A 110856-nucleotide genomic window follows, 5' to 3' on the forward strand; every position below is an offset into this window, starting at 1 on the left:
GGCCCCGCGAACGACCACTCAGAACTCAGGAATCACCAAGGCGTTCCGGTCGGTGGTTCGGCCGCCCGCGGGGCACACACCTAACCTAAATGTCGGTGGTTGTGCCTAGGGTTTGGGACATGACCGCTGCAGTTTCCGTAGATCCGCAGGTGCATCCGCGCGGGGCGTTGTCGCCGTCCCGGGCCGCGGACTTCATGAGCTGCCCGCTGAAGTACCGGTTCCGGGTGGTCGACCGGCTGCCGGAGAAGCCGTCGGCGGCCGCGGTGCGCGGGACCGTCGTGCACGCGGTGCTGGAGCGGCTGTTCGACCTGCCGCGCGGCGAGCGGACGCTGGAGCAGGCGGCGCAGATGCTCGAGCCGCAGTGGCAGCGACTGCTGGAGGAAGAGCCGGAGGTCGCGGAGCTGTTCGCGGAGGACGCGGACGGCGAGGAGCTCGCCAAGTGGCTCGCCGAGGCCCACCAGCTGCTCGGCAAGTACTTCGCGCTCGAAGACCCGAATGCACTGGAGCCGGCCGAGCGGGAGCTGTACGTCGAGACCGCGCTGGAGTCCGGTCTGGTGCTGCGGGGGTACGTCGACCGTCTCGACGTGGCGCCGACCGGAGAGATCCGGGTCGTCGACTACAAGACCGGGCGCTCGCCGTCGGAGTTCTTCGAGGCCAAGGCGCTGTTCCAGATGAAGTTCTACGCGCTGGTGCTGTGGAAGCTGCGCGGCGTGGTGCCGGCGATGCTGCAGCTGGTCTACCTCGGCAACGGCGAGATCGTCCGCTACGTCCCCGACGAGGCCGACCTGCGCGCTTGCGAACGCAAGGTCTCCGCGCTCTGGGTCGCGATCACCCGAGCCCTCGACTCCGGCGACTGGCGCCCCAGCCCGGGGCCGCTGTGCGACTGGTGCGACCACAAGCCCATCTGCCCGGCCTGGGGCGGCACACCCCCGCCGCTCCCCGCCCGCTCCGTCGAGGAAGTCGCCGCCGAGTCGGCAGGCATAGACCTGATCACCGTCGACGGTTAGCGCTGCCCTTGACCCGGTAGAGGAACCCTGGGTGTATACGGTTCATCGCATGAGTGTGGGCGATGTGGCGGTGCGAGCGACCGACGTCTGGAAGCGGTACGGCGGTGGTCTCACGCAGGTGGACGCGCTGGCCGGGGTGAGCGCGGAGTTCGGGAAAGGCCGGTTCACCGCGATCATGGGGCCCTCGGGCTCCGGCAAGTCGACGCTGCTGCACTGTCTCGCGGGGCTGGACAAGCCGTCGGACGGCAAGGTGTTCCTCGGTGACGTCGACCTGACCACGCTGCCGGAGAAGCAGCTCACGCACCTGCGCCGCGACCGGATCGGCTTCGTGTTCCAGGCGTTCAACCTGGTCCCGACGCTGTCCGCGCTGGAGAACATCACGCTCCCCCTCGACCTGGCGGGCCGCAAACCCGACCAGGACTGGCTGACCACGGTCGTCGACACGGTCGGCCTGATGGACCGCCTCCGCCACAAGCCGTCCGAGCTGTCCGGCGGCCAGCAGCAACGGGTCGCCTGCGCCCGCGCGCTGGTCTCCCGCCCGGACGTGGTGTTCGCCGACGAGCCGACCGGCAACCTCGACTCGCGGTCCTCCGGCGACGTCCTCGAGTTCCTGCATCGCTCGGTCCGGGAGTTCAACCAGACCGTCGTGATGGTCACCCACGACCCGACGGCCGCGTCGTACGCCGATCGCGTCCTGTTCCTGGCCGACGGGCAGCTGCGGTCCGAGCTGGTCGACCCGACCGCGGAGTCCGTCCTCGACGCCATGAAGCAACTGGAGAGCCGGCACGACACCGCGGACGAGCTGGCCGGCTGATGTTCAAGCTCGGCCTCCGTTCGGTGCTCGCGCACCGGCTCCGCTTCGTGCTGTGCACGCTCGCCGTCACTCTCGGCGTCGCGTTCGCCGGCGGCGCGATGGTCTTCACCGACAGCTTGTCCTCGGCGCTGAAGAAGAACTTCGCGGTCAGTACGGCGGACGTCACGGTCACCCCGGCGTCCCCGATCCAGACCGGCACGGACCGTCCCGCGACCTTTCAGATCGACCTCGTCGACCGCATCGCCGCCGTACCTGGGGTCGCTGCCGCCGTGCCGCAGCTCATGGTCGGCAACGTGCAGATCCTCGGTCCGGACGGCAAGCCGCTGGAGAACTACGGTCTGACGTCCTTCGGCGCCGCCTGGCCGCGGGACCCCGGCGCGGCGCCGTTCAAGCTCGTCGACGGTACGGCGCCCTGGGGCGGCCGCCAGCTCGCACTCGACGAGTCGACCGCGAGCCGCGCGGGGTACCACGTCGGCGACCAGGTCCGGATCGTCACGCCGACCCGAGCCGTCACCGCGACCCTCACCGCGACCACGACCCCCGCGCAGGCCGGCGCCGCCGCGGGCGCACCGCTGGTCAGCTTCGACGGGGCGACCGCACAGCTCCTGCTGCTCGGCAAACCCGGCTGGACCTCGATCACCGTCGCGCTCGAGCCGGACTCCGATCCGAACGTGGTCAGCAAGGCGATCGCGGACACCATCGGCGACGCGGTCAAGGTCCGCACCGCGCAGCAGGTCACCACCGACGGCGAACACGACCTCGACAACACCTTCGGCGGATTCGGCACCGTGCTGCTGCTGTTCGCCGGCCTCGCGCTCTTCGTCGGCGGGTTCCTGATCGTCAACACGTTCGCGATGGTCGTCGCGCAACGGTCCCGGGAGCTCGCGATGCTCCGCGCGATCGGCGCGTCCCGCGGCCAGGTCACCGGCACAGTCCTCGCCGAGAGCGTCGTCATCGGCTTCGTCGGAGCGACGCTCGGCCTCCTGGTCGGGATCGCCGTGGCCTCCGCGATCCGGTTCGGCTACGAGCTGCTCGACCTGCGGATCCCGACCGCGTCACTGCAGGTCACACCGACCACGATCATCGCGTGCTACGTGATCGGTATCGGCGTGACGGTCGCCGCCGCGGCCCCCGCCGCCCGCCGGGCCGGGAAGCTCCCACCGGTCGCGGCGATGCGCGACGACGTTCACGTCCCGGAACGCTCACTGCTCGTCCGGGTGCTGATCGGCGCCTTCATGCTACTGATGGCCGTCCTCTTCTTCGGCATCGGCGTGGGCGCCGGCGGACTCCCCGGCACCGTCCTGATCACGCTCGGCACCGGCACCGCGGTGCTCGCGATCGTGATGCTCAACCCGGTCATCAGCCGGTACGTCGTCCGCGCGCTGATGTACCCGTTCGGCCGCAAGGCGCCGGTCACCCTCGGCCGCCGCAACGCCGAGCGGAACCCACGCCGTACGTCGGCGACCGCGTCCGCGCTGATGATCTCCGTCGGACTGATCAGCGGCCTCCTGGTGATCGGCGCCTCGGTGAAGGCGTCGATCGACAAGAGCCTCGTCGATGCACTGGGCACGGCCGAGATCCTCGTCACGAACGACGGAACGCCCAGCTTCGGCGCCGAGGTCGGCGACCGGACCGCGAAGGTCCCTGGCGTCCGGGCCGTGCAGCGGGTCCGGCAGCAGTCCGGTGAGGTCGGCCGGACGAACGTCCAGGTCACCGGCGTCAGCGACGGCACGCTGGCCGGGCCGGTGACGACCACCTTCGACGCGGGCTCCGCCGCGGCGCTGGACGCCGGCCAGGCGATCCTCCCCCGCAACCTCGCCAAGACCCTGAAGCTCACCGTCGGCAAGCCGTTCGACCTGAAGACCACGAACGGCACCCACCGCCTGACCGTCGGCGCGATCCTCGCCCCGAACCGGCAGCTGAACGCGATCGTCGTGTCGCTCCCGACGTACGGGACGCTCGGCGGGTCGCCGAGCGACAACCTGCTGTACGTCGAAGTTGCCGAGGGCAACCAGGTGGCCCAGGTCCGGACCGCGATCCTGGACCAGCTGCGCAAGGACTACCCGACGATCGAGGTCCGCGACCAGGAGGCGTACGCCGCGGTCGCGCGGGAGCCCGTGAACGGTGTCCTGATCGCGGTCGGGTTCCTGCTCGCGATGGCGATCCTGATCGCGCTGCTCGGCATCGTGAACACGCTCGCGCTCGGCGTGGTCGAGCGGACCCGGGAGATCGGGCTGCTGCGCGCGATCGGGATGGACCGGCCGCAACTCAGCCGGATGCTCCGGGTCGAGTCGATCGCGATCACCCTGCTCGGCGCGTTCCTCGGCCTGGCGATCGGCGTCACCTTCGCCGCCGCGGTGCAGTCGGCGATGGTGGACGACGGTCTCGCGGTCCGCGACATCCCGGTGCTGCAGCTGGTGATCGCGGTCGTGCTCGCGATCGTGTTCGGCGTACTGGCCGCGGTCTGGCCGTCACGTCGCGCAGCGCGACTCGACGTACTGCAGGCCATCGCCTCCGAGTGAGGTGGAGCCAGACCAGTGATTCACAGGTAGCCTGCCGGTGTGCCGGGGACCGTGCAGTCGATCGAGCGGGCCGCGGCGGTGCTGCGACTGCTCGCCGCCGCGCCTGACGGGCTGGGGGTCGCCGATCTCGGCAACGCGCTCGGCCTGGCGAAGACGACCGTGCACGGGATCCTCCGGACGCTGCACCAGGTCGGCTTCGTCGAACAGGACCGCAGCGGCGCGCACTACCACCTGAGCGACGCGTTCGGGCGGCTCGGCGAGAGCTACCTCGACCCGAACGAGCTGCGCAGCCGCGCGATCAACTGGGCCGACTCACTCGCCTCCCGCAGCGGCGAGGTGGTCCGCGTCGGCCGCCTCGTCGAGGGCAAGGTCGAGGTCGTGCACCACGTCTTCCGGCCCGACGACAGCGACCAGGACCTCGACGTCGGTACGACGCTGCCGCCGCACGCGACCGCGCTCGGCAAGGCCGTCCTGGCCTACGACACCAGCGCCCGGCCGCGGACCCTGGAGGCGTACACGACCCGGACGATCACCGACCCGGTCAAGCTGGGAGAGGAGCTCGCTACGGTGCGATCCCGCGGGTGGGCCACCGAGTTCGAGGAGCACACGGTCGAGCTCGGGAGTATCGCGGCGCCGATTCGGGGCCTCGGCGGGCTGGTCGTCGGCGCGGTCGGGCTGACCGGCCGGATCGAGCGCATCTGCGACAGCCGCCTGCGGCACCGCGCCGACCTGGTCACCATGGTCCGCGCCACCGCCGACGCCATCGCCCGCGACCTCCGGGACGACACATGACCCGATCCGAGTGGCTTACGTCCGAAGAAGCGGCGACACCTCTCTCCAGTTCTTCGGACGTAACCTGGTGGTGGGGGTGGGGGGATGGCTGAGCAGTATGTGGCTGCGGTGGATCAGGGGACGAACTCGAGCCGGTGCATTCTGTTCGATCGGCGCGGGCGGCTGGTGTCGGTGGCGCAGCGCGAGCACCGGCAGTTGTTCCCGCGGCCGGGCTGGGTCGAGCACGACGCCGAGGAGATCTGGCGGAACGTGGCCCGGGTGGTGCCGGCCGCGATCCGGCAGATCGGCGCCGCGCCGTCGCAGGTCGTTGCCATCGGCATCACCAATCAGCGCGAGACGAGCCTGTTGTGGGACCGGCGGACCGGACGACCGATCGGGCACGCGGTGGTCTGGCAGGACACCCGGACCGACCGCCTGGTCACGGAGCTGGCCGGTGACGATGGGGCGGACCGGTTCGCGGACCTGTGCGGTCTGCCGCTGACGACGTACTTCTCCGCGCCGCGGATCAAGTGGATGCTCGACCACACGCCCGGTCTGCGGCAGCGCGCCGAGCGCGGCGAGATCCTGTTCGGGACGATGGAGAGCTGGCTGATCTGGAACTTCACCGGCGGCGCGAACGGCGGGCTGCACGCCACCGACGTGACGAACGCCAGCCGGACGATGCTGATGAACATCGAGACCCTCGAATGGGACGACAGACTGCTCGAGGCGTTCGACGTACCGCGGGCGATCCTGCCGGAGATCCGTCCGTCGTCCGGGGTGTTCGCGACCGCGACCGAAGTACTCCCGGGAGTCCGGATCGGCGCGGCCCTCGGCGACCAGCAGGCGGCGCTGTTCGGGCAGACGTGCTTCAGCGCGGGCGAGGCGAAGTGCACGTACGGCACGGGTTCCTTCCTGCTGCTGCACACCGGGCAGGAGATCGTCCGGTCCAAGCACGGGATGCTCACGACCGTCGCGTACCAGATCGGCGACCAGCCGGCGTCGTACGCGCTCGAAGGCTCGATGGCGGTCACCGGGTCGCTCGTGCAGTGGTTCCGCGACGGGCTCGGGATGATCCACACCGCGGCCGAGATCGAGACCCTGGCGCGGACGGTCGAGGACAACGGCGGTGCGTACATCGTGCCCGCGTTCTCCGGGCTGTTCGCGCCGCACTGGCGCAGCGAGGCGCGCGGCGTGATCGCGGGGCTGACCGGCTACATCACCAAGGGGCATCTGGCCCGCGCCGTCCTCGAGGCCACCGGGTTCCAGACCCTGGAGGTGGTCGACGCGATGAACGCCGACTCCGGGATCGCGCTGACCGCTTTGAAGGTGGACGGCGGGATGACGGCCAACAACCTGCTGATGCAGTTCCTCGCCGACCTGCTCGACGTCCGCGTGGTCCGGCCGATGGTGACCGAGACGGTCTCGCTGGGAGCGGCGTACGCCGCTGGGCTGGCGGTCGGGTACTGGCCCGACCTGGAAGGCCTGCGCAGCAACTGGCACCGCGCCGGCCAGTGGATGCCGCACATGGACCCGGCCCGCCGCGCCACCGAGTACGCGAACTGGCAGGCCGCCGTCCAGCGCACCTTCAACTGGATCCGCACCGAGGATCAAGAGCTGTAGCAACCCTTTCGGGCAGGGGCGAAGAGCGGCAGTCGTGATGTGGCTGTCAAACGCTTGATACATCACCTGCTTAGCGTCCTGACGACACCAGCACGATCGACTCGGGAGGAGAAAGTTTCATGTCTTCAGCTCGCAAGGTTCTCGCCGCGGTAGCCCTTGGGGTGTCGGCGCTGGCGGTCGCGCCGCTCACCGCGAACGCGCAGACGCTGCACGTCACCCACATCACCTGCCACGAGCAGGAGGACAACACCGGCGCCGACGACATCTACCTGCAGGTCGACGGCGGCACCGTCATGGAGTCGATCCAGTTCGTCAAGGGGGACAGCAAGGACATCTCCGGCGTCGGCATCGAGCAGGGCAAGGTGCTCGTGATGCGCGAAGGCGACTTCCCGGACGAGGACGACAACCTCGGCCAGAAGGCGATCACCGGCCCCGGCACGTACGAGTTCACCGACGACGGCGCTCACTACACGGTGACGGTCGGCTGACCATGACCGGGGAGGGCCGTCTCAGCCGGCCCTTCCCGGCACCCGGCCGCGGAACAGGTAGATGCTGAGGGCAACGACCCAGATCCAGAAGACCGCGTACGGGACCAGCCAGACGGACGTGGTCCAGAACGCCCGTCCGAGCAGGAACCCGATCGCGGCCGCGATCGCGACCCAGCCCAGCCAGCTCGGGAGCGGCGGCGTACCGACGATGATCCACCCGGCCGCGGCCAGGAATCCCGCCAGCGCCACCCAGGCGTTGGCGAAGCCCAGGTTCCCCATGTCGAAGGCGTATCGGGCGATCTGCGGGTCGACGCCCTCGTCCGTCCGGTACCCGGCCAGTTCCCAGCCCGGACTCATCAGCAGTACCACGAACGCGATGGCCGACGTGAACGCGAACGCCGACCGCCACGCGGGCCGGCCTTCCGTCTCACGGAGGACCACGCACACCACCGAGACGAAACACGCCAGCGCCACCGCGGCGAGCAGTCCCAGGAACGTCCCGATCGCATACAGCGTGTCGTGTCGCGCCTCGAGGAACCGCAGGATCTCTTCCCCGGACGCGTCGAACGCCGGCTCGCCGCCGCCGACCTGCACCAGCGCCTGACTCACCGCGACCAGCAGCAGCCCCGCCACCCCGGCCGATCCGCCGGTGATGGACAGCGTTCGCCACTGTCCGCCCAGCTGTGTCGTCTCCCCCGCCATGATTCGTCCCTCCCGCATCGAGTAAGACACGGAAGGGACGACGGCGTCCAGATGTCAGGCCGGGGAGACGATGTCCGGTGCTTCCAGGCGGACCTTGTCGGCCGACTCGTCGTCGGGCTGGTCCTGCGAATCGCGTTCGGACTGCACTCGCCGGGTGTAGAACGAGACCTCGCGCTCGATGGTCGCCTCGTCCCAGCCGAGGATCGGCGCGACCAGCCGGGCAGCCGCCTCGGCGGCGCCGACGCCGCGGTCCCAGGCCTCGATCGAGATCCGGGTCCGCCGGGCCAGGATGTCGTCGAGGTGCCGGGCGCCCTCGGCCAGCGCGGCGTACACGATCTCGGCCTTCAGGTAGTCCTGCGTACCGGGCAGCTGCTCGCCCAGCGACGCGTCGTCGGCGACGAGCTCGAGGACCTCGTCGACCAGTGCGCCGTACCGGTTCAGCAGGTGCTCGATCCGGGCGACGTGCAGGCCGGAGCGCTGCGCGATCAGGTGCCGCTGGTTCCACAGCGCCTGGTAGCCGTCCGCGCCGACCAGCGGGATGTTCTTCGTGACACTGCGCGGCACCCGCCCGTCGAGCGCGTCCGCGGCCGCGTCGATCGCGTCCTTGGCCATCACCCGGTACGTCGTGTATTTGCCCCCGGCCACCACTACGAGACCTGGCGCCGCGTGCGCGACCACATGTTCGCGGGACAGTTTCGACGTACTCTCCGACTCACCGGCGAGCAGCGGCCGCAGACCGGCGTACACGCCCTCGACGTCCTCTCGGGTGAGTGGGGTGGTGAGGACGGCGTTGACGTGGTCGAGCAGGTACTCGATGTCCTTGCTGGTCGCGGCCGGGTGCGCCTTGTCCAGATGCCAGTCGGTGTCGGTGGTGCCGATCAGCCAGTGCCGGCCCCACGGGATGATGAACAGCACGGACTTCTCGGTCCGCAGGATCATCCCGGTGCTGGACTGGATCCGGTCCTTCGGGACGACGAGGTGGATACCCTTCGACGCGCGGACGTGGTACTGCCCGCGCTCGCCCACCATCGCCTGCGTGTCGTCGGTCCAGACACCGGTCGCGTTCACGACCTGCTTGGCGCGGACCTCGAACTCGCGCCCGCTCTCCAGGTCCTTCGCCTGGACGCCGGTGACCCGCTCGCCCTGGCGCAGGAACCCGGTCACCTTCACCCGGTTGGCGACGAGCGCGCCGTACGACGCCGCGGTCCGGGCGAGCTCCATCGTGTGCCGCGCGTCGTCGACCTGCGCGTCGTAGTACTGCAGCGCGCCGACCAGTGCGGACTTCTTCAGCGACGGTACGAGCCGCATCGCGCCGCGCCGGGTCAGGTGCCGGTGGATGGGCAGTCCGGCGCCGAGGCCGGAGCTGACCGCCATACCGTCGTACAGCGCGACGCCGGCGCCGGCGTAGAACCGCTCCCACCAGCGGTGCTGCAGCGGGTACAGGAACGGCACCGGCTTCACCAGGTGCGGTGCCAGGCGTTGCAGGAGCAGACCGCGCTCCTGCAGCGCCTCGTGCACCAGCCGGAAGTCGAGCATCTCCAGGTAGCGCAGGCCACCGTGGATCAGCTTGCTGGACCTGCTGGAGGTGCCGCTCGCGAAGTCGCGGGCCTCCAGCAGTCCGGTGGTCAGGCCGCGGGTGGCGGCATCGAGCGCCGCGCCGGTGCCGACCACCCCGCCACCGATCACCAGGACGTCCAGTTCCCGTCCGTCGGCCAGCACGTCGATCGCGTCGGCCCTTGCTTGCGGTGACAGAGCCACTACAGCCACTGTGTTTCCTCCGAACTCGTTGTTACCTGAAAATCAGTCGACGTCGACCCAGTCCAGGGTGCGCTGCACGGCCTTCTGCCAGCCGGCATACCCCTTCTCGCGCTGCTCGTCGTTCCACTGCGGCTCCCACCGCTTGTCCTCGTTCCAGTTCGCGACCAGTTCGTCCTTGGTCTTCCAGAACCCGACCGCGAGGCCGGCCGCGTACGCCGCACCGAGCGCGGTGGTCTCGGCGACGACCGGCTTGCTCACCGGTACCCCGAGGATGTCGGCCTGCATCTGCATGCAGAGTTCGTTCGCCGTCACGCCGCCGTCGACCTTCAGTACGTCGAGCCGCACGCCGGAGTCCTTCTCCATCGCGTCCGCGACGTCCTTGCTCTGGTAGCAGATCGCTTCCAGTGTCGCTCGCGCCAGGTGCGCGTTGGTGTTGAACCGGGACAGCCCCACGATCGCGCCGCGGGCGTCGGACCGCCAGTACGGCGCGAACAGGCCCGAGAACGCGGGGACGAAGTACACGCCGCCGTTGTCCTCGACCTGGCGGGCGAGTGTCTCGGTCTCGCTGGCGCCGGAGATGATGCCGAGCTGGTCCCGCAGCCACTGCACCGCGGAGCCGGTGACCGCGATCGAGCCCTCCAGCGCGTACACCGGGGCCTCGTCGCCGAACTTGTAGCACATCGTGCTGAGCAGGCCGGCCTTCGAACGGACCAGTTCGGTGCCGGTGTTCAGCAGCATGAAGTTGCCGGTGCCGTAGGTGTTCTTCGCTTCACCAGGGTTGAAGCACACCTGACCGACCGTCGCCGCCTGCTGGTCGCCCAGGTCGCCGGTCAGCGGGACGACGCCGCCCAGCGGGCCGTTCGCGAGCGTCTCGCCGTACATGTTCGGGTCCGACGACGGCCGGATCTCCGGCAGCATCGAGCGCGGGATGTTGAAGAAGCTGATCAGCTCGTCGTCCCAGTCGAGGGTCTCGAGGTTCATCAGCATCGTGCGGCTGGCGTTCGTGACGTCGGTGATGTGTACGCCGCCGTTCACGCCGCCGGTCAGGTTCCACAGCAGCCAGGTGTCGGTGTTGCCGAACACGGCGTCACCGGCCTCGGCCGCCGCCCGGACGCCGTCGACGTTCTCGAGGATCCACTGGACCTTGCCGGCCGAGAAGTACGTCGCCGGCGGCAGGCCGGCCTTCTGCCGGATGACGTCGCCCTTGCCCTCGCGTTCGAGCGCGGAGGCGATCCGGTCGGTCCGGGTGTCCTGCCAGACGATCGCGTTGTAGTACGGCCGGCCGGTCTTGCGGTTCCAGACCACGGCCGTCTCGCGCTGGTTGGTGATCCCGAGCGCCGCCAGGTCGCTCGCCTGCAGGCCCTTCGCACCCAGCGCGGTCTGGACCACGGAGCTGGTCCGCTCCCAGATCTCGACCGGGTTGTGCTCGACCCAGCCGGCCTGCGGCAGGATCTGTTCGTGCTCCAGCTGATGGATGCCCACCTCGTTGCCGGAGTGGTCGAAGATCATGAAGCGGGTGCTCGTGGTGCCCTGGTCGACGGCACCGACGAAGTCAGCCATGGAAAGTCCTCTCCTCACACGTGTGTGTCATGCCGCCTTCTCCTCGGGGAGCCGGCCGGGTTCTTCTTCCTCGTCCGCGATCGGCAGGTTGCGGCCGACCAGGAGGTCGTACAGGAACGCGCCGACCAAAGCGCCGAGGATCGGTGCCACGATCGGCACCCAGAAATAGAGATCCCCGAACTGGTCTTTGAGTGCTCCTCCGTACCCCGTGATCAGCGAGGCCACCCGGGGCCCGAAGTCACGGGCCGGGTTGATCGCGTACCCGGCGTTGGTGCCCCACGCCATCCCGATGCCGACCACCAGCAGGCCGACGAGCAGCGGCGCCATGTTGGCCGCGGGTGACGTGTTGCGCAGGTCGGTGATCGCCAGGATGACGAACATCAGGATCGCCGTACCGATGATCTGGTCCCGGAAACCGCCCCACATGCCCACGCCGAGATCCAGGCTGCCGTTGCCGGGCAGGGTGGAGAAGATGCCCTGGGTCTTGATGGTGTGGCCTGGGTCGACCTTGCCGATCGCCTCGGTGTAGTTCCAGCGAACCACGAGCGCCGCCAGGAACGCCCCGAGGAACTGCGCCACCGAGTACGGCAGCACCTTCCGCCAGCTGAACCCGCGGAACGCCGCCAGCGCGATCGTCACCGCCGGGTTCAGGTGCGCGCCGGTCATCCGGCCCGCCGTGTAGATGCCCAGGGTCACGCCGAGACCCCATGCCCACGAGATCGAGTCGTGGTTCCCGATCCCGCCCGCCACCACCTGCGCCACCACGCCGACGCCGAACAGGATCAGGATGAACGTGCCCGCCAGTTCCGCCGAACACTCCCCCAGAAGGGTCTTCGCTTTGACCGCTTCGGTCGTAGCCATACCGAACCTCCCTTCCCCGCCGTGACGACCACGGCTGGCTGGAATCTAGGAGCGATCGCGAGGCGGCACAACGCCCATCGTTCGACATTGTCGAACGCCGCCCACCCGACTTCCGGCTGCGACACCCAGTCGAGTCACCGCAGCGAGTACGTACCTCCCGGCCCGGCGACCGTCGCCAGCAATCCGGGCTCCCCCGCCGCCACCCGCAGATCGGCGTGCAGAGCCTCGAGTACGGCGTTGACCTCGCCGGGCCGTGGATGTGTCGCCCCGAAGTCGACCAGCTCCACGGACGGCAACCCCGACCCGGCCGGATGGCTGCTCGTGCCCCAGTCGATCAGGAACGGCACGATCCCGTCGTACGGCGCTGGGTACGTCCACGTCAGCCGCCAACTCAGCAACTCGCCCGTCGGCGTCCTCCGGCTCATCGCCTCGATCGCCCCGAGGTCCACCCCCGCTTCCCGGGCCGCAGCCACGCCGGCCTCGATGTCCACCGGCCGAACCGCCCAGGTCACCAGCCGCGACCCCTGAAGCCCGTCGATCCCGAACGGCATCGCCCTTTCGACCGGCCGCTCCAGATCCGGCCCGATGATCTCCAGGTACGACGTCGGCCCGAACGCGACGAGGTAGTTCCGGGTCCCGCGCCCCTCATGCCGACCGCCTTCAGCCGGCTCGACGCCGGTAGCGACGGCAAACTCCCGCACACTCCGCTCGAGGTCATCAGTGGCCAGGACCAGATGATCCAACATGCCCCGACCCTACGACGCACTCAGATCCCGTGGACCCGGTAGTTTTGTGGTCCGTTTCGCATCGCCCCGAGGAGCGCCGCCTGTGGCCGTGTCGCCGTACACCTTTCGAGGTGCGATCGACCTGCTCCATCCGGACCGGCGTACCCGGTCCGTCCTCGACAAGCTGTTCGGTACGGCGCTGTTCGCCGGAGCCGGTGTCGCGGCGGCAACCGGCGGACCGGTCGCAGGACTGACGGCGGCCGCCTGGCTCGCGCTGGCCGACCCGAAGAACGAGGCGGTGAACCTCCTGACGCCCGTCGTCACCGAGGTCACGCAGCGGCTGCGGGGCTCGAAGGAGGCCGGGCAGCTCGAGCTGATCGCGGCCGCGCACACGGTCACGGTGCTGTCGTCGTTCTTCGACTCGCTCCCGGCGATCCTCGGCAAGCCCTTCCGCCGGCTCGAGCTCACCGACGCGGAGCGGGACCGGCTGATCGCGGAGGCGCCCGCGGAACCGGACGGCTTGCTCGACGTCGTCGTGCCGCTGCCGTCTCCGCGGCTCGGGCTCGACGAGAACATCGACCAGAACATCCGCCCGTACTACGAGCGGCTCGTGGCACGCTGCATCGACTTCTTCACCGGGCTCGACGCCTGGGACCGCGTGAACGCGCCGAGCGGGCTCGAGAGCGCGATCGTCAATCACTCGGTCGGCTTCTACCGCAGCCGGATGCTCGAACTCGCTCCGTCCGAACCCTTCGCCCTGTGGCTCACGTTGAACGAGATCGCCGCGACCCGGAACGAGGTCCGGGGACAGGCGACCGCATTCGAGGAACTCCGCGAACTGCTGGCCGTAGCCGCAGCCGGCAGCGCGCTCGGACCCGGCACCTACCGCGAGCAGCTGGCCCTGGCCGCGGAGGAGGTTCTGGACGAGCCCTTGCTGCGATCGCGGCTGCAGACGGTCGCGTCGCCGACAGTGCGCGACGGATTCGTCGAACCGGCGTTCCACCATGCGATCGCGACCAAGGATTCGCGGCCGACCGACGAGGACTGGTGGTCCGAACAGCCGGAGTACTCGTCGTTGGTCGAGTTCCTCGCCGGGTACCTCGCAAGTCCGGAGAGCTCCCGCCTGCCGCTGCTGCTGCTCGGCCATCCCGGCGCAGGCAAGTCGCTGCTGACCGAAGTGCTGGCAGCCCGGTTGCCGGTGCAGTCCTTCGCGGTCGTCCGGATCACGCTGCGCTCGGTGAATCCGGACGACGACCTGGCAACGCAGATCACCAAGGAACTACAGCGGACCCTGCAGCGCCCGAACGCCGACCTCGACGTGCTCCGGCGCGAGTGCGGGCCGTGCGACGAGTGCCGCCTGGCCGGGCGTGTATGCCCGCATCAGTGCCACCTCGTCGTACTCCTGGACGGCTTCGACGAACTCGTCCAGGCGACCGGAGTGGCGCAGTCCGCGTACCTGACGAAGATCGAGGCATTCCAGAAACGCGAGCGGACGATGGACCGCCCGACCTCCGTCGTCGTCACCTCGCGCACGGTCGTCGCCGACCAGGCCGAGATCCCGCACGGAACGCCGATGATCAAACTCCGTGAGTTCGACGACACCAGGATCCAGCACTGGCTGACCGCCTGGAACGCCGTACACGCGGATGCTCCCGACTTCGCGCCGATCGCACTCGAGGAGCTGACGGCGTCCAAGGACATCGCGGAGCTGGCCCGTCAGCCGCTGCTCCTGCTGATGCTCGCGGTCTACTTGGCGGAGCTCGGAACGAACAGCCTGGGTGCGGCGGACCTGACCCAGAGCGGGCTGTACGAACGGATCCTGGACCGGTTCATCATCCGCCAGATCACCGAGAAGTCAGCGCAGTCGACGGACGATCAACTGTTGCTGCGGCGTCAGCAACGCCGTCGGCTGCAGTACGCCGCCTTCGGGATGTTCAACCGGGGCCGCCAGCACCTCACCGACGCGGAGCTCAACGCGGATCTGTCCGCACTGGAGCCCCCGGTCGTCGCAACTCCCGGGATTCAATCGCTCAGCCCGGCCGATCGCGTCCTGGGCGATTTCATGTTCGTCCACAACGCGCGCGCGGACCGCGAACAGCGCAGCGCATACGAGTTCCTGCACGCGACCTTCGGCGAGTTCCTGGTCGCGGAACTCGTCATCGAACTGCTCGTCCAGCTGATGCGCCACCGCAAGCTGGAGGCCGGCCTCCCGCACGCGGGCGGTCTGGACGACGAACTCCTGCGCCGCCTTCTCAGCCACCAGCCGCTCAGCACCCGCCAGCCGATTCTGATCTTCGCCGCCGAGCTCGCCGAGCGCCTGACCGACGACGACCGGGACTCTTTCCAAGCCACCATCAGCCACCTCCTCCACCGCGAACTCACCCGCCCGGACGCCGGCGACCAGCTCTACCTGCCACTCCCCTACGACCCGGTACGACGCCGCGCGTCGTACACCGCCAACCTGACGATGCTCAGGGTTCTGCTCGCCGACGAACCGGTGCCCATCGAGACGGTCGTGGGTCCGGATCATGTCGACCGCTGGACCCGGATGGTCCGGCTGTGGCGCGCAGGACTCGACCTGTCGTCGTGGACCACGGTCATGGGTGTGATCGCCGTCGAGGCCGTTGACGACCTCATCAACTTGTCGGTTGCACATCTCACTCCACGGCTCGACACCGGTCTCGATCCCGCCCTGAACGAGGCCGAACTGCTCGGCGATCTCAGGCACAAGGCCGAGCTCATGATCGGTTCTGTCGATTCCCGGTCGGGTGACGACCTCTGGCGGCACACCGACGTGGCTGCCATGCAGCAGGTCGCGATCATCGACTTCCTGGGTACGGCCATCCCGCAGTTCGATCGGCTCCTGCCGTTGGACGACGTGTGGTTCGACGAACTGCTGGCGACGGTCTCGTCGGCGCCGGCGGTCAACTCGAACGTCAGGCGAGCGATCCTGATCCTGCTCTCCCGAACCGCTCCGCGCTTGCCGTTCGACTATGTCCAGGAGTTGCTGACTGCCGTCCTGCCGGCTCCGTCGCCCGGGTGGGAGGTCGAACTCGCGGCCGTGGTCGGATGCCACCCGGGGCTGCTGACCGCGTTGCCCGAACTCCGCGACTACCTGTACGCCGCCGACCCGGCGCGCTCGACGACCGTTGTCGCGGTTCTGTGGCGTGCCGAAGCGCACGCCACCGGAAACGACCGGAGCGAACTTGAGGTCCTCCGGCTCGAGATCGACCGCTACGTCGCCCAATCGATGCCGATCACCTGCGACCACTACTTCGCTGCGGATTTCATCACCTATCTGCGGGCCCAGGAGCCGACCCACTGGCTCAGCCAGCACGACGTTCCGCAGATGTTCCGCGACCTGCAAGGCGAGTATCTGGAGCGGATCGCGCCGGAGGATGTGCTCTACGTCGCGGAGACCTGGCCTGACAGCTCCGGGGACTTCGTTCAGAAGTATCTGCTCAGCCGGGCGGTTCTCGTGCAGCCAGGCGAGGATCTCACTGGCGCCCTCCGGGAGCTGAGTAACCGCTGAGAGGCCCCAGGCGGGGTATGCCAACCGTTCGCTGGTGTATGGCGTCTGTGGGGTGGGTCTGCTCAGGGTTCGGAGGGTTCGATGAGTGTGTCGCTGCTCGGGGGATGGTTTCCGGTGGTGCTGGATGTGGTGGCGGTGGGGGCGTTGGTGGCCGCGGTCGGGTGGCGGGATCGGCGGTGGCGGCAGCGGGTGCCTTGGCTGGCCGGCGTGGCCGCGCTGGTGACGCTGGTGGCCGCCTATCCGGGCGCCAAGGTGGTTGGGCTGACGGATCCGTTGCCGTTCGTCGTGTGGTTGTGGTTCGGGGTGGGTGTTGGAGCGTTGGTCGTGCTCGGGGTCGGGTGGCGGAGCGCTCGGTGGTGGCGGCGGGGGGCCGCGGTGGTGGCGGCTGGGTTGGCGGGGCTGGTGTGTGCCAACGGGATCAACCAGTTCGTGGGGTACTACCCGACGATCGACTCCGCGGTGAACGACTGGACGAACGCTCCGTTGCCGGGGCAGGTGTCGATGTCGGGGCTCGCGCATGCTGCCGGTACGACGAAGATGCCGGCCGTCGGGCGGCTGGTGGCGGTGAACATTCCCGCGACGTACAGCCACTTCAAGCACCGGCAGGAGTTGGTGTACCTGCCGCCGATCTGGTTCCACGGTGCGCATCGGCCGGCTCTGCCGGTGGTCGAGTTGGTCGGTGGTGAGCGCGGCGGTCCGGGTGACTGGGTGCGGCTCGGCAACGCCGTACAGGTGTCGGACGCGTACGCGCACCGCCACCACGGGTACGCCCCGATCCTGGTCTTCGTCGACGCCACGGATCGCTTCGACAACGACACCGAATGCGTGAACGGGCCGCGGGGCAACTCCGCGGACCACCTCGACCAGGACATCCCGCGGTACGTCGAGAAGACGTTCGGGGCCTCCACCGACCCGAGGCAGTGGGCCGTCGCGGGCTTCTCGATGGGCGGCACCTGCTCCATCGACCTGGTCGTCGAGCACCCGGACGTGTTCGACCATTTCGTCGACATCTCCGGCGACCTCGCGCCGTACACGACCACGCCGGCCGCCAGCCTGCACGACCTGTACGGTGGCGACGTGGCGCTCGAGAAGGCCAACGAAGCGCTGCTCGTGATGCGTGCCCATGGCAAGTACCACGGAGTGAACGGCCTGTTCCTGACCAGCACGGCGGAACTGCGCCACCAGCACGAGGCGGAAGAGCTGTCCGAGGCCGGCGCCAAGGTGGGTATCTGGTCGCGGGTCGAGATCTCCCCCGGCACCCACGTGTGGCAGTTCGCCGCGCCCGCGTTCGCGTCGGCCTATCCTTGGCTCGCGAACCAGCTCGTCCTCCCGCAGCACGAAGGGAGCCACACCAAACCGGCGTGATCCACACACTGCGGCGACTCGCTGCCGGCTTGCTCGTGCTCGCGTTCGTCAGCACAGTCACCGGCGCGGACACGGTCGGCGAACTCCTCCCGTCGACGCCCGGCCAGGTCCGGGTAGTGGCGCTCGGCGACTCGGTCACCTCCGGCTCCAACTGCGACTGTGCCGCCTTCCCCCAGTTGTACGGCGACCTGCTCCACAACCGCTCCGCCGTACCCGTCACGGTCGACAACCAAGGCGTCGGCGGACTCGACTCGACCGGCCTGCTGCAGAAGCTGAGCCAGCGCGACGTCGAGCGGGCCACGAAGGCCGCGAACGTCGTACTGCTCACGATCGGCGCGAACGATTTCGGCGATCACCACGACGACGTCACGAGCGGTCAGTGCAGCGGTGACTGCGTGTCCGACGAGTACGAGCAGCTGACCGCCAACCTGGGCCGGATCCTGAGCCGGATCCACGCGCTCCGCGGCGACCGGCCGACGACGATCCTGATGACCGGCTACTGGAACGTCTTCAAGGACGGCGCCGTGGCCAAGCAGCAGTACACCCCGAGCGGGCGGGTCGCGAGTGACCAGCTCACCGTCCGCACGAACAACGCGATCGCCGCCGCGGCGCGGGCCGACGACGCGACGTACGTCGACATCTACACGCCGTTCGAGGACAGTGCCGACATCACCGCGCTGCTCGCCGCCGACGGTGACCACCCGAACGCGGCAGGTCACGCGCTCATCGCGCGGTTGCTTCTCGCTGCAACGCCCAACCCTTTGCCTACGTCCCCACGTCAGGGAGGGTAGACGGACCCAAGGGGGACAAATGGCCGAGGCGACCGGGTTCGCCGAGTTCGCGACCAGCAGGCACGGCGCGCTCTTCCGGTACGCGTACCTGCTGACCAGCGACCGCGGCCTCGCCGAGGACCTCGTCCAGGAGGCGCTGGTCAAGACGTACGTCGGCTGGCACCGGCTGCGCGATCCGGCCAACGCCGAGGCGTACACCCGCCGCGCGATCACCACCACCGCGATCGGCTGGTGGCGCCGGAAGTCCTGGCGGGCGGAGCGGCCGTACGACGACGTACCCGATCTGCCGGTCAGCTCCGACGACGCGACCGCCCGCGTCTGGCTGTGGCGTGAACTGCAGAAGCTCCCGCCGCGGCAACGGGCCGCGCTGGTGCTGCGGTACTACGAAGACCTCACCGAACCGCAAACCGCCGAGGTCCTCGGCTGCAGCGTCGGGACCGTGAAGAGCCAGGTCTCCGACGCACTCAAGAAGCTCCGGGCCCGCCTGGGCTCCGATGTCGTGCTGAAGGCAGGGATGACGGAATGAACGATCTCCTCAGGGACACCCTGACCGAACGCGCCGCCGCCACCGAGCCGCCACCGCTCGACCTCGACGGCATCATTGCGGCCGGCAACCACCGCGCCGCCCGCCGGCGCACGCTCGGCATCCTCGGCGGCGCCGCCGCGACCGCGGCCGTCGTTGCCGGTGGCGCGACCGTGCTGCGGCCACGTGACGAACAACCCCAGCCGGCCCGCCCCGGGCCGTTCTCCCAGCGCCGCGCGACCTTTGCGCTGGGCAACGAGATCCATTACGGGTCCGAGGTCGTCTCGGTAGCGCCGCACACGGTGACCGCGTTCGTCCAGACCGACGCAGGCTTCGTGTTCCTGAACGCCGAGAACGCGATCCACGTGGCCGACCGGTCGGGTGTGCGGAGCCTCGGAAAGAGCGCGTGGCGGCTCACCGCCGACCACCGCGGCAATCTGGTCGGCTGGGTCGAGAGCCTCAACGACCACGGCGAGTCGGTCGTGTACGACGTCGCCGCGCGCCGCGAACTCGTCCGCACCCCGATCGGCAACAAGATCCCGAAGTACGCCAGTCTCGCCCACGGCCCGGAGATCGTCGCCCTCGACGGCGGCACGGCGTACTTCGGCACGCTCGACGGCCTGTACCGCTGGGACATCCGCACCAACCGGGGTGAGTTCATGGCCAAGGTGTCACCGGTCGCGGTCCGCACCGTGACGGCCGGGCAGCTGGTGTACCAACAGCCGCTCGGGCAAGCAGGCACAGGCCTCTCACTGAAGGTCGGTCCCACCCTCACCACGGGAACCCGGACCACGTACAACGGCCAGCAGGCGTTCCTGTCGCCCCACGCGACCTACCTTGTGACGCAACCGGACGATGCCATGATGGGCATTCAGCCCAGCTGGGCCGGTCTCCAGTTGTTCGGCGTGACTGCGGATCGAGGAGGCCCGTTGCCACGCCCGTACTGGAACTTCTTCTTCGGTCAGTGGCTCGACGACACCAACTTCACCGCGGCGGGCCTCCGATCGGGAACCAACGCGGACGTGGTGGACCTGCTCACCTGCAACGCCTCCAGCAGCGCGTGCACCGTTGTCGCGAAGGAGTTCTCCAAGCTCACCTTCAGCAAGCAGCCGCCGCGGGTCGCGCCGTTCGCGTTGCCGACCGGCCGGCCGATCATCGATCGGGGCGAATGATCAGCTCGCCGGCTCCGCCTTGGCGGCGGGTGCGTCCACGTTCTCCGGGAAGTGGCAGGCGGTCTGGTGGCCGGGCTTCAGTTCGATCAGGGGTGGCTCCGTGGTCTTGCAGATCTCCTGCGCCTTCCAGCAGCGGGTGTGGAAGCGGCACGCGGGCGGCGGGTTGATCGGGCTGGGAACGTCGCCCTGCAGCCGGATCCGCTCCTGCTTGGCCTTCCGCTTGGTGTCCGGCACCGGAACCGCGGACAGCAGCGCGACCGTGTACGGGTGCATCGGCTTCTCGTACAGGCTGACCCGGTCGGCCAGCTCGACGATCTTGCCGAGGTACATGACCGCGACCCGGTCCGACACGTGCCGCACCACGGACAGGTCGTGCGCGATCATCACGTACGTCAGGTCGAACTCTTCCTGCAGGTCCTCCAGCAGGTTCACGACCTGGGCCTGGATCGACACGTCCAGCGCCGACACCGGCTCGTCGGCGACGATCAGCTTCGGCCGGAGCGCGAGCGTGCGCGCGATCCCGATCCGCTGCCGCTGACCGCCGGAGAACTCGTGCGGGTACCGGTTGTAGTGTTCCGGCGAAAGACCGACCAGCTCGAGCAGCTCCTGCACGGCCCGCTTCACGCCGTGCTCGGTCTTCACGTTCTGCAGCCGGAACGGCGCGCCGACGATCTTGCCGACCGTGTGCCGCGGGTTCAGCGAACCGTATGGGTCCTGGAAGATCATCTGTACGTCGCGGCGCAGCGGACGCATCCGCCCCTCGCTGAGGTGGCTGATGTCCCGCCCCTCGAACACGATCTTGCCCGCCGTCGGCTCCAGCAGCCGGGTCAGCAGCCGGCCGGTGGTGGTCTTGCCGCAGCCCGACTCCCCCACCAGCGACAGCGTCTCGCCGCGGGTCACGTTGAACGTCAGGCCGTCGACCGCCTGGACGGCGCCGACCTGGCGCTGCAGCAGCCCCTTGCGGATCGGGAAGTGCTTGACGAGGCCGTCGACCGACAGCAGTTCCTCGCCGATCTTGGGGACAACGGGAGTCTCTTCGGCGTCAGTAGTAGTCACAGTCGTCCCGTTCACAGCTTCGGCTTGATGTCGGTCTCCCACGCCTTCTGGCGCTCCTGCGGGGAGAGATGGCAGGCGACCAGGTGGCCGTTACCTGTGTCGAGGAGCTCCGGCCGGTCGGTCTCGCTGGCGCCGCCGTTCAGGTGCGCGTAGTTGCAGCGCGGGTTGAACGCGCAGCCCTTCGGCACGTTGATCAGGCTCGGCGGCGTGCCCTTGATCGGGATCAGCCGCTCGGTGCGCTCCCGGTCGATCCGCGGCATCGACCCGAGCAGGCCCCAGGTGTAGGGGTGCTGCGGGCGGTCGAAGATGTCCTCGGCGGTGCTGTACTCGACCGCGCGGCCGGCGTACATCACCTGGATGTCGTCGGCCAGCTCGGCGACCACGCCGAGGTCGTGGGTGATGATGATGACGGCGGAGTTGAACTCCCGCTGCAGGTCCCGGATCAGGTCCAGGATCTGCGCCTGCACGGTGACGTCGAGGGCCGTCGTCGGCTCGTCGGCGATCAGCAGGTCGGGGTCGCAGGACAGCGCCATCGCGATCATCGCCCGCTGCCGCATGCCGCCGGAGAACTGGTGCGGGTAGGCGTCCACGCGCTTGTCGGGCTGCGGGATCCCGACCCGGTCGAGCATCTCGATCGCGTGCTTCTTAGCGACCTGCTTGCTGACGTCGTTGTGCACCCGGTACGCCTCGACGATCTGCGTGCCGACTGTGTAGAACGGGTGCATCGCGGACAGCGGGTCCTGGAAGATCATCGCCATCCGCTTGCCGCGCAGCAGCCGGACCTCTTCGCGCGTCGACGTGACCAGGTCCTGGCCGTCGAGGAAGATCTGCCCACTGATGTTCGCGACGCCCGGCGGGTGCAGGCCCATGATCGACAGGCTGGTGACGCTCTTGCCGGAGCCGGACTCGCCGACGATGCCGAGCGTCTTGCCGCGCTCCAGCTGGAACGAGATGCCGTCGACGGACTTCACCACGCCGTCGTCGGTCGGGAAGTGCACCTTCAGGTCGCGCACGTCGAGGAACGCGTCACCGCGCTCCAACCGCTGCACCGGTGCGTCCTGAACCTCTTCGATCGGTTCACTCATGAGATTCGCACCCTCGGGTCGACGACGGCGTACAGGAGGTCAACGACCAGGTTCGCCAGCACGATGAAGAACGCGGCGACCAGGGTCACCCCGAGCACCTTCGGCAGGTCGTTGGCGCGCAGCGCGATGACGGCGTACTGGCCGATGCCCGGCAGCGAGAACGTGGTCTCGGTGAGGATCGCACCGCCCATCAGCAGACCGAGGTCGAGACCGAAGATCGTCAGGATCGGGGTCAGCGCCGACCGCAGGCCGTGCCGCAGCACCACGGTCCGCTCGGTGAGGCCCTTGGCGCGGGCGGTCCGGACGAAGTCCTCGTTCATCGTCTCGAGCATGCCGGCCCGGGTGAGTCGCGCGTACGCCGCGGCGTACAGGAAGGCCAGCGTCACCCACGGGAGGATCAGGTCGTACGCCCACCACAACGGGTTCGTCTCGTCGAGGGGGTTCACGCCGCCCTGCTGGGTCCAGCCGAGGCTGTAACTGAAGATCGACAGCGACAGCAGGCCGGTGAAGAAGATCGGCAGCGACACACCGGCGAGCGCCACCGACATGAGTGATCGGTCCAGCACCGACCCGCGTCTCAGCGCCGAGATGATGCCGGTGCCGACGCCGGTGATCAGCCAGATGAAGGCCGCACCGCCGGCGAGCGACGCGGTCACGGGTATTCGCGAGACCAGGTCCGGCCAGACCGGCTGCTGGGTCAGGAACGAGTACCCGAAGCACGGCGCCGGGCAGTGCTCGGTGCCGGTGCCGTAGTTGTACTCCTGGCCGACGACGAGGCCTTTCACGAAGCGGCCGTACTGCACGTAGAGAGGATCGGTGAAACCGAGCCGGACCGCCGTGTTGTGGATCTGCTCCTGGCCCGCGCTCTTGCCGACGTAGCGGCCGGCCAGGTCGTCGGCGGTGGCGCCGCCGAGTCTCGGGACGAGGAAGAAGATCGCGAACGTGACGGCCGTGACGATGAAGAGCAGGAGCACTGCTCCGATGACCCGGCGGACTAGATATGCGAACACCGTGCTCGGCGTGGTGGCCGGTGATCATCGCTGATCACCGGCCACCCTCAGCCTTCACCTACCTCTACTGGTGATTGTTGTTCAGGGCAACTCAACTGCCTCGGTCAGCCGACTGCTACTTCTGCGCGAGACCGATGCTCGCGTAGTCGTACATGTTCTGACCGTCGTTGCTGAACACGTTCGCGAGCGTGTCCGGGCGGTACAGCAGGCCCTTGGCCCAGATACCCGGCAGCACACCGGCCTGCTCCATGACCTTCTTGTCGACGTCCACCCAGATCTTGTTGCGTTCTGCGTCGTCGGTGGTGGCCAGCGCCTTGTCGATCAGCGTGTCGACCTCCGGGATCCGGATACCGAGGTTGGTGTTACCACCGGCGGCCCGGATCACCCGGCTGTCGACGATCTGGCTCAGGAAGCCGAAGCCGTCCGGCCAGTCCGCACCCCAGCTGTAGACGATCATGCCCAGGCCGTTGGCCTTCGCGTAGTCCGGCTTACCGGCGTACAGCTTGGTGTAGTCACCGGTCGGGAAGCCCTTCGGCGTCAGCTTGATGCCGACCTTGGCCAGCGACTGCTGCAGCGACTCGGCGACGGCCTTCTCCTTCGGCCGGTCCGAACGGTAGGCGATGTTGGTGCTGAAGCCGTTCGGCATCCCGCACGCCGTCAGCGCTTCCTTCGCCTTCGTCGGGTTGCCGTTCTTGTCCGCCTCGAAGCCGTAGTCGTCGAACTTCTCCGCGCCGGCGACCGACGGCGGCATCAGGTTCGTCGCGATGTCGCCACCGAACGGACCGCCGTACGCCCGCTGGTAACCCTCGTGGTCGGCGGCGTACAGGACCGCCTTGCGGCAGTCGACGTTGTCGAACGGCTTGACCTCGCTGTTGAACACCGTGAAGTTCAGACGGGTCGACAGCACGCTGTCGGTGTGCGCCTTCAGCTTCGGGTCGGCGAGCACCTTGGCCTGGGTCTCGGCCTGGACACCGGTACCGGCGATGTCGACGTCGAGGTCACCCGCGATCAGCCGGTTGTCGATATCGGCGCCGTTCACGTTGTAGGCGACGTTGATCTTGTCCGGCAGCGCCTTGCGGCCCGTGTCCGGGTCGGTGGACGCGTCGTACTGGTCGTTGCGGATCAGCGTGAAGCCCTTGTTCGCGTCGTTGCTCTCGAACTTGTAGGGGCCGGTCGCGATCGGGTGCAGCTGGTACTTCGTGCCGGTGTCCTTGGCCTGCGGGACCGGCGCGGTGGACGGCAACTGCGCGAAGTAGTCGAAGCCGGCGAACGTCTTGTTCAGATGGAAGACGATCGTGTAGTCGTCCGGCGTCGTGATCGCCTTGGACAACTGCTTCATCTGCGGGTCCTTGGCGACGCTGTAGTCCTTCGGCACGTCGACCAGGAAGTCGTTGAAGTACGTCGGGCCGTTCGGCAGCGTGGTCTTGTCCAGCGACCGGGCGACGCCGTACATGACGTCCTTGGCCTTGACCTCGGTGCCGTCCTCGAACTTGACGCCCTTGCGGATCTTGTAGGTCCAGGTCTTGGCGTCGTCGGTCGGCACACCCGGAGCCTCGGCGAGGTCCGGGACGACCTTCGCGCCTTCCTTGCCCGGAGCCGACTTGAAGGTCATCAGCGGCCGGACGTAGTTCCGCACGAGGTTCCAGGACAGGCCGTAGTAGGTGTCACCGGGATCGGTGGAGTCCCACTTCTCGGTGATCGCCATCCGGAGCGTGCCGCCCTTTTTGTCGCTCGGATTGAAGATCTTGTTGTTCGCCGCGTCGAACTCGGGCGTCGCCGCGCTGCTGCCGCCACCGGATCCTCCGGAGGAAGCCTTCGGTCCCCCGCAGGCCACCAGGCTCAAGGCGACGGCCGCACTGACGGCTGTGACCGTCGTGATGCGATTCCATCTCATCTCTTGTTGCACCCCTTCAATCGTTGAGAGCCAGGCTCCCTGGTTGATGCGAAACGCCTACCGGGATCGCGGGTCGAGCGCGTCGCGCAATCCGTCACCGAACAGGTTGAACGCCAGCACGGTGACGAAGATCGCCAAACCGGGCGGAATCATGTACATCGGGTCGACCTGGTACCAGTTCGCCGCGCCGGAGAGCATGTCGCCCCAGCTCGCCGTCGGCGGGCGGACACCGACACCCAGGTAGGAGAGGCCGGCCTCGAAGAGGACGTTGGTCGGAATCAGCAGCGTCGCGTAGACCAGGATCGGCGCGATCAGGTTCGGCAGCAGCTCGGTGAACAGGATGTACGGACGGCGCGCGCCGAGGCTCCGGGCCGCGTCCACGAACTCCCGTTCCCGCAGCGACAGCGTCTGGCCGCGGATGATCCGGCCGATGTAGGGCCAGCTGAAGAAACCGATGATGAAGACGATCAGCGCGACCCGCAGCGCGTCGCCCTGCAGCCCGAACATCTTGTCCGGGATCGCGCCGACCAGCGCCAGCGCGAACAGCACCAGCGGGAAGGCGAGGAAGATGTCCATCAAGCGGCTGATCAGCGTGTCCACCCAGCCGCCGAAGTAGCCGGCGACGATCCCCATCACGACGCCGATCACCACCGACAGCAGCGTCGCCAGGAAGGCGATCAGCAACGAGATGCGGGCGCCGTACACGATCCGCGCGAAGATGTCGCGGCCGTTCACCGGCTCGACACCGAACGGGTGGTCCCAGCTGATCCCGCCGAGCTTGCCGATCGGGGTCTGCAGGGACGGGTCCACCAGGTCCTGATGGAAATCGTTCGGGGTGACACCGACCAGTTTGCAGATCAGCGGCGCGAAGATCCCGACCAGGATCAGCAGCAGCACGAAGGCGCCGCCGGCCAGCGCGACCTTGTCACGCTTCAGCCGCATCCACGAGATCTGCCACAGCGACCGGCCCTCGATCTTGCCGACGCCTTCGAGGATCGCCTCGGGCTGCGCTGAGGATGATCCCGGCTCGACCTCGAGTGGCGTGCTCACGCGATGAGTTCCCCTGCCTGGTTCGGATGAACCGGAACGAAATCCGGAATGGCTGCCGCCTTAACCTGCCGCCATTACAGCCCGGAGTCAAACGCGGAAAGTGCTGCGTTGCCCGATCGTGATCGTCAGGAAATCGTCCCGTATCGTGGACTTTCCGCAGTAAACCACGGCGTCGCACCCACGGTCGCCGGGGCCTCGCGAACCGTTACTGCCATGGCATTTTTGTGTCACCGTCGAAGGCCGGACAGATAAAGGAACGACAACGGATCGAGCGCCGTCCTGAGGTTCTCCAGATCCTTCGTGGCGACCACCGCGACCCGCGCCTGCCAGCTCGGAATCACCGGCGCCTCCCGCGCGATCACTCCCTGTAGCTGCCCGATCAGGTCGTCCCGCTTCAGCCCGTTCTGCTCGGTCCGTTCCTGCTGCAGCAGCTTCGTCGCCGCCGCTGAGCGGTAGCCGTTCTGGAACGGGGAGTCGGTCACGAACGGCGTCAGGTAGTCGTCAGCATCGGGGTACGACGGCGTCCAGCCGGCCTGGTACATGTCGTACGCCCCGGCCTTCGTCAGCTCCTGGTACTGCGGCCACTCCGCACCCCGCAACGTCACCCGGAACAACCCGGACGCCTCCAGTTGCCGCTTCAGCTCCAGCACCTCGGCCTTGGCGCCGACGCCGTACTGCGAAGGCGTCCACCCGACCGTCAGCGGTACGGGGACGGCGATGTTCGCCTCCTTGAGGATCGCCGCGGCCGCGGCCTTGTTCGGCTGCTTGTACTCCGTCTTGAACGCGTCGGCCTGTCCGCCGTACCCGGGCGGCACGACCGAGTACAGCGGCGACACGTGGTCGCCGTACGCCTTCTTCGCGATCGCCGGACGGTCGATCAGCTGCGCCACGGCCCGCCGGACGGCCGGCTTGCGGGCCAGCAGCGACTTCATCTGGAAGGCGAACAGCCGGATCTCCGCCGACCCCGTCTCGACGACCTGGACCTGGTCGGACTTGCGCAGCTTGTCCAGCAGACTCGGCCCGAAGCCGTGGAACGCGAGATCCGCCTTGCCGGTCGTCACCGCCTGGTAGAGCGCGTTCGAGTCCTTCAGCAGGCTGATCGTGACACCGTCGTTCTGCGCCGCCCGCGGCCCGCGGTACCCGGAGAACTTCGTCAGCGTGACCTCGGTGCCCGGCTTGTACGCCGCCAACTGGTACGGCCCACTGCCCATCGCTTTCGTGTCGAGCAGCTTGTTCGCCGGGTACGACTCCTCGTCGACGATCGAGGACGCGGTCGTGGTCAGCAGGTACGGCAGGCGCGCGTCCGGGCTGGTCAGGTTGAACACCGCGGTCAGCTCGTCCGGCGTACTCACGGACTTCACAGAAGAGAACAGTGCGGCCGCTCCCCCGGTCGTCTTCAGCCGGACCAGCCGGTCGAAGCTGAACTTCACGTCCGACGAGGTCAGTTCGTGCCCGTTCGGGAAGGTCAGGTGCTCCTTCAGGCTGCACGTGTACGTCGTCGGCGAGTCGAACTGACAGTCCGCGGCGTCCGGCACCGGGGTCGGCTTGTCCGGCAGGATCGTCAGCAGCGTCTGGTAGAGGTTCGCCTGGACGGTCCGCGAGCCCACGTCGTACTTGCCGGCCGGGTCCAGCGAGGAGATCGCGTCCGTGGTGGCCAGCCGCAGCAGCATCAGCTTCGGCGTCTGCTCCCCGGGGTGCGGGGCGTTGTCGTCCGGCTCGCCGCAGGCCGCCAAGGACACGCCCAGCGCACCTGCCGCCACGGCCGCCGACACCCGGCGCACCCACTCGCTCACCGTCTCGCCCCTTCCCCAGCCGACGTACCAGCCCCAGCCCACTTACCAGACAACGCCCCCGAGGGCTCCAAGTGACGGTACTTCGTCAACGGAGCAGTGACCGCAGGGACTCCGGGGTGAGCGGCTCGAGCGACTTCACCACGAGCCGCCGCGGCGCCTCCGGGATCGTCACCCATTGCGGCACCGCGACGACGTACATGCCGGCCGCCGTCCCGGCCTGGGTGCCGGTCGCCGAGTCCTCGATCACGATGCAGTTCGCCGGATCCACCCCGAGCTTGGCGGCACCGGTCAGGTACGGCTCCGGGTGCGGCTTGCCCAGCGTCACCTCGTCACCGGCCACGATCACGGCGAACGGATCCGGCGGCAGGTGCCCGAGCACCGCGTCGATCATCGTCCGGTACGACGCCGACACCAGCGCGCACGGGATGTCTTCCTTGCGCAGCGCCTGCAGCAGCTCGAGTGCACCCGGCTGGAAGGTCACCTCCTTGCGGAGCGCCTCCACCACCTCCGAGAACATCCGGTCGGCCAGCTCGTCGGCGGTGATCACGCCTTCCGGGATCCGCGCCATCCAGACCTGTACGGCGTCACGCAGGTCGCTCCCGATCAGGGTCAGACAGTCCTCGACCGTCCAGGTCGCGCCCAGCTCGGCGAGCAGCTCCAGCTGCACCTCCGCCCAGACCTTCTCGGAGTCGACCAACGTCCCGTCCATGTCCCACAACACCGCCTGCAGCGACGCCACCCGCACTCCTCTATGTCTTCTCCACCCGATCAGCCCACTTTGAGAACCCACCAACCATTTTCGGGCGCGCCGAATGGTTGGTGGGTTCTCAAAGTGAGTCCATTGTCCCTGGTCGGGCACGACACGTTCCGCCTGGGGTGAAACCTGGCACAGGCGGACAGCTGAGCACGTAGGCTGGGCAGTCCGGTTTCCGGTGACCCCACCGGATGGCTACAGAGCCGACTACAGAGACGACAGGGGGCCTGCGAGTGGTTGACCTCGCGAACCTGAGGGACCCGGTCGTGATCGCCGCGTTCGAGGGCTGGAACGACGCGGCCGAGGCGGCCACCGGTGCGGTCGACCACCTGATCGACGAGTGGGACGCCGAGCTCGTCACGGCGATCGACCCCGAGGACTACTACGACTACCAGGTGAACCGTCCCCGGGTCGGCCTCGACGAGGACGGCGGACGGCACCTGACCTGGCCGACCACCCGGATCTACCTGGCCCGCCCGGACGACACCGGCCGTGACGTGCTCCTGATCCGTGGCGTCGAGCCGAACATGCGCTGGCGGGCCTTCTCCCGGGAGCTGCTGGAGATCGTCGACGAGTCGAACGCGCAGCTCGTCGTCGTCCTCGGCGCCCTGCTCGCGGACTCGCCGCACACCCGTCCGATCCCCGTCTCCGCGACCTCGTCGGACGAGGAGCTGACCGCGGCGTGGAGCCTGGAGCCGTCGACGTACGAAGGTCCCACCGGCATCACCGGCGTGTTCGCCGACCTGTGCACCACCCTCGGCGTGCCGGCGGTGTCGATCTGGTCCGCGATCCCGCACTACATCGCGGGGACGCCGTGCCCGAAGGCGTCGCTGGCGCTGCTCAGCAAGATCGAGGCGCTCCTCGACCTGGCCATGCCCGAAGGCGACCTCCCGGAGCTCGCACGGGCCTGGCAGCGCGGAGCGGACGAGCTCAGCGAGGAGGACCCCGAGGTCGCGGAGTACGTGCACTCGCTCGAGGAGCAGCGCGACACCGCCGACCTCCCGGAGGCCACCGGCGAGGCGATCGCCGCCGAGTTCGAGCGCTACCTCAAACGCCGCAACAAGAACCACGGCGACTAGCTCCTCCCCGTAACCGCCGCAAGGTGTGGACCGTTGTTACCAGTGGGTTTATATTCGACCGGACTACTGGGGGGTGACGGCGTGCCGTCACCGGGACCACGGGGAGCAACCAAGTGCGCAAGCGGCGCGACGAGCGAGGCGGCACGTCGATGCCTGCGCTGGCCGTGCTCGTACTGCTCGGCGTGGTCGCGGTGGTCGGGATCCTCGGTAACAAGAAGCACGAGACGGTCGACCTCACCACGCTGACGGCATCGACGACCTCCACAACGATCACCACCGCACCGCTCGACGCCGAGCCGTTCGCCGGCACCACCGGGCTCGTCGTGCACCCGCGCGCCGAGGCCGCGCTCTACAGCTCCCCGGACGCGGACGCGTTCGGCAAGATCGGCCCGACCCAGTTCGGGCCGACCTGGCTGCCGGTGGTGGAGCAGACCGACGGCTGGGTCCGGGTCCTGCTCCCCTCCAAGCCCAACCGGTCCACCGGCTGGCTCCAGGACGATGGGCTCGACCGGGCCACCTCGCCGTACCTGATCCGCGTGCACACCAGTTCGCGGACGCTCGAGCTGTTCGAGAACAACAAGAGCCTCGGCACCTGGAAGGCCGGGGTCGGCGCGACCAAGACGCCGACGCCGCCCGGGCGGACGTTCCTGCTCGGCTCGATCATCGACCACAAGCGCTCGGCGTCGCCGATCGTACTGCCGCTGGGTGCGCACAGTCCCACCTTGGACACGTTCGGTGGCGGACCTGGTACGGTCGCGATCCACGGCTGGCCGAATCCGCGCGTGTTCGGCGCCGCGATCAGCGCGGGCTGCGTCCGGGTACCGAAGACCGCACTGGCCCACCTGCAGAAGGTTCCGCTCGGGACGCTCGTCCTGATCGACAGCAAATAAGGAGAATCCGATGCGACGACAGTTGACTCCGACCGTGCTGACGGCTGCGGCCGTGGCGGGCGTCGTGACGTTCAGCCTGGTCGCCAGCGCTCCGGTCGGTAATGCGGCGGCCCGCCCGTCCTCGGCGTACGCCGTGAGCGCCGAAGGCCAGGTGCCGATCCCGAAGACGCCGTACGCCGAATCGCTGGACGGCAAGCGGCAGACGACGTCCGCGCTCGAACTCCCGAAGAACCCGCTGATCTCGGTCCGGGCCGGTACGGCGACCGCGGGCAACGACTCGGCCTCCGTCGAGCTGTTCGACGTCGTCGTCGGGCCGGACATCCTGAGCCAGGTGACGATCCCGCCGGAGCTGAAGCAGCAGTGCTCCGCGCTGCCGAAGACCGGTGCCGACAACCTGCCGCTGCCCGACATCGCACTGCCCGACCTCGGCCTGCCGCTGCCGAAGCTGAGCACCAAGGACCTGCCGGTGAAGAACCTGCCGGACCTCTGCAACCTGCTGCTCAACCCGCCGAAGTCGCTGCTCGGCATCGACTCGCTGAACGTCTGGTGCTCCGGCGACACCGGCGGCGTCGACATCGGCTCGCTGACGCTGCTCGGCCAGACGATCAAGCTGCCGAGCACGAAGCAAAGCGCTTCGTTGCCGTCCAACCCGCTCGCCAGCATCACGGTCAACAGTCAGGGCAAGCACTCGGACGGCGCCTTCACCATCACCGGCCTGAGCATCAACCTGGGCGGCGGGACCGAGGTCATCAACCTGGCGTCCGCGACCTGCGCCAAGCCGGCCGCCAAGCCGAAGCCCAAGCCGCAACCGCAGCCGCCGGCTGAGGCACCAGCCCAGGTGAACACCCCGCCCGCAGCCCCCGTGCCGACCCCGGTGAAAACCCACCACCCAGTCACCGGCTGACCCTCCCTCTCCCCCGCCCCCAAACCGGTTCGGGGAGCCTGACCCTCCCGAATCGGGCGGTAAGGCTCCCCGGTCGGTTGGTTAGAGGGTTATGCCCAGTAGTGCATCGCAGGCCTGGGCGATCAGGGCGGGGGCCTCGGAGTCATCACCTGTGCCCGCCGCCCATGCGTCGACAGCAGCAAGTGCACCTACGCTGTCCAGGTCGTTGGTGAGTGCCGCCCGTACGGCGTCGATCGCGGCCGCACCGTCCGGGCCGGCGTTCCGCGCCACTGCCGTACGCCAACGCTCGAGCCGCGCCTGCGCATCGGTCAGATCGGACTCTTCCCAGAACCAGTCGGTCCGGTAGTGGTGGTTGAGCAGCGCGAGCCGGATCGCCATCGGGTCCGCGCCCGCGAGCCGCTCCTTGGACACCAGCACCAGGTTGCCCTTGGACTTCGACATCTTCTCTCCGTCGAGACCGACCATCGCCTGATGCACGTAGGCGCGCGCGAACGGGTGCTCCCCGGTCGCGACCTGCGCGCCGCTCGCGGACATCTCGTGGTGCGGGAAGATCAGGTCCGACCCACCGCCCTGGACGTCGAACGACATCCCGAGGTACTTCAGCGCGATCGCCGAGCACTCGACATGCCAGCCCGGCCGGCCGCGACCCAGCGCCGAGTCCCAGGCCGGCTCTCCCGGCCGCTCGTGCCGCCACAGCAGACTGTCCAGCGGGTCCTGCTTGCCCTCACGGTCCGGGTCGCCGCCGCGCTCCGCGAACAGCTCCCGCATCGTGTCGCGGTCGTAGTTGGACACGCCGCCGAACGCCGGGTCGGCCTTCACGGCGAAGTACAGGTCGCCGTCGACCGAGTACACGGCGCCGGCGCGGCGCAGGTCCTCGACCGCGCTCGCGACCAGGTCGATCGACTCGACGACGCCGATGTAGTGCTGCGGCGGGATCACCCGGAGCGCGGTCATGTCGTCGCGGAACAGCTGGATCTCCTGCGCCGCGAGGTCGGTCCACTCGACGCCGGTCGCGGTCGCGCGCTCCAGCAGCGGGTCGTCGACGTCGGTGATGTTCTGCGTGTACGAGACGTCGTACCCGGCGTCCCGCCACAGCCGGTTGATCAGGTCGAACGTGACGTACGTCGCGGCGTGGCCCATGTGCGTCGCGTCGTACGGCGTGATGCCGCAGACGTACATGCGGGCGGGCCCGCCGTCGGCCGGCGGTACCTCGACCAGGCCGCGCGAGGCGGTGTCGTAGAGGCGTAGCCGCCGGGCGGGCCCGGGTACGACCGGGATGTCTGGTTGAGTCCACGCCTGCATGTGTCGGAGCTTATGCCAGTCCGATTTTCAATGACGCGACACGGTTCCACTTGGTGGTCCTGCGCCGGGCGTGCACCCCGGCAGCCGATAGCCTCGCGAACGATGAGCACAGACTTCAGCCCGGAGCTCCAGTCGTACGGCGGCTGGATCGCCGCGGCCGCCATTCAGCAGCAGGACCTGTTCAACGAGGTGGTCGGTCCGGACTCGCTGCAGGCGGATCTCGACGCACGGACGCTCGGCGGCGAACGCGGCGTACTGCGCGGGATCTCGCTGCTCGGCAGCTTCTCCGAACTGGACCGGACCTGGCTGTGGGGCTGGGCGAACCCAGGCTTCGGCCCGGACGCCCCCGCGGTCGCGTCCACGCTCGCGATCCGCGAGTTCGGCGAGCGGCACGGGATCGGCGAGTTCACCGCCGAGAGTCCGGACCTGAGCGGGTTCGAGCAGCCGGCGCAGGCGGCGATCACGCTCGCGATCACCGCCGGCTCCGTTCTCGGCGGCCGCGGTGTGTGGTCGACGGCGATCAACGAGGGCCGCGGGCACGTGTACCTGCACGTCGCCGACGAGCAACTCCCGCAGGCCGGGTTCGACGCGATCGCCACGCCGCGGCTGCTGATGACCGCGATCAGCGTCTTCCCCGCCGACCACCGGCAGGTCGTCCGCGGCTACTTCCACCACTTCGGCCTGCAGTACGACGAGGGTCAGGACGCGATCCGCGGTACGGCGCCGAACGGCAACCCGGTCGTCGTCCAGTTCGACGAGCTCGGCCGGGTCGGCAACATCAGCGTGCAGGGCAAACCTTAGAAGGCCGGCCAGGGGATCGCGGGCCAGTCCTCGCTCGGGTACGGGAAGGTGCCGGTCTTCAGCAGCGTCGAGCAGCGTTCCCGGGTCGCGGTCAGCTCGACGGCGGTGACCAGTTCGCACAGTTGTTGCCCGAGGCCCCCGGCCAGCTGATCCGCGAGCCGCCGTACGTCGTCCAGCAGGCCGGCGGGAATCGGTTCGCCGGCCCAGCCCCACAGGACCGTGCGGAGCTTGTCGTCGGCGTTGAACGTCACGCCGTGGTCCACGCCGTACACCCGGCCGTCGCCCGGGTTCAGCACGTGGCCGCCCTTGCGGTCGGCATTGTTGACCACGGCATCGAACACGGCCATCCGCCGCAACGCGTCGTTGTCGGCGTGCACGAGGGTGACCGGGTTGTGGCGGCCGTCGAGCGCGTCCAGGACACCGACCCAGCCGTTCGGAACCCGGCCCTGCGGGACGATGTCGACCAGTTCGGTCTCCCCCGGTCCGAGCTCGGCCTCGTCGATCCACAGCTGGACCATGCCTTCGCCGAGCGGCCCGCCGCGGAGCAGCGTCGGCGGCACGACCGACCAGCCGAGCGCCTCGGACACGACGTACGCCGCGAACTCGCGCTGCGCCAGCGTGCCGTCCGGGAAGTCCCAGAGCGGCCGCTCCCCCTCGATCGGCTTGTAGACGACCGTGGCGGTCTCCCCGGCCAGGCTGACCGACCCCTGGTAGGTGCCGTTCGAGGCGGCGACCAGGCGTCCGTGCAGTGACAGCTCCCCCAGGGCCAGGAGCTCGGGGTTGGTCGTCATTCCGGCAGGTGCCGACGGTAGCCGTTGGCGCGCGGGCAGATGTGGCCGTCGGCGTCGATCGGGCGGCCGCAGAACGGGCAGCTCGGGCGTCCGGACGCGACCAGCGCGACCGCCCGCCGGGCGAACGCACGGGCCTGCTCCTCGGTGATCCGCACGATGAACACCTCGGCGTCGTCGGACTCCATCGCCGCGGTGACCGGGTCCTCCTCCTCGAGCTCGGCCTGCTCGCCGGTGACGACCGCGAACACCTCGATCACCACCCGCTCGGCGTCGGCCTCCCACGCCAGCGTCATGGTGCCGGCCCGGAACTCCTCCTCGATCGGCTGCTCGAGCGGCGCGGTGTCGTCCCCGGCGGTCTGCGTGACCGGGTCGCGGTCGAAGCGCCGGGCGACCTCGTCCAGCATCACGTCGAGCCGCTCCGCGAGCGCCATCACCTGTTCCTTCTCACACGCCACCGACGTCAGCCGGTGCCCGGCCCGCGCCTGCAGGAAGAACGTCCTCGCACCGGGTTCCCCCACGGTGCCGGCGACGAACCGCTCGGGGTCGTCGAAGGAGTGCACAACTCGCGCCATACCTATGACCCTATTACCGTCCGCCGACGACCGCGTCCGAGGACTGCTTCTTGGGCTTGCCTTTCGCTGACGGCTTAGGGATCAGGGACGCCAGTTCGCTGCCGGAGTCGTTCAGCCGGACCAGGAACGGGCGGGTCGCGGTGTAGGTGATGATCGTCGTCGAGGCGGTGTCCACGACGATCCGCTGGAACGTGTCCAGGTGCTGACCGAGAGCGTCCGCGACGATCGCCTTGATCACGTCGCCGTGCGACACCGCGACCCAGATCGCGTTCGGCCCGTGGCTGTCGGCGAGCGCCGCGTCGTACGACCGGACGGCATCGACCGCGCGCTGCTGCATCCCCCGCATCGACTCGCCGCCCGGGAACGTGACGGCCGACGGGTGCTGCTGCACGACGGCCCACAGCGGGTCCTTCGCGAGCGTCGCGATCTTCTGTCCGGTCCAGTCGCCGTACCCGCACTCGGTCAGCCGGCGATCCGTTGCCGGACGCAACCCGGGCTGCTGCTTCGCGATCGCGGCGGCGGTCTGCTTGCAGCGCTCGAGCGGAGACGTGACGATCGCGGCCAGCGGCAGCTCGGCGAGCCGCTGCGCGACCGCGGCGGCCTGCTGTACGCCGGTGTCGTCCAGCTTCACCCCCGGCGTACGACCCGCGAGCGTGCCGGACGTGTTCGCGGAACTACGACCGTGGCGAACAAGGATCACGGTGGGCATGCAGTGCACGTTATCCCACCACCCCTAATGCCATGATGGGGATGTGATCGTGGACTGCGGGGTGTACGCCCAGGGGGAACGGCGAGACCTGCCCAAGGATCCCGAGACCGTTGCCCACGCCATCGAGGACACCGCCGACAGCTTCGGGTGGATCGGTCTGCACGAGCCGTCGGACGCCGAGATGGAGCGCGTGCAGCAGCTGTTCGACCTGCACGATCTGGCGATCGAGGACGCGCTGCAGATCCACCAGCGGCCCAAGGTCGAGCGGTTCGGCGACACGCTCCTCGTCGTCCTGCGCACCCTCTGGTACGTCGACGAGGGCGACGCCGTCGAGACGGGCCAGGTGACGGCCTTCGTCGGCCCGCGGTACGTCGTGACCGTGCGGCACGGGGAAGGCGGCGAGCTCGCCACCACGCGGCACGAACTGGAGGAGCGGGCCTCGATGCTCGGCCACGGCCCGGCCGCCGTGCTGTGGGCGATCTGCGACGCGATCGTGGACCAGTACGAGAACGTCGCCGAACAGGTCGAGGTCGACGTCGACGAGATCGAGACGTCGGTGTTCTCGCCGGAGCGGACCAGCGACGCGGAGCGGATCTACCGGCTGAAGCGCGAGGTGCTGGAGATGCGCCGCGCCATCGACCCGTTGCGGGAGCCGATGGAGCAGTTCGCGCACGGGGTGGCCGGGCTGGGCCAGAAGGCGAGCCCGTTCTTCCGCGACGTCGCCGACCACCTCAGCCGGGTCTCCGACCAGGCCGAGGCGATCGACACCCTGCTCACGTCCGCCCTGAACGCGCACCTCGCCCGCGTCTCGGTCCAGCAGAACGACGACATGCGCAAGATCAGTGCCTGGGTCGCGATCGCCGCCGTCCCGACGATGCTGGCCGGGATCTACGGCATGAACTTCGACAACATGCCCGAACTCCGCTGGCACTTCGGCTACTACGCCGTACTGCTCCTGATGGTGCTGGTCTGCTTCACCATGTACCGCTTCTTCCGCAAGGTCGGCTGGCTCTAGGTCGCGGTGATCGTGCTGGTGGCCAGCAGGATGACCAGGACGAGGCCGAGCAGGACGCGGTAGAACGCGAAGATCTCGGTCGAGTGCTTGGCGACGAAACGCAGCAGCCAGGCGACGGACGCGTACGCGACCACGAAGCTGACGACCGTGCCGACGAGCAGCGGTACGGCGCCGACGTCGCCGGTGAGCGCATCCTTCAACTCGTAGATGCCCGCGCCGACCAGAGCAGGGATGCCCAGCAGGAAGGCGATCCGGGTCGCGGCGACCCGGTCGAGGCCGCAGAACAGGCCGGCCGAGATCGTCGCGCCGGACCGGGACACACCGGGAATCAGCGCGAGGCACTGCACGAGACCCATCACGACCGCGTCGATCAGGGTGATCCGGGTGAGCGGGCGCGACTTCGGGCCCAGCCGCTCGGCCGCGACCATCACCACCGACCATCCGATCAGCGCGCCGGCCACCCACCAGAGGCTGCGCAGCGGTCCCGAGATCAGGTCCCGGGCCAGGAAGCCGACGATCACGATCGGCATCGAGCCGACGATCACGTACCAGCCCATCCGGTGGTCGAACTCGCCGCGGTGCTCCGGCTTCGCGAGCCCGCGGACCCAGGCGATCGCGATCCGCTTGATGTCCTTCCAGAAGTACAGCACCACCGCCGCGATCGCCCCGATCTGGATCACCGCGGTGAACCCGGTGATCGACGGGTCGTCGATCTTCAGGCCGAGCATCTTCGACACGATCGTCAGGTGCCCGGTACTGGAGACCGGCAGGAATTCGGTCAGGCCCTCGACGATGCCGAGGATGATGGAGTCCCAGATCGTCATCAGTTGCCGACTCCGGACAGCTCCAAAGCCTCGGCGGCGGTGCGCAGGTCCGCGATCCGCTGCTCGACGGTCGCCGCGAACGGCGTCAGCGCGACGGTCGTCGCCCCGGCCTCGGCGTACGCCGTGAGCTTGTCCGCCATCCGGGCCTTGTCACCGAGCAGCGAGATCGAGTCCAGGAACCCGAACGGTACGGCGGCCATCGCCTCGCGGTGCTTCTTGTCCAGGTACAGGTCCTGGATCTCCTTGGCCTCCTCGGCGTACCCCATCCGGACCGCGAGCGCGTTGTAGAAGTTCTTCTCCCGGCTGCCCATGCCGCCGATGTACAGCGCGGCGTACCCACGGACCGGGTCGGCCGCCGCCTGGATGTCGTCGCCGGTCATCAGCGGGGTGGTGACCACGACGTCGAAACCGTCGAGGTCCTGCTGACGATTCTGACGGGCGGCACGGCCCGTCCTGATGTGGTTCAACTGCTCTCCAAGGAAGCCTGGGTCGTTGAGGATCCCGAGCCAGCCGTCGGCGATCTCACCGGCCAGCTCGAGGTTCTTCGGGCCGACCGCGGCCAGGTACACCGGCACGTGGTCGCGGATCGGCCGCACGGTCAGTTTCAGCGCCTTGCCCGGTCCGTCGGGCAGCGGGAGGGTGAAGTACTTGCCCTCGTACGCCACCGTCTCGCGCCGCAGGGCCGCGTTCACGATGTCAACGTACTCACGGGTCCTGAGCAGAGGCTGAGAAAACCGCACCCCGTGCCAGCCCTCCGAGACCTGCGGCCCGGACACGCCGAGACCGAGCCGGAACCGGCCGTTCGACAGCCGGTCCAGGGTGGCGGCCGTCATCGCGGTCATCGCCGGCGTCCGGGCCGGGATCTGGAAGACCGCGGCGCCGACGTCGATCGTGGTGGTCTGCGCGGCGATCCAGCTGAGCAGCGTCGCGGCGTCCGAGCCGTACGCCTCCGCGGCCCAGGTGACCGAGAATCCGAGTGCCTCGGCCTCCTTCACCAGCCTCAGGTGGTCGAGATGGTCGTCGCCGCCGTAGACGAAGCCGATGTTGAGTCCGAGTCGCATGACTGGCGAGCCTAGCGAGCCGTTGTCGGTGGGCCGCAATAGGCTCGGTGCATGCAGCAGCGCTATCTCGGTCACAGTGGACTGGCGGTGAGCCGACTCGGGCTGGGCACGATGTCGTGGGGGCGGGACACCGACGAGCACGAGGCCCGCGAGCAGCTCGCCGCGTTCGTGTCCGCCGGCGGCACGCTCATCGACACCGCCGCGGCGTACGGCGACGGTGACAGCGAGCAGCTGATCGGGTCGCTGATCGGCGACGTGGTGGACCGTGACGACCTGGTGATCGCGACCAAGGCCGGGTTCAGCGTCCGCCGCGGCGAACGGATCACCGACACATCCCGCGGCGCGCTGCTCCGCGATCTCGAGGGCTCGCTGCGCCGGATGAACGTCGACCACATCGACCTCTGGCAGCTGCACACCTGGTCCGACGACGTGCCGCTGGAGGAGACGCTGTCCGCGCTCGACCACGCCGTCAGCTCCGGCAAGGTGCGGTACGTCGGCGTCTCGAACTACGCCGGCTGGAAGGCGGCCCGCGCGGTCACCTGGCAGCAGGCGTGGCCGGGCCGCGCGGTCCCGGTCGCCAACCAGGTCGAGTACTCACTGCTCGCCCGGGACGCCGAGCTGGACGCGCTGCGGGCGGCCGCCGGCCTCGGGATCGGGGTCCTGGCGTGGTCCCCGCTGGGCCGTGGCGTGCTGACCGGGAAGTACCGCACAGGGATCCCGGCGGACTCCCGCGCGGCGTCTCAGCATCTGTCGAGATTCGTCGACCCCTACCTCGACGCGCGGGCTTCGGGCATCGTGGAAGCGGTCGCACGAGCCGCCGACGGGCTCGGCTGGACCCCGCTCGAGGTCGCGCTGACCTGGGTGCGGGACCGGCCGGGAGTGTCGGCGGCCATCGTCGGGGCCAGGACGGCACTGCAACTGAAGTCGGTACTGGGTGTGGAGGAGCTCACATTGCCGCCCGCCATCGCGGCGGCACTGGAGGATGTTTCCTGAGGGTTGTAGCTGTAGTTGGAGGTGTGGATGGCCGAGTACGAACTGCAGCAGTTCGAGGTGTCCAGGACGGAGTCCCGCGGTGCGGTGCGCAAACTGCTCACCGAACACGCGGAGTACGGCGGGTGGGAACTGGCCCGTCTGCGTCGCTATCCCGACGGATCCCGCCGCGTGTGGTTGCGGCGCCGCATCATCCGCGTGATGCGGACCCTCTGATCCTGGCCTGACATCAGCGGCCCAGAAGTTCTGGGCCTCTCTCCCGGCGCAATATCTCTGCAACAGAGGTATTCTGATGGCTGTGACCGAGGTTCTCGCCGAGGAGCTGCTGGCGGCCATCGGACTGGTGCGGCGGCACCTGCGCCGATCCGTCGGGCGGCCGTTCCCGCTCTCCGCCCTTACCGACTCCCAGGCCGAGCTGGTCCGGACGGTCCGCCGCAACCCGGGCATCTCGGTCGCCGAGGCCGCGGCTGAGCTCGGCCTGGTCGCGAACACCGTGTCGACCCTCGTCGGCCAGCTCACCGAGCGCGGTCTGCTCCAGCGCACTCCCGACGCGTCCGATCGCCGGGTCGCCCGGCTGACCCTCACGGAGCCGGCCCGCGAACAGGTCGAGGCCTGGCGCGATCGCCGTACGGCCCTGGTCACCCGGGCGCTCGACGACCTGACGGCGGACGACCGTGCGGCGCTGCGAGCGGCGCTGCCCGTTCTCGCCGGCCTGACCGAACGCTTGCACCCCTTCGAGCAAGAACGGGAGCGCGTATGACTGTGGAACCTGCGGTGGAGGTCACGGGGCTGAGTCACCGGTTCGGCGATCATCTCGCCGTCGACGATCTCGACCTGACCGTGTCCCCCGGCGAGTGCTTCGGTCTCCTCGGCCCCAATGGCGCCGGCAAGACGACGACGCTGCGCGTGCTGAACACGCTCTACCCACCCCAGTCCGGCTCGGTCCGCGTCTTCGGCCTCGACGTCCGCACCGCGGCGATGTCGGTACGGCGCCTGCTCGGGTACGTCCCGCAACAGCTGTCCATCGAGGGAGCGCTCTCGGGACGAGAGAACGTGTCCTGGTTCGCGCGGCTCTTCGACGTACCGCGCCGCGAACGGGCCGCGCGAGTCGCCGAGGTACTGGAGATCGTCGACCTCACCGACGCCGCCGACCGGCTCGCGTCGACGTACTCCGGCGGCATGGTACGGCGGCTCGAACTCGCGCAGGCACTGGTCAACCGGCCCGCGCTACTCGTACTCGACGAGCCGACCGTCGGCCTCGACCCGGTGGCGCGGGACTCGGTGTGGGCGCGGGTGCAGGACATGCAGGAGCGGTACGGGATGACCGTGCTGCTGACCACGCACTACATGGAAGAGGCCGACCTGCTCTGCGACCGGGTGGCGCTGATGCACCTGGGCCGGCTGCGCGCGATCGGTACGCCGAACTCGTTGAAGGCCGAGCTCGCGCCCGACGCGAGCCTCGAGGACGTGTTCCGGCACCACACGGGCGAGAGCCTCGAAGGTCAGGCGAAGGGAGGCCTGCGCGATGTCCGTGGCACCCGCCGCACCGCCCAGCGCATGGGTTGATTCGCGACCGCGCGCCGTACTGCGGCTGTTCTCCCGGATCGGGACGTTCTGCCTCATCGAGCTCCAGAAGCTCCGGCACGACCGGACCGAGCTGATCACGCGGGCGATCCAGCCGGTGCTCTGGCTGGTGATCTTCGGCCAGACGTTCAGCCGGATCCGGGCGATCCCGACCGGCGACGTACCGTACCTCGACTATCTCGCGCCTGGGATCATCGCGCAGTCGGCGCTGTTCGTGGCGATCTTCTACGGCATCCAGATCATCTGGGAACGTGATGCCGGGATCCTCACGAAGCTGCTGGTGACGCCGTCCCCGCGTTCCGCTCTGGTCGCCGGGAAGGCGTTCGCGGCCGGCGTCCGGACGATCTCCCAGGCGATCGTCGTACTCATCGTCGCGGCGCTGCTCGGCGTCAGCCTCACGTGGAATCCGCTCAAGCTGCTCGCCGTACTCGCGGTCGTCGTCCTCGGAGCCGCCTTCTTCTCCTGCCTCTCGATGACCATCGCCGGCCTGGTCCTCCGCCGCGACCGCCTGATGGGCATCGGCCAAGCGATCACTATGCCGCTCTTCTTCGCGTCGAACGCCCTCTACCCAGTCGACATCATGCCCACCTGGCTCCGAGCCCTCTCCCACGCCAATCCCCTCACCTACGAGGTCAGCGCCCTCCGAGGCCTCCTCATCGGCCACCCCACCAACTACCTACTCGACTTCACGGTCCTCATCGTCGCCGCCATCGCCGGCATCTGCGCAGCCGCCGCCCTAATGGGCCGCCTCGCCCGCTAGACCGCCCCAGCCGACCCCAGAGCCGCGAGCACTTACTTCGCCCCCCCGCCGGCTCCAACAAACGCAGGTGCACGACGCGGGCTCCAACGGGCCCAGGCAGAAGAGGCGCGCTCCGGCCAGCGCGGGTACATGAGACTGGCTCCGGCGGGCGCGTGCGGCTAACGCACTTGGTGCAGCGGTGGCACGCTGCCGGCTCCAGCGGGCGTACGCCTGCTAGACGACGAGTGGCGTGGTGCGGGCTTCAGGATCTTCGGAAGCTCCCCAGACGGCGAACCGGGCCGCTTCCTCGAGCGCGCGCGTGTCAGCGCGCCACCGCGAGGCCGCATCCGCTGAAGCCACCGCATCATCGGCACCCGGTGGTGGCAGCGCGTCAACCCCGTCCGGTGGAGGCCGGACGTCCGCACCCGGTGGAGGCCCGGGATCCGCGTCCGGACGGGGCGGTGCCTCGTTCGGTGGCGGGCACCCGGGTGGTGTGGCAGGCGACATCGGCGCGGGGGTTGGTGGGCTGGGGGGTAGAGGGCTCGTGGCTGGGGTTGCCTGAGCGGTGTTGAGGGGTGGTGGGTCGGCCCATGTGGGGCGGGAGACGTGGACCTTGCCGTTTGTGATGGTGATGGTCCAGTGGCCGTCGTGCAGGGCGCGGTGGTGGCGGCGGCAGAGCAGGGCGAGGTTGTGGATCGCTGTGGCGCCGCCGTCGATCCAGGACTGGAGGTGGTGCGCGTCGCACATGACCGGTGGAGCTCCGCAGACGACGCAGCCCTTGTCGCGGGCGTTCAGAGCACGGCGCATCGCGCGGGTGACCAGTCGCACGGATCGGCCGACGTCCAAGGGCGCCGAGTTCGATCCGAGCACCAGCGGGATGACCTTCGCGTCACAGGCGAGCCGCCGGATCGCGGCCGCTGACAGCGCGTCGCCATACACCAGGTCACCGGTCACGCGAGCAGACACCAAGTCATCGGTCGCGTCCGCGGTGGCGCGCTTCAGGTCTTCCAGGTCGATGGTGACGGTGATGTTCGCCTTCGCCCCGAACCCAGGCACCCATCCCCCCGCAGCCTCAACCACAGGATCACCAGCCGCGGACTCACGCTCCACAGACTCACCGGACCGTGCCGAGGAGGTGAAGCCCGCGTCGGTGGCGGCGGCTGCGATGGTCAGTGCGGTGGTGAGTGCGTCGGCCTGGCGCTTGTCGCGCGGGCGGGGGTCTAGTTCACCGTCCACTGTCTTGTGGGGACGGGCACCCTCGAACGTCAGGGAACGCAGGAGTTCCGCGTTCTCGTTGGCCAGATAGCCGATGAACTTCACGCCGTTCTCAGCGTTCATCAGGGTCAACGACTCGCGTTCATAGGCCTGCTTCTCGTCCGGCTCGGGGCCGTCGGCGTCCAGCAGGTCACTGATCTCCTTCGCCGCTTTGCGCAAGTCAGCCGGCGGCAAGTGATCCGCCAAGGACACCAACTGCTCCTCGGCCACATCGAGATCCTCCACCGGGACCCGGGCCCGAACCCGCTCCAGCGCGGCCACGATCGCCGCAGCCTGCGCCACTCGCAGCACCCGGACCTCACCGGCGGAGGCCCCACCCACCAGACCATCCGACACCGCGCCGTACTTCGGCAGCGCTCGAGCCAGCCGCACCTCGCGCGATACGTCCGCACGATCGCGACGGTGGCGCACCGCCAGCAACTCGACCGCGTCGCGGGCACCGAGCTCCTGGGCATAACCGGTCTCGTCAATGCGCCCGACGACGTGCAGACGACGGGTCTCCAGCTGGGCGATCTCAGCGTCCAGTACGTCGAGCTCGGACAGCAACTCGCCGCCGCTCATCGACCACACCGGACGCTCACCCAGAAGTTCCATACCCACAACTGTAGACACCCCCACCGACAGTTCTCAAACCCAGACGCCCTTATTTTCAAGGGAATTCAGTTATCCACAGATTTGACAGTTGCCGTTAGCAACCGCTGGTACGCCGTGGGTACGACGCGCTGTCGATCCGGTACGACGAGGTGACCGGCGTCGACGCGATGAGCCTGGGCTTCGCATCCGAGTCCTTCGACGCCGCGGTCTCCCTCTACACGCTGATCCACCTGCCCTTGGACGAGCAGCAGCGACTGCTCCACAACATCGCGACCTGGCTCCGCTCGGCCGGATGGTTCCTCTGTACGACGGGCCACAGCGAATGGACCGGCACCGACGACAACTGGCTCGACGGCGGCACGCCCATGTGGTGGAGTCACGCCGACGCGGCTACCAACCGCACGTGGATCACCCAGGCCGGCTTCACCATCGAGTCCGAACACTTCGTCCCCGAAGGCTCCGGCGGCCACACCCTGTTCTGGGCCCGCCGCCGCTGACCCCGGCGTTCAACCAACGCCGAACAGATGCCGCTGGAAGAAGCGGACGGCCTCGTTCGCGACCCGGTGCCAGACCTGACCCTCGTACGGCGCCTGCGGGTCCCGGCGGAGGTTGTGATGGCCGCCGACGATCGGAAGCAGGCGACTGTCGGACCCTGCCACGCAGAGCGCACGATGGAGGCGTTCAGCCTGCTCGTACGGGACGGTCTCGTCGCGGGTGCCATGCACGATCAGGAAGGGCGGTGCATCGGCCCTCACGTGGGCGACCGGACTCGCCGCGCCCAACCGCTCCAGGTGCCCGCCGACCAGCGCCGTCACCGGCGACGGCCGATCGATCGACATCGCACCACCACCTCGCACGAGATCCGACGGACCGCTGATCGTCACCACAGCCCGAACCGCCGAGCCCTCAGCGAGACCAGCCAACGCGGCCAAGTGCCCACCAGCGGACTGCCCCCAAATCCCAACACAGGAAGGATCAATCGGTAGACCGAGCGGGTTCCGACGTAACCACCTCAAGGCTGCCTCAACGTCATCCAACTGCGCAGGAAACACCGCCTGCCCACTGTCCCGAACAGAGATCGCCACTGTCAGAAAGCCGGCCCGAGCAAGCGCCGGGTTCGCAAACGGCGCCAACGCCGCCGACCGATCACCGGGCCCCCAACCAGGACACCCGTCGATCCGCACAACAGTCGCCACCGGGCCAGCGGGCAACGGCGACGGCCCAACCGCATCCAGGCAGAGCTCAACCCCACCAGGCCTCGCATAACAGATATCGAGGATCTGGGTGAGATCCGGCGTCCGTCGTACTGCGCCCACCGCCCGCAACCTCCTCGCCCACCGAAGACGAGTCGAACACTCCCCCACGACGACAGGCAGATCCAGAGCAACAAGCGCGTCAGAGGTCGTGGCGGACCCAGACGTTAGGTTCTACGTAGACAGCGTGGTTGTGTGCGACGTCCACGTGGACGGGGACCAGTGCCTTGGGTACGACGACATCGCCACTCGTGTCGAACGGGAGACCCGTCCACTCGCGCCACTCGTCCAGCGTCCCCGCGATCACCATCGACCGCGGCGCGACCTCGACGATCTTGCCGCCTGCTTTGACATGGACACGCAACCACGGATCCTCCGGCAGACCGTCCGCCCGTAGAAGCTCGATGTACTCGGTCATCGGCTGGTGGACGTCGGTCTTGCCGTTCGGGCGGACCGGAGCGTAGAGGACCGAGTGGCCCTTCGCCTTCACGGCCTGACGCATCGCGGCGAGCATGTCGTGGGAGAGGCCGCGGCCGAGGTGCGACGGCCGGATCAGGATCTCCAGGGCGCTCGAGACGTTCGGCGTACGGTCGTTGCGGAGATCGTGGAAACCCCAGTGCAGCACGCGATCCCAGCCGCCGGACGGCAGCGCGGTGCGGTGCTCGTCCGGGAACACGAACGGGATGCTCCGGCCGTGCGCGACCAGTTCGCCGTGCTCGGTCGCGACCACGCACTGGTCCGGGAAGTGCACCGGGACCTGACCCATGAACGCGTTCCCGATCGGGTCGTTGTGCATGAACGCCGGCCACGCGTCGGCGAACTCGTACATCCGCTCCAGGTACTCAGGCCGCTCGGCCAACGTCGTGATCACGATCTCGTCCATGAACCGCAGTCTGGCACCGAATCAGGACCAGTACGGCGACGCTCGCGGTGAGCAGGCCCGAACCGATCAGCGCGCTCTCGGCTCCGAGCGCGCCGATGATCGGTCCGCCGGCGAGCATCCCGGCCGCGCTCCCGGCGTTCACGACGACGCTCTGTCCGGAGAGCAGCGCGCGCCGCTCGGCCCCGGCCGACGACCGGGTGATGAGAACGGAGATCGCCGCGATCCCGATCACCACGGTCACCCCCGACAACGCACCCATCACGGCGACCACGGGCGGTGTCGTCCAAACCCCCATTCCGACCCAGCACAGCCCACTCCAGGCCCACGCCATCGAAGCGGTCACCACCGGCCGAGTACGCCGTACCACTGCCAACGACACCGCAGTCCCCACGAGCGACCCCACGCCGTACCCGGTCATGCCCGCGGCGAGATAGACACCCGGATGACCACGCTCCTCGCCCAGGACCGACAGCCCCAGCGTGAACGCGAACCAGGTAACGCATCCCGTTCCCCGGACCACCCACCCATACGCAACCTCGGGCCGCCCGCGCAGACTCGCGCGGATCGACGGCGTCACCACTCCGTCGGGGGCGCGCTCGGCCCGCACGCTGCAGGCCAGCAACCCGGCGCCGGCCACTGTCGCGGCCTCGACCCACAGCAGACCGTTCGTCAACCCTGTCGACACCGCGATCGCACCCACGGTCGGGCCGAGCAGCATCCCGACCCGTCGTAGTCCGTCCTGCCAGGTCAGCAGCTGTACCGCCCGACCGTCACCCCATCGGTCGCCGGTGTCGGCAAGCAACGCCGACCGTCCCGGATTCGACAGTGCGTCGCCGCACCCGAGCAGGAGGCCGCTCATGATCAGCAGCTCCGGAGACAAGATCCCCAGCCCGGCCGCCGCCGGTACCGACGCCAGCGCGATCGCGGACACCAGCGCGACGATCGCGAGTCGCGGTCCCGAATCCACCCACTGTCGCGCCCTTCGAGCCCACCACGGCGACAGCAGTACGGGCACGCCGGCCGCACCGGCAACGAGTCCGGTGGCCGCGACCGATCCCGTTTCCCGGAGGATCACCAGCGGCAGCGCGACCTGCGAGATCCGGAACGCGAAGTCCGCCGTACCGCTTCCCGCCAGCAGCGCCAACGCTTCGGATCTCGCCTTCACACCTTGAATTCTTGGCGTTTACCACGGGCCCAGGTAGGCAGTACGGTTTGTGCGCTTGCCATAGGCTCAACCTATGAGTTCATTACCATCGGTCGAGGACCTGCGGCTGGTCCAGGCCGTCACCCGGACCGGCGCCGTCGGCACCGCGGCCCGCGAACTCCGCATCTCCCAGCCCTCGGCGTCCCAACGCCTCGCCCGGCTCGAACGCCTCTGCGGGACCAAGCTGTTCGAGCGCGACACCCGCGGCGCCCGCCCCACCCCGGCCGGTGCCGAGCTCAGCCGCCGCGCCGACCACATCCTCGGCCACCTCGAGGAGGTGTACGACGCCACGCGCGCGGCCGCTGTCACGCAGCGGCTCGTGATCGGTACGTTCGCCAGCCTCGCACCGATCCTGTTCCCGGTCCTCGACGCCGACCTTGCCGACCTGGAGGTCGAGCAGCAGGTCGACCACGGCCACTTCCTGGTCGAACGCGTCGCCGAGGGCACCATGGACGCCGCCTTCATCGCGATCGCCGACCAGATGACCCTCCCCCGCGGCACCGTCGCCCGCCGCGTCGGCCGCGACGAACTCGTCCTGTTCGTGCCGCCCGGCGCCCGCCCACCCGGCCGCGGCCGTCGACCCCTCAAAGATCGCCAGATCGCGTTCTCCACCTACGACCGCGGCGCCGAAGAGATCCACTCCCGGCTCGCCGCCCAAGGCGCCGTACCCCGCCGCGGCATCACCCTCAGCACGACAGTCGCGATGGCCCGCCGCAGCTCCCACCTGGCCCTCGTTCCCCGCAGCGCACTGGCCACCGAACTCCGCCCGGGCGAACACCTCACCCCCGCGCCCTTCCACTACCGGCTGACCCTCTCGGTCGTCACCACGCCCACCCCGCCCAAGCCCCTCATCGCCCACCTCCCCAGCCTCCGCGCCACCCTCAACCTCTCCTGACCCACCGGGCAGAGGCCCCGCCGCCACACGTACAATCGCGCCCGGAGGGGATCGACACATGGTGATGGGGAATCAGGACATCGGCGCCTGGGACGCGGAGTTGCACCGTTCCGGCCGGGTGATCTTCGCGGTCCGGCGCGCGCTGGCCTTCGGCGGACTGGTCGTCGTAGTCACGCTGGCCGGCATCCCGATCCTCTCGGTGGTCCGGGACCTCGACGACCGTGGTACCTGGTTCACGGTCCGGGTGGCGCTGCTCGGCGTACTGTTCGCCGCCTGTGTCGCGCTCGCGGTTCTGTTCCTCCTCGGCCATCCGCGAGTCACCGTCAACGCCACCGGCATCCGCTCCGCCTGGTGGCGGCCGATCCCGTGGTCGGAGTTCGAGGGCACCACACTCGTCACACCCGGCGGCCTCGCGGCCCCCTACCTGACCATCACCTCGACCCGCGGCCGCAAACTCCACATCCCCCAGACCAACGTCGAAGACCTTCCCGCCTTCGCCGCCTGGCTCACCAAACTCAGCACCCAGCACCGCCTGAAGACCACCAGCACCTGACGTTGAACATGTCGTGAACAGCGGCGAGTCGCGCCGTCGGATGGTGCAGACTCGGGCGCATGAGGCTGGGACAGCTGGCGCGCGGGCGGCGGGTACTGGCGGCGTACTGGGGCGCGACCGTCGTCCAGGTCGCGGCGATCGTCATCGACGCCAAGATCCTCAAGCAGGCCAGCAAGGTGACGTTGATGCCCCTGCTCTGGCAGTGGACGCGAACGCAGGACGCGCCACCGCTTCTCCAAGCCGCAGTGCTCGCGTCAGCCGCCGGTGACCTCCTTCTCGAGACCGATCTCCAGCTCGCCGGCATCGCGGCGTTCGCAGCCGCGCACGCCTGCTATCTCGCCGTGTTCCTGAGCCGTCCGGCGCAGCGATCCTGGCGGGTGCTCGCGGCGTACGCCGCCTTGTGGGCCGCCCTCATCGCCGTCCTCTCCCCCGGACTCGGCAGCCAACGTGTCCCCGTCGCCGCCTACGCACTGTTGCTCACAGCAACCGCAGTCGCCTCCCGCTGGCACAACCCGCGCAGCGGCCTCGGTGGAGCGCTCTTCCTCGTGTCCGACGCGCTCATCGCGCTCCGCCTCGCCGGCCGCGACTTTCCCGGCCGGGGAGCACTCACGATGTCGACGTACGCCGTCGGTCAGTACCTGCTGACGTCGGGTGTCACCACTCCGCAGGACGATCTGACCGGTAGCGGCCATCGCCGTTGACCGCGGGTCGCCGGTCGCTGTGGGGTGAGGAGTATGGCGACCGTCGACGACGTCCGACGACAGTTCCGGAACCCGCCGCCCGAGGGGCGGCCGATGATGCGCTGGTGGTGGTTCGGACCGTCCATCGACCGAGACGAAATCGACCGCGAGCTGGAAGCCATGGCCGCGGCCGGGCTCGGCGGCGCGGAGGTCGCGTTCGTGTACCCGATGGGACCGGTGACGGCGCCGTTCGGATCACCCGAGTTCCTCGAACTGGTCGGGCACGCGGCGCAGACGGCGCGACGGCTCGGGCTGCGGTTCGACGTGACGCTCGGGAGCGGCTGGTCGTACGGCGGCCCGCACGTCGGGCCCGAGTACGCGGCACGGCAGCTGCACTGGGACCGTCGCGAGATCGGCGCCGCGGCGTACGACGTACCGATCGTGACCGCCTGGCCCGGTGACGAGTTCGTCGCGGCGTACGTCGGCGACGGGTGGGGCGGCGCGCCGTCGTCGTACGTCGAGGTGCCAGCGCGCGACGGGATCGTCCACGTACCGGCCGGTGGCCAGCCGCGCGAGGTACTGATCGCGACGTCCCGCGTGACCGGCCAGCAGGTGAAGCGGACCGCAGCGGGAGCCGAGGGACTGACGCTCGACCACTACTCGGCGGCCGCCGCGAACGAGCACATCAAGCAGGTCGCCGAGCCGCTGCTGCTCGCGGCCACGCCCGAGCTTCTCGGGTCCGTGTTCTGCGACAGCCTCGAGGTGTACGGCGGGGACTGGACGCCGACGATCTTCGACGAGTTCGTGAAACGCCGCGGGTACGAGCTGCGGCCCCGGCTCTACGAACTGGTCGTGGACACCGAAGGATCGCAGCAGTTGCGGATCGACTTCGGGCGGACGCTGTCGGAGCTGTACGAGGACAACTTCCTGAAGGTGTTCCGGCAGTGGGCGGCCGGGTACGGCGTACCGTTCCGGATCCAGAGCTACGGCGAGCCGCCGGCGACGATGAGCAGCTACCGGCACGCCGACATCTTCGAAGGCGAAGGCTGGGGATGGACGCGCATCCCGGAGACGCGCTGGGCGTCGTCGGCGGCGAACATCTACGGCCGGTCGGTCGTCTCGGCCGAGGTGTGGACGTGGGTGCACTCCCCCTCGTTCCGGGCCACGCCCCTGGACCTCCAGGGCGAGGCCCACGAGCACTTCCTCTCCGGCGTCAACCAGCTCATCGGCCACGGCTGGCCCTATTCACCCTCCGACGGGCCCGGGCTCGGGTGGGTCTTCTACGCCGCGGGCGCACTCGACGACCGGAACCCTTGGTGGCCGTCGGCAACCGCCCTCTTACGCTCTCTCCACCGCCTCTCCTGGTTGCTCCAGCAGGGCACGCCGGTTCGGCCCGTGAAGATCTACATCCCGGCCTCCGACGCGTACGCCGCCGTACGCGCGGGACACGCCGAGCCGCTGAACCTGTACCGCGTCGCCCGCCGGCTGATCCCGGAGAGCGTTCCGCGGACGATCCGCGAGGCCGGACTCGACTTCGACCTGATCGACGACGACGCGCTCGATGTACTCGATCCCGCTGACGCGCCACTGGTCGTCGTACCCGAAGGAACTATCACGCCGCCGGAGACGCAGCGCTGGCTGGATGCGGTCGTCGCGGCCGGCGGGAAGGTGATCGCCGACGTCAGCACCCTTGCCGACCACCTCCCGCCACCGCCGCTGTCTCCCCAACAGGACGTGGGTGTGGTCCACCGGCGCCTGGACGACGGCGACTTCTACTTCGTCGCCAACACCGGCGCCGAGGTCCGCACGCTCACCTTCGACGAGCCGCTGGAACGCTGGAGCGCGCTCGCCGACGACGCCGAACTCACGGACACGATCACGCTGCACCCGTACGAGTCAGCAGTCTTGGTCCCAGGCACCACGCTCGAAGCTGGAGCGGCTGCTTCGGCGGACCAACTGATCATTACGCTCGACATTGGCTGGTCGGTTGCCTTTGGCAAGGACAGTCACCCGGTCACCGTCCCGCATCGTTGGGAGGATGAGCTGACGACGTACTCCGGCTCGGCGACGTACCGCGTCGAGGTCGAACTCCCCGACACCACCGGCCGCTTGATCCTGGACTTCGGCCCCGGTGAACCGGTCGCACCCGACAGCGAGCCCTACCTCCCGGACAACTCCTACCGTGCGCTCGTCACCCCACCGGTGGGCGTCGCCGCCGACATCTGGCTCAACGACACCCACTGCGGTTCGCTCTGGGCGCCGCCGTACCAGGTCGACCTCACATCCGCCGCACGACCGGGCGTGAACGAGCTGCGGATCGTCGTCCACAACACCGCCGCGAACGCGCTCTCCGCCGATCAGCACCTGCTCGACGCGGCCGCGGAGGCCACCGCACTCCACGGGCGGCGGTTCGACCTGCAGCACATCGAACACGCCGCCGACTACCTCAACTCCGGCCTACTGACCGTGCCGAGAATCGTCCGCCGGACCTGACCGCCGGACCTGACCGCCGGACCTGACCGTCGGACCTGACCGTCAGGCCTCGTCGAGGAACCGGTCCAGGACTCGCGAACCGAACTCCAGCGCGGACGTCGGCACCCGCTCGTCGATGCCGTGGAACATGCCCATGAAGTCCAGGTCCGGCGGCAGCTGCAGCGGGACGAACCCGAAGCACCGCACCCCCAGCCGGCTCCACGACTTGGCGTCCGTACCGCCCGACATCAGCAGCGGCGCGGTCCGGCTCTGCGGGTCCTCGGCCGCCAGGCACGCCTTCATCGCCTCGACCAGCCCACCGCTGAACTCGGTCTCCAGCGCGATGTCCTGAACGACGGTCTCGCGCTGCACCTTGTCACCGAGCAGCTCGTCGATGGTCGCGAAGAACTCGTCCTCGTGCCCGGGCAGGAACCGCCCGTCGACATGCGCCTCGGCGTCGCCCGGGATCACGTTCACCTTGTACCCGGCGTTCAGCATCGTCGGGTTCGCGGTGTTGCGGATCGTGGCGCCGAACATCCGGCTGAAGCTGCCCAGCTTCGACAGCGTCGTGGTCATGTCGTCCGGGTCGAGCTCGACCTCGAGCACGTCCTCCAGCGTCTTCAGGAACTCCCGCACGGTCGGCGTGACCCGCAGCGGCCACTCGTGCGACCCGATCCGCGTGACCGCCTCGACCAGGTTCGTGACGGCGTTGTCGGTGTTCACCATCGACCCGTGTCCCGCCGTACCGCGGGCCTTGAGCCGCATCCAGTTCATGCCCTTCTCGGCGGTCTCGATCAGGTACAGCCGCAGGTCGTCCTTGACCGTGATCGAGAACCCGCCGACCTCGCCGATCCCTTCGGTGCAGTCGGCAACGGTGTCCGGGTGGTTGTTGATCAGCCACTGGGCGCCGTACACGCCGCCGGCTTCCTCGTCGGCGGTGAACACCAGCCGGACCGGACGCCGCGGCTTCACGCCGGCCCGCTGCCGCGCCCGGACGACCGACAGCACCATCGCGTCGAAGTCCTTCATGTCGACCGCGCCGCGGCCCCACACGCACCCGTCGAAGATCTCACCCGCGAACGGGTCGACCTTCCAGTCCTTCGGGTCCGCCGGGACGACGTCCAGGTGCCCGTGCACGAGCAGCGGGTCCGCATTCTGGTCCTCGCCGTCCCAGTGGGCGACCAGGGTCGCCCGCCCCGGCTCCGACTCGTAGATCGTCGACTCGATCCCGACCTCGTCCAGCTTCGCCGCGACGTACTCGGCCGCGACCCGCTCCCCGTTGCTCTTGCCGTTCCCGTAGTTCGTGGTGTCGATCCGGATCAGCTCGCTGCAGAGCTCCACTACTTCGGCATCGGGCGTGTACGCCGTACGGTCGCTGGAGGTCGTCATGGCCCCATCCTCCCCCACCACGACTGTGGAAGGGGACTCAGGTCAGGGTGATCGAGCCGCCGGAGACACTGATCTGCTTCGGCGCCAGTGGGCGTGGCGCCGGGCCGCCCTGCACGGAGCCGTCCTCGAGCGCGTACTTGCTGCCGTGGCAGTCGCAGTTGATCGTCCCGTCGGCAACGCTGGCGACGGGACAGCTCTGGTGGGTGCAGATCGAGGTGAACGCCTTGAACGTGCCCTGGACCGGTTGGGTGACCACGACCTGCTGCGGGGCGAAGATCTTCCCGCCGCCGACCGGGATGTCCGCGGTCGGGCCGAGGACGGTGTCCGCCGGCGCCGGAGCAGGCGTGGCCTGCGGCTCGCCGTACTTCGTGCAGCCGGCGACAGCCGCCAGTCCGGCAGCAGCTCCGGTGAGGATGGTACGGCGGCTGGGTGCGTCCACAGCTGGTCCTTTCAACGGATGACACCGAACGTGGTGAAGAACCACAGCGCGGAGGTGAGCCACAGCCCGGCCAGGCCGGTGAAGACGGCCCCACCGGCGACCGGGAGCAGCCACGACGGCGCGCCTGCCCGGGTCAGCGCGAGCATCTTCACAACGAATGCGCCGTAGAAGAAGCAGCCGAGCAGGGAGTGGACGAGTACGCGCGTTTCGCCGTACTGGAAGCCCAACGCGTAAAGGCAATGCGCGACGACGGGGAGTGTGACGAGGACGGCGGCTCTGCCGGACCAGCGGTGCACCGGGGCTAGCTGCGGACGGCCTCGGTAGAGCGCGACTGCGCTGGCCAGTTGTAGCAGGGCGAGTACGGCGGCCAGCGTGGTCAGCCAGCTCTTGACCGCTTGGAAACTGGAGAAGCCCGCGATGTCGATCGCCACGCCGGTGGGGTCGTGCAAACGCCCGTACACGCCCAGTGCGACAGCCGCTGCGGCGCCGGCGATCACTGGGACCCCGACGACACCGCGCTTACGTAGCTCCATCTGCTTCACCTCAGAAGGTCTCGTCGCCGTCGATGGATTGAGCGCTCACGGCGACGCCGTTGACGGTGGCAGAACGGGTGGCCGGGTCCAGCGGTGGCGCGGCGGCGGGAGTGCCGTCGTTGTCGATGCCTACCTGTGAGCCGTCGGGGAGGACGATCCAGCCGATCGTCGACGTCGAGTTGCGGGCGCGGTAGAGGCCGGCTGGTGGTCCTGTCACGATCGCGGTGAACCGCAGTGTGCGACCGCGCAGGGTCAGTTCGCCTGACGCGTCTTTCGCGGTGGCTACGCCGGTCAGGCGTTCGCCTGTGCGTGAACGCAGTACCAGCTGACCTGAGGTGAAGGTCCCGGTGAGCCAGGCCTCTACTCTGCGGCCGTCGCAGATGTAGGCGACGGCCTTGGCGCCGTTGACTGCGATGGCGAGGGTGGCCTCGCGGCCGGCGGTGCGGCCGATGTACACCGCTGGGTCTGCCGCCGCCGGCGGCGTCGCGGTCGTCTGCTCCGGCGCCGGCGTTGGTGCGGTTGTTGCCGGTGTTGTGGCGGGTGTTGTGGCGGGTGTTGTGGCGGGTGTCGTTGTGGGCGCGGTCGTCGCGCCTGTTTCAGTGGCCGCCGGGGCGTCGGTCTGCGTGCTGTTGACCACCAGCAAGCCGACCAGCCCGACGGCCGTCGCCGCCAGCGTCACCCATGGACTCCGCTGTCCCATTGCCCCACCCCGAGACTGGTCTCTCACCCGAGACGAGGATCCCGCTCGGTTCGTACCTGGTCAACGGCTGGGGAGCTCCAGCGGTTCAGAGCACTTTGAGTCCGTACATCTCGCCCAGCGGATCGGAGATCAGCTCGATCCGGGCGCCGTCGAGGTCGCGGAAGTAGATCGACGTACCGCTCTCCTCCTGATACTCGACCCCCGCCTCGTCGAGGTTGCGCTTCAGTCGCTCCCACTCGGACGGCTCCACCGAGATCGCCAGATGGTGCAGTCCGCCGAGCACTTCGGCGTACGGCCCGAGGTCGAGGCCCGGGAAGTCGAAGAACGCCAGCAGGTTCCCGTTCCCGATGTCGAAGAAGAAGTGCGTCGAGCCCTCGTAGTCCCGGTTCCCGACCATCTCGGTCAGCGGGAATCCCAGCACCCCCTGGTAGAACCGCACCGTCCGCTCGACGTCGGCGCACAGCAAGGCGGTGTGATGCAGGCCGCGCGCCGACGAGCTGCCACCGGGCTTCAGGTACGCCGCCCTGATCCGCTCACGCTCCGCCTCGATCGTGGACAGGTCGATATCGGTCATGCGATCCCCCTCAGATGCGGAAAAACAGGTTCAGGTACCGGTCGGCGACCGCGCGGTCGCCCCGGATCGTACCGGCGTTGCTCCGGCCGAACGCCGTCAGCACGAAACTGCCCGGATCGAACTCGATCACCGCCCGCAGATCGCTCACGTCGCCGGCCGCGTAGTCCATACCGTCCGGACCGACGCTCACCCTGGTGTCGCCGGCGTTCGGGCCGCTGGTGATCCGGATCCCGAGCTCACACGGATCCTTGGCCCCGGTCGTGTACTTCCACAGCACGAACATGAACGGAACGAGCAGGTCAGCGGCCTCGCCCGACAACCCGTGCGCCCGCCCGGTCCCCTGCCGGATGTCCCACGAATGGACGCCGTAGTCCATCAACTGGAACGCCGGATAGAAGAACGCCGGCAGCGGGCCCATGTAGAAATGCGGCACGGTGAACCCGGCCCAGTCGTCCGGCCCGAGCGCCTCGAACATCCCCATCATCTTGTCGAAGTCGGTCCGGAGCCGGTCGATCAACTCGGCCTGCGGCACCTCGCGGAGCGCGAGCGCCTGCCGGTCGACCCGCTCGGCCATCCCCGGCAGCCCGTACGCCGGGGGTACCTCCGCGTCCGACCGCGCCGCGTCGAACGCCACGAAGTACGACTCGGTGGTGTCGGTGAGATGCGCCACCACATCCCGCACCTCCCAGTGCCCGGCCCCGGTCGGCGCCTCCCACACACCGTCGGCCTCGACCATCCCGAAGAACAGCTCCGCCTCCTGCCGGACAACCCGGAGCATCGTCTCCTTGCCCTCGAACGACATCCCGTTCCAAGCGCCCACGGCGTACCCACCTCCACCTCAGAGGCCACTCCTTGAATTTCAAACTACGCCGCCGACACCCCCTCGTCACCACCCCGGCGGCCCGATGTGAATTCCACCCCTGGAGTTTGCTACTGTTCTCCGGTCGGCACCGCGCAGGCGGTCAGACCACTCGTCCGGGTGGCGGAATAGGCAGACGCGCTAGCTTGAGGTGCTAGTGCCCTTCGCGGGGCGTGGGGGTTCAAGTCCCCCCTCGGACACGAGCGCTATTCACACGCAGTGTGGGCCGAGCAGTGACTTCGATGAGATCCTGCTCGGCGTCGTACTTCAGGTCGAGCCGCAGGGCCTCGTAGAGATCGGCGAGGTCTTGCGGCTCAGCTGCATTCAGAGCAGCGGCCATGGCCCCGAGTTGATCCACCATCGTGGCGATCGCCTCGGCGTCGAGCGTGACCACCTGGGGGAGATTGGCCAGCTCAGCTCGAGCGGCCGACAGCTCAGCCTGTGCCGCATTCAGTGCGTCGACCAGAATCGTCGGATCCACGCCAGCCTCGATCGATGCCGTGTAGCGGCGGATCTTTGTCTGGGCCTCGCTCGCTCTCGCCTCGGCCTGTTGTGTCCGGACCGATGCGCTGGTGTCCTCGCCCGCATCGAGCAGTTGGGCGATCGTCTCCTGCCGATACTCGGGCGAGAAGACCTGGGCGATCCACTCGTTCAGCGGCTCCATGACCGCCGACTCGGGTAGATAGACCGTCGGGGGATGTGAGGCGAGCGCGGGCGATCCCGGAGCGAGGGTTCGAGACGGGCAGCGGTAGTACATCGCATGCTTGCGTGGCGCCGACTCGAACTTCCGTCCGCAGATGGTGCACCGGAGGTGACCCTTCATCGGGTAGACCTTGGTCGTCGGCCTGCCGGAACGCTCCAGCTTGGACTGTCCCCGGCGCCCACCAGCCGCGCGAGAGCGCCGACGTAGCGCTGCCTGAGTGAAGGTCTCCACGCTGACGATCGCGGGGTGAGCCGGGCGTCGGGATCTCACGATCCGGCTCTGATCCGCTCGCCTGAAGCGGGTGACGACGCCGGCTGCCACGTCCTCCGGATCGAGGAGCATCTCCGTACGCTCCCAGCGCCCGAAGAAGGCGTAGCCGGTGTAACGGGGATTGTCGAGAATCGCCTTCACTGTGCTCGACTGCCAGCCATCAGCGAGGCGATGCCGGTTCTGTCTCGGGGTGTGTGCACTCGGGCAGGGCACGCCGTCTGCATTCAGCCGACGAGCGATGGCACGATCGCCCAGCCCGGCTAGATACAGCTCGAAGATGCGCTCGACGATCGCAGCCGCGAAGTCGTCGAGCACCATGATGCGCAGGCGGTAACCCTCCTGTGCCTTGCGAGGGTTAGGGTGCTCGCCGCCGTCGACCACCTTGTAGCCGTACGGTGCGCGCCCTCCCTGGAACCGCCCCTCGCTGAGCACCTGAGCATCCATCGCCGCACGCACCCGAGCCTGAACATGCTGACGCTCAGACTCGCTCATCCCGCCGAGGACGGACATCAGCATCTTGTGTGAGGCATTGAGCGGGTCGTACACACCGCCGAGCTCGGGCACCCAGAGCTGGACCTTCGCGTGCGCCAGCTTTGGAGCGGTCAGGGAGAACTGATTGCCGAAGAAGCAACGTGTTCCCTCGCCGAGCACGATGCCGGACCAACCGCGGTTCGGGTTCCGCAGATCGCGGAGGAGCTGACTAGCTTGCTCCCTGCGCTCCCACGGCACGGACCGCGACTGGCCAACGTCGAAGTAGTTCGCGACGATGCGTCCGCCGAGCGGCTCGACGAGCTTGCTGGCGTTGCCGGATTGCCAGCCGAGCGAGGTCTCCGGATCTTGGTTGTCCTCGGTGCTGCATCGCCCGTAGAAGGCAAGGTCTCCGACGCCAGTCACGATGTCCGGCTCAGCCTCGACCCCGAGCAGATCGTCGAGGACACTCCAGTCGTCTGTCACTGTCATGCTGCAATCTCCTCCCCCATGGCCGCAGCCTTCTGAATGATACGTAGCAAGACCCGCGAGGCGGAGGGGTTTAGCTCAGGCGGCGCACTCTCTGCGCTCGGTCGCCGAGCCTCCTCTCCGTCCTCGCGGGTCAACACGACGAGCTTGGGCAACTCAGCCGCCATCCCCTGGTCTCACCCGAGGGCCGCCTGCTTCCAGGACTCGGGTACGACCTTGCGCTGCTCGGCGTCGTAGCGCCAGAGCGGGGTCTCGTGGAGCCTCATCGCCTCTTGCAGCGGGAGCTGCTTGCGGGCCAGTTTCACGAGCGCCTCGAGGTCGTCGATCGTCAGGTGCGTCGGCACGTGATCGATGATCATGCCCTCGATGATCGGCGAGTTCGGACGCCGGTCACGCCACACCTTGGCGAACTGCTCCAGGCGTTTGATGTTGTCTGCATTCAGGTCAGTCACTGATTCTCCCCCCGTCAGGATTCTATCGTTAAAAGGTGACGCGGCGTTACGCCTATCGGCCTCCAGGCGCAGGGCTTCGCATGCGTGGTAGTGCTCCCGCATCGCGTCCTCGACGGCTTCGACCATCCAGATCTGCATCGGCTCGTCGTGCTCGAGTGTCCAGTTGCCGCATGGGCATGGCCCGTAGACCCTGGACACCGCAGGCGGGTCGATCGGATCCTCCTGGTAGCCGATGCCGCGCACGTAGTTCACGGTCATGGCGTCGCCCCGCACTCCGGGCACCGTGGCATCGCGTCGTGCCTGAATCCGTGGTAGCTGTCGCACCGCTCCTCGATCACGCCGAGGTGGCCAGCCGAGCCAACCTCCGGAATCTCGACGATGCAGTAGATCCGGTGAGGCACCGCGCCTCGATCGTCGTAGGTAATCCACGAGTGGTCGTATCGATGCTCGGTCTGTTCCGGGACGATCACGCCGCCGCCTTCAGTGCCCGCTGCTCGGCCCCGAGCTTGCCGCCCGTCGAGCTGTTGCACGTCGAACACGCCGGCCGGATGTTCGACCTGGCGTAGGTCCCGCCCTTGCAGCCCGGCTTGATCCGGTCGACGGTCACGAGACTGACGGTCAGGAGCTTGCCGCATCGGTAGCACCGACAGGCTGGAGCACCTTCTCCGCGCGGAACGCCGTCCATCACCCACGAGCGCAGCGGGTTGACGATCGAGCCTTCGGCCAGGCACTCCGCGACGAGAGCGTGCATGTCGCGGTCGGCCCGGTACGTCTCGACGAGCCATGCCTTGCGGGCTCGCCGCGAGTACGACGAGCCCCGCTCGTTGGTGTTCGAGGTGCCCCTCACTCCGCACGCTCCACGGATGCGGTCTTGGCCTTGTCGTTCAGCAGGGCGTCGGCGAGGAGGCGGTCCAGCTCCTTCGACCCCGGCTCCACCTTCTCGTCGAGCATGACGGTGACGAGTCGACCGAAGAACCAATACCGCGTGCGGAAGTAGATGCCAGGGGTGTGGTCGATGTCCAGGGTGGTCCGACCGAAGAAGCCCCGCCTCCACACTGGCGTCGGCTCGAGGTACCGCACGGTCCAGTCCACCTCATCCAGCTCGCCATGCCTCGGCCCGCCGACGAACACTGCCGAGCGCTTCACTTCTTCCTCCCGTGCGCACCACGGTCGAGCGCCTTCAGCCGCTTGTCGGCGTCGCTGTTGAGGCGCTTGCCGGCGAGCTGGTCGCCCGTCACCTTCTTGAGGATCGCCTGGTTGGCGGGATCCTTGGGGTCGAAGGCCATCAGGCGGCCCCCTCCGGGTCGTCCTCGACTCCCGCAACCAGCTCGCCGGCCTGGTTGTAGACCGGTGTGGTCTTCTTGATCCACGGCAGCCGCAGGTCCGTGTGGCCGCGGGCGATGCTCGCCTGGGCGTAGCCGTCCTGGATGAGCCCGACCTCGGCCAGCACCTCGATGACCTTGACGTAGTCCTCCCACACCAGCGGGAGATCGATGTAGAGGTGGTAGTTGCCCGGCGTGCTCGAGGCGATGGCGCGAACAGGGTGGTCGATGTCGAGGGCGACGGTGTGGTAGCCGGTCGGCTCTCCGCTTGTGCCGAGGAGCGTGCTCGCGATCACGTTGGCCTCGCAGAGGTCGGTGACCGGGCGCTCATCCGGCTCGGTGTCGAACTCACCCGAGTCTCGGTCCAGGTTCGCCTTGTGGTACTGGTGCTGGTACGCCGACAAGCGGGCGACCTGATTCAGCTCCTCCATGTGGTCGCTGTCGCCGATCACCCTCGTGCCGATCTCCGTGGTGACGGCGTCGCCGGACGCTGCGATCTGCGCGATGCCCGTCACGAGATCCCTGCCGTCGAGCCCCGCGCCGTCGATCCACGAGTCGCCCGTGGTGAAGAAATCCAGAGTGCTCACGCCGCTACCTTCCTCTCATACTCACGGTCAACGACGTCGGCGAAGCCGATCATGCTCATGACGAACCGCCGTCCGTGGCGTTCGTTCTCGTTGTGCGGAGCGTGGAGCAGCCAGACGTTGACTCCGGCCACGTCGAGCTCGTCGTAGTTCTTCACCCGGTCATCGATGAACATCTCGAGACCGAGCTTCAGCGCCACAGGCGCCTTGTCCTGTGCGAAGGTGAGCGAGGCGTGCGGGATCTGCCACTCCTTCACCCACCGCTCGGTCAGGTAGCGCACGAGTCGGCCATGGTTCCAGCCGAAGCCTCGGGCGGTCACCAAGTGGATCTCGTGGCCGGCGTCGGCCAAGTCCTTCAGCGCCCACTGCGCACTCTCGATCGGCAGCGCGTCGTACAACTCGCCGGTCAGCGTGGCCGCGTCCATAACGGCCATGAACTCCTTGCGGGTGCAGCCGTAGCTCTCCCACATGTGCCAGGCGTCGACCTGTCGGCCGTTGGTGATGCCGGCCTCCTCGCACAGCTTGTGTGCGGTGTCCATGAATGGATAGATCACGTCGTCGATGTCGACACCGATCTTCACGCGGCCACCTTCCCCTCGTTGATCTGCCACTGCTCCCACGTCAGCGTCGGCACGACGACGCGATCGTTGTACTCGCGCCGGCTCTCGCTGGTCAGGTGAAGCAAGTCGCCCACCTCGCAGGGGTAGACGCGGCTCTCGACCTTCACGACTCCGCGGCGGGAGCCAATGGAGTCCATCTGGCGCCGGCGCTTGGACTGCGCCCGGCCCAACGCCTTGTCGGCGTCGCGCTCGTCGGCCCAGCCACGCTTCCCGCAGGCACATCTCTCGAACGCCACCACCTTCTTGCCCGCCATCGCCTAGTCCTCCTTCGTCTTCCAGATCGGACCCCAGTTCGGGGGCTCCTGACCGGGGTTGTCTCTGAACCACTGGATGCGTCGCTCGAGTTCGGCGTTCTTGCCGCCCTTCAAGGCGATCTCCGCGGCCTCGCGCGCCTTCTTGCGCGTGATGTAGTACGCGGCCGGCGTGCCGTTGAAGATCGGCAAGGTCCAGCTCTTGAACGTCTCGTGCGTCGCGGTCGAGTAGACGAGCTGCAACGCAGCGTCCGTGGCCTGCTTCTCGGTGGCGTACCAACCGAGCGCAACCTGATTCGACCGCGCCTCGTTCGGACTCAGATGCCCGGTGGGGTGGTACAGCTGGCCGACCACCGTGAACTTCGCCCGCTCCATCACGATCTCGAGCGCCGTATCCAGCGCCGCCTTCGCGGCCTCGGTCATGTCCTCGTGATCCTGGTCCAACGTCTCGACCATCCGCTCCACTTGCTTCTTCGTGAAGGTGATCGCCAAACATCTCTCCTCTCACAAGGGAGGGAGCCAGTCGCCTGACTCCCTCCCACACTCACAGTCGGATCACCAGAAGCGCGGCTGCTCCGGCAGGAACTCCTCCGCGCCGACCGACACGACCAGCGCGCCGTGCTCGGCGACCAGCCCCTTCGTCTCGCTCGTGTAGTCGTCCTCCAGGGGCGGGAGACGCCACGCGCCATGGATGTTCGAGCGCGGATAGAAGCCGGCGTGCAGCACCGTAACCACCGACCCGTGGGGTAGCTCGTCGAGCACCTTGGCGTCCTTGACGTAGAACGGAAGCAGCTCGGCCAGGCTCTCGGTCAGCGGCTCCGGCGTCTGCTCGATCGCGGCGATCTCCTTGACGGTGATGTGATAGCCCGTCTGGCCGACCGCGACCGTGTACGGCTGCCCGTGTCCTCGGTTGATGCGGACCAGCTTGGCGGTCGTGCCGTTGTAGCTGCTCGCCCTCCCGTCGAAGAACCGCTGCATGATCTGCACCGTGTCGCCCACGGCGACGAACGGGCCGAGGATCTCGGGGTTCAGCACTGTCATCGGCCGGCCTTTGCTGGCGATGTAGTTCACGGTGAACTCTGGCGTCGAGTAGGCGGCCTGGAATCCATTCTCGGTGCGCACGTAGGTGCGTCCCCCCGCCTGCACCTGAGCGCCAGCCGGCAGCGCCTCCAGTCCTTCACGATCCATGACGATGATCGGGTCGTTCACGCTGCGTCTCCTCTCACGATGGTCAGCGGGCCGAAGTGCTCCTTGACCCCTTCGTAGGTGTTGTGCAGGATCCCCTCGGCGAGTCGCCGCTCCGCGCGCTCGACGGCGGCCAGTCGATCACCTGGACTGTTGTCGCCTGCGATTGCGTACGAGTCGCCGGCAGGCGCACGTAGCCACGTGTCGCCGTCTTCGTCCACGACCTCCAGCGGCAGCCCCTGCTTGAAAATCACCGGCTCGCCCGTCACAGCCGCATGCTCTCGCGCCTCTCTGACCTCCTCGGCCCCGCCCGCGAACTCGTTCGGCTCAGCCGTGGCCTCGACCACCGCAGTCAGGTCAGCCTCGGCGTTGCGCTTCAGCACCGTGCTCGGTCGGTCGTCGAGCTGCGGGTTGTGTTCGAGGTGGTGCATCAGGAAGAAGCAGTGCCACGCCACCGCGGCGAGGTGGCTCACGCCCGGCCGGAGGTTCCAGTCCTCGTCGTAGATCGGGTTGTCGTCCTCGCCGATCAGCCCGGCTTCGCGGTAGATCGTGCCGTCGTAGTCCTCGCCGTTCTTGAAGGCGTAGTAGTGCCGCTCCAGCGCGGCCATCGACAGCGAGAACCGGTAACCATTCCGCCAGTTGTCGAGGCCGTTCTTCTGCTCGTACTTGGTCGAGCCAAGGCCGTATCGGTAGGCCAACTCCAGCATGGGGCCGGCCGGGATCTGGTCGAAGCGGGCGAGCTTGTCGCCCTTCGCTCCTCCGGTCTCGGATGTCACCCGAACCTCGCCGGCCTGCATCGCCCGCACTGCCTCCGTCACGCCGCAGCCCTCCTTACCTCGTACCGACCCTTGCCGGTCAGCTCGATCACGTGCGCCTTCGCGCCGTGGCTGGTCGCCTCCTGCTTGCCGGTGCGCTGCACCAGTCCCGCCTTGCGGAGCGCGGTGAACGTCGGCGCCCACGAGTTCACGTACGCCTGGCGGCGAGTCACGAACTTGTCGACCGTCTGCGGTCCCTCGTCAGCCAGCGCCTTCAGTACGACGCCGGCCTTCTCGGTCAGGGTCACGCAGCCACCTGGTCGGCCAGGTAGATCCGCCCGTCGAAGTCCGCCCGTCGCCGATCCGTGTCGGACGCGATGCTCTCGCGGTCCAGTGCTCCCTTGATCGAGTCAGCGTGCCTGCGCCGGGAACTCTTGGTGCAGCCGCCGACGTACATCAGCAGGTCCGCCAAGAACAGCGCCTCGTTCTCGCTCAGGTCCAGGACGACTCGCGTCTCCTGCTCCCCCGTCTTCTTGCCGAGGGCGCCTCGCACCTTCTTGTACTTCACCTTGGCCTTCGCCACTTACGCCACTCTCCTCTCATACTCACAGTTGATCCGATGGGGACAGTTCAGGTCCGTCAGTCCTGCCTTTCGCCAGCGCCTCAGGCTCCTCTGGAGGCTCGCGAGCTGGACTCCCAGGTCGTCCGCAATGCATCGCCAGTCGAATCCGAGTGAGCGCAGGTACTCGATCGTTTCGATAGTTTCGATGCGGCGCTGGCGAACCGCCGCGTACTCTCTCACATTCTCACTCATAGCCTCACACTCTCACAGTCGAGCATGTACCGTCAACTTCGGGACACCTCGTATCCAGCCTGCATCAACAACGCCTCGGCTGCGGCCTGACGGTGGGGCCATAGGCCTGTGGTCTTCGGGCCGACCAGACTGGACCAGGTGCCTCCGGCCTCAGCTTGAATCCCGCCGACCAGCTCACCGGAGGGATCAGCGAACACGTGGAACCGGTCCTCGTCGACGTGCTGAAGCCTCGGTCTCGCGTAGCCCTTGCTCACGTCAGCCCTCCTCCGGCTCGTGCCTGCCGTGCCGCTCGTACTTCGCGTCCCACGTCTCGGTGCAGACATCGTACGTCCCGCCGTCGTCACCCGAGCGCTTCTCCACCCAGCCAATCCCCGGCCCCATGTCCTCGAGCTGCTCTTTGCAGTGACGACAGGTGGTCAGCGTCTCGTCGGTGTCGTACATCTCAGCAGCCCGTTCGGCCTGATCGTACGACGGACTCGGATTGGGGTGGATGTCAGCCATCAGGAGCACGCCCAGTCCGGGTGGCCCGGCCACTTCACCACGGTGCATCCGCCGTACCCGACACCGAAGTCTCGGAGCGGGGCGCTGTGGATCTCCTCGTCGTTCCAGCTCGTACCCTCGTGACTCTCGTCGACGACCATCCGGCCCTCGTAGCACCGGTCCAGCTCGCCCATCGACACGCCCTCGGTGTACAGAATGAAGGTCTTGCCGTGGCCGGCGTCCAGCTCGGCGATGAGGTGATCTGGCCCCAGCTCCTCGCCGTCCGCGCCATCGTCGAGGAAGTCTTTGGTGATTCGGAAGGCGTACACCGGCTTCTCGTAGCCGGCCGCCTCATCCAGCGCGTCACCCAGCATCTTGAGGTAGAGGTTCATCGGCGCGTCACCTTCAGCGTCACAACCTCTTCCGTCTCCTCGATGATCATCCCGCTCGGCTCGGGATCCGGCTCGCTCGCCCAGGCGCACAGCGTGGCCAGGTTCACCGCGGCCAGTCGCACCCAGTTGTTCTCGTTCTCCGGCGTCGGCTCGTGCCGACTGAAGATCACGTGCCGCTCACGGTGCAGCTCGTCGCGCAGCTCGGGCGCAGGCCAGAAACCAGCGTTGTCGAACGAACGACCCTCAACCGTCGCCGTGATGCCCTGCTCGTCCGGCTCGTGCCAGTCGTCGCGCATGCGGATCTCTCGGGCGAACTCGCGGAACTCGTCCCGCGTGTCAATCAGTCTCATGGTTTCTCTCTCGTCTGTCGTGATGGTCATTGCGCGCCTGCCCAGGACTCGAACCATGGGTGTCTGCCAGTCAGGCTGTGGCGCTACCGGCGCCACACTTCGGGCAGGCGAAGCCTGCGGGCGGCTGGTCCTTGCAGTGGTCGCAGTTCACCGACTTCAGGAGCTGCGAAACCGGAGTCTCCAGCGCCTGAGCCAGGCGTAATGCCTCGATCATCAGCACTCGGCGCTTACCCTTCTCGATCCTGGCGATGGCCGCCTGGTCGAGGTTGACCCCATGCACTCGGAGTCGGTCAGCGAGGCCAACCTGAGTCCAGCCTCGCCATTGGCGACACTGCTTCACGCGGAGAGCGAAGGTCAGCTCGCTCTCGGTCAGTCCGACGCCGGCCATGCCTCCATCTCCTCGCACTTACAGTGGTTCACGTCGCAGTCGCAGCGGGTGCAGATGTCGATCAGCTCCCCCATGAACCTCACGGTTTCGGTCACGTCAGCACCTCCGCAAGGAACAGCCGCCCATCGGCCGTCATGGTCACCCAGGCGGCGAGGCCGGACATCACCACGACCATCAGCGCATCGAAGACCTTCACGCCGCCTCGCTCTCGCCGGCGTAGGACTCCAGCGCCTCACGCGCCTCGGCCTCGACGTACTCGCGGTCGTAGTACCCGCCGATCGCCTCGACCTCTTCCCACTCTTCGCGGCGTTCGTCGCTGCCGACCTTGATCCACTCGGCCTTCTGCTCGACGATCCAGACGTAGCACTCGCCGTTCAGGTATGCCTGGTATTCGTCCATGTCCACCAGGCGCAGCGGCTCGGCCCGACCCTCGGTCATCTCGGCCAGCCACTCGTCCGTCAGCTCCATGGCCTCGCGCCAGTGCGCGGTGTCGAAGGTGACGTAGCGGGCGCCCTCGAAGCCTCCGCTCCACACCATCTCGCGGGTTCCATGGAACATCCGGAGGTAGCGCTCGAAGTGCGGTGTCTCCCGCGGCCCGTTGCGGTCGTCGCCCCAGCGGTCGAGAGCTCGCACGATCGCGGGGTCCACCACGTACGACGTGATGCTGGTGACCTGCTCCGCTTCGTACCGATCCCAGCGGTTGTATCCGAACTTCAGGAGCGGAGATCCGCCGTCGTGGTACGGCTCAGTCGGCTGGTAGTCGACCTCGACCCGGACGCGGAAGTCTCCGCGCTCCTCGATCACGGTCTCGAAGCCGTCGTCGAACTCGCCCATGTCAGCCCTCCCCACCCGGCGCCGTGAACGTGATGCCGTATGAGGCGAACAGATCACCGAGGTTCTGCGTCGTGTCGGAGCTCCAGTCGTTCCCGGGGCTGCCCTCGTCGTCGTACTCCAGAATCTGGAAGACCTGACTCAGGATCTCGACCTTCGTGTCAGCGGACAGTGCGTCGAAGCGCTCTTGCGCACGGCTCTCGCTCATGCCGTCTCGCCCTCCAGTACCACCGCGTCCTTGCTCACGTCTGTGTAGCCGTAGGAGTCATCCGAGATGAACTCGGCCGGCTCCTGCCGGACCCGCTCCAGAGACCACTCGTCGTCGACGGTGCCGGCCTTGGTGCTGACCTCGAACCGCTCTACCGCTTCAGTGATGAGCGCCTCGTCTCGCGCCTGCTCGGTGCGGAACGCACGCGCGGACAGCTCGCCGTCGCTGTGCAGGACGAGCGTGTAGACGATCTCGGTGTGCTCCATCACGCACGACCCTTCGCCTGTCGAACCTGCCGACGACGGATCGTCTCGGCGCGGGCCTCCGGGCTGCGCTTGCGCGTCTGATACTTGGCCATGGTGTTACTCCTCATCAGGTTGACGGCGCACGGTGCGCACGTCGAAGCGCCTGCCGGGGACTCGAACCCCGGTGTCTGCCAGTCAGGCCGTCGTTCATCGGTTGCAGTTGCGTGCGGCCCACGCCGCATCGAGCAGGTTGCGAGCCAGTTCCTCGGCACCCTCGGGCGTGAGCCACGTGGCCGCGGTCAGCCGGACCTGGCCGGCGTGCACCTCAGGGATGCTCGGAGCGAGGACTTCGGCGGGTCGCGACGTGAAGGCGGTCACCGCCTCGCCGAGCTTCGTTACGACGGCGTACAGGTGCTCGTCCAGATTCTCGAGGTCGTCGTCGTCGCAGTTGTTCGCCCACTCGATGTACTTCCTGTACGCAGTGGCTGCGGCGTCCAGATCCGTGACGACGCTCTCGCTCCGCATCGCCTCGACCAGCGCGCCGAGGATGCCGTACGCCTCCTCGTCAAGATCTGCGATCGATTCGTCGTACCGGTAGACCGAGACCTCGCCCCGCTGGTACTTCGCGACCAGCTCGGCCCGTCGCGCCTCGGCCTCGTCATGCTCAGCCAGCAGGCTGTCCAGTCGAGCGCTCATGCGCCTACCGCCTTTGCCACAGCGCGTCCTCGACGTACGTCCCGATCAGCCGCGGGTCATCCGTCAGGAAGCTGTCGTCGCCGACCTCGAGCAGCTCGGCGTCGCCGTACTTGAATCCGTCGCCGGTGTTGTGGTTCGTGTCGCCGATGTCGTCACTCTCGATGTGACCCATTCGGAGCGCATCCGCCTGCTCGTAGCGACCGTTCGACTCGAGCAGCTCGGCCAGCGCCTCGGCCTCGGTGCACGTCAGGTGCGGGCCGAGATCGCGCAGCGTGTAGCCGTCGAACGTCTCCAGGAAGATGGCCAGCGTCACCTCGGGATGCTTGAGCGCATCCGGACGTTCCTTGCTCGGCTTGATCGTGTAGTCCATGACTCACTCGCTTCTGTTTTGGGCGTGCTTGAGCGCCTGCCCACGACTCGAACGTGGGTGTCTGCCGGTCAGGCTGTGTTGCTTAGTCCTCGGGCCACTGCTCGACGAACTCCGTCATCAGCTCGCCGTCGCGGCTGGTCCTGCTCACCTGTCGCACGGTCATGCGCTCCGGATCGAACTTCGGCCCCTCGCGCATCGACAGCTCGGTGATGATGGCGTAGCGCGCTCGCCTCTCGGCCTTCTGTGCGTCGCCGATGCCCTGCTCGGTCACGAGTGCGTGCCAGTTGCCGAATCCATCGGCCCACGTCGAGACCTTCACTCGCCAACCTCCTGCCACCACTCGCGAGGCATCAGGAAGAACTCGCCCTCATGCCACCCGAAGAGGTGGGTATCCGGCGCGACGTACTCGTTCAGCCAGTCCTCGGCCGCGTCGGCGAGTTCGTGGATCTCGTCGAGGAGATCGATCGTGACCAGCCCATCCTCGGCGGTCATGGTCAGCTCGCCAGCGTTGAACGCATCGACCGCGGCGAGCGAGGCATCCTCGAACGTCATGCCGTGATCCTTGGCGCGCTGGATCATCGCTGTGATGGCATAGTGTCCGCGCGACCCCTCGAACCAGCAGCCCGCGTCGGCAGCGCTTGCCGTGACGATCGTTGCCTCGCTCACGCAGCAGCCCCTTCCGTCTCGCGGACCACAAATCGGCAGGCGACGGGCTTGCCGTGATGCTTGCCCATGCACTCCACGCCTTCGACGTGTCGATCAGCCACGGCGAGACGCCGCCGCGTGTCGGCTTCCATCTCGTCCATCTGCGTTCCGCGCAGCGCCTCGTAGTGCGACAGGTCGGCGTCGAGAGGCAGGCTCGGGAACGCGGACCGGAACATTCGGAAGTAGAGGCCGGTCGCCGTCGTGTTGACCGGGGTTGCGAGCGTCACGTCACGGAACGTGCAGCACAGCTCGGCGGCGGTGCCAAGCCGGGTATCCTCGCCAGCCGCAACGCGATTCAGCAGCTCGCGGCAATGCGCTCGAAAGACCTGCTCGTGCGCCATCAGATCGTGCGTCGAAACCAGCAGGCTGAACGAATGCCAGATCGCGTCACATGCAGCGGGATGCCGTCGCTCCGCGCGCTTGATCTCCTCCTCGGCCCATTCCATCTGGTCGAACGCGGATGTCAGCGCAGCGCCCAGATCTCCGAACACTTCACCGCCGAGATGTTCGGTCACTCGGGCGATGCTCTCTCTCGTGTCCATGTCTCTCACTCTCACAGTTGGTTCTACTGAGTGCCCGACCCCGGACTCGAACCGGGGATGCACCATCTCGGGCGATCTACTCCCATACTCACGGTCGGTCAACGAAGCGCGGCGCCGTTCCAGCGCTCGCCCGCGAGGATCGTTCCGCAGGCGTCGCACTCGGCCGATGAGAACTCCGCGTCGATCTCTCCGACGACAAGCACCACGCCGGGCGTGCTCGACCACCACGCCTTGCAGTACTGATCCATGGCGTAGCTGTGACGTGCTTGCAGGTCGGTCCCGTCGTTGATCTCACCGCTCGCCAGCATCTGTGCGCAGTTGCCGCAGAAGCGCAGGTCGTCGGCAATCACCGTTGCCACGTCACTCACCCGCCGTGCGTCGAAGGATGGCCCAGCCGATCGCCTCGAACTCGTCGGCATCGTTCGGCTCGTCGTCCATCACGGTGACGATCACGAAGGTCTGCGGCTCGTCCTCCGCCATTTCGATCAGGTGCGCTGCGATCTGCGCACCGATGAACTCAGACGTATGCATGACTGCGCCGTGGTAGCAGTATTGGCCAGTCATTCCGGTCAGGGCTTCCCAGCCGTCCGCGTCGATCAGCACGTCCTCGTCGGGATCATTGGTCACAGACTCCGGCGCATACACGCCGGCCGCGTCGCCGATCACACCGTCGCTCGTGAGCGTGAACGGATGGTCGAACTCGATCGCGTTGATCTGCTTCCCGATCACGTGCATGTCTGCCAGTGAGCGTGTGTCGATCACGAGCACACCCGCCCGACGATCACGCGCTCGCACCCCGGACGCTCGAAGCGAACCACGATGGCGCTGAAGGCGTGCTCCGACATGTAGCCGTCCCACCTACTCAGGTGCTCGGGCAGACCGGAGTCCTTCGTGATGCCGTAGTCGGCAGTGAACTCGCCCAGGTCGTACAGCTCGCCCTTGAAGCGGACGAACGATGCGGAGTCCTCCCCCGCATCGATCTTCTCCCACTTGAGGTAGTCGAACTCCTCCCGCTCACGCGGGGTCAACTCGCACGCGTCCACGATGTCTCGTGGCACGTTGTTCGTGATGACCTTCATCGTGCTGCCTCTCGTCTTGGCTTGGCATCATCAGCGCACGGGAAGCCATCCCGTGCGGACCACGCGCATCCTGGCGGGACTATCGCGTGGTTTCGCCGTCGTGCTGGGGTCACTGCGTACGTCGCCGCACCAACCCCCAGACCGCCTTGATGCGGCCCAACAACAAGGGGCGCGGCGTACGGTTGCCGTGCCGTTTCCGATGCCTTGCGTGACTCATCTCTCGACCCTTCTGTAGATGTCCCCTACATCCCCAGTTGGCATCTCTCCCCCGAGATCTGCCCGTGGCCAGCCAGGGAATCGAACCCCGGACCTCTCCATCACTGGCCGAACCACTCACTCCCAGCCGCGGAGCCGGGACCAGCACCACTCGGGATGGCGGCGACACAGCAGCCGAGCCACCCAACGCCAGCGGACGTACTGCACGTGGCAGTTGTTCCGCAGGTCGTAGACCTCGTAGCGAGCCATCAGGACGAGAACCTGGCGTATGCGGCGGACTCGGACTCAGTAACGCGGTTCGCCCAGGCGATCGACGCGCTCACGCACTCCGGACGCTCGCAGGTGTCGGTGACAACCATGGATCCGATAGCGGTGTGAGCAACTACTGACCCGGTTGCGTCGTGGAGGCAGAGACCCTGCTCCATCACGCACCGACCAGATGCCACGGGAACGTCGTGCGCCGGGTGTTGCTCGGTGCGACTCGCCGCGTCGATACGGTGCGGCTCACGCCGTCACGCTCGACCGGCCAGCGAAGCTTCACCTTGCCGTGCCGGTACGTCGACGACCCGTGCGGGTGACGGTTGTATCCGATTGAAGCCATGGGTTAGCACTCCCATACTCACAGTTGGTTCGGAAGAATCGGCTGAGCAGCCGGGGCAACGCACCTCCCCACCCCCCGTACTCGAGAGGAGGTGCGCTGGTATCTGGTGGATCAGACGCGCCGGAGCAGAATCCCGCTCGGGTGAATGTCGTACCGGTACACGCCGGCCGTCTCGACCGTCGCCGGTCCCTTTGTCGTGCCAGGTAGCGGGATCGTGTCCCCCACCTTCAGGTCAAGTTCGACCTTCTGCCAGCGGCCATCGTCGCCGACCACAGGCTCGGCCCGGTCGAAGATGTCGTCCCAGGTGTAGTTCACCGCCCCACCTCCGTCAGCGTGTAGCGGTCGAGCTTGCCGTCGTAGTCGAAGCTGCACGAGTCCTCGGCCGGAGCCGAGCCCACGGCGAGGCAGTCCGGCTCCGGTACGGCGTAGCTCTCGGCCAGCGCCCCTCCCAGGTAGCCCGCCGCCAAGAGGGCGAGCGCACCGATTGCCTTGATCATGTAGTGATCCTCTCATACTCACGGTCGATCTGTAAAGCGCCTCTGGTCCGGGTTGACCGGTCTATCGCTGGCACCCGCTCACCGCTCGTCAACATGTTCGGAGTGTGTGAGCCTAGGTGCAGCACCCGGAGGCTTACGACGGGCTTGCGCCCGGTCTTGCACTAGTGTGCGGCTCACCCTTCCGTCTAGGTGGTCCAGCCGCTTTCGCGGTGGTCCGTTGCCCTGTCCGTCCGGGTGAGCCGCACTCTCAAGCCACGCGGTATGCCACGTGGACTAGCCCTTGAGAGAGAAAGTCTCGTACGTCCGACCACTCTGAACACCCGATTACGAGCATCCCACCCTGAGACCGATAGCGCGTTCGATACCACCCGGCATACCGGGATCAGTACCTACTGACACGTGTCTCGTACGGTGCCTGCCTCAGCGGCAAGCGTGATTCAACGCCTCCCTCAGGTACAACCATCCTGAGTCCATCGCGGCATGACGGGCAATGGCGTGCCCTTGCGTCGGTTGCCGCGGTCGGTATTCAGTTTGTGGTGGTGCGGTGTTGCTGGTGCAACCCTCTCACACTCACAGTGTGCCTGTCAAATGCGGGCTGACTGCGGATCGTAGGCGAGATGGGAAGGGGTCAAGCCCTGTACCGAGAGCCTCACTCGGAGGATCAGTCTTCCCTGCCAACGCCCTCACACTCTCACGTGCTGCGGGTTGCGGTCAAGTCCTGTGTTGCGGTCGCTCTGTGCGGTCCGCGTTGCGCTTGCGCCGTGTGCGCTCGCGCCGTCCGTGCGGGCTGTGAAGCCCGCGACAGGCACGCTGTGGAGTTGTTCAAGCTGCGGTCACTCGCTCCGCTCCGTGGTGGCTGCGGGGTGGTGATGAGGAGGAATCTACGCGCCAACCTCCCACACTCACAAACCCCGTTCCTGCCATCTGTCGTCAACATTCTGCCAGTCACAGAGCGTGAGGCCGGCGAGCACAGTAAGTAGTTCCTCCCATACTCTTGATCTACGCGAGGGTAGGGGGTATTTACCCCGCGCGCGTCGGGTGGGGCACCGCCATGTCTTAGCAGCTGGCGGATTGCCACAGTTCCAAGGTCGATCTGCCGGCGCCAGGATTCGCCGCTGAGTCGACCTGGAGCGGCGCTTCAAGTGGCCTCTGACCTACGAACTTATCCCTTCGAGGGCTTCGCCGTAGCCTCTACGGCTCATCGCTTTGGCGGGCGCGTAAGCGCCCTTTTCGCTGAGTGGCGGAGCCTCTACGCTCTGTGCTTAGAGTGCTCGGCGCCTCATCCGCTCACCTCCCGCTGCTCGGTCCCGCTAGGGACCGTGAGTGTTGGAGGTTTTGGCGATCCATGCTACCCTGTCAAAGCTTTGAGCGTAGTGAGAGTGTGAGAGGTAGCTCACATCGAAGGAGCGATATAAAGCTGTTCGCTCATGTCGACCTTATAAGTACAAGGGTAAAGAGCTAAGGACGAAGAGAGGGCTAACGCCCTCTAAGAGCTACGCCTTAAGGGCTAAGCCTTAGATCCCAACGAACTTGCCTCGGGTCCACGAGCATCGCTCACCGGTCATCGCGTACCGGCACGTGGTCGAGGCCATCTCTTGGGGAGGTGGTCGCAGTGCCGGGATGGAATGGCTCCAACCGCCGCGACCGCCTCCCCGCCAACTGGAACAAGATCCGCGAGAGGATCCTGCGCCGGGACAACTACGAGTGCCAGCAGGAGAACCCCTACGGTGCGAAGGAGTGCCCCGAGCCGGCGACAGATGTGGATCACATCATCCCTGGAGACGACCACAGCGACGTGAATCTCCAGTCCCTGTGCGACTGGCACCACAAGCAGAAGTCCGGAGCTGAAGGCGCAGCCGCAGCTCGGGCTCGGCGCCAGAAGATCGATCGGAAGTTTCGCAGGACCGAGGAGCACCCCGGCCTGATGTAAGCCGGGAGGGCGCGGCGCTTGCCCCCTCCCCCGCCCCCGGATTGAGCCCGACGCCCCTCTCCCGTCGACGCTCTCCGGGGGCTTTGTCTTGGCCAGCACCTATGTCCGTTGTTCGCGACGGCGGTTACGTGCTGGTCGTCTGGCCGTGTAGCTCAGTCGGTAGAGCACCTGCCTGCGAATGCAGAGCGGGAGGTCGCGGGTTCGATCCCCGCCCTGGCCCCAACCATGAGGAGGCGACGTGCACCTTCACCTCGCCTTCGGCGATTTCGTACTACTCGACCTGGAGCTGAACTCCAGCCTGCTCACTCGCTCCGAGCCGGAGCCGGACCTCGAAGAGGAGGAGCCGGAGCCGCTCGGCTTCCAAGCCCCTGTGAGGTGATCCCGTTGCCCGGTCCGGTTCCCAACCGTGAGTCCGACCTTGCTCGCCCACGCGAGCGCAAGGGCGGCGACCAGCAGTCCGTCACCAAGGGCGTGCTCCGCGAGACCGTGGTGCCCCACGCCGATAAGGACTGGCATCCGATCGCCCGCAAGCTGTGGGACGGCGTGAAGACCTCCGGCCAGGTCGACTTCTACCAGAACTCCGACTGGGCGATGCTCTACTCGCTCTGCGACGACCTCTCGCACTACAAGAAGTCGGGTAAGCGCAGCGGGCAGATGCTCCAGACGATCTACTCCGCGTTCGAGCGCCTCCTCATCACCGAGGGGGATCGCCGTCGCGTCCGCATCGAGCTCCACGAGCCGGAGCCCGAGACGCAGGCAGCCAGCGTGACCGCCATCGACGAGTACAAGGCCATGCTGAAGGTGGCCCCCAGCGAGGTGAGCGAGTGAGCGCGACCATCTCGGACCTGTTCTCCAAGACGCCGTTCTACATCGCCCACAGGGGCTCGGGTGACGAAGCCCCGGAGCACACCCTCGAGGCGTATCGCTACGCGGTGAGCGTCGGAGCCAAGGCTCTTGAGCTGTCCGTCCAGCGAACCGCTGACGGCGTACTGGTTTGCTACCACGACACGACCCTCGCCCGCATGACGGGAGGGGTGGCCGGCGCCGTGAGTGACTACACCTACGCGCAGCTCAAGAACAAGATCCCGGTGAAGGGGCAAGACCTCCTCGGCCCCGGCTGGGCCAACCTCGAGATCCCTCTCCTGTCGAAGGTGCTGGAAGAGTTCTACGGGCGCGTCGTCCTGTTCATCGAACCGAAGACGACCGACGCCACGGCACCTCTCCAGAAGCTCCTCCAGGATCTCCCCGGCGCCACCGAGAGCGTCGTCTACAAGTCGCACGTCAACGCCTCCAGCGGCCTCGCCTGGGCTCAGAGCAACGGCTTCCGGACCTGGGCGTACCTCGACTCGACGACCACCTCGGCGCAGATGGATGCAGCCGAGGCCAACGTCACGTACTGGGGCATCCCGGACGTGGATCCGAGCTCGACCACGAATGCTCAGATCGCCGCGGTCAGGGCTCGTCCGGTGGTCAAGCCGATCATCGTCTGGGAGGTCCACCGCCGCAGCCGGCGCGACGAACTTGCTGCGCTCGGCGTTCAGGGCATGATGACCTCGGGCTACTCGTACGTGACCAGCTCGACGCCGCTGCTCAAGGACGCTCACTTCGAGCTGGGGGTCAAGCCGCCCGGTTCGCTCGGCATCGACAACACCGTGAACCAGGCGCTGAGGTTCGACAGCGGCAATGGCGTCTACTTCACTACGGCGCCGAACCGCTCGGCGGTGATGGGCGCCCTGTGCCCTCTGCCGGCGAACGGCTACACCATCTTCTTCGACATGAAGTGGGACACGATCCCCGCGGCCTCCCTGCACGCCGGCATCGCCTTCGGCAGGACGACCGACGACATCTACCGCTTCGGTCAGACGCCGACCGGCGACGGCTATCACGTGCTGATCCGCGACGACGGCGACCTTCAGCTCTACACCCACACGTCAGGCGTCGGCTCCGGCACCTCGATCGGTACGGCCAACAACGGCACGCCCGATCCGGCCAACCCGGTCGCTGGCGTGTGGATGTCCTACAGCGTGAACGTCACCACGACGGGGATCACCGTCAGCCGGCTCGACGTGCCGAAGACCATCACCGTCTCCGACACCACCCGCCGAGGCGGCTACTTCCATCTGGTCGGTGGCAACACGACCGACGTGAATGCAGTCGCGCACTTCCGCAACGTGAAGGTCACTTACTGAGGAGGGGGGTGACTCGCCTTGGCGGCGAAGAACCCCCTCACCACAGAAGAGATCGAGGCCCTCGAGCCGACCTACCTCGGCCCGACGTGGCGCCGGCACGCTGACGGCTCGTGGTTCCTGCCGACGCACACGCTCGGCTGGCAGATCGCCGGCTGGTGCGCTGAGTACCTGCGCGCCAAGGGCGGCGGCCGATGGAAGTTCACGCCGGAGCAGATGCGCTTCGTGCTGTGGTGGTACGCGGTCGACGAGGACGGCGAGTTCATCTACCGCACCGGAGTCCTCCAGCGCCTGAAGGGCTGGGGCAAGGACCCATTGCTCGCGGTGCTCGCGCTCGTCGAGTTCGCCGGCCCGAGCCGCTTCTCCCACTGGGACGAGAACGGCAACCCTGTTGGTGTTGCGCACCCGGAAGCCTGGGTGCAGGTCACCGCGGTCAACCAGTCCCAGACGCGCAACACCATGCGCATGATCCCGTCGCTGATGACGGATCACTTCAAGGAGACGTACGGCATCAAGCCGGGCTCCGAACTGATCCGCGGACTGAACGGCCGGATCCACCTCGAGGCCGTCACCAGCTCGTTCCGTGCGCTCGAGGGCGGTCGGACGACGTTCGTCGTACTCAATGAGACGCAGCACTGGGTGTCCGGCAACAACGGCCACCAGATGTTCGAGACGATCGACGGTAACGCCACCAAGGGCGACAACCGCTACCTCTGCATCACTAACGCCTTCCTGCCCGGCGAAGACTCCGTGGCCGAGCGGATGCGCGAGGCGTACGACAAGGTGCAAGAGGGTCGCGCCACCGACGTGGGCGTGCTCTACGACTCGATCGAGGCACACCCCAAGACCCCGCTGACGCCCGAGGCGCTCGAGATCGTGATCCCCAAGATCCGGGGAGACGCGATCTGGCTGAAGGTCAAGGGGATCATCAAGTCGGTCCTCAACACGCAGATCTCCCCGGCGCGCTCGCGCCGAATGTGGCTCAACCAGATCGTCGCCGACAGCGACGCGCTGTATGGCCCGGAGCAGATCCGCGAGATCGAGGACTTCGAGCTGGTGCTCCTGCCAGGCGACGCGATCGTGGCCGGCTTCGACGGCGGTAAGACCGACGACGACACGGCGCTCGTCTGCATCCGGATCTCCGACCTCGCGGTGTTCAAGCTCGGCCACTGGTTCAAGCCAGACGGCCCCGAGGGCGAGCATTGGGAGGTCAACAAGGAGCAGGTCGACAGCGCGGTGCGCGACATGTTCCGCGTGTACGACGTGAAGGGCTTCTACGCCGACGTGGCGCTCTGGGAGTCCTACATCTCCGACTGGGCGAACGACTACAGCGAACAGCTCTCGGTCAAGTCCGAGGGCCGCAACGCCATCGCCTGGGACATGCGGTCTTCCCTGAAGCGCATCACCTACGCGCACGAGCGTCTGCTCCGCGCGATCTTCGACGCCAAGCTCCGGTTCGACGGCGACCTCTCGATGAGGCGCCACGCGCTCAATGCCCGTCGACGCTCCAACAACTTCGGCATCTCCTTCGGCAAGGAGAGCCGCGAATCCCCCCTCAAGGTCGACCTCTACGCCGCGCTGATGCTCGCTCACGAATGCCTCTACGACCTGCGTACGCGCGGGAAGAAGGTGAAGCAGCGGACAGGGCGCGGCTACTTCATGTGAAAGGCGGTGCCCAGTGGCCGAAGACATCTCGCCGCGCGACGTGCTGAAGCAACTGATGCTCGTGCTGCACCACGATCGCGAGCACCGCCTGGAGCGGATCGACCGTTATCGGCGGGGCACGCACGAAGACCCGTACAAGCCGAGCAACGCAGACCGCGAGTACAAGGAGCTGTGGAAGCGGGCGATCACGAACGTCATGCCTCTGCTGGTGAATACGCCAGTCCAGGCGATGTACGTGGACGACTACCGCGCCGGCTACTCCTCCGGCTCGAGCTTCAACCCCGCAGCCCCGCAGGCGCGTGGCTTCCAGATGGAGCACTGGCAGAACTCGCGGCTCGACGCCCGCCAGGGCGCGATCTACCGAGGCGCCCTCGACTTCGGTCACAGCTTCACCGTCACCGAGAAGCTTGACTCCGGAAAGGTCATCACGAAGGGCCTGTCGGCCCTGCGAACCTCGGCGCTGTTCGAGGATCCGGCGAACGACGAGACGCCGTACGCCGCTTTCACCGTCACGCGCTGGCCGCGGAACGCCGACGACCCTGAGAAGATCGAGATGGGCCAGGGTCGGCTCTGGGACGGGGACTCCGAGTACAAGGTCGAGTTCAAGTCGCTCGGCGATCCGAAGTCGGCCTCGCTGACCGAGGTTGGCCGGCATGGCGCCTCGGAGTGTCCGGTCACCCGCTTCGCTGCGGCCATCGACCTGGACGGTCGAACGGTCGGCGTCATCGAGCCGATGATCCCGCTCCAGAATCGGATCAACCAGACGATCTTCGACCTGCTGATCGCCCAGACCTACGGCTCGTTCAAGGTCCGGACGATCACCGGCATGGCTCCCCCGCTGAAGCGCGACCCCGAGACCGGCGAGCCCATCGTCGACGAGAACGGCAACCCCGTTCCACTGCCGATCAACATCAGCGCCAAGCGGGTGCTGTTCGGCGAGGACTCGGACGTGAAGTTCGGGACGCTCGACGAGACGCCGCTCGAGGGCTACATCGAGGCGATCAAGCTCGCCTTCCAGCACTTCTCGGCGCTCGGTCAGGTTCCGCCTCACCACTTGCTCGGGCAGATTGCCAATCTGTCGGCCGAGGCTCTGCTTGCCGCAGAGACCTCCCTGGCCCGGCATGTCGAGATGTTCCGGCACGCCTTCGGCGAGGCTTGGGAGCGCGTCTTCCGCCTGGCCGGCGAGCTGTCGGACAACACCGACGCCGCCGAGGACATGGCCGGCGAGGTCATCTGGCGCGACATGGAGCAGCGGTCGCTCGCCCAGGCTGCCGACGCACTCGGCAAGCTGAAGGAGCAGCTCGGCATTCCTGGCCGCGGCTTGTGGCCGCGCGTCCCTGGCGCCACGGCAGGCGAGATCGCCTACTGGGAGCAGGTCGCCTCCGAGGAGCAGCCCGAGCTCGAGCTCTCCCAACGGCTCAGCTCCTCCAGCGGACAGGACTTCGGCCCTGAGCCGGCGCCAACGTTCGTTGGCGCACTGCCGTGACGACGCCAGCTCGCCAGCACGAAGCCGATGCGGTCGAGCTGGCGTACCACACCGCGCTGATCCGGTACGGCCTGAAGGCCCAGGAAGACGCACTCGCGATGTGGCAAGACATCCCCACGGCCGGGGCCGCCAGGAGCGGCCCATGGCTGTTGAGGCTGCTTCGCTACATCGCGTTGCGACGACAGCGCGCACGCGCCCTGACCATCGCCAAGTACCGGCTGACGCGCGCACTGCGCACCGGCCATACCATCGCCCGGCCCGGCACGAGCTCGGAGTCCCCGGTGACCATCGGGGATCTGGAAGCCGAGTTCGAGCAACTGGCCGGCATCGACATCAACATCTCATCCGTGCCCGAGGCAACGACCATCCCGGTCGAGCCGATCACCGTTACCTCCACAGAGCTGGACCGCCTGGAGCGGGACGCGCAGGAGGAAGCGCAGGTCGTGCTCGACGCCCTCGGTCCTAGCAGCCTGACCAGGCGTCTGGCTGAACTGGATCTCGAAGAGGCTGCCGAGAAGGTCGACAAGCAGCGCACGGAGGCGCACCAGAAGTCGGGACGGCGGCAAGCAGCTGCGGTCGAACGTCTCGTGCTCAACGGTGCCCGCTCCACCACTTGGACCCTTGCGGCCAAGGACAAACGAGCTGTCGGGTACGTGCGCTTCTCGACGACCGGAACCCCCTGCGGCTGGTGCGCAATGCTCATCAGCCGCGGAGCCGTGTATCGCTCGGAGAAGAGTGCGAAGTACGCCGAAGGCGATCTCTACCACGACAACTGTAAGTGCGACGTGATGCCGGTCTTCAGTGACGAGCAGTACGACCAGTCAGACATGTTCGCACTCAACCGGGAGTACTCGGAGCTGTGGCCTCAGGTCACGCGCGGACTCTCCGGGAAGGCCGCCCTCTCTGCATGGCGGGCCTTCATTCGCAAGCAACAGGCCGACGCCCAGGAGGCGCGGCCCTCATCTACGAGCGTCCAGGAGGCGTGACCGTGCCCAAGCCCAACGGCAACCCGGTCGGGGCAGACACCGACCAGACTGACGAGACCGAGGTCGAAGAGACCACGGACGAGAGCACCGACGAGACCGCGGAAGAGACCGACGCCGAGGAGACCACGGACGAGACCGAGGACGAGGAGTCCGACGAGGTTCCGCCCGAGGTGCTGCGCAAGAAGCTGACCAAGGCCAACGCCGACGCGGCCAACTGGCGGACCAAGTTCCGCGAGCTGGAAGCGAAGTTCACGGACGCCAAGACTCCCGAGGAGTTCACGGCAGCCGTGGCCGAGCTGACCAAGGCGAACGCCGAACTGGCACGCGAGCGCGATGTCGCGAAGGTGGCACGGAAGCACAAACTGCCCGACGAGCTCGCTGAGCTGGTGAAGGGCGACACCCCCGAGGAGATGGACGCGCACGCGAAGAAGCTGGCGAGATTCGCCGGCAGGCCTGCGCCCGAGAACCTCGGCGGCGGCCTCGATCCCGACGAGGACAAGGGCGAGTTCGACCCGGTCGCCACCGTCAAGCGGAACCGCACCAACCGCTTCGCCTGATCCACCCCCAACCGAAGCCCCCGTCCTAGCCACAGGCCGGGGGCTTTCTCATGCCCACATGGAGGCACCCACCAATGGCACACGAAGTAGTCAAGCCGGAGAAGATCGCCGCCGTTGCGGCTGTCTCCCTGGAGCAGAACCTGGTCCTTCCCGCTGTGATGCACCGTGAGGGCATCGAGCAGTACAAGGGCGCCGAGGGCGACACGATCACCGTCAAGGTGCCGGGCGTCCTCCCGTACCGGAGCTACGGCTGGCGGAACGACCGCTCGGCGAGCATCCAGTTCGACGAGTACAAGGAGCGGAAGGTCGCCGTGACCTTCGGCGACGACATCTACTCGGCCGTTCGCCTGACCGACGAGCAGAACGACTTCGACCTCGACGGCTGGACCAAGCTGATGGCCGCGCAGACCAAGGCCGTGGGCCGGGGTCTCGAGCGGGGTGCGGTCAACAAGGTGCTGAACGCGCCGTACGAGATCACCCTGAAGCTGGACTCGACCAAGCTGCGCACCAGCCTGATCAAGGCCCGCAACGTCATGGACCGCCTTATGGTCCCGGACGAGCAGCGGATCATGCTCCTGGGCTCCGACGTGGAGGCCGCGCTGCTCGACGACGACAAGGTCTTCGGCAACGCCGCGCAGGTCGGCGAGTCCGACGCCGAGAGCGCGCTGCGCCGGGCGATCCTGGCGGACCGCTACGGCTTCACCTTCATCAAGGTGCTGGAGCTGCCGCCGACCACGGCCATCGCGATGGTCTCCTCGGCGTTCATCTTCGCGTCGGGCGCTCCGAGCGTCCCGCAGTCGGTCGGCTTCGGCGCCGCGGCGTCCTACGAGGGCGTGGCGCTGCGCTGGATCCGCGACTACGACATGGAGAAGACCCGCGACCGTTCGCTGGTCAACACCTACCCCGGCTTCCGGGAGGTCGTGGACACCCTGGTCGGCGTCGACGCGGAGAACCAGGCGTTCGTGTCCAACTACGAGCACTTCGTCCGCGCCTTCAAGCTCGTGCTCGACGGCACCGAGGTGCTGCCGGACCCGGACGGCGACGACGAGAAGGCGACCGAGCTGGGCAACATCACCGGCATCTGGGCGGCCAGCAACGCCACCGCTTCGGCTGACGCGGCCACGGTCCCGGCTTCGACCGAGGACCACGCTGACGGCACAGCGGTCGTGGGCACCGAGGGTGCGACCCCGACCAACCGGCGCAGCAAGGCCAAGAACGAGGCGTGATCAAGCGAGGGGCGAGGCCGAAGACCTCGCCCCTCCCCCTCCAGTAGATAGGAGCCCGCCATGGAGCCCTTGGCTGCCATCGAGGAGCTGCGCGACCGACTCCCCTTCCAGATGGATGAGGACGAGGAGCGCGACGCCCTCGGCGCACTGGAGTACCTGAGCGACGAGGCGCGGCACTACGGCAGCGAGTCGTGGAAGACGCCGCTCGTCACGCCCCCGCAGGTATGCAGGCTCGTCCTGCGAGCCGCGGTGCGCTACATGAAGAACCCGGACGGCTTCAGCCAGTCACGCGCAGGCGACGAGACAGTGGCCTGGAGCAACACGGACGGCGAGGACGCCGGCACGCCGCACTTCACCGACCGCGAGATCGGCATGCTGAAGAAGATCTCCGGATCCTCGAAGCTGTATGTCGCCGACTTCACCACCGGGCCGAGGCGCGACGCCAACTGCGATGTCGGCTACGTGCCGTGCGGTCCGGGCGAGGCGCCCTTCCCGTACTTCTCCGACCCGGTAGAGCCCTGGTGAGTCATCAGCGGCGCCGCGGCCAGAAGGCCACGATCTGGCGCACCATCACCATCACGGACAACCGAGGCAACGAGGTGAAGGTCGCCGACGAAGCGAACCCTTGGATCGTCAAGGCGTGGGAGATCCCGCAGCGGAGCGCCAAGGCCGAAGTACCCGGTCAGCAGAAGATCAACATCATCCGACTCGGCGTCCAGGCCAACCTGGAAGGCGTCGAGCTGTGGTCCCGCGTCGTGTTCAAGGGCAAGCCCTACGACGTGGTCACTCCCCCGGCCTACCACCACGGATCGAGCCGGCACGTGCGGCACTGGTCCATCGACATCCGGGAGCGTCCGAACCATGGCTGAGGTCTTCCGCGGGTTCAACGGGATGAAGTTCGAGAAGGCGCTGGCCGTCGAGCCTGGCGTGCAGGAGGGCCTAGCCGAGGTGACTCTAGAAGTCGCCGGCAAGGCCGAGGCCCTGCTCGCCGAGCACCACCACGACGGCGACGCCCAGATCGATGTCGAGGTCGGCGACGTTGACCACTACGTCGTCCTGTCGGACGAACGCGGCCAGCTCGCGGCGCTCTCCATCGAGTTCGGTCGTGAGCCCCACGAGAACGAAGACGGCGAACTGGTCGGCGGCATGGAAGGTCTCTACATCCTCCACCGCGCGGCCCACCTGAAGAAGCGGAGGAAGCGCAAGTGAGCCTCCCGCCCGAGATCCTCGCACTCGTCGAGATGAGCCCGGTCGAAGACCTGCTCCTCGACCTCCTCCCTGGCCGGCTTCCCGGCATCCAGGTCCAGTCGCTGATCCGTGAGGCGCAGACCTTCCCGCTGGTGATCGCTCGACGCTCGGGCAACTTCGGCGACTGGAACGGCGACGAGCGCTTCCTCGATGCGGCTCGGGTCACGGTCCACACGTTCTGCTCGGATCCCAACGGGGACGAGGATGCAGCCCTCCTCGCGGAGGCTGTCCGCGTCGTACTGCGGGACTCGGTCAACGTCGTCGTGCCGAGCCGGGGCCACATCACCAAGGTGAAGATGGCCTCCGCTCCGCGGCGAGTGACGGACTGGGCAACGGCCACCGGCCCTGTGCAGTACGCCGACCTTCCGACCGGCACCTGGCGCTACGAGACCTTGTACGACATCGAGATCAAGCGCTGGCTGCGCTAGCCCTCCCCAAACCCACCCAGAGACAAGCCCTCGGCAATGAGCCGGGGGCTTTCGTCTTGCCCGAACAAAGGAGATGGCACTCGTGCCTCTTATCGATCAGGCCACCCTCACTGTCGGGGCTGGCAACTACTACACCAACGTCGTCGGCTCGGAGCTGCCGGCCGACCTCCTGAACCCGGAGGTGGGTGGCTGGAGCAATGTCGGCCACACCTCGCTCGAGGACATCCTCTCGATCAGCTCGGAAGGCGGCGAGGCCACCGTCCTCGGCACCCTCCAGAACCGGACCCTGCGGACCAAGTACTCCGCACGGACCGAGACGCTGGCGTTCACGCTCCAGCAGTTCGACGCGAACGGCCTGCGGCTGTTCTACGGCGCAAACGCGCCGACGCTGGCCAACGGGATGATCGGTGTCCCGAACAACCCGGTCCCGACCGAGGCCGCGTTCCTGGCGGTGTTCGTCGACGGAGAGAACGTCTTCGCGTTCTGGGCTCCGAAGGCCGAGATCTACCGCGCCGACGACATGTCCCTGGCGGACACCGAGTCCCTCGCCGGCCTGCCCCTGGGCGTGAAGCCGCTCCAGCTGGGCGCGAACGCGTACACCTACGCGGTCACCCCGCTCGGCATCGTCGCCACGGGCGCGACCGCAGGCATCCCCGGCACGTTCACTCCGGCCGGCGCCTACGCCCCGGTGAACCTGGCCGCGATGACCGGCGTCACCGCGAGCCCGACCACCGCCTGGACCACAGGTCAGTACGTCACCCTCTCGGACGGCACGAAGGCCCACTGGGACAGCGACTCGTGGGAGTCCGGCCCGGCCTGATCCGGCTGAGCCCAACTGAACACCCCTCGCCCGCACTGCGTAGCGGACCCGGTGCGGGCGAGGGGGCACCACTCGGTGCCCAAAGCAACGGTCCGCTACATCCCATCTACCTATGGAGGTCCGCTACCTCATGTCCAACTCTTTCACCCTCGACGACATCCGCGCCGCCGCCGAGGCGAAGTACGGCGCCGTCCCGATCACCCTGTCGGACGGCTCGGTCTGCAAGCTGCTGAACCCGCTGCGCCTGTCGAAGGAGAAGCGCGCCAAGCTCACCGAGCTGAGCAAGGAGAACAAGGACGCGGAGAGCGTCGACGACTCGCAGGAGCAGCTCGAAGGCACGATCCGCATCGTGGCCGAGCGCGCCGTCCTGGCCGAGCAGCTGATCGAGGAGGTCGGCGGCGACCTGGCGGTCCTCGCCACGATCCTGGAGAAGTACAACGAGGGCGCCCAGGTGGGGGAAGCCTCGCCCTCGCAGGACTGATCGACGACTACGGAGAGGGCCTCTACCCCGACCTGCTCGAGTACTTCGACGTAAACCTCGTCGACGTGATCGCGGGTCGGGGTCCCTCCCCCGCCATCGTCAACACCCTCGCGAGGGCTCTGCCCGACACCTGTCTCACGGTCGCTCTCGCGAGTGGAGGCAGGGAGTTCCGCGGCTGGGGCGTCGACCGTCACCTCGACGCCGACCTGTACGACGCGCTGAACCAGAACACGCGCGCAACGGGCCAATGGGCCAAGAAGGCTCCAGACATCCCGCCGTATCCGCGACCTACATCGAGCAAGCCCGAGGAACGGCCGAAGACGAAGTCGGTGGCCGAGCTGTATCGGGGCTTCAGTGGAAGGAAGTAGCCCATGACGCAGGTCGTCGGACGCATCGCCGTCAAGGTGATACCGGATACCTCCGGCTTCCGAAGGAAGCTCAAGACCGACCTCAACGCCATCGAGAAGTCGCTCGACGGGCTGAAGGTGAACCTCGACCTGGACTCCGATGGCATCGCCCAGAAGGCAAAGGCCACCGCCAAGAAGGTCCAGGCCGAGCTGGACTCGATCACGCTCAAGATCAACGACCAGTCGCAGGACTCCCTGCGCAAGGCGATGGCGAACATCGAGCGCGAGATCGCCAAGCTCGACGAGATCGACTTCAAGGTGGAGCTCGACCGCGACTCCCTCAACGCTGCGCGAGACCTGCTGAGCGAACAGCTCGACAAGGTCTCCACAATCGACTTCCGGGTGAACCGAGGCAGCCTCAGCTCCGTCGAGAAGGCCATCAGCAAGATCGACGCCGAGCTCGAGAAGATGGCCGAGATCGACCTCCGCATCAAGCTCGACAAGAACTCCCTCACCACCGCACGCGAGGTGCTCCAGGCTGAGCTCGAGAAGGCTTCGCGCATCGAGGTGCAACTGGACAACGCCGCGTTCCGCAAGACGCAGGAGCGTATCCAGCGGGAGCTTGCCGGCATCCGGATCAGCCCGACGCTCGACGCCTCGGCGCAGACCAAGCTCCGGCGCCAGATGAGCAAGGTACTCGGTCAGATCGACGACCTCCAGGCCAGCATCACGCCGGAGATGTCCGAGCGCGACCGGCACAAGGTCGAGGGCGACATCCAGGATCTGCGCGAGAAGCTCGACGACCTCAAGAAGACCGAGATCCAGCCGGAGCTGAGCAGGGGCCAGAAGCTCCTGGTCGCCGGTGAGCTGCGCATCCTCACCCGCCCTCGCGAGGTCTCGATCCTCCCGAAGGTGAGCAAGACCGCAGCCGCGAAGGTCGCCACGACGCTGGCGGCACTATCCGGCGCGCGCCTGGTCAACGACATGATCGAAGACCTCGCCCGCAGCCTGGGGAACCTGGACAAGAACCTGCCCATCATCGGCACCATCGCCGAGGCGATTGCCGGCGTCGGCGCATGGGCTCTGTCGGCAACGAGCAACCTCTTCGCGCTGTCGGCGTCGCTCGCCCAGATAGCGGGAGTGGCGCTGGTCCTGCCGGGGATCTTTGGTGGCTTGGCCATCGGGCTCGGTACGACCATCGCCGTCCTGAAGGACTTCAACACGGTCCTACCCGACGTGAAGACCAAGCTGGCTTCACTTCAGGACCAGATGTCCGAGCGGTTCTGGAAGGTCGCACAGAAGCCCATCCGGGATCTGATCGACCACCTCTTCCCCGAGCTGAGCAAGGGTCTCGAGGAGACCTCGTCCAACCTGGGCACGTTCTTCGGTGGACTGGCCACGGCGCTCAAGACCTCGTTCGACGGCCTGCTCGGCAACATGTTCAAGGATCTGAACAACTCGATCCTGATCGCTGAGGGCGCCACGAACGCCATCGCTTCGGCGATCGCCACGCTGGGCAAGGTCGGCGCCGGCTACCTGCCTCAGCTGGCTGCCTGGTTCGTCAAGATCGCCAACCAGTTCAACGCCTGGCTCACTCAGGCCGCGGCGGACGGTCGGCTCAAGCAGTGGATCGACGACGGGATCTTCGCCCTCAAGGAGCTGGCTCGCGTTGCCGGAGGCATCGGCTCGATCCTGTCGGGCATCGCCGAGGCTGCACAGAAGGCCGGTGGCTCCTCGCTCACCAGCCTGGCCGACGCTCTCGGCCGTGTCGCTGAGACGGTCAACAGCCCGTCCTTCCAGCAGGCCCTCACAGGGGTCTTCGAAGCCGCGCAGCAGGCGATGGACAACATCTCCAACGTTGCCGGCCCGTCGCTCGAGCGGTTCTTCCTGTCGCTCTCGGGAACGCTCCAGACGATCCTCCCGCTCGTTGGCAACACCATCGGAAAGGTGGTCGGCGCAATCGCCGACGCGCTCTCTAGCCCGGTGGTATCCAAGGGCATCGAGCTCCTGTTCCGCGGACTCGACGCGGGGATCAACGGCATCCTGCCAGCACTGGCTCCGCTGTCCCGCGCACTCGGCGGGGTTGCCACGCTGATCGGCAGGATGGCTCAGGCCATCGGTCCGGTCCTCGGACAGGCGTTCACGATCCTGGCCGACCTCGTAGCCAACCTGACTGGCCCGCTCGGCTTCCTGGCCGAGACGCTCGCTGGCGTCCTGTCCAAGGCGCTCACTGCGGTGGCCCCGATCATCGGTGCCCTGGCGCAGGGGCTCATCTCCATGGCGCCTGGCATCAACGCCGTGGTCGAGTCGCTGGGGACCTTCCTGGTTGGCGCACTCACCACCCTCGGCCCATTGCTGGGGCAACTCCTCGAGACCCTCGGGCAGCTGCTGGGCGCCTACCTGCAAGGCATGGCCCCGGTGATCGACGTTCTGGGGCAGGCGATCCTGCAACTGGTCGAGCCCATTGCCCAGCTCGTTCAGGGTTTCTTGTCAGCCGTCCAGGTGGTCATTCCGCTACTCCCCGCACTGGGAGAGCTCAACGCTGCCGTACTCCAGCTGGTGCTGGCGTTCCTGCCTCTGGTCACCACGATCCTTCAAGAGTTCGCTGACCTGTCCGCAAAGGTCGCACCGGCCATCGCACCCGCTATCCCGATGATCGCCGAGATCGTCGAATGGCTGACCAAGTTCATCCTGAAGCTAGTCGAGTTTATCGCACCGATCGTGCAGTTCGGCGCGATGATGATCCGCACCTTCGCTGCCATCGATCTGGCAATCCTCGGATTCGTCTTCAAGGCCATTGCGTCCTTGGTCACGCTGTTCACCCAGATGGTGTCCCTCGCTATCAGTGCGGGCAAGGGGTTCGTCGGCGCCATCAAGGGCGCCTACGACAAGGTGACCGGCTTCTTCTCCACGCTGGCCGGCGTCGTAGCTGGCCACCTGGCGAAGTTCGTACTGGCGGTCAAGACCAAGATCGGCGAAGCCGTCACCGCGGTCCAGGAGCTTCCAGGCAAGGTCAAGGCAGCTGTCGGAAACATGGGCACTGCGCTCGTTGCGGCCGGCGCTTCGGTGATCGACGGCTTCATTGCCGGCATCAAGTCGAAGATCCCCGGCGTGCAGGGGGTCCTGAATGGGATCACTTCGAACCTGCCGTCCTGGAAGGGTCCGCCAGAGAAGGACTCGAAGATCCTGACGCCCGCTGGGCAAAAGGTCATCAACGGCTTCATCGTCGGAATCAAGAGCAAGATCCCCGAACTGCGGGGCGCGCTCCAGTCCCTGACGAACGCGCTGCCGTCGATGGTCAAGACGAACATCGGCAAGGTCAACTCCGTCATCGGCTCGATGTCGAAGGTGCTCACCTCCTCGCAGAAGGCTCACCTGAACGCCCTGGTCACCCAGGCGCAGACCGGTGTCGCTCTCGTCGAGAAGGCGCAGGCCAAGCTGACCGCCCAAATCAAGTCCGCCCAGAAGAACCTGGACGACCTGAAGAAGCAGTCGGCCGACTACGTCAAGAACGTCTACGACAAGCTGGTCAGCCCTGGCGACATCACCAGCGGCGAGGACCACTCGTACAAGGCGATCATCGCCAACCTGACCAAGGCCACGAAGCAGGCCGGCGAGTTCCGCAAGGTGCTCGCTGAGCTGACCAAGCGTGGCCTGAACAAGGAAGCGCTCGACCAGATCGCACAGGCTGGCCCCGAGGCCGGGCTCGCCGCGGCGAAGTCGATCCTCGGTCAGGGCAAGGCCGGCGTCAAGCAGATCAACGCCCTCCAGGCGCAGCTCTCCCAGGCGGCCAACAAGGCTGCTCAGCAGGCTGCGGCATCGCAGTTCCAGAACGGCATCAACATCGCGCAGGGCCTGCTCGACGGCCTGAAGAAGATGCAGAAGCCGCTCGACGCGCAGATGACTCGGCTGGCCGATGTGCTCGTTGCCGCGATCAAGCGTGCCCTCAAGATCAAGTCGCCCTCGCGGGTGTTCATGAAGCTCGGCGGTTACGTCGGGCAGGGCTTCGCGATCGGCATCGACAACGAGCGCGCCAGCGTGCAGTCGTCTCTGTCTGCGATGGCTGACCACCAGGCGGTGGGCTCGAAGCTCTCGGGCGCCGTCAACGCCGCTCTCGCCAAGGGCGGCTCCACCAGCGGGGGCAAGACCCTCAACTACTACGCCGCTCCGGGCAGGTCCCTCGACGCAGAGGAAGACCTCTTCGCGGCGGCCGACCGTACGAGGATGGTGTTCTAGCGTGCCCAAGCTGGTACTGAAGTCCAACGTCAACGGTGGAGTCCTCGACCTGGACTCCCTGTTGATGGCGGACGACCCGATCTACCAAGCGCTTCCGACCGAAGCGCGAGGTGCGCAGGCCCTTTCCGGTGTGACCGGTCTGGGCCTGCCGGACCTCTCCACCCAGTGGGTCGAGGGCGCTGGCGACGGAGCAACCTTCCGTGGCCAGCGCGCCCTCCCGCGCGACATCGACCTGCCGTTGTACTTCGACGGAGGCGATCGAGCCGGACTAAAGGCGCTATCGAAGACCCTCTCGACGATCCTTGCCGGCGAATGCGAACTTCGCATTGTCGATGAGGACGGCTCCTACTGGTTCGTGAATGTGCGTCGCGTAGGCGGCGGCCAGTACGTCTATGGCGCAGACACAACCGGCGAGCGCGATCTCATGACGGTGATCACGATGCGGGCCGGTGATCCGTACTGGACCTCGAGTCACTCGAACGCCCCGACGATCAAAGCCGCATCGAGCACGCGCGGTCTGCTGCAGGCCGGCGCTTCCCTTACCGCCTTGAAGCTCAAGCCTTCGCAGGCGCTCGGCTCAGTCGTCCTCGAGAACCTCGGGGACGCGCCGGCATGGCCCAGGTGGGAGGTCGTCGGTCCTGGCGACAACTTCGTTGCCATCTCCCCCGCTGGCGAGGTGCTCAACTGGACCGGCGCTCTGCTCGACGGCGAGGTGCTGACCATCGACACGAAGACGGCCAAGGTCACCGACAACCACGGCGTCAACCGGTTCTCGGAGATGGGGCCGGCGCCTCGCATGTGGAAGATCCCACCGGGCATCTTCACGGCGCAGGTCTCCCTGAACAACCCAGGCTCCGGTGGTCAGCAGCGGGTCAACCCTCGGCTGAACTATGTCACCAACGGCATGTTCGAGCTGGGAATCACTGGCTATGCGGCAACCACATCGACCAACCCGGTTGTCATCTCCTGGAGCAATCCGGGATCCGGGGGGCAGAAGACGCTTAAGGCTGTCGTTCCTGCCAACGGCTCTCCGCAGGTGTACTACACCGTCACGGGACTGACTCCCGGACGCACTTACATCCTCGGGGCTGCCGGCTTCATCGACGAAGGCGATTCCGGTCCGGCCTATGTGAAGGTCTCCGGTACGGCGAGCCAGCGCAGCTCCGGCCCCGGCAAGGGCGCCGTGCAGATGTCGACGCAGTTCGTCGCAACGTCGACCTCCCACGTGATCGAGCTGTGGGGCGCCGTCTCGCCGACCGTGGCGACGACAACCCTCTTCGACTCCGTCTACGTCGGCGAGGACTCCCAGTACTTCGACGGCGATACGCCGGACACCCTGACCAACGAGTTCGAATGGACTGGAACGCCGTACGCCTCGACCTCCCGCAAGTGGGACCTCATCCAGAGCGGGGAGTCGCTGATCCGGTGCATCTGGCAAGACCGGAAGCAGATGGTGATCTAAGTGCAGCTCTCGGACATCTCGGTCCTGGTTCGCGACAAGTCCCTGGCGATCCAGGGGATGATCCCCGACCAAGACCTCGACCTTCAGGCATCGATCGACCACAACGGCGTCGGTAGCTGGAAGCTCAACCTGTCCGCCGTCCATCCGATGGCCCCCGTGCTGCGCACGCCAGGGTCGGGGCTGATTGTCGTCGGGCCAGATGGAGAGAACCTCTTCTCTGGCCCGACCGACAAGCCCGAGCTCTCGATCTCCGCGGACGACCCCAGCGGCACCGTCACTTTCCAAGGCGTCACCGACAACGTGATCCTCGGCGAATCCTTGGCGTTCCCCTCGCCCGCTCTCCCCACCTCGGGCCAGACCGAGGCCAACGACACACGCACCGGCCCGAGCGAGACGCTCATGCACGCGTACGTCAACGCGAACATCGGGCCTACTGCAACGACTGGTCGCCGCAACACGAACCTCGTCATGGGCGCCAACGCCGGTCGCGGCACCGTGGTCACCAAGGCTCCCCGCTTCCAGGTGCTCGGTGAACTGCTGGCCGAGCTCGCCATCGAGGCGAACTACCCGCTCGGCTTCCGCGTCGTACAGCGTGGTGGCAGCCTCGCCTTCGAGACCTACCAGATCCGCGACAGGTCGGCCGAGATCCGCCTGGACGCACTCAACAACACGCTGGCCAGCCAGAAGGTCTCACAATCCCCTCCGGCCATCACGGTGGCGATCGTCGCCGGGCAAGGCGTCGGCAAGGATCGTCAGATCCGCGAGTACCACACTGCCGAGGCCGACGCGGCTGGCGCGCTATGGGGCCGGCGCATCGAGAGGTTCATCGACCAGCGCCAGACCAGCGTGGAGGCCGAGCTCGAGGCCGCGGGGATGGAACCCCTCCAGAAGGAGGGCGTCACCACTCTCGCCGTACAGGCGACGCCGGCCGAGGACAGCTCGATGAACTTCCTCACCGACTGGTACCTGGGCGACCGGGTGACCGTCGTCGTCGAGGGCCAGGAGCTGGTGGCCGACGTGACCGGCTTCGTCTTCAAGGTGGACAAGGACGGCTTCCGCCTCGGCGCCGTGATCGGCGACCCGGCAGGGTTCTCAGCTGAGGCAGCTGTCAGCAACCGAGTGGCCAACACGGAGAAGCGCGTCTCTTCCCTCGAGCGGAACGACGCTCCCGGCTCGACCGGTGGCGGATCGACTCCCTCGGCGGACAAGGCAGCGCTGAAGACCTCCGACACCACGGCCACCAACACCACCACGCTGGCGACCGACGCCGCGCTATCCATCACCGGCATCGCCTCCGGCAACTACATCTTCGACGCGATGATCGTCTACAGCGCAGACTCCGAGGCCGACTTCAAGGCTGCGTTCCTGGGAAGCGCCGGAATCGCCAACCTGATCCACCTCAACCTGCGCGAGGTCGCCACAGGCGCCGAGCACGGCGTCGTCGAAGGTGGCGCAGCGTTCACCGCGGCCGGACAAGGCGCCGGCACCAAGCGCTCCATGCAGCTGACGGGCTCCTTCACCAACTCGTCGAGCTCGCAGAGCCTCAGCTTCCAGTGGGCACAGAGGACCGCCCACGCCTCGACTGTGGCCGTGCATCGCGGCTCGTTCGTGCGCATCCAAAAGGTCTGACCCCCATGTTCTTCAGAGACCCATTGGAGGTCCCCTCGTGCCTTACAGCTCCTTCCCGTTCGACAACCAGGACACCACTGAAACCCAGTACAGCAAGCTGTTCCGGGAGCTCCAGGCGTCCGGCGTGGCGGACACGTACGGCGGCTCGGCCCTTCGGGTGGATGCCACCGGAGGGATGAACATCGCCATCCAGGCAGGCTTCGCCATCGTCCGCGGACATGGCTTCCTGTGCGACGCCGCCGAGCCCCTCACGATCCCCGCCGCTGGTAGCAGCCAGGTGATCCACACGGTTGTCCTGCGCCTCGATCCGAGCGTGAACAGCATCGTCCCGGCCGTCGTCTCCGGCGTCGGTGGCGGTGGCGCGCCGGCTCTCGTGCAGACCGACTCCGCGATCTTCGAGATGCCGCTGTTCGACATCCCGGTGGCACCCGGCGCGGCCAACGTCGACCCGACCAAGATGGTCGACCGGCGCCGCTTCCTGGCCGACGCTCCCGGTGCCTGGTCTACCGCCAGTCGCCCGCAGGGTCCGCGCTACGCCACCCTCGGCTACAACACCACCATCAGCCAGTGGGAGTTCCACAACGGCGTCGACTGGGTGCCCGTGGTCGACCCGAGCATCCCCAGCCGCGTCCTCGCGTTGGAGTCCCAGCCGTACGTCAACAAGCAGGACGCGCAGATCCTCGGCGCTCCCAGCTACGTCGTACCGGACGCCACAACCAAGGTGCTCAACTGGGTCACCACCGAGGACTTCTCGGGCATCTCCTACAGCTCGGTCACCGGGCGCTTCGTCGTGTCGAAGGCGGGCTGGTACCGCTACGACATCCACAACGCCTTCAATACCTCGGCGGCCGATGCCGGCTACCGGCAGCTCACGCTCGTGAAGAACGACGCTGTGCTGGTCGCCAACGACATCCGGAACGCCGTCAAGGGCGGCTTCACCACGCTGAAGCTCTCCGGCGAGACCTACCTGTCCCCCTCGGACTTCCTCACCACGAGCGTCCGGCACACCGCAGGCGGAACCCTCGGCATGATCTCCGACGACGGCTACCAGCACTTCACGTTGAGGCGGGTCGGCTCGTGAGCGCGACCACCGAGATCATCAAGCTCGCCGGCCCCTTCGTCGCGGGTGGTGGCATGGCTGGCGCTGTAGCCGCCTACGCCGCCTGGAAGAAGGGTCCCGCAGAGAAGGACTCGATCATCGTCAACGGCGCCGAGACCGCCGTTGTGGCCCTGAAGGCAGTGCTCGAAGCGGAGACCGCCCGAGCTGACCGAGCCGAGGCTGAGCGCGACCGTGCGCTCGAGCGCGAAGCCAAGATGGAAGCCCGTCTCGACGCGATGCAGAAGATGCTCGACGAGGCGCGTGACGAGATCCACGCCTGGCGCAGTGAGCGCGGCAACCCCAGCAACTAGCCCACCAAGTCGAACGCCCCATCGTGAGTATGTGAGCTCTCGCGGTGGGGCGTTGGTCTGCCAACTCACAACTTGGAGGCACAACCCCCATGGCCAACTACATCATCTTCGAGGGCTTCCGCATGGACGCCCGAACTCGAGACATGCTCGTCGAGCTGCGCCGGATCTGCGAGGCTCCGGTCCGGATCACGCAGGGCGGCTTCAACAAGGGCGGCGTCACCGCGTCGGCCGGCACGCACGACGGCGGCGGCGCGCTCGACATCCGCGCCAAGGATCTGACCACCGCCGAGCGCAAGGAGGTCGTGCGGCGAGCTCGCCAGGTCGGCTTCGCTGCGTGGCTCCGCACTCCGGCTCAGGCCAACTGGCCGTACCACGTCCACATGATCGCGGTCGGCTGCGACAGCCTGAGTGCCGGCGCCGAGAAGCAGGTCGTCGCCTACCACAACGGCAAGAACGGCCTGAAGAACAACCGCGCCGACGACGGCGACCGGCTCTACGCCGACAACACCTGGGAGAGCTACCAGGCCCAGCTAGCCGCGCTGAAGCCGCCGAAGGACGCGCCGCCCGCGAAGGTCGCGACCGGACCCCGCGTCTCCCTGAAGCTGATCGCGTACGCCGCGAACGGTGGCTACTTCCGCAGCGGCCAGATCATCGCCCGCAACGAGGCGACTCGCGTGGCCCACTGGCTGCTCGACGACCAGAAGATCGTCACCGCTCGGGACGTTCGGGTCTGGGAGGCGTTCGTCCGGCAGGGCAACTGGAGGTCGGCTGGCCTTCAGTACACCGGGATGGTCGAGAAGTTCCAGGCTCACTACGGCTTGGCCGTCGACGGCGACGTTGGCCCAATCACCAAGGCCAAGTTCTCCCAGCTCCTCACTCAGGACAACTACCGGGTCGTCGCGTGAGCGTCGGCCGACACCGTCTCACCATCGGAGGTACTTCCATCGTGCTCGACAAGCTCAACTCGGCGTCGACCAAGCGCGCCGTCCGCACCGGCTTCGACGTGGCCCTCGGCGTACTCGCCGTCGTGGCGGTCATCGTGCCGTCGCTGCACCAGTTCGGCTTCAGCGTCGACAACGAGGCCGCGGTTGCCGGTCTGGTCGTTGCGGCCACCGCGCTGATCTCCAAGGTCAAGAACAAGCTGGAGGAGCTCGGCTACCTGCCGGCCTTCCTGAAGGACACCGAGGTCCACTGACGTAACGAAGCCCCCCGCGCTCATCGCTGAGCCGGGGGGCTTCTCGTCGTTTGTGCTTAGCCGATCTCCTCGAGGCTCAGCGTGCGACGGGCCTTGCCCCTCGGCGCCGCCTTCTTGGCCGCCGCCTTCTTGGCCGCCGCCTTCTTCGCAGGGGCCTTGCGCGCCGGAGTGGGCTTGGCCGGTGCCGACTGAGCTTGTGGGAGGAAAGCTTCCAGTGGAGCGGCATGCTCAGCGCACAGCGTAGGCGGCGGATCCGCCACTCGCCCGTCCGCCGATCCAACGGTATAGATCTGAACCGGGCGGGTCAGATCCTCGCAGACATCACACACCTTCACGACCTTATCCATCTCAACCTCCCATTCGTTACAAAGGAGCGTACCTCTCACATTGACAATCGAGCCACCGGTAGATGACGCTATATGGCTGAAGGTTGTGATTCACCGGGGGGTGTGACGCACCTCATGAGAGTTGGAGGAGAGATGGCGAAGGGGCGTACAGGGACACCCCGAACCAAGATCCAGAACGAGAGCGAAGTTCTGCGGTGGTTCGAGGAGGGGCGAACCTACAAGTGGATGGTTGAGCAGTATGCCGAGAAGTACAACATCAAGATCGGCGAGACTGCGTTCGCGAACTTCCGGCGTCGGCATGAACTGAAGCCAAGGCTGGCCCACGGGGGCTCGAGCCTGATCCCCTGGAGCCCGGTCGATCGACGGTGGCGTTGGTCGTACCCGATTCAGATGCTTCGTCTGGAGGAGAAGCGCCGGAGAGGCGAGGCACTGAGCAAGCTGAACCAAGAGAAGCTGGACGCCTGGCTCCGCGAGCGCAAAGCAAAGGATGAGGTCGTTGCCTACCTCCCCGATCGCCCGGAAGAGCAGGGGTTCTACTACGTTCCTCGCCGGCCTGGCATCGACAACGACCTCATTCGTGAACCGGACTAGGCAGGAAGTTGCCAAGCGCATCTTGTAACGCCCTGAGAGCGTGATCACGAGAGCATCACAACCTGCCGGTAACACTAGGCTCAAGTTGTGACAGAGCGTGACTCCCCCTAGTGTTCGAAGCGAGGCGGGATAGATGCCGAAGGCCCCCGACTGACCATCGGGGGCCTTTTTTGTGCGGGTGTTTTGAACGTCACAACACCAACTCTCACATACTCACGTATTGACAGTCGTGCTTCGGGGCCGGTAGAACAGTCCTGCTGTCCTCACATACTCACATAACTCATGGGGGGTTATCCACATGTTCCAAACCGTCCACAGCGCGAGCATGCTCGGCGTTCCGTTCGTTCTAACGATGCTGGGCGTCACGCTGTTTGTGGACATCGAGGGTGAGGACTGCTACATGACGGTGTCGCACGACCACGAGCCCGAGGCTCTGCGTCTTGCACTCGACACCATCGACCGCTTGGGGCTCGAGGTAGTTCCCGAGGAAGAGAGTGAGTGGGAGGTGGACGACGAAGTGACGAAGTGCATCTTGGCCGAAGCTCGACCGGCCAATGGACTGCGGGTGGTTGCGTGACAGTAACCTTCGCGAAGCCGAAGACGAGTCCCCCAGTCCCTGGGACTCGCGAGGCGGGTGGCGACGACAAGGTTCTCCGCGACAAGAAGGAGAGGCCGCGGATCCGGCTAGCCTGCCCGGTGCCCGAGTGCGACGGGGGGCGCGTCCCCTCGGAGAAGCGACCCGGCAACACCGTGAAGTGCAAGCGATGCGGGAAGGACGAAGCGAAGCCCGGTGAGGTGCTGCGCAGCTACTCCCGCGTGACGACCTACATCGACGTGCTCGAGGACAAGTCCCAGATCATGGCGTGGCAGAACCGCATGACCCTGATCGGCGTAGCGCTCGAGCCCGACCTTCTCCGCGGGGTGCTGGACAAAGACCCCGAGCTGAAGGAAGACAAGGACTGGCTGAACCGTCGCGCCGAGGTGGCCAAGGACAAGGGCGGCGCCAACGAGAAGTCGAAGAAGGGCACGTTCAAGCACGGCCTCTCCGAGCTGATCGACCTGGGCGAGGATCTGCCGGAGGACGTGAGCTTCGAAGATATCCTCGACATGGATGTCTACAAGCGCGGCACCGAGTTCTTCTCCATCAAGCACATGGAGGAGCTCGTACTGATCGACGAGCTGAAGGTCGCCGGCACGCCGGACCGTGTCTCGAGCTGGGCCTGCTACTGGTACAACGGCGCGCTGCGCGTCTTCGAGCTGGACGAGGTGCCTCAGGGTGCCGTGTACGTCCCGCTGATCACGCCGGACGGCAAGGAGATCGAGCCGACCGACAAGCTGATCACCGACCTGAAGACCGGAACCGTCGAGTACGGCGGGCTGAAGATGTGCATGCAGCTCTCGATCTACTCGCACGGCAAGCGGTACAACCAAGAAGCGCCGAAGCTGATCCAGTCCCGCATCCCGATCACCGAGGTGCGCCAGGACTGGGGCATCATCATGAACATCCCCGCCGACAGCGGAGAGATGGAGCTGTACTGGGCCGACCTCACCCTCGGGTGGCGAGCCGTCCAGGTAGCTGGCCAGGTGCGCGAGCTGCGCAACCTGAGCCGCGACGCGCTCACGAAGTTCGAGATCCCCACGGGGCTTGCTATCGCATCGTGAGTATGAGAGAGTAGAGCTGTTGGCGAGGGATTGGAGAGTGCCTCGCCGATTTGATAGGCCGAATGTGAGTATGGGAGGCTCGACTCACACGGCGGGGCAAGCGAGAGAGAGGAGCACCACCTAGTGACAGCCAGCGTGGACATCTTGGCGGGCGGGATCCGCCAGACCTTCACCAACCAGGACATGGGCTGGGCGGTCGCGTTCGAGGGTTCGATCGAGCGCACCACCGAGGACATCGCCCGCTTCTTCGACATCCCGGCCGAGGGCACCCCGTTCGAGATTCACCTCGCGGCGGCGGCCCTGGCGGTCAGCGGCCAGGCCGTGGCCGAGGTCCTGGGGGGCACTGTGATTCCCGAGAGCAAGCCGGCTTCGGCCAACCGTGAGTATGGGAGTGAGACCCAGGCTTCGGTAAGTACGACGGGCGCCGACAACGCTCCGGCCAACGACCCATGGGCGCAGGCCGAGTCCGGCGAGAAGGGCCAGCCCGAGAAGGAAGCCGAGCCGGAGAAGCCGCGAGACGACCGGCAGATCATGATCGACACGATCGCCGGCACCGGCAGCGTCGACGGCCTGAAGCGCCTCTGGGCCGAGAACAAGGCGACGTTCGACGCGGACGCCGACCTCTTCGAGAAGTGGAAGGCGCGCGGTCGGGATCTGAAGAAGTGAGCGACGAGATCAAAAGCCTGATCATCCTGGGCATCGTCTTCGTCCTGGGCTTCGGTCTCGGCCTGGCGGTCGCCCTGTGAGCGACGCCTCCGAGTGGATCGAGGTCGGCCACGTCCACCCGAGCCAGCTCAACTTCGAGCTGACGCCGGAGGAGGAGGCCAAGGTCGCAGAATGGAGCGAGCGCCTCCAGGCGTGGGCGACCACCCCCCGCCGCTGGGTCATGGGGATCACGGCGAACGACATCCCAGCGAAGACGATGCGACTCGTCTTCGGTCTCCCGCTTGAGCGATGCGACTACTCGTGGCTCTGGCCCAACGAGTGCGCCCACTGCCTCGGGCACCAGCTGCCGGACGATGTGCCAGTCCAGACGGTGTGAGCCGTGAGGCACTGATTGACCTGGCGATCGGCCTCCTGGTCATCGCAGTCTGCATCCTCGGCAGCGCCGGGGCTCTGCACTACAACTGAATATCGAGAGAGGACACACTCACCAGTGAAGAAGATCCTGAAGGCCCTCGTGCCCAGCAAGACCCCCACCGAGCCCGGTCTGGGCGAACGGTACGGCGCGGCGCTGGCGCTGCACGGAGCGGCCACCTCCGTCTTCAAGGCGGCGCACGACGATCTCGTGCAGGCCGAGGCCGAGCTGTCCGCCATCGGCCAGGATGCCGGCGAACAGATCCGCCAGGCGCAGGCCGCTCACGACGCCGCGGTGGAGCGCATGGAGGACGACCTTCGACTCAAGGTCAACGACCTGTCGGCCATCGCCGACATGGCGTACGACGACGCCTACATGGCCTACGAGCGCGCGGAGAAGATCCGCCCCCTCGTCGCCTGACCGACGCACAGCCTCTCCCGCACGACCGCTTCGAGTATCCGCTCGGATACCTGGAGCGCCTACACAACTTCATAGATAGGAGCACCACAACAGTGTCGAGCCCGTTCAACAAGCCCTCTGGCGGTTCCGGTTCCTTCTTCACGCCGGCCAAGCACGTGTCCGACCTGGCCCTGATCATCGAGGCCAAGTCCGTCCGTCGCGACGTGCCGAACACCTTCAACGGCGTGACCACCAACCGCGACGAGGTGACGGCGGACATCACGGTCTTCCGCAACTCGCAGAACATCGAGACCCGGACGCCGCACGAGGTCATGAAGAACGCGATCATCCACTCCTCCGTCTTGGCGAAGGAAGCCGAGACGAACATCGGGACGCCGCTGCTCGCCAAGGTGGCCAAGCCCAGCGGGAAGAACTACTACGCCTTCCTCGAGGTGCCGGCCGACATCGAGGCCGCGGTCGCCGAGTACTTCGAGAAGCGCGAGAGCGCGCTCGCCGACGCCATGGCCGACGTTCCCGACTTCGACTGATCGGGGTCGCTGAGTGCTGACCGCTTCAAGGTCGCTCGCGCTCAACGCTGAAGCTGGACGCGAACTCCCCCGAGTCGACGCCTTCTCGGCGCTGTACTCGCGGGGGGTTCGCCCCCGGCACGGCGAAGTCATCATGATCCTGGGTCGCTCGGGTACCCAGAAGTCCGGCCTTGCCTTGTTCTGGATGGCCGAGATGAATCTCCCGACGCTCTACTTCTCAGCCGACATGAGCGCCTTCACGGCCTCGGTGCGCCTCGCCTGCACGGTGACCGGCGACGAGACCGAGGTTGTCGAGGCGGCCATGGCCGAGGGTGGAGCGGCGCGGGAGAAGTACCTGAAGGCTCTCGAGAGTCTGAACATCACCTTCTCATTCGGATCCCCCATCACCTGGCGACAGGTCGAGGAGGAACTGGAGGCATACGTCGAGCTCCACAATGCCTATCCGAGTTGCGTGGTATTCGACAACCTCATGGATTTTGAGGGCGGCGAGACCGACTACACCGAGCAGATGGCCACGATGCAGACGATCACCGAGTTCGCACGGGAGACCGGCGCCTCGACCTTCGTTCTGCATCACGCGACTGACAAGAGCCAGGAGGCGCGGACGGCACCGTTCGATCCGCCGCCGCGGGCTGACGCGAAGAACGGTCTGGCCGAGAAGCCCGAGCTGACGCTCGGCGTCGGGCTGGATCCGAACACGCTGGAATACAAGATCGCTTGCCTCAAGCAACGCATGGGGCCGTGCGATCCCTCCGGCCGGAACTTCGCAGTGCTTCAAGCGGAACCGAGCAAGACGCGGTTCCACAAGTACATGGGGATGCGCACCCCGTAGTGCACTCCCCCACAACTGAATAGAGGTGAGGCAGTGAGAGTCGCAGGCTTGGACCTGAGCCTCACATCGACCGGCATTGCCGTGATCCATAGCGGTACGCCGGAGTGGACATACACGGCGAAGTCGTCGGGCAAGAAGGACGACAACCTCCAACAGCGCTGGGTCCGACTGACCGGCCTGTTGTGCGAGATCCTCAACACGATCGTCGACGACGAGCCGCTCGATTTGGTGGTGCTCGAGAGTCCGAGCTACGGCTCGACCTTCGGCTCGCCTCACGATCGCTCCGGCCTGTGGTGGATGGTGGCCGACGCGCTGCATGGCTCTGACATCCCGGTCGCCACGGTCTCCCCGCAAGGTCGGGCGAAGTACGGCACCGGCAAGGGCAATGCGAAGAAGCCCGAGGTGTACGCGGCGGTGAAGGAGACCTACGAGCCGCTCGAGTTCGAGATCCCGAACAACGACGTGGCCGACGCGGTGATCCTCGCGGCGATGGGCAGCCGGCATCTGGGCTTCCCGCTGGCCGACATCCGTCCCGACCACCCGCTCGACCAGAAGAAGCTCGAAGCGATGGGTGGTGCGGCGTGGCCAAGCTGAAGGACGAGTGGGTTCAGCAGCTCGACGCGGCGGCGGACTTCATGGCAGAGAACGAGCCTGGAGCGATCGCCGAAATCTTCGAGATCGAGTCAGCGTTCCTCGGCGGCACGCTCGAGGAGCTGGGCCACCTGTGAGGTTCGCGCGACCGGAGCGGGAGGAGTCGAGCTCCGACAACGAGCGGCCAGACCTGGCATCAACCTTCGAGCACTACGGCGTTCCCGTCTCGGGTCGCGCCAGCCAGATGGTCAAGTGCCCGGTCCACGGAGACCGAAGCGCGTCCTGCTCGGTCAACACCGAGAAGCAACTGTTCAAGTGCCATTCCTGTGGGGCCGCTGGCTCTGCATGGGATCTGATCATGCAGATGGAGGGAATCGACTTTGACGGAGCGCGAGCCTTTAGTGCCGCTCTCGGCCTCCCAGTTGGAGACGCTGGAGGAGGCGACGGCGAGCTACCAGCGGGCCGTTTCGGTGGACGCCGCAAGGTACCTGAGCGCAAGGGGAATCGGCCGCGAGGAGGCGCGTACAAACCGTCTTGGCGTCGTGGGTGACCCGTTCCCTGGACACACCCGCTACCAGGGGATGCTCGCGATCCCGTACCTCGATCGCAACGGACGCCCGCTGGCGATCCGGTTTCGTTGCCTGGTCGACGGATGTGCGCACGAGTACCACGGCAAGTACAACAGCGTGAAGGGTGACCACCCGCGGATGTACGGCATCGCCTCGATCTTCGCGGCGAAGGACGAGATCCACGTGACCGAGGGCGAACTCGACCGCAACATCCTGGTCAAGCTCGGGCTTCCCGCCGTGGCCCTTCCCGGCGCCGAGCTGTGGCAGGGGCGCTTTCGCCGGATGCTCGCGGGCTTCAACCGCGTGTGGATGTGGGCCGACCCGGACGACGCCGGCTCCGACCTGCTCAACAAGGTCACTCGCCAGCTCCGGCAGGCCAAGGGCATCCGCCTCAAGCAGGACGTCACCGACACGTACGTAGCCGGTGGCGCCGACGCGATCTTCGCGGCGCTCGGCCGAGAGAAGGAGGTCGCAGCGTGAAGCGGTACCTGAATGACGCAGGGGTGCAGTCGACGGTGAAGCACGTGCTGAACGAGATCGACAAGCAGGACGACCTATGGGGCGAGCAGAACCACCCCTCACACACGGGCGGCATCACCGCACTCAAGGTTGCCTACTACGGGGAGATGGCCGGCCAGTTCAAGCTGCACTGCGCTGAGGCTGCGCTCGAAGGCAGGCTCGGCTGGGACGACATCCTCCTCGAGGAAGTGTTCGAGGCGTTCGCCGAGACCGACGTGGAGCGACAGATCGAGGAACTGGTCCAGGTTGCGGCTGTAGCGATCCAAGCCGTCGCCTCCATCGCCCGCCAGGAGGCGAAGCGCGTCCTCGCCGCGGATGGTGGCCAGTGACCGACCTGGCCCTGCCCGGCAAGCCCGGCCCGAAGCTCCAGCACGCCTGGGACTCCCTGGTCGACGCGGCCCGCGAGCCGTTCCGTAACCACCTCCTCGGCGGCACAAGCGCCGACTGGTTGGCCTACTGGCTCAACCTTGCCGGCACGCCCGTGTCGGCCTCATCCATCCGTACGTACCGACGAGCACTTCAGGAAGGAGTGTGAGTGTGTGAGGAACGAACTCCTCCAGCAGTTGCTCGAGAAGCCCGTGGGGCCGGCGATCCAGAGTCGCCAGGCCACCGAGCAGGACATGACCAAGCAGATCGAGATCAACGGCGACGAAGCCAGCGTGACCGTGAAGGCGGCGCCAGGCGAGGCGGACGAGTCCGCGGCTCGCTTCTACCTCGAAGCCAAGGGTGAGAACCCTGACGAGTGGGAGGTCACCGGCTTCCGCTCCGGCGAGTGGACGATGGCCAACGGCGAGACAGGCGTCTCCAACCGGTACAGCTTCAAGCGCATCTCCGCGCCCGGACGTTTGCCCGTGCCGGTCGACGAGCTGGTTGAGCTGGTCCAGGACTACACGCCCGTTCTGAACCGTCCTGAGGGCAGCCACGGCTTCCTGGTTCTGCTCGGCGACATGCAGTTCGGCAAGATCGACGGCGACGGCCCGAGCGGCACGCTGGCCCGGACGATCGACTGCCTGAACAAGGCGGCCGACAGGCTCGTGGCCTACTCCGAGATGTTCGACATCGGGCACGTACACGTCGCCTGGTTGGGCGACCACATCGAGGGCTTCGAGTCGCAGGGTGGCTCCAACGTGTGGCGTACGCAGCTCACGCTGAACGAGCAGATCCGGCTGACGCGGCGGGTGATGCTGCACGCGCTCCGGCTGTTCGCCCCGATGGGCGCCAAGGTCACGATGGCCGCGGTGCCGGGCAACCACGGCGAGGCCGTGCGCTTCAACGGCAAAGGCGTGACGCGGTACGACGACAGCCACGACACCGAGTCCCTGATCGCGGTGGCCGACGCGGCGCAGCTCAACCCCGAGGCGTTCGGCCACGTGGAGTTCTTCGTCCCGACGACGGACGAGCTCACCGTGCTGGTCGAGGTGGCCGGCACGAAGATCGCTCACGCCCACGGCCACTCCTGGCGACCGGGCAAGCACTTCGACTGGTGGCGAGGGCAGGCGTTCAACAAGGCCAGCGCCATGCACGTCGCAGACCTGCTCGTCGCCGGCCACCTCCACCACGAGTTCATCGACTCCGACACGGACCGGCAGTTCATCCAGCCTCCGGCGATGGAGAGCGAGTCGACGTGGTGGCGCCACGCCAAGGGCACGGGCGGTGCGCCCGGCCTGATCGTCGCCGTCACGAAGGACGGCCTGACCGACATCAAGGAGGTGGTCCGGTGACCGAGCACCACGTGGACTGGCAGGCGCTGGAGGTCGAGGGCGTCGACAACGTCATCGTCCAGGCCGCCCGCTCGATCAGCAAGAACGAGCGGTACCGGCACGCGGTCGAGATCGAAGACCTCCAGCAGGATGCACGGATCCTCGTCGCGACGAAGCCGGACCTTCAAGAGTGCGTGTACGAGGGCTCGCTCGGGCTGTTGCACCACCGCCTGGTGCACGACCTCAAGGACCAGTACAAGACCGAGGCTCGGCGGAAGGATAAGACCCAGTCCTTCGACGAGCTGTGGGAGCGGGTCGGAGGTGTCGAGTGAAGCGCATCGTCGTGGCGGCCAGCTTCACCGGGGATGCTCACGACCACCTCCGGAGCCTCGGCGTCAACCCCCATCAGGCGATCATCGTCACGCCGACCAGCGTGCGAGGCCTCAACGGCTTGCGAGCTGATTGGGTCGAGACCTTCTGGGACATCCGTCGACGCGGCGCTTTCCTCGGAGAGCTCGACGGCATGATCAGCAGGATGGTGGCGCTGTACCCGGACATGGACTACCGGGTGGTGCCGTGAGTTACGACCGTGCCCTCGTCGAGCACTTGCTCCCGACCCTCTGGGATCCGGGAGCGGTGTACGGCGTACCGGTTCCGACTGCCCCTCCCGCCGACATGCCGAAGGGGTCGACGAACAAGAAGGAGGGCAACGTCCTGTTCGCCCACCTCGCCGACATCCGCGCCGGCTGGTTCGAGACGGACCTGACCGACAACGAACGACGTGCCTTACTCCTACGGTTCGGCCTCGACTGGACTGAGAGCGAGATCGCGACCAATCAAGGGACCTCGCAGTCCCGGATCTCCGTTCGCCTTTACACGGGCGTCGGCAAGATCGTCGCCCAGCTCAACGGCGGCGAGTTCGTCGAGGATGCGGCGTGAGAAGCCCCCCAACCTGGAGGACCCAGGTTGGGGGGCTTTCGCCGTTGTTGGACGAGCTGCGCCCTCGCCGGTACCATCTGAGCTACCAAGGTGGCCTACCGCTGGCGAGTGTGGCGGGCCATACCCGAACAGCAGGGCAACTTAAACCGGGAGTCGGCGGGCCTCGGCCGCCGAGAAGCAGACACCCAATCGGCCCACAACGTTGCAAGTGTTTCCACTGGTGCAGATACGCCATCCGAGGCAATGGCGGAGATCTTGTTGCCTTGGAGACCGACGTGGCGTGGTGGATGTGGCTTCTCAGCGGTGGCGGAGCGATCGGACTCGTGGGTCTGGCTCGCCAAATCCGACTCATGATCAGGGACATCGGCGACCGCCGCTTGGCGCGCTACGTGTTCGAGCAAACTCGCCGGATCGAGCCGGTCGAGATGATCCTCGAAAGGGACCGACCGAAGCAGTTGATTCCCGGCACTGACGACGAGGCCCCCAGGGCGTGATGTCCCGAGGGCCTCATCGCGATGCTAGAGGTCGCCCGACTGGTCCGTGCAGAGGTTGTGGATCGCGGCGATGGCAACCACCTTCGCCGTCTTGATCTGCTCGGCCGTCTGGCCAGCCTTCGTCATGTTGTCGACGAGGAACTGCACCGACCCCGGCTTGTCGCGGAACGCCTGGCACGTGGTGTGCCCCAGCTTGACCAGCTCGGGACGGGCGAGCACCAGCTCGGGCATCGAGCCCATCACCTCGAGTACGAACGCCTGTTCGATCGTGGCCTGGCTGGCGGTCGACGGTGCGGCCGGCTTCGGCGCTGCCGTCGTCGGTGCCGGTGTGCTCGTGCTGGTCGACGAGACGGCCGCGGGCTCATCCCCACCGCCGCAGGCGCTCAGGGCGCCGGCAAGGGCGAGAGCGGTGGCGAGGCAGTAGGTGGTGCGCTTCATCGTTGGGTCCCCCAGGTTGGTTGTGTGTCCAGGTGTGTATCGGTCTAGCCCTGTCCCGCGTTACCTGCGGACGTACGTGAGGCATGTAACGTGACCGGCATGGCTGGTTACCTTCAGGTCTCTACCGCGACACCGACGCGGGAGGACGCGGTCCGGTTGGCAGGCTCTGCGGTGGCGGCCGGTCTCGCCGCGGGTGCGCAGGTCGTCGGCCCGGTCGTGTCGGTGTTCTGGCACGCCGGCGAATACGGCGAGGGTGAAGAGTGGCAAGTCCTCCTGAAGACGACGGAGGCACGATACGCGGAGCTTGAGGCGCACGTCCTCGCGGCGCACCCGTGGGATAACCCGGAGCTCGGCGCTGTGCCGATCGTTGCCGGGTCGGCGGGCTACCTCGAGTGGCTCGACAAGTCGACCAGCAAGAGCTAGCTGCGAGCTCTCTCCAGGACCGCTGCGACCTCGGGTCCACCGTATTGGGCGAGGCGTCGGAGGACGCCGCGGAGGCGGTCGCCTGGGCGGACAGAGCCGACGCCGGCCGCGAGGTCTAGAGCGTGCTCCACTACGGCAGCCGCGCGCTCGGGTTCGTCGGCGTCGAGGTGCGCCTGTGCGAGCCACGTGAGGTAGAGCGACTTGTCGCGGGAGTGCGTGTCGTCGTACCTGCGCAGGGAGCCTTCGAGGACGGGAACGGCGCGGGAGGCGGCGCCCAGCTCGGCGAGGCAGCGGCCCGTCATGATGTCGACCTCCAGCTCGTCGACCCAGAACACGAAGTCCGGCTCGGGAGCTGACGCGGTCTCGCGTACGGCCTCGGCGGCAGCCTGGAGGGCCTTCTCTGCGTGGTACGCCTGCCCGCCCACGGCGTAGGTCCACGCTAGGCGCTCGTGGAGCAGGGCGCGGACGCGGGGAGTAGTGCGGGCACCCGCGATACGGGTTGATTCGGCGGCGGTCTGCTGGTCAGCCTTCTCGTACGCCAGGAAGGCCAGCGAGTTCCCCTCAAGCCCCGCATCACCGGAGTCACGCGCGGCGTCCAGCGCTCGGCGGTAGTGCTTCCGGGAGTCGGCGAGGCGTCCGGCGTCGAAGGCCGCCCATCCGGCCATCTGTGCTTGCTCGGCGAGAACGCCGGTCAGGGCGCGGGCGGTGGCGGTGTCGTAGCTGGACGCCTTGATCAGTCGCTCCGTAGCGGCCATCTCGCTCGTGTAGACGGCGTACGTGTCCATGCCGCCTAGGTGGTCGTCGAGGCGCCGGAGACGTGCCGTGCGGTGACGTAGTTGCCGTACCTGCGTGGCCCCGATCTGGCTGCCGGTGCGAGCGCGGGACAGCGGGGCCAAGGCAACGGCCGTCGCGAGGCCGGCGAATGCGCGGCGGTCCACTGACGCATCCCCTTCGGCTGGCGGTCGGAGGAGGTCGTCCAGTTGCTCACTGGACACCTGGAGCGCCTCGGCGAGCGAGGGCCTCACCCAAGGCTGAGGAGCGGTACGTCCAGCCTCCCAGCGAATGACAGTCGAGCGCTCCACACCAAGGGTACGCGCAAGTTCGCCTTGGCTCAGTCCGACAGCCTTCCGGCGCTCGGTTAGGAGGTCGCGCCGTGTGTGCTCCACGGGATGCCTCATTTCTGCCTCACCCTGGCGGCGTGACCGGGTGTTACCTAGTCCCTGCGGCGAGTCATACGCCTACAGGACGAAGGTACCAGCGAGAGTGGGGGCGAGCAGCTCATGAATGACGGGGTGATGCAGAGGACAGGGCGAGGACTTCCGCCTGCGCCGGTCCCCAGCGGGACAGGGTGGCCTGAGCTGCGTTCCTCGCAGGACCTGGAGTGCGACGGTACTAACCCGTCGAGCAAGCGGCCGTGCGTGCTCGGCGATCATCAGGGGTACCACCGCGACGAGGTCGGCGCTGAGTGGCTCGATGACTAGGCGTCCGCCCGCCTCGTCCGAGGACTACGACCGCGGATGGGACGACGCGATGCAGCTTGCCGCGGCCGATGTCGACGACATGGCCCGCCTGGCAGACATGTCCGGCAGCTCGCTTATCGAGGCGTCGGACATCCGGATCCTCGCTGAGCGACTCCGCGAGGAAGCCGAACACTCTCCTGGCGATCGGCCGTACGACCCCCGCGACTAGCGGGCCGCGATCGGCAGGGCCGTCGTCTGTTCCCTGACGGCGACGGCCCTGTCTTCCACCGAGGTCCTCTCCCCGACCGACTTCATCGTGCGCTAGACCCTCATCGCGGCACCCTGTGGATAACCGTCAACGCGCATCGTCGGGGCGAGGCAGACTTGGGGTATCGCCAGTCCCCGGCCCGGAGCCACCGCTGGGTGTAGCCGCTGCCCGCACAACGTCGAGGCACGAGGCCCCACCGGCAGGCAGGCCCGGGACTGGCGACTCCATCCTCGCCGCGTGCACACTGAAACCGTGGATGATCCGATACCCGCCGAGCGGGCGGCGCCGGGTGAGTACTTCCTCGCCGCCGAGTCGGTGCATCTCGGCCTGCGGTTCTTCTACCGCGACTCGGTCTATGAGGTAGTCGAGGAGCCGAGTAGGTTGGGCGCCGCCTGGTACGCGAATGTCGAGATCATCGAGGGGGGCAAGCCGGGCGCTCGATTCAAGGCCATGCTCCACACCGGGAAGCGGGTCAAGTGATGAGCCGGGTACCAACCGAAGCGCCTCGGCCGCTAGCTTGACCGCATGAGACTGCTGGCCTGGATTTCAATCTGCTGGGGCCGGTCACTGGACTGGGGCTCGCTGGCCGAGTGGGTGGGCGGCGTGGGTACCGCTGGGGCACTGCTCCTAGGGCTCCGCATCCTTCAGCGGGATCACGCGAGCTCGGAGAAGGCCCAGATCGACCAGGTCGGCTGGTGGTACGGACCGACCGGGCTGCGCTATGGGTGGATCATGACCAACTACAGCACCCTGCCGGCGCACGTGTCGATCGAACCAGCCGACCCTGATCGCCCCATCTCCCAGATGGATTCGTCCAAAGTTGGCACGTTCCCTCCAGAGGCACGTGCGATGTCCCCGGACGGACTGACGGTTCCCCCAGGTGAGACCTTCATGTTCTTCGACTTCCTAGACAAGAACACCGAGGGCGGGAGCAGGGACGCGATCAAGTGGATGGTCGTGATGGACAACGCCGGCCGCAAGTGGGAACACAAGTTCGGCACCGGTTGGGTGCCTGCGTCGAAGCGGGCGCGCAGAGCAGCTGGCCCGAAGGCGACCTGAGCGGTGCACGGCCCGCCGTGCCGGAACGCAAAGAAGGCCCCAGCCGAGAGGCTGGGGCCTTGCTGTGTCATGTGTCCTTCCGTCTGGGTGCATAACGTGTGAATAGCGCACAAGTCCCCCCTCGGACACACTTCTTAACCCCACGCAGGGCGGGAGTTATCGACACTTCCGCTACCTGCAGTCGGTGGTCGTAGGCGATCGCCAGGCCCAGAGCTTCGTACAGCTCGGCCAGATCCTTGCGGTCCGCGTGATCCAGCGCATTGGCCATGTCGCCGAGCTGCGTCACCAGGGCCCGGATGTCGTTTGCAGTCAGTTGGGGCACTGGATCGACAGCCTTCAGTCCAGATTCCGCAGCTCGCTTGTCGGCCGCTGCCGCGTTGTATTGCTCGGTGAGTGTCTCCGGATCCCAGCCCACCTCGATCGCCCGCCGCAGGCGCTCCATCGTCGACTCCGCGGCCGCGATACGGCGCCGGAATGATTTCGCTTGGGTCTCAATCCTGTCGGCCAGTTCGTCGGCGTCGGCCAGCGCCTCGACAGTGCTGTCGACATGGGCCGGGTCGAACAACCGCGCGATCCACGCGTTGATCTTGCCTGTCAGATGGTCCTCACGCAGATAGACGTTCGGCGGATGATCCTGCAGCGCGGGTGACCCAGGAGCGAGGCTTCGGGCCCGGCAGCGGTAGAACGTCGCGTGTGATCGGTGCGAGCCCTCCATCCGTCGCCCGCAGATCGTGCACTGGATCCGTCTACGCAGCACGTAGGTGTGCGACGACGCGACGCGGGTTCTTGTTGCTTGCGCCCGCTCGGACATGCTTGCCCCGGCCCGCGCGGACATCTCGAACTGCACTCGCGTGAAGGCCTCGACCGACACGATCGCCGGATGGGCAGGCTCGCGTGATCGAACGATCTTCGAGAACGGCGATCGCCTGTACCTGACAACGTGTCCCGCCGCGACATCATCCGGGTCGAGCAGTTCCTCGACCTTCTGCCACCTGCCGTAGATCGCATAGCCGGTATACCTCGGATTGCACAGGATCGCTCTGACCGTCGAGCCCTGCCAGCCGTCGCCTGCACGATGCCGGTTCTGATGAGGAGTGTGGGCTGCCGGGCAAGGGATGTGCTCGGCATTCAGCAACTGGGCGATGCCCTTGTGCCCCACTCCCTCGAGGTACAGCGCGAAGATCCGTTCGACGACCGGAGCCGCGACCTCGTCGACGGCGAGGACTCGTAGCCGGTAGCCCTCCTGCGCCTTCCGCGGATTCGGGTGCGGACCTGCGTCGACAACTTGATAGCCGTACGGCGCACGCCCGCCCTGATGCTTGCCGTCGATCAGCACCTGAGCTGCCATCGCGGCTCGAACGCGACGTTGCACGTGCTGACGTTCTGACTTCGACAGGCCGCCCGTGATCGTCATCGCCATGTCGTGCACCGTGTTCTCGGCGTCGAACCGTCCACCGAGGCTCGGGATCCAGAGAGATACGCCGTACCGGTCGAACTTCGGCCACGTCAGGCTGAACTGGTTGCCGAACCAACACCGAGTCGCTTCACCGACAACCAGTCCATCCCACCCGCGATTGGGATTCTTCAAGGCCTGCAACGCGCGACTGGCCTCGTCTCGTCGTTCCCACGGCAACGAACGCGACTGCCCGATGTCGAAGAACTCCTCCACGACCACGCCACCAAGCGGCTCGACGAACCGGGCCGCCTCCCCCAG

At 67.3% G+C, this 110856-nt stretch carries 137 protein-coding genes, 1 tRNA gene, 1 other RNA gene and 3 pseudogenes (1 of these 142 only partly in view); 74 read left to right on the top strand and 68 right to left on the bottom strand.

The features are described 5' to 3' along the window. Nucleotides 1-119 precede the first annotated feature (119 nt). The 6 genes from E0H50_RS37190 (at nt 120) to E0H50_RS37215 (ending at nt 7225) form a co-directional block, all read left to right on the top strand. Entirely contained in the window at nt 120-1007 is an 888-nt protein-coding gene (locus E0H50_RS37190) for a RecB family exonuclease (protein ID WP_131295793.1), read from the top strand. 49 nt (nt 1008-1056) lie between these two features. Continuing rightward, nucleotides 1057-1821, top strand: a complete 765-nt coding sequence (locus E0H50_RS37195; RefSeq protein WP_131295794.1) for an ABC transporter ATP-binding protein — start codon at nt 1057-1059, stop codon at nt 1819-1821. Next, nucleotides 1821-4343, top strand: coding sequence for an ABC transporter permease (locus tag E0H50_RS37200; protein ID WP_131295795.1), 2523 nt, complete (start codon nt 1821-1823; stop codon nt 4341-4343). Before E0H50_RS37195 ends, E0H50_RS37200 begins: the two co-directional genes overlap by 1 nt. A 39-nt stretch (nt 4344-4382) precedes the next feature. Beyond that, entirely contained in the window at nt 4383-5135 is a 753-nt protein-coding gene (locus tag E0H50_RS37205; RefSeq protein ID WP_131295796.1) for an IclR family transcriptional regulator, read from the top strand. Nucleotides 5136-5219: 84 nt separating this feature from the next. Beyond that, nucleotides 5220-6737 (top strand): glycerol kinase GlpK, encoded by a 1518-nt coding sequence (glpK, locus tag E0H50_RS37210; protein ID WP_131295797.1) that lies wholly within the window; start codon nt 5220-5222, stop codon nt 6735-6737. Nucleotides 6738-6856: 119 nt separating this feature from the next. Then, entirely contained in the window at nt 6857-7225 is a 369-nt protein-coding gene (locus E0H50_RS37215; RefSeq protein ID WP_131295798.1) for a hypothetical protein, read from the top strand. Nucleotides 7226-7246: 21 nt separating this feature from the next. Here E0H50_RS37215 and E0H50_RS37220 read toward each other — a convergent pair whose 3' ends face one another. The 5 genes from E0H50_RS37220 to E0H50_RS37240 all read right to left on the bottom strand — a co-directional run bounded on the left by E0H50_RS37220 (nt 7247) and on the right by E0H50_RS37240 (nt 12852). Beyond that, nucleotides 7247-7927: a hypothetical protein gene (locus tag E0H50_RS37220; RefSeq protein ID WP_131295799.1), complete on the bottom strand. Its 681-nt coding sequence runs from the start codon at nt 7925-7927 to the stop codon at nt 7247-7249. Nucleotides 7928-7981: 54 nt separating this feature from the next. Next, the gene (locus E0H50_RS37225) at nt 7982-9694 is read right to left on the bottom strand and encodes a glycerol-3-phosphate dehydrogenase/oxidase (RefSeq protein ID WP_131295800.1); all 1713 of its coding nucleotides are present in this window, start codon (nt 9692-9694) and stop codon (nt 7982-7984) included. Between the two features lie 33 nt (nt 9695-9727). Further along, nucleotides 9728-11245 carry a glycerol kinase GlpK gene (gene glpK, locus E0H50_RS37230; protein WP_131295801.1) on the bottom strand — a complete coding sequence of 506 codons (1518 nt, stop codon included), beginning with the start codon at nt 11243-11245 and terminating at the stop codon, nt 9728-9730. 27 nt (nt 11246-11272) lie between these two features. Continuing rightward, nucleotides 11273-12106 (bottom strand): MIP/aquaporin family protein, encoded by an 834-nt coding sequence (locus E0H50_RS37235; RefSeq protein WP_131295802.1) that lies wholly within the window; start codon nt 12104-12106, stop codon nt 11273-11275. 134 nt (nt 12107-12240) lie between these two features. Then, nucleotides 12241-12852 carry a VOC family protein gene (locus E0H50_RS37240; RefSeq protein ID WP_131295803.1) on the bottom strand — a complete coding sequence of 204 codons (612 nt, stop codon included), beginning with the start codon at nt 12850-12852 and terminating at the stop codon, nt 12241-12243. An 82-nt stretch (nt 12853-12934) separates the two neighbouring features. Here E0H50_RS37240 and E0H50_RS37245 point away from each other — a divergent pair, with 82 nt between their 5' ends. The 5 genes from E0H50_RS37245 (at nt 12935) to E0H50_RS37265 (ending at nt 20214) form a co-directional block, all read left to right on the top strand. After that, nucleotides 12935-16363 carry an NACHT domain-containing protein gene (locus E0H50_RS37245; protein WP_131295804.1) on the top strand — a complete coding sequence of 1143 codons (3429 nt, stop codon included), beginning with the start codon at nt 12935-12937 and terminating at the stop codon, nt 16361-16363. 81 nt (nt 16364-16444) lie between these two features. Beyond that, nucleotides 16445-17728: an alpha/beta hydrolase gene (locus E0H50_RS37250; RefSeq protein ID WP_131295805.1), complete on the top strand. Its 1284-nt coding sequence runs from the start codon at nt 16445-16447 to the stop codon at nt 17726-17728. After that, complete coding sequence (locus E0H50_RS43275; RefSeq protein WP_165547427.1) at nt 17725-18519, top strand: SGNH/GDSL hydrolase family protein; 795 nt, start codon at nt 17725-17727, stop codon at nt 18517-18519. The genes E0H50_RS37250 and E0H50_RS43275 overlap by 4 nt, the downstream gene beginning before the upstream one ends. A 19-nt stretch (nt 18520-18538) precedes the next feature. Next, nucleotides 18539-19045: a SigE family RNA polymerase sigma factor gene (locus tag E0H50_RS37260; RefSeq protein ID WP_131295807.1), complete on the top strand. Its 507-nt coding sequence runs from the start codon at nt 18539-18541 to the stop codon at nt 19043-19045. Continuing rightward, on the top strand, nt 19042-20214 hold the full coding sequence (locus E0H50_RS37265; protein WP_131295808.1) for a hypothetical protein: 1173 nt from the start codon (nt 19042-19044) through the stop codon (nt 20212-20214). The genes E0H50_RS37260 and E0H50_RS37265 overlap by 4 nt, the downstream gene beginning before the upstream one ends. Here the strand turns inward: E0H50_RS37265 and E0H50_RS37270 are convergent, their stop codons facing one another. The 7 genes from E0H50_RS37270 to E0H50_RS37300 all read right to left on the bottom strand — a co-directional run bounded on the left by E0H50_RS37270 (nt 20215) and on the right by E0H50_RS37300 (nt 28841). Continuing rightward, the gene (locus tag E0H50_RS37270) at nt 20215-21270 is read right to left on the bottom strand and encodes an ABC transporter ATP-binding protein (RefSeq protein ID WP_238151617.1); all 1056 of its coding nucleotides are present in this window, start codon (nt 21268-21270) and stop codon (nt 20215-20217) included. An 11-nt stretch (nt 21271-21281) separates the two neighbouring features. Beyond that, nucleotides 21282-22355, bottom strand: coding sequence for an ABC transporter ATP-binding protein (locus E0H50_RS37275; protein WP_131295810.1), 1074 nt, complete (start codon nt 22353-22355; stop codon nt 21282-21284). Beyond that, the gene (locus E0H50_RS37280) at nt 22352-23365 is read right to left on the bottom strand and encodes an ABC transporter permease (RefSeq protein WP_131295811.1); all 1014 of its coding nucleotides are present in this window, start codon (nt 23363-23365) and stop codon (nt 22352-22354) included. The genes E0H50_RS37275 and E0H50_RS37280 overlap by 4 nt, the downstream gene beginning before the upstream one ends. A gap of 115 nt (nt 23366-23480) precedes the next feature. Then, nucleotides 23481-25259: an ABC transporter substrate-binding protein gene (locus E0H50_RS37285; protein WP_131295812.1), complete on the bottom strand. Its 1779-nt coding sequence runs from the start codon at nt 25257-25259 to the stop codon at nt 23481-23483. A 57-nt stretch (nt 25260-25316) separates the two neighbouring features. Continuing rightward, nucleotides 25317-26309, bottom strand: a complete 993-nt coding sequence (locus E0H50_RS37290) for an ABC transporter permease (RefSeq protein ID WP_131295813.1) — start codon at nt 26307-26309, stop codon at nt 25317-25319. A gap of 227 nt (nt 26310-26536) precedes the next feature. After that, nucleotides 26537-28102: an ABC transporter substrate-binding protein gene (locus tag E0H50_RS37295; RefSeq protein ID WP_131295814.1), complete on the bottom strand. Its 1566-nt coding sequence runs from the start codon at nt 28100-28102 to the stop codon at nt 26537-26539. Between the two features lie 85 nt (nt 28103-28187). Next, entirely contained in the window at nt 28188-28841 is a 654-nt protein-coding gene (locus tag E0H50_RS37300) for an HAD family hydrolase (RefSeq protein WP_238151618.1), read from the bottom strand. Nucleotides 28842-29089: 248 nt separating this feature from the next. On the opposite strand from E0H50_RS37300, the gene E0H50_RS37305 reads away from it, so the two are divergent. The 3 genes from E0H50_RS37305 (at nt 29090) to E0H50_RS37315 (ending at nt 31729) form a co-directional block, all read left to right on the top strand. Then, nucleotides 29090-29935: a PAC2 family protein gene (locus E0H50_RS37305; RefSeq protein ID WP_131295815.1), complete on the top strand. Its 846-nt coding sequence runs from the start codon at nt 29090-29092 to the stop codon at nt 29933-29935. Nucleotides 29936-30048: 113 nt separating this feature from the next. Next, on the top strand, nt 30049-30825 hold the full coding sequence (locus E0H50_RS37310) for a L,D-transpeptidase (protein ID WP_238151619.1): 777 nt from the start codon (nt 30049-30051) through the stop codon (nt 30823-30825). A 10-nt stretch (nt 30826-30835) separates the two neighbouring features. Continuing rightward, a complete protein-coding gene (locus E0H50_RS37315; RefSeq protein WP_131295816.1) occupies nt 30836-31729 on the top strand; it encodes a hypothetical protein in 894 nt (297 codons plus the stop codon). An 81-nt stretch (nt 31730-31810) separates the two neighbouring features. On the opposite strand, the gene mshC is transcribed toward E0H50_RS37315, so the two are convergent. Beyond that, nucleotides 31811-33031, bottom strand: coding sequence for a cysteine--1-D-myo-inosityl 2-amino-2-deoxy-alpha-D-glucopyranoside ligase (gene mshC / locus E0H50_RS37320; RefSeq protein ID WP_131295817.1), 1221 nt, complete (start codon nt 33029-33031; stop codon nt 31811-31813). A gap of 102 nt (nt 33032-33133) precedes the next feature. On the opposite strand from mshC, the gene E0H50_RS37325 reads away from it, so the two are divergent. Beyond that, a complete protein-coding gene (locus tag E0H50_RS37325) occupies nt 33134-33832 on the top strand; it encodes a DUF6882 domain-containing protein (RefSeq protein WP_131295818.1) in 699 nt (232 codons plus the stop codon). Here the strand turns inward: E0H50_RS37325 and E0H50_RS37330 are convergent. Genes E0H50_RS37330 through E0H50_RS37340 form a run of 3 tightly spaced genes read right to left on the bottom strand, consistent with a single transcriptional unit; the run spans nt 33829 to nt 35904 of the window. Then, complete coding sequence (locus E0H50_RS37330; RefSeq protein WP_131295819.1) at nt 33829-34623, bottom strand: SCO1664 family protein; 795 nt, start codon at nt 34621-34623, stop codon at nt 33829-33831. The genes E0H50_RS37325 and E0H50_RS37330 overlap by 4 nt on opposite strands. Next, nucleotides 34620-35195, bottom strand: a complete 576-nt coding sequence (locus E0H50_RS37335) for a DUF3090 domain-containing protein (protein WP_131295820.1) — start codon at nt 35193-35195, stop codon at nt 34620-34622. Before E0H50_RS37335 ends, E0H50_RS37330 begins: the two co-directional genes overlap by 4 nt. Before the next feature lie 13 nt (nt 35196-35208). Continuing rightward, on the bottom strand, nt 35209-35904 hold the full coding sequence (locus tag E0H50_RS37340; RefSeq protein WP_131295821.1) for a histidine phosphatase family protein: 696 nt from the start codon (nt 35902-35904) through the stop codon (nt 35209-35211). A gap of 43 nt (nt 35905-35947) precedes the next feature. On the opposite strand from E0H50_RS37340, the gene corA reads away from it, so the two are divergent. Further along, the gene (corA, locus tag E0H50_RS37345; RefSeq protein ID WP_131295822.1) at nt 35948-36919 is read left to right on the top strand and encodes a magnesium/cobalt transporter CorA; all 972 of its coding nucleotides are present in this window, start codon (nt 35948-35950) and stop codon (nt 36917-36919) included. Here the strand turns inward: corA and E0H50_RS37350 are convergent. Both E0H50_RS37350 and E0H50_RS37355 read right to left on the bottom strand, forming a co-directional pair. After that, the gene (locus E0H50_RS37350; protein ID WP_131295823.1) at nt 36916-37743 is read right to left on the bottom strand and encodes an undecaprenyl-diphosphate phosphatase; all 828 of its coding nucleotides are present in this window, start codon (nt 37741-37743) and stop codon (nt 36916-36918) included. The two genes, corA and E0H50_RS37350, sit on opposite strands and share 4 nt — an antisense overlap. Next, complete coding sequence (locus E0H50_RS37355) at nt 37743-38804, bottom strand: LLM class F420-dependent oxidoreductase (protein ID WP_131295824.1); 1062 nt, start codon at nt 38802-38804, stop codon at nt 37743-37745. Before E0H50_RS37355 ends, E0H50_RS37350 begins: the two co-directional genes overlap by 1 nt. A 51-nt stretch (nt 38805-38855) precedes the next feature. Between E0H50_RS37355 and E0H50_RS37360 the strand changes: the two genes are divergently transcribed. From E0H50_RS37360 to E0H50_RS37380, 5 genes are all read left to right on the top strand, one after another. Next, on the top strand, nt 38856-39797 hold the full coding sequence (locus E0H50_RS37360; RefSeq protein WP_131295825.1) for an aldo/keto reductase: 942 nt from the start codon (nt 38856-38858) through the stop codon (nt 39795-39797). 27 nt (nt 39798-39824) lie between these two features. Continuing rightward, on the top strand, nt 39825-40010 hold the full coding sequence (locus E0H50_RS37365) for a DUF5703 family protein (protein WP_130385444.1): 186 nt from the start codon (nt 39825-39827) through the stop codon (nt 40008-40010). Between the two features lie 76 nt (nt 40011-40086). Next, nucleotides 40087-40554, top strand: coding sequence for a MarR family winged helix-turn-helix transcriptional regulator (locus tag E0H50_RS37370; protein ID WP_131295826.1), 468 nt, complete (start codon nt 40087-40089; stop codon nt 40552-40554). Continuing rightward, nucleotides 40551-41360, top strand: a complete 810-nt coding sequence (locus tag E0H50_RS37375) for an ABC transporter ATP-binding protein (protein WP_131295827.1) — start codon at nt 40551-40553, stop codon at nt 41358-41360. The genes E0H50_RS37370 and E0H50_RS37375 overlap by 4 nt, the downstream gene beginning before the upstream one ends. Beyond that, the gene (locus tag E0H50_RS37380) at nt 41320-42138 is read left to right on the top strand and encodes an ABC transporter permease (protein ID WP_131295828.1); all 819 of its coding nucleotides are present in this window, start codon (nt 41320-41322) and stop codon (nt 42136-42138) included. Before E0H50_RS37375 ends, E0H50_RS37380 begins: the two co-directional genes overlap by 41 nt. A gap of 213 nt (nt 42139-42351) precedes the next feature. Here the strand turns inward: E0H50_RS37380 and E0H50_RS37385 are convergent, their stop codons facing one another. Then, nucleotides 42352-43986 (bottom strand): HNH endonuclease signature motif containing protein, encoded by a 1635-nt coding sequence (locus E0H50_RS37385; RefSeq protein WP_131295829.1) that lies wholly within the window; start codon nt 43984-43986, stop codon nt 42352-42354. Nucleotides 43987-44135: 149 nt separating this feature from the next. Here E0H50_RS37385 and E0H50_RS37390 point away from each other — a divergent pair, with 149 nt between their 5' ends. Further along, nucleotides 44136-44483, top strand: a complete 348-nt coding sequence (locus tag E0H50_RS37390) for a class I SAM-dependent methyltransferase (RefSeq protein ID WP_202868506.1) — start codon at nt 44136-44138, stop codon at nt 44481-44483. A 9-nt stretch (nt 44484-44492) separates the two neighbouring features. On the opposite strand, the gene E0H50_RS43280 is transcribed toward E0H50_RS37390, so the two are convergent. From E0H50_RS43280 to E0H50_RS37405, 3 genes are read right to left on the bottom strand one after another with little or no spacing between them, the layout of a single operon-like run. Then, entirely contained in the window at nt 44493-45350 is an 858-nt protein-coding gene (locus E0H50_RS43280) for a prolyl oligopeptidase family serine peptidase (protein ID WP_337590393.1), read from the bottom strand. A gap of 31 nt (nt 45351-45381) precedes the next feature. Further along, complete coding sequence (locus E0H50_RS37400) at nt 45382-46122, bottom strand: N-acetyltransferase (RefSeq protein ID WP_131295831.1); 741 nt, start codon at nt 46120-46122, stop codon at nt 45382-45384. After that, entirely contained in the window at nt 46082-47287 is a 1206-nt protein-coding gene (locus tag E0H50_RS37405; protein ID WP_131295832.1) for an MFS transporter, read from the bottom strand. Before E0H50_RS37405 ends, E0H50_RS37400 begins: the two co-directional genes overlap by 41 nt. A 73-nt stretch (nt 47288-47360) precedes the next feature. Between E0H50_RS37405 and E0H50_RS37410 the strand changes: the two genes are divergently transcribed. From E0H50_RS37410 to E0H50_RS37425, 4 genes are read left to right on the top strand one after another with little or no spacing between them, the layout of a single operon-like run. After that, nucleotides 47361-48221 (top strand): LysR family transcriptional regulator, encoded by an 861-nt coding sequence (locus E0H50_RS37410; protein WP_131295833.1) that lies wholly within the window; start codon nt 47361-47363, stop codon nt 48219-48221. Nucleotides 48222-48279: 58 nt separating this feature from the next. Continuing rightward, nucleotides 48280-48774, top strand: a complete 495-nt coding sequence (locus E0H50_RS37415; protein ID WP_131295834.1) for a hypothetical protein — start codon at nt 48280-48282, stop codon at nt 48772-48774. Between the two features lie 59 nt (nt 48775-48833). Then, a complete protein-coding gene (locus tag E0H50_RS37420; RefSeq protein ID WP_131295835.1) occupies nt 48834-49475 on the top strand; it encodes a lysoplasmalogenase family protein in 642 nt (213 codons plus the stop codon). A gap of 33 nt (nt 49476-49508) precedes the next feature. Beyond that, on the top strand, nt 49509-51947 hold the full coding sequence (locus tag E0H50_RS37425; RefSeq protein ID WP_131295836.1) for a glycosyl hydrolase: 2439 nt from the start codon (nt 49509-49511) through the stop codon (nt 51945-51947). Nucleotides 51948-51989: 42 nt separating this feature from the next. Here E0H50_RS37425 and E0H50_RS37430 read toward each other — a convergent pair whose 3' ends face one another. From E0H50_RS37430 to E0H50_RS37455, 6 genes are all read right to left on the bottom strand, one after another. Then, nucleotides 51990-53315 carry a M20/M25/M40 family metallo-hydrolase gene (locus E0H50_RS37430; RefSeq protein WP_131295837.1) on the bottom strand — a complete coding sequence of 442 codons (1326 nt, stop codon included), beginning with the start codon at nt 53313-53315 and terminating at the stop codon, nt 51990-51992. A 37-nt stretch (nt 53316-53352) separates the two neighbouring features. Further along, complete coding sequence (locus tag E0H50_RS37435; protein WP_238151620.1) at nt 53353-53754, bottom strand: Rieske (2Fe-2S) protein; 402 nt, start codon at nt 53752-53754, stop codon at nt 53353-53355. An 11-nt stretch (nt 53755-53765) separates the two neighbouring features. Continuing rightward, a complete protein-coding gene (locus tag E0H50_RS37440) occupies nt 53766-54287 on the bottom strand; it encodes a DUF6529 family protein (RefSeq protein ID WP_131295839.1) in 522 nt (173 codons plus the stop codon). Nucleotides 54288-54297: 10 nt separating this feature from the next. After that, nucleotides 54298-54987: a hypothetical protein gene (locus tag E0H50_RS43600; RefSeq protein WP_131295840.1), complete on the bottom strand. Its 690-nt coding sequence runs from the start codon at nt 54985-54987 to the stop codon at nt 54298-54300. Between the two features lie 85 nt (nt 54988-55072). Next, nucleotides 55073-55561, bottom strand: coding sequence for a VOC family protein (locus E0H50_RS37450; RefSeq protein WP_131295841.1), 489 nt, complete (start codon nt 55559-55561; stop codon nt 55073-55075). A gap of 10 nt (nt 55562-55571) precedes the next feature. After that, nucleotides 55572-56381, bottom strand: coding sequence for a maleylpyruvate isomerase N-terminal domain-containing protein (locus E0H50_RS37455; RefSeq protein WP_238151621.1), 810 nt, complete (start codon nt 56379-56381; stop codon nt 55572-55574). Between the two features lie 153 nt (nt 56382-56534). Here E0H50_RS37455 and E0H50_RS37460 point away from each other — a divergent pair. After that, a tRNA-Leu gene (locus E0H50_RS37460) sits at nt 56535-56620 on the top strand. On the opposite strand, the gene E0H50_RS37465 is transcribed toward E0H50_RS37460, so the two are convergent. From E0H50_RS37465 to E0H50_RS37615, 35 genes are all read right to left on the bottom strand, one after another. Beyond that, the gene (locus E0H50_RS37465; RefSeq protein ID WP_131295842.1) at nt 56602-58353 is read right to left on the bottom strand and encodes a recombinase family protein; all 1752 of its coding nucleotides are present in this window, start codon (nt 58351-58353) and stop codon (nt 56602-56604) included. The genes E0H50_RS37460 and E0H50_RS37465 overlap by 19 nt on opposite strands. A 173-nt stretch (nt 58354-58526) precedes the next feature. Then, a complete protein-coding gene (locus E0H50_RS37470) occupies nt 58527-59060 on the bottom strand; it encodes a hypothetical protein (RefSeq protein WP_131295843.1) in 534 nt (177 codons plus the stop codon). Further along, on the bottom strand, nt 59057-59272 hold the full coding sequence (locus E0H50_RS37475) for a hypothetical protein (RefSeq protein ID WP_131295844.1): 216 nt from the start codon (nt 59270-59272) through the stop codon (nt 59057-59059). Before E0H50_RS37475 ends, E0H50_RS37470 begins: the two co-directional genes overlap by 4 nt. Continuing rightward, entirely contained in the window at nt 59269-59649 is a 381-nt protein-coding gene (locus tag E0H50_RS37480) for an HNH endonuclease signature motif containing protein (RefSeq protein WP_202868508.1), read from the bottom strand. The genes E0H50_RS37475 and E0H50_RS37480 overlap by 4 nt, the downstream gene beginning before the upstream one ends. After that, nucleotides 59646-59948 carry a hypothetical protein gene (locus E0H50_RS43290; RefSeq protein WP_165547430.1) on the bottom strand — a complete coding sequence of 101 codons (303 nt, stop codon included), beginning with the start codon at nt 59946-59948 and terminating at the stop codon, nt 59646-59648. Before E0H50_RS43290 ends, E0H50_RS37480 begins: the two co-directional genes overlap by 4 nt. Next, nucleotides 59945-60088 carry a hypothetical protein gene (locus E0H50_RS43295; RefSeq protein WP_165547431.1) on the bottom strand — a complete coding sequence of 48 codons (144 nt, stop codon included), beginning with the start codon at nt 60086-60088 and terminating at the stop codon, nt 59945-59947. Before E0H50_RS43295 ends, E0H50_RS43290 begins: the two co-directional genes overlap by 4 nt. Then, nucleotides 60088-60711 (bottom strand): hypothetical protein, encoded by a 624-nt coding sequence (locus E0H50_RS37485; protein ID WP_131295845.1) that lies wholly within the window; start codon nt 60709-60711, stop codon nt 60088-60090. Before E0H50_RS37485 ends, E0H50_RS43295 begins: the two co-directional genes overlap by 1 nt. Beyond that, complete coding sequence (locus tag E0H50_RS37490; protein WP_131295846.1) at nt 60708-61289, bottom strand: HAD family hydrolase; 582 nt, start codon at nt 61287-61289, stop codon at nt 60708-60710. The genes E0H50_RS37485 and E0H50_RS37490 overlap by 4 nt, the downstream gene beginning before the upstream one ends. After that, on the bottom strand, nt 61286-61582 hold the full coding sequence (locus E0H50_RS37495; RefSeq protein ID WP_202868509.1) for a hypothetical protein: 297 nt from the start codon (nt 61580-61582) through the stop codon (nt 61286-61288). Before E0H50_RS37495 ends, E0H50_RS37490 begins: the two co-directional genes overlap by 4 nt. A gap of 3 nt (nt 61583-61585) precedes the next feature. After that, nucleotides 61586-62071: a hypothetical protein gene (locus E0H50_RS37500; RefSeq protein WP_131295847.1), complete on the bottom strand. Its 486-nt coding sequence runs from the start codon at nt 62069-62071 to the stop codon at nt 61586-61588. Between the two features lie 63 nt (nt 62072-62134). Continuing rightward, on the bottom strand, nt 62135-62788 hold the full coding sequence (locus tag E0H50_RS37505; RefSeq protein WP_131295848.1) for a hypothetical protein: 654 nt from the start codon (nt 62786-62788) through the stop codon (nt 62135-62137). Beyond that, nucleotides 62785-63582, bottom strand: a complete 798-nt coding sequence (locus E0H50_RS37510) for a dATP/dGTP diphosphohydrolase domain-containing protein (RefSeq protein WP_131295849.1) — start codon at nt 63580-63582, stop codon at nt 62785-62787. The genes E0H50_RS37505 and E0H50_RS37510 overlap by 4 nt, the downstream gene beginning before the upstream one ends. Further along, entirely contained in the window at nt 63579-63827 is a 249-nt protein-coding gene (locus E0H50_RS37515) for a hypothetical protein (RefSeq protein WP_131295850.1), read from the bottom strand. The genes E0H50_RS37510 and E0H50_RS37515 overlap by 4 nt, the downstream gene beginning before the upstream one ends. Continuing rightward, nucleotides 63824-64102: a hypothetical protein gene (locus E0H50_RS37520; protein ID WP_131295852.1), complete on the bottom strand. Its 279-nt coding sequence runs from the start codon at nt 64100-64102 to the stop codon at nt 63824-63826. The genes E0H50_RS37515 and E0H50_RS37520 overlap by 4 nt, the downstream gene beginning before the upstream one ends. Before the next feature lie 263 nt (nt 64103-64365). Next, on the bottom strand, nt 64366-64587 hold the full coding sequence (locus tag E0H50_RS37525) for a hypothetical protein (RefSeq protein ID WP_131295854.1): 222 nt from the start codon (nt 64585-64587) through the stop codon (nt 64366-64368). A gap of 1 nt (nt 64588) precedes the next feature. Continuing rightward, nucleotides 64589-64834 (bottom strand): hypothetical protein, encoded by a 246-nt coding sequence (locus E0H50_RS37530; protein ID WP_131295855.1) that lies wholly within the window; start codon nt 64832-64834, stop codon nt 64589-64591. Next, entirely contained in the window at nt 64834-65205 is a 372-nt protein-coding gene (locus tag E0H50_RS37535) for a hypothetical protein (RefSeq protein WP_131295857.1), read from the bottom strand. Before E0H50_RS37535 ends, E0H50_RS37530 begins: the two co-directional genes overlap by 1 nt. Further along, nucleotides 65202-65555: a hypothetical protein gene (locus E0H50_RS37540; RefSeq protein ID WP_131295859.1), complete on the bottom strand. Its 354-nt coding sequence runs from the start codon at nt 65553-65555 to the stop codon at nt 65202-65204. The genes E0H50_RS37535 and E0H50_RS37540 overlap by 4 nt, the downstream gene beginning before the upstream one ends. A 70-nt stretch (nt 65556-65625) precedes the next feature. Beyond that, on the bottom strand, nt 65626-65943 hold the full coding sequence (locus tag E0H50_RS37545; RefSeq protein ID WP_131295861.1) for a helix-turn-helix transcriptional regulator: 318 nt from the start codon (nt 65941-65943) through the stop codon (nt 65626-65628). A gap of 192 nt (nt 65944-66135) precedes the next feature. Next, nucleotides 66136-66777 carry a hypothetical protein gene (locus E0H50_RS37550; RefSeq protein WP_131295862.1) on the bottom strand — a complete coding sequence of 214 codons (642 nt, stop codon included), beginning with the start codon at nt 66775-66777 and terminating at the stop codon, nt 66136-66138. Nucleotide 66778: 1 nt separating this feature from the next. Then, complete coding sequence (locus E0H50_RS37555; RefSeq protein ID WP_131295864.1) at nt 66779-66982, bottom strand: hypothetical protein; 204 nt, start codon at nt 66980-66982, stop codon at nt 66779-66781. Then, on the bottom strand, nt 66979-67248 hold the full coding sequence (locus E0H50_RS37560) for a hypothetical protein (protein WP_131295866.1): 270 nt from the start codon (nt 67246-67248) through the stop codon (nt 66979-66981). The genes E0H50_RS37555 and E0H50_RS37560 overlap by 4 nt, the downstream gene beginning before the upstream one ends. A gap of 186 nt (nt 67249-67434) precedes the next feature. Then, the gene (locus E0H50_RS37565) at nt 67435-67923 is read right to left on the bottom strand and encodes a hypothetical protein (protein WP_131295867.1); all 489 of its coding nucleotides are present in this window, start codon (nt 67921-67923) and stop codon (nt 67435-67437) included. 4 nt (nt 67924-67927) lie between these two features. Then, on the bottom strand, nt 67928-68293 hold the full coding sequence (locus tag E0H50_RS37570) for a hypothetical protein (protein WP_131295869.1): 366 nt from the start codon (nt 68291-68293) through the stop codon (nt 67928-67930). Nucleotides 68294-68375: 82 nt separating this feature from the next. Then, nucleotides 68376-68612 (bottom strand): hypothetical protein, encoded by a 237-nt coding sequence (locus tag E0H50_RS37575; protein ID WP_131295871.1) that lies wholly within the window; start codon nt 68610-68612, stop codon nt 68376-68378. Then, entirely contained in the window at nt 68609-68959 is a 351-nt protein-coding gene (locus E0H50_RS37580; RefSeq protein ID WP_131295873.1) for a hypothetical protein, read from the bottom strand. Before E0H50_RS37580 ends, E0H50_RS37575 begins: the two co-directional genes overlap by 4 nt. Then, the gene (locus E0H50_RS37585) at nt 68956-69513 is read right to left on the bottom strand and encodes a hypothetical protein (RefSeq protein WP_165547432.1); all 558 of its coding nucleotides are present in this window, start codon (nt 69511-69513) and stop codon (nt 68956-68958) included. The genes E0H50_RS37580 and E0H50_RS37585 overlap by 4 nt, the downstream gene beginning before the upstream one ends. Nucleotides 69514-69638: 125 nt before the next feature. Continuing rightward, nucleotides 69639-69890 (bottom strand): hypothetical protein, encoded by a 252-nt coding sequence (locus tag E0H50_RS37590; protein ID WP_131295876.1) that lies wholly within the window; start codon nt 69888-69890, stop codon nt 69639-69641. A gap of 10 nt (nt 69891-69900) precedes the next feature. Continuing rightward, nucleotides 69901-70308: a hypothetical protein gene (locus tag E0H50_RS37595; RefSeq protein ID WP_131295878.1), complete on the bottom strand. Its 408-nt coding sequence runs from the start codon at nt 70306-70308 to the stop codon at nt 69901-69903. After that, nucleotides 70299-70619: a hypothetical protein gene (locus E0H50_RS37600; protein ID WP_131295880.1), complete on the bottom strand. Its 321-nt coding sequence runs from the start codon at nt 70617-70619 to the stop codon at nt 70299-70301. The genes E0H50_RS37595 and E0H50_RS37600 overlap by 10 nt, the downstream gene beginning before the upstream one ends. Before the next feature lie 14 nt (nt 70620-70633). Next, nucleotides 70634-70717, bottom strand: an RNA gene (locus tag E0H50_RS37605) — hammerhead ribozyme type II. A gap of 235 nt (nt 70718-70952) precedes the next feature. Continuing rightward, nucleotides 70953-71084: a hypothetical protein gene (locus E0H50_RS44330; RefSeq protein WP_272948553.1), complete on the bottom strand. Its 132-nt coding sequence runs from the start codon at nt 71082-71084 to the stop codon at nt 70953-70955. Between the two features lie 175 nt (nt 71085-71259). Beyond that, nucleotides 71260-71436, bottom strand: a complete 177-nt coding sequence (locus tag E0H50_RS43300) for a hypothetical protein (protein WP_165547433.1) — start codon at nt 71434-71436, stop codon at nt 71260-71262. Between the two features lie 111 nt (nt 71437-71547). Further along, nucleotides 71548-71751: a hypothetical protein gene (locus E0H50_RS37610; RefSeq protein ID WP_131295881.1), complete on the bottom strand. Its 204-nt coding sequence runs from the start codon at nt 71749-71751 to the stop codon at nt 71548-71550. Beyond that, a complete protein-coding gene (locus E0H50_RS37615; RefSeq protein WP_131295883.1) occupies nt 71748-71933 on the bottom strand; it encodes a hypothetical protein in 186 nt (61 codons plus the stop codon). The genes E0H50_RS37610 and E0H50_RS37615 overlap by 4 nt, the downstream gene beginning before the upstream one ends. A 1612-nt stretch (nt 71934-73545) precedes the next feature. Between E0H50_RS37615 and E0H50_RS37620 the strand changes: the two genes are divergently transcribed. From E0H50_RS37620 to E0H50_RS37730, 24 genes and pseudogenes are all read left to right on the top strand, one after another. After that, a complete protein-coding gene (locus E0H50_RS37620; RefSeq protein WP_131295885.1) occupies nt 73546-73863 on the top strand; it encodes an HNH endonuclease in 318 nt (105 codons plus the stop codon). A 141-nt stretch (nt 73864-74004) separates the two neighbouring features. Continuing rightward, nucleotides 74005-74083, top strand: a pseudogene (locus E0H50_RS37625). An 18-nt stretch (nt 74084-74101) separates the two neighbouring features. Further along, nucleotides 74102-74242 (top strand): hypothetical protein, encoded by a 141-nt coding sequence (locus tag E0H50_RS43305; RefSeq protein ID WP_165547434.1) that lies wholly within the window; start codon nt 74102-74104, stop codon nt 74240-74242. A gap of 5 nt (nt 74243-74247) precedes the next feature. Beyond that, complete coding sequence (locus E0H50_RS37630; protein WP_131295887.1) at nt 74248-74691, top strand: phage terminase small subunit; 444 nt, start codon at nt 74248-74250, stop codon at nt 74689-74691. Further along, nucleotides 74688-76052, top strand: a complete 1365-nt coding sequence (locus tag E0H50_RS37635) for a glycerophosphodiester phosphodiesterase (protein WP_131295888.1) — start codon at nt 74688-74690, stop codon at nt 76050-76052. The genes E0H50_RS37630 and E0H50_RS37635 overlap by 4 nt, the downstream gene beginning before the upstream one ends. Before the next feature lie 18 nt (nt 76053-76070). Further along, on the top strand, nt 76071-77714 hold the full coding sequence (locus tag E0H50_RS37640; protein ID WP_131295890.1) for a terminase: 1644 nt from the start codon (nt 76071-76073) through the stop codon (nt 77712-77714). Between the two features lie 13 nt (nt 77715-77727). Beyond that, a complete protein-coding gene (locus E0H50_RS37645) occupies nt 77728-79200 on the top strand; it encodes a phage portal protein (RefSeq protein ID WP_202868510.1) in 1473 nt (490 codons plus the stop codon). Further along, nucleotides 79197-80186, top strand: a complete 990-nt coding sequence (locus E0H50_RS37650; protein ID WP_131295892.1) for a VG15 protein — start codon at nt 79197-79199, stop codon at nt 80184-80186. The genes E0H50_RS37645 and E0H50_RS37650 overlap by 4 nt, the downstream gene beginning before the upstream one ends. A 2-nt stretch (nt 80187-80188) precedes the next feature. Next, nucleotides 80189-80743 carry a hypothetical protein gene (locus E0H50_RS37655; RefSeq protein WP_131295894.1) on the top strand — a complete coding sequence of 185 codons (555 nt, stop codon included), beginning with the start codon at nt 80189-80191 and terminating at the stop codon, nt 80741-80743. Nucleotides 80744-80817: 74 nt separating this feature from the next. Beyond that, nucleotides 80818-81969 carry a hypothetical protein gene (locus tag E0H50_RS37660; RefSeq protein WP_202868511.1) on the top strand — a complete coding sequence of 384 codons (1152 nt, stop codon included), beginning with the start codon at nt 80818-80820 and terminating at the stop codon, nt 81967-81969. 60 nt (nt 81970-82029) lie between these two features. Continuing rightward, nucleotides 82030-82494, top strand: coding sequence for a hypothetical protein (locus E0H50_RS37665; RefSeq protein ID WP_131295896.1), 465 nt, complete (start codon nt 82030-82032; stop codon nt 82492-82494). After that, nucleotides 82491-82838 carry a hypothetical protein gene (locus E0H50_RS37670; RefSeq protein ID WP_202868512.1) on the top strand — a complete coding sequence of 116 codons (348 nt, stop codon included), beginning with the start codon at nt 82491-82493 and terminating at the stop codon, nt 82836-82838. The genes E0H50_RS37665 and E0H50_RS37670 overlap by 4 nt, the downstream gene beginning before the upstream one ends. Further along, complete coding sequence (locus tag E0H50_RS37675) at nt 82831-83178, top strand: DUF5403 family protein (RefSeq protein ID WP_131295898.1); 348 nt, start codon at nt 82831-82833, stop codon at nt 83176-83178. The genes E0H50_RS37670 and E0H50_RS37675 overlap by 8 nt, the downstream gene beginning before the upstream one ends. Next, entirely contained in the window at nt 83175-83645 is a 471-nt protein-coding gene (locus E0H50_RS37680) for a hypothetical protein (RefSeq protein WP_202868513.1), read from the top strand. Before E0H50_RS37675 ends, E0H50_RS37680 begins: the two co-directional genes overlap by 4 nt. A gap of 82 nt (nt 83646-83727) precedes the next feature. Then, nucleotides 83728-84465, top strand: coding sequence for a phage tail tube protein (locus E0H50_RS37685; RefSeq protein WP_131295900.1), 738 nt, complete (start codon nt 83728-83730; stop codon nt 84463-84465). A 130-nt stretch (nt 84466-84595) separates the two neighbouring features. After that, complete coding sequence (locus E0H50_RS37690) at nt 84596-84946, top strand: phage tail assembly protein (RefSeq protein WP_131295902.1); 351 nt, start codon at nt 84596-84598, stop codon at nt 84944-84946. 65 nt (nt 84947-85011) lie between these two features. Then, nucleotides 85012-85314, top strand: coding sequence for a hypothetical protein (locus tag E0H50_RS37695; protein ID WP_131295904.1), 303 nt, complete (start codon nt 85012-85014; stop codon nt 85312-85314). A gap of 3 nt (nt 85315-85317) precedes the next feature. Further along, nucleotides 85318-89529: a hypothetical protein gene (locus E0H50_RS37700; RefSeq protein ID WP_131295906.1), complete on the top strand. Its 4212-nt coding sequence runs from the start codon at nt 85318-85320 to the stop codon at nt 89527-89529. Nucleotides 89530-89593: 64 nt separating this feature from the next. Further along, on the top strand, nt 89594-90991 hold the full coding sequence (locus tag E0H50_RS37705; RefSeq protein WP_131295908.1) for a phage tail family protein: 1398 nt from the start codon (nt 89594-89596) through the stop codon (nt 90989-90991). Further along, nucleotides 90992-92620 carry a siphovirus ReqiPepy6 Gp37-like family protein gene (locus tag E0H50_RS37710; RefSeq protein WP_131295909.1) on the top strand — a complete coding sequence of 543 codons (1629 nt, stop codon included), beginning with the start codon at nt 90992-90994 and terminating at the stop codon, nt 92618-92620. It begins immediately after the preceding gene. 37 nt (nt 92621-92657) lie between these two features. Then, nucleotides 92658-93701, top strand: coding sequence for a hypothetical protein (locus E0H50_RS37715; protein WP_131295911.1), 1044 nt, complete (start codon nt 92658-92660; stop codon nt 93699-93701). Continuing rightward, a complete protein-coding gene (locus tag E0H50_RS37720) occupies nt 93698-94030 on the top strand; it encodes a hypothetical protein (RefSeq protein WP_131295913.1) in 333 nt (110 codons plus the stop codon). The genes E0H50_RS37715 and E0H50_RS37720 overlap by 4 nt, the downstream gene beginning before the upstream one ends. Nucleotides 94031-94119: 89 nt before the next feature. Then, a complete protein-coding gene (locus tag E0H50_RS37725; protein WP_131295915.1) occupies nt 94120-94935 on the top strand; it encodes a hypothetical protein in 816 nt (271 codons plus the stop codon). Between the two features lie 41 nt (nt 94936-94976). After that, nucleotides 94977-95225: a hypothetical protein gene (locus tag E0H50_RS37730; RefSeq protein WP_131295917.1), complete on the top strand. Its 249-nt coding sequence runs from the start codon at nt 94977-94979 to the stop codon at nt 95223-95225. A 56-nt stretch (nt 95226-95281) separates the two neighbouring features. Here E0H50_RS37730 and E0H50_RS43605 read toward each other — a convergent pair whose 3' ends face one another. Then, nucleotides 95282-95572, bottom strand: a complete 291-nt coding sequence (locus tag E0H50_RS43605; protein ID WP_202868514.1) for a hypothetical protein — start codon at nt 95570-95572, stop codon at nt 95282-95284. 132 nt (nt 95573-95704) lie between these two features. Here E0H50_RS43605 and E0H50_RS37740 point away from each other — a divergent pair, with 132 nt between their 5' ends. From E0H50_RS37740 to E0H50_RS37825, 19 genes and pseudogenes are all read left to right on the top strand, one after another. Next, complete coding sequence (locus E0H50_RS37740; protein ID WP_131295919.1) at nt 95705-96163, top strand: hypothetical protein; 459 nt, start codon at nt 95705-95707, stop codon at nt 96161-96163. 298 nt (nt 96164-96461) lie between these two features. Beyond that, nucleotides 96462-96740, top strand: a complete 279-nt coding sequence (locus tag E0H50_RS37745; protein ID WP_131295920.1) for a hypothetical protein — start codon at nt 96462-96464, stop codon at nt 96738-96740. Next, nucleotides 96737-97825 carry a hypothetical protein gene (locus tag E0H50_RS37750; RefSeq protein ID WP_131295922.1) on the top strand — a complete coding sequence of 363 codons (1089 nt, stop codon included), beginning with the start codon at nt 96737-96739 and terminating at the stop codon, nt 97823-97825. Before E0H50_RS37745 ends, E0H50_RS37750 begins: the two co-directional genes overlap by 4 nt. Nucleotides 97826-97948: 123 nt before the next feature. Beyond that, nucleotides 97949-98491 (top strand): hypothetical protein, encoded by a 543-nt coding sequence (locus E0H50_RS37755; protein ID WP_131295924.1) that lies wholly within the window; start codon nt 97949-97951, stop codon nt 98489-98491. Between the two features lie 76 nt (nt 98492-98567). After that, nucleotides 98568-98867, top strand: a complete 300-nt coding sequence (locus E0H50_RS37760) for a hypothetical protein (protein ID WP_131295926.1) — start codon at nt 98568-98570, stop codon at nt 98865-98867. Nucleotides 98868-98981: 114 nt separating this feature from the next. Then, nucleotides 98982-99323 (top strand): hypothetical protein, encoded by a 342-nt coding sequence (locus E0H50_RS37765; RefSeq protein ID WP_131295928.1) that lies wholly within the window; start codon nt 98982-98984, stop codon nt 99321-99323. A 92-nt stretch (nt 99324-99415) separates the two neighbouring features. After that, entirely contained in the window at nt 99416-99850 is a 435-nt protein-coding gene (locus E0H50_RS37770; protein ID WP_131295930.1) for a hypothetical protein, read from the top strand. A 13-nt stretch (nt 99851-99863) separates the two neighbouring features. Continuing rightward, nucleotides 99864-100682 (top strand): AAA family ATPase, encoded by an 819-nt coding sequence (locus E0H50_RS37775; protein ID WP_131295932.1) that lies wholly within the window; start codon nt 99864-99866, stop codon nt 100680-100682. A gap of 33 nt (nt 100683-100715) precedes the next feature. After that, nucleotides 100716-101276: a RuvC family protein gene (locus E0H50_RS37780; protein ID WP_131295934.1), complete on the top strand. Its 561-nt coding sequence runs from the start codon at nt 100716-100718 to the stop codon at nt 101274-101276. Further along, entirely contained in the window at nt 101264-101410 is a 147-nt protein-coding gene (locus E0H50_RS43310) for a hypothetical protein (RefSeq protein WP_165547435.1), read from the top strand. Before E0H50_RS37780 ends, E0H50_RS43310 begins: the two co-directional genes overlap by 13 nt. Nucleotides 101411-101517: 107 nt before the next feature. Then, nucleotides 101518-101604: pseudogene (locus E0H50_RS44600) on the top strand (CHC2 zinc finger domain-containing protein); the annotation flags it as partial. A gap of 49 nt (nt 101605-101653) precedes the next feature. Then, complete coding sequence (locus E0H50_RS37790; protein ID WP_238151622.1) at nt 101654-102322, top strand: toprim domain-containing protein; 669 nt, start codon at nt 101654-101656, stop codon at nt 102320-102322. Continuing rightward, on the top strand, nt 102319-102690 hold the full coding sequence (locus tag E0H50_RS37795; protein WP_131295935.1) for a hypothetical protein: 372 nt from the start codon (nt 102319-102321) through the stop codon (nt 102688-102690). The genes E0H50_RS37790 and E0H50_RS37795 overlap by 4 nt, the downstream gene beginning before the upstream one ends. Next, nucleotides 102687-102896 carry a hypothetical protein gene (locus E0H50_RS37800; protein WP_131295937.1) on the top strand — a complete coding sequence of 70 codons (210 nt, stop codon included), beginning with the start codon at nt 102687-102689 and terminating at the stop codon, nt 102894-102896. The genes E0H50_RS37795 and E0H50_RS37800 overlap by 4 nt, the downstream gene beginning before the upstream one ends. A gap of 4 nt (nt 102897-102900) precedes the next feature. Further along, nucleotides 102901-104082, top strand: coding sequence for a hypothetical protein (locus E0H50_RS37805; RefSeq protein ID WP_131295939.1), 1182 nt, complete (start codon nt 102901-102903; stop codon nt 104080-104082). After that, on the top strand, nt 104079-104393 hold the full coding sequence (locus E0H50_RS37810) for a hypothetical protein (protein WP_131295941.1): 315 nt from the start codon (nt 104079-104081) through the stop codon (nt 104391-104393). The genes E0H50_RS37805 and E0H50_RS37810 overlap by 4 nt, the downstream gene beginning before the upstream one ends. Then, on the top strand, nt 104390-104641 hold the full coding sequence (locus E0H50_RS37815; RefSeq protein ID WP_131295943.1) for a hypothetical protein: 252 nt from the start codon (nt 104390-104392) through the stop codon (nt 104639-104641). The genes E0H50_RS37810 and E0H50_RS37815 overlap by 4 nt, the downstream gene beginning before the upstream one ends. After that, nucleotides 104638-105000 (top strand): sigma factor-like helix-turn-helix DNA-binding protein, encoded by a 363-nt coding sequence (locus E0H50_RS37820; RefSeq protein WP_131295945.1) that lies wholly within the window; start codon nt 104638-104640, stop codon nt 104998-105000. The genes E0H50_RS37815 and E0H50_RS37820 overlap by 4 nt, the downstream gene beginning before the upstream one ends. A 263-nt stretch (nt 105001-105263) precedes the next feature. Further along, nucleotides 105264-105494 carry a hypothetical protein gene (locus E0H50_RS37825; RefSeq protein WP_131295947.1) on the top strand — a complete coding sequence of 77 codons (231 nt, stop codon included), beginning with the start codon at nt 105264-105266 and terminating at the stop codon, nt 105492-105494. 24 nt (nt 105495-105518) lie between these two features. Here the strand turns inward: E0H50_RS37825 and E0H50_RS37830 are convergent, their stop codons facing one another. After that, entirely contained in the window at nt 105519-105932 is a 414-nt protein-coding gene (locus E0H50_RS37830; protein WP_131295949.1) for a hypothetical protein, read from the bottom strand. Nucleotides 105933-106031: 99 nt separating this feature from the next. Between E0H50_RS37830 and cutA the strand changes: the two genes are divergently transcribed. Beyond that, nucleotides 106032-106355, top strand: a complete 324-nt coding sequence (cutA, locus tag E0H50_RS37835; RefSeq protein WP_131295951.1) for a divalent-cation tolerance protein CutA — start codon at nt 106032-106034, stop codon at nt 106353-106355. Here the strand turns inward: cutA and E0H50_RS37840 are convergent. Together E0H50_RS37840 and E0H50_RS44605 are read right to left on the bottom strand one after the other, a co-directional pair. Next, the gene (locus E0H50_RS37840) at nt 106352-107293 is read right to left on the bottom strand and encodes an NsdA family TPR-like regulatory protein (RefSeq protein ID WP_238151623.1); all 942 of its coding nucleotides are present in this window, start codon (nt 107291-107293) and stop codon (nt 106352-106354) included. The two genes, cutA and E0H50_RS37840, sit on opposite strands and share 4 nt — an antisense overlap. A gap of 42 nt (nt 107294-107335) precedes the next feature. Continuing rightward, nucleotides 107336-107533: pseudogene (locus E0H50_RS44605) on the bottom strand (helix-turn-helix transcriptional regulator); the annotation flags it as partial. Nucleotides 107534-107828: 295 nt separating this feature from the next. Between E0H50_RS44605 and E0H50_RS37850 the strand changes: the two are divergent. The 3 genes from E0H50_RS37850 to E0H50_RS37860 all read left to right on the top strand — a co-directional run bounded on the left by E0H50_RS37850 (nt 107829) and on the right by E0H50_RS37860 (nt 109142). Then, nucleotides 107829-108044, top strand: coding sequence for a hypothetical protein (locus E0H50_RS37850; RefSeq protein WP_131295956.1), 216 nt, complete (start codon nt 107829-107831; stop codon nt 108042-108044). 291 nt (nt 108045-108335) lie between these two features. Next, the gene (locus E0H50_RS37855; RefSeq protein WP_131295958.1) at nt 108336-108563 is read left to right on the top strand and encodes a hypothetical protein; all 228 of its coding nucleotides are present in this window, start codon (nt 108336-108338) and stop codon (nt 108561-108563) included. A gap of 45 nt (nt 108564-108608) precedes the next feature. Continuing rightward, nucleotides 108609-109142: a hypothetical protein gene (locus E0H50_RS37860; protein WP_131295960.1), complete on the top strand. Its 534-nt coding sequence runs from the start codon at nt 108609-108611 to the stop codon at nt 109140-109142. 67 nt (nt 109143-109209) lie between these two features. Here the strand turns inward: E0H50_RS37860 and E0H50_RS37865 are convergent, their stop codons facing one another. Next, nucleotides 109210-110856, bottom strand: partial view of a recombinase family protein gene (locus tag E0H50_RS37865; RefSeq protein WP_131295961.1) — the 3' portion only. It continues 162 nt past the right edge of the window; 1647 of the gene's 1809 nt are visible here — the last part of the coding sequence; its start codon lies off the right edge, out of view; it ends in the stop codon at nt 109210-109212.

It is taken from the genome of Kribbella sindirgiensis (assembly GCF_004331435.1).
GTDB classification, from domain to species: domain Bacteria; phylum Actinomycetota; class Actinomycetes; order Propionibacteriales; family Kribbellaceae; genus Kribbella; species Kribbella sindirgiensis.

Coding starts and splice junctions, on each gene's coding strand:
- E0H50_RS37195 (WP_131295794.1), top strand. CDS start 1,057: ATGAGTGTGGGCGATGTGGCGGTGCGAGCGACCGACGTCTGGAAGCGG.
- E0H50_RS37440 (WP_131295839.1), bottom strand. CDS start 54,287: ATGGAGCTACGTAAGCGCGGTGTCGTCGGGGTCCCAGTGATCGCCGGC.
- E0H50_RS37465 (WP_131295842.1), bottom strand. CDS start 58,353: ATGACAGTGACAGACGACTGGAGTGTCCTCGACGATCTGCTCGGGGTC.
- E0H50_RS37385 (WP_131295829.1), bottom strand. CDS start 43,986: ATGGAACTTCTGGGTGAGCGTCCGGTGTGGTCGATGAGCGGCGGCGAG.
- E0H50_RS37600 (WP_131295880.1), bottom strand. CDS start 70,619: ATGAAGGTCATCACGAACAACGTGCCACGAGACATCGTGGACGCGTGC.
- E0H50_RS37275 (WP_131295810.1), bottom strand. CDS start 22,355: ATGAGTGAACCGATCGAAGAGGTTCAGGACGCACCGGTGCAGCGGTTG.
- E0H50_RS37740 (WP_131295919.1), top strand. CDS start 95,705: ATGGCGAAGGGGCGTACAGGGACACCCCGAACCAAGATCCAGAACGAG.
- E0H50_RS37745 (WP_131295920.1), top strand. CDS start 96,462: ATGTTCCAAACCGTCCACAGCGCGAGCATGCTCGGCGTTCCGTTCGTT.
- E0H50_RS37420 (WP_131295835.1), top strand. CDS start 48,834: ATGAGGCTGGGACAGCTGGCGCGCGGGCGGCGGGTACTGGCGGCGTAC.
- E0H50_RS37375 (WP_131295827.1), top strand. CDS start 40,551: ATGACTGTGGAACCTGCGGTGGAGGTCACGGGGCTGAGTCACCGGTTC.
- E0H50_RS37560 (WP_131295866.1), bottom strand. CDS start 67,248: ATGGAGCACACCGAGATCGTCTACACGCTCGTCCTGCACAGCGACGGC.
- E0H50_RS37565 (WP_131295867.1), bottom strand. CDS start 67,923: ATGAGCGCTCGACTGGACAGCCTGCTGGCTGAGCATGACGAGGCCGAG.
- E0H50_RS37545 (WP_131295861.1), bottom strand. CDS start 65,943: ATGGCCGGCGTCGGACTGACCGAGAGCGAGCTGACCTTCGCTCTCCGC.
- E0H50_RS37540 (WP_131295859.1), bottom strand. CDS start 65,555: ATGAGACTGATTGACACGCGGGACGAGTTCCGCGAGTTCGCCCGAGAG.
- E0H50_RS37495 (WP_202868509.1), bottom strand. CDS start 61,582: ATGGCGGGCAAGAAGGTGGTGGCGTTCGAGAGATGTGCCTGCGGGAAG.
- E0H50_RS37360 (WP_131295825.1), top strand. CDS start 38,856: ATGCAGCAGCGCTATCTCGGTCACAGTGGACTGGCGGTGAGCCGACTC.
- E0H50_RS37325 (WP_131295818.1), top strand. CDS start 33,134: ATGAGCACAGACTTCAGCCCGGAGCTCCAGTCGTACGGCGGCTGGATC.
- E0H50_RS37410 (WP_131295833.1), top strand. CDS start 47,361: ATGAGTTCATTACCATCGGTCGAGGACCTGCGGCTGGTCCAGGCCGTC.
- E0H50_RS37415 (WP_131295834.1), top strand. CDS start 48,280: ATGGTGATGGGGAATCAGGACATCGGCGCCTGGGACGCGGAGTTGCAC.
- E0H50_RS37315 (WP_131295816.1), top strand. CDS start 30,836: ATGCGACGACAGTTGACTCCGACCGTGCTGACGGCTGCGGCCGTGGCG.
- E0H50_RS37400 (WP_131295831.1), bottom strand. CDS start 46,122: ATGGACGAGATCGTGATCACGACGTTGGCCGAGCGGCCTGAGTACCTG.
- E0H50_RS37235 (WP_131295802.1), bottom strand. CDS start 12,106: ATGGCTACGACCGAAGCGGTCAAAGCGAAGACCCTTCTGGGGGAGTGT.
- E0H50_RS37335 (WP_131295820.1), bottom strand. CDS start 35,195: ATGGCGCGAGTTGTGCACTCCTTCGACGACCCCGAGCGGTTCGTCGCC.
- E0H50_RS37350 (WP_131295823.1), bottom strand. CDS start 37,743: ATGACGATCTGGGACTCCATCATCCTCGGCATCGTCGAGGGCCTGACC.
- E0H50_RS37240 (WP_131295803.1), bottom strand. CDS start 12,852: ATGTTGGATCATCTGGTCCTGGCCACTGATGACCTCGAGCGGAGTGTG.
- E0H50_RS37830 (WP_131295949.1), bottom strand. CDS start 105,932: ATGAAGCGCACCACCTACTGCCTCGCCACCGCTCTCGCCCTTGCCGGC.
- E0H50_RS37570 (WP_131295869.1), bottom strand. CDS start 68,293: ATGGACTACACGATCAAGCCGAGCAAGGAACGTCCGGATGCGCTCAAG.
- E0H50_RS37355 (WP_131295824.1), bottom strand. CDS start 38,804: ATGCGACTCGGACTCAACATCGGCTTCGTCTACGGCGGCGACGACCAT.
- E0H50_RS37615 (WP_131295883.1), bottom strand. CDS start 71,933: ATGATCAAGGCAATCGGTGCGCTCGCCCTCTTGGCGGCGGGCTACCTG.
- E0H50_RS37340 (WP_131295821.1), bottom strand. CDS start 35,904: ATGCCCACCGTGATCCTTGTTCGCCACGGTCGTAGTTCCGCGAACACG.
- glpK (WP_131295797.1), top strand. CDS start 5,220: ATGGCTGAGCAGTATGTGGCTGCGGTGGATCAGGGGACGAACTCGAGC.
- E0H50_RS37850 (WP_131295956.1), top strand. CDS start 107,829: ATGACTAGGCGTCCGCCCGCCTCGTCCGAGGACTACGACCGCGGATGG.
- E0H50_RS37215 (WP_131295798.1), top strand. CDS start 6,857: ATGTCTTCAGCTCGCAAGGTTCTCGCCGCGGTAGCCCTTGGGGTGTCG.
- E0H50_RS37425 (WP_131295836.1), top strand. CDS start 49,509: ATGGCGACCGTCGACGACGTCCGACGACAGTTCCGGAACCCGCCGCCC.
- mshC (WP_131295817.1), bottom strand. CDS start 33,031: ATGCAGGCGTGGACTCAACCAGACATCCCGGTCGTACCCGGGCCCGCC.
- E0H50_RS37705 (WP_131295908.1), top strand. CDS start 89,594: ATGGCGGACGACCCGATCTACCAAGCGCTTCCGACCGAAGCGCGAGGT.
- glpK (WP_131295801.1), bottom strand. CDS start 11,245: ATGGCTGACTTCGTCGGTGCCGTCGACCAGGGCACCACGAGCACCCGC.
- E0H50_RS37365 (WP_130385444.1), top strand. CDS start 39,825: ATGGCCGAGTACGAACTGCAGCAGTTCGAGGTGTCCAGGACGGAGTCC.
- E0H50_RS37250 (WP_131295805.1), top strand. CDS start 16,445: ATGAGTGTGTCGCTGCTCGGGGGATGGTTTCCGGTGGTGCTGGATGTG.
- E0H50_RS37450 (WP_131295841.1), bottom strand. CDS start 55,561: ATGACCGATATCGACCTGTCCACGATCGAGGCGGAGCGTGAGCGGATC.
- E0H50_RS37370 (WP_131295826.1), top strand. CDS start 40,087: ATGGCTGTGACCGAGGTTCTCGCCGAGGAGCTGCTGGCGGCCATCGGA.
- E0H50_RS37700 (WP_131295906.1), top strand. CDS start 85,318: ATGACGCAGGTCGTCGGACGCATCGCCGTCAAGGTGATACCGGATACC.
- E0H50_RS37550 (WP_131295862.1), bottom strand. CDS start 66,777: ATGGGCGAGTTCGACGACGGCTTCGAGACCGTGATCGAGGAGCGCGGA.
- E0H50_RS37690 (WP_131295902.1), top strand. CDS start 84,596: ATGTCCAACTCTTTCACCCTCGACGACATCCGCGCCGCCGCCGAGGCG.
- E0H50_RS37190 (WP_131295793.1), top strand. CDS start 120: ATGACCGCTGCAGTTTCCGTAGATCCGCAGGTGCATCCGCGCGGGGCG.
- E0H50_RS37555 (WP_131295864.1), bottom strand. CDS start 66,982: ATGAGCGAGAGCCGTGCGCAAGAGCGCTTCGACGCACTGTCCGCTGAC.
- E0H50_RS37725 (WP_131295915.1), top strand. CDS start 94,120: ATGGCCAACTACATCATCTTCGAGGGCTTCCGCATGGACGCCCGAACT.
- E0H50_RS37430 (WP_131295837.1), bottom strand. CDS start 53,315: ATGACGACCTCCAGCGACCGTACGGCGTACACGCCCGATGCCGAAGTA.
- E0H50_RS37265 (WP_131295808.1), top strand. CDS start 19,042: ATGAACGATCTCCTCAGGGACACCCTGACCGAACGCGCCGCCGCCACC.
- E0H50_RS37200 (WP_131295795.1), top strand. CDS start 1,821: ATGTTCAAGCTCGGCCTCCGTTCGGTGCTCGCGCACCGGCTCCGCTTC.
- E0H50_RS37530 (WP_131295855.1), bottom strand. CDS start 64,834: ATGGCTGACATCCACCCCAATCCGAGTCCGTCGTACGATCAGGCCGAA.
- cutA (WP_131295951.1), top strand. CDS start 106,032: ATGGCTGGTTACCTTCAGGTCTCTACCGCGACACCGACGCGGGAGGAC.
- E0H50_RS37535 (WP_131295857.1), bottom strand. CDS start 65,205: ATGAACCTCTACCTCAAGATGCTGGGTGACGCGCTGGATGAGGCGGCC.
- E0H50_RS37470 (WP_131295843.1), bottom strand. CDS start 59,060: ATGACCGTGAACTACGTGCGCGGCATCGGCTACCAGGAGGATCCGATC.
- E0H50_RS37860 (WP_131295960.1), top strand. CDS start 108,609: ATGAGACTGCTGGCCTGGATTTCAATCTGCTGGGGCCGGTCACTGGAC.
- E0H50_RS37665 (WP_131295896.1), top strand. CDS start 82,030: ATGGAGCCCTTGGCTGCCATCGAGGAGCTGCGCGACCGACTCCCCTTC.
- E0H50_RS43600 (WP_131295840.1), bottom strand. CDS start 54,987: ATGGGACAGCGGAGTCCATGGGTGACGCTGGCGGCGACGGCCGTCGGG.
- E0H50_RS37260 (WP_131295807.1), top strand. CDS start 18,539: ATGGCCGAGGCGACCGGGTTCGCCGAGTTCGCGACCAGCAGGCACGGC.
- E0H50_RS37330 (WP_131295819.1), bottom strand. CDS start 34,623: ATGACGACCAACCCCGAGCTCCTGGCCCTGGGGGAGCTGTCACTGCAC.
- E0H50_RS37285 (WP_131295812.1), bottom strand. CDS start 25,259: ATGAGATGGAATCGCATCACGACGGTCACAGCCGTCAGTGCGGCCGTC.
- E0H50_RS43605 (WP_202868514.1), bottom strand. CDS start 95,572: ATGGATAAGGTCGTGAAGGTGTGTGATGTCTGCGAGGATCTGACCCGC.
- E0H50_RS44330 (WP_272948553.1), bottom strand. CDS start 71,084: ATGGCTCGCTACGAGGTCTACGACCTGCGGAACAACTGCCACGTGCAG.
- E0H50_RS37675 (WP_131295898.1), top strand. CDS start 82,831: ATGGCTGAGGTCTTCCGCGGGTTCAACGGGATGAAGTTCGAGAAGGCG.
- E0H50_RS43300 (WP_165547433.1), bottom strand. CDS start 71,436: ATGGCTTCAATCGGATACAACCGTCACCCGCACGGGTCGTCGACGTAC.
- E0H50_RS37220 (WP_131295799.1), bottom strand. CDS start 7,927: ATGGCGGGGGAGACGACACAGCTGGGCGGACAGTGGCGAACGCTGTCC.
- E0H50_RS37660 (WP_202868511.1), top strand. CDS start 80,818: ATGGCACACGAAGTAGTCAAGCCGGAGAAGATCGCCGCCGTTGCGGCT.
- E0H50_RS37380 (WP_131295828.1), top strand. CDS start 41,320: ATGTCCGTGGCACCCGCCGCACCGCCCAGCGCATGGGTTGATTCGCGA.
- E0H50_RS43295 (WP_165547431.1), bottom strand. CDS start 60,088: ATGGCCTTCGACCCCAAGGATCCCGCCAACCAGGCGATCCTCAAGAAG.